This is a genomic window from Stenotrophomonas maltophilia group sp. vghtpe118 (assembly GCF_052605195.1).
This window is the reverse complement of sequence record NZ_CP199672.1, coordinates 218,853-331,297: the sequence shown is the minus strand read 5'-3', so window position 1 is coordinate 331,297 and position 112,445 is coordinate 218,853. Positions and strand designations below refer to the sequence as shown.

The 112,445-nt window shown below is 65.9% G+C and carries 100 protein-coding genes, 1 tRNA gene and 1 pseudogene (2 of these 102 cut by a window edge); 40 read left to right on the top strand and 62 right to left on the bottom strand.

Annotated elements, in window-relative coordinates; genetic code table 11:
* From ACUDTM_RS01665 to ACUDTM_RS01645, 5 genes are all read right to left on the bottom strand, one after another.
* On the bottom strand, window positions 1-36 hold the 5' portion of the coding sequence (locus tag ACUDTM_RS01665; RefSeq protein ID WP_252744536.1) for a BLUF domain-containing protein. 393 nt of this gene lie to the left of the window's left edge; 36 of the gene's 429 nt are visible here — the first part of the coding sequence; its start codon is at window positions 34-36; its stop codon lies off the left edge, out of view.
* 83 nt (window positions 37-119) lie between these two features.
* Window positions 120-1,253 (bottom strand): hybrid sensor histidine kinase/response regulator, encoded by a 1,134-nt coding sequence (locus ACUDTM_RS01660; RefSeq protein ID WP_252744537.1) that lies wholly within the window; start codon window positions 1,251-1,253, stop codon window positions 120-122.
* On the bottom strand, window positions 1,250-1,825 hold the full coding sequence (locus ACUDTM_RS01655) for a chemotaxis protein CheB (RefSeq protein WP_053499917.1): 576 nt from the start codon (window positions 1,823-1,825) through the stop codon (window positions 1,250-1,252). Before ACUDTM_RS01655 ends, ACUDTM_RS01660 begins: the two co-directional genes overlap by 4 nt.
* Window positions 1,825-2,649, bottom strand: coding sequence for a CheR family methyltransferase (locus tag ACUDTM_RS01650; protein WP_053499919.1), 825 nt, complete (start codon window positions 2,647-2,649; stop codon window positions 1,825-1,827). The genes ACUDTM_RS01655 and ACUDTM_RS01650 overlap by 1 nt, the downstream gene beginning before the upstream one ends.
* Window positions 2,646-5,753 carry a response regulator gene (locus tag ACUDTM_RS01645; protein ID WP_088497308.1) on the bottom strand — a complete coding sequence of 1,036 codons (3,108 nt, stop codon included), beginning with the start codon at window positions 5,751-5,753 and terminating at the stop codon, window positions 2,646-2,648. The genes ACUDTM_RS01650 and ACUDTM_RS01645 overlap by 4 nt, the downstream gene beginning before the upstream one ends.
* Before the next feature lie 151 nt (window positions 5,754-5,904).
* On the opposite strand from ACUDTM_RS01645, the gene ACUDTM_RS01640 reads away from it, so the two are divergent.
* Both ACUDTM_RS01640 and ACUDTM_RS01635 read left to right on the top strand, forming a co-directional pair.
* Entirely contained in the window at window positions 5,905-7,068 is a 1,164-nt protein-coding gene (locus ACUDTM_RS01640) for a two-component system sensor histidine kinase NtrB (protein ID WP_404830531.1), read from the top strand.
* Window positions 7,058-7,417 carry a response regulator gene (locus ACUDTM_RS01635; RefSeq protein ID WP_069139920.1) on the top strand — a complete coding sequence of 120 codons (360 nt, stop codon included), beginning with the start codon at window positions 7,058-7,060 and terminating at the stop codon, window positions 7,415-7,417. Before ACUDTM_RS01640 ends, ACUDTM_RS01635 begins: the two co-directional genes overlap by 11 nt.
* A 26-nt stretch (window positions 7,418-7,443) precedes the next feature.
* Here the strand turns inward: ACUDTM_RS01635 and ACUDTM_RS01630 are convergent, their stop codons facing one another.
* Together ACUDTM_RS01630 and ACUDTM_RS01625 are read right to left on the bottom strand one after the other, a co-directional pair.
* Window positions 7,444-7,908, bottom strand: coding sequence for a GNAT family N-acetyltransferase (locus ACUDTM_RS01630; protein ID WP_088497306.1), 465 nt, complete (start codon window positions 7,906-7,908; stop codon window positions 7,444-7,446).
* A 78-nt stretch (window positions 7,909-7,986) separates the two neighbouring features.
* Window positions 7,987-8,063: transfer RNA gene (locus ACUDTM_RS01625), tRNA-Arg, on the bottom strand.
* Window positions 8,064-8,246: 183 nt separating this feature from the next.
* Between ACUDTM_RS01625 and amaB the strand changes: the two genes are divergently transcribed.
* From amaB to ACUDTM_RS01590, 7 genes are all read left to right on the top strand, one after another.
* On the top strand, window positions 8,247-9,779 hold the full coding sequence (gene amaB, locus ACUDTM_RS01620) for an L-piperidine-6-carboxylate dehydrogenase (protein WP_005416301.1): 1,533 nt from the start codon (window positions 8,247-8,249) through the stop codon (window positions 9,777-9,779).
* On the top strand, window positions 9,779-10,618 hold the full coding sequence (locus ACUDTM_RS01615; RefSeq protein WP_072168929.1) for an SDR family NAD(P)-dependent oxidoreductase: 840 nt from the start codon (window positions 9,779-9,781) through the stop codon (window positions 10,616-10,618). Before amaB ends, ACUDTM_RS01615 begins: the two co-directional genes overlap by 1 nt.
* Window positions 10,619-10,778: 160 nt before the next feature.
* Window positions 10,779-11,063 carry a DUF4190 domain-containing protein gene (locus ACUDTM_RS01610; RefSeq protein ID WP_445391086.1) on the top strand — a complete coding sequence of 95 codons (285 nt, stop codon included), beginning with the start codon at window positions 10,779-10,781 and terminating at the stop codon, window positions 11,061-11,063.
* A 4-nt stretch (window positions 11,064-11,067) separates the two neighbouring features.
* A complete protein-coding gene (locus ACUDTM_RS01605) occupies window positions 11,068-11,838 on the top strand; it encodes a class I SAM-dependent methyltransferase (RefSeq protein ID WP_065197022.1) in 771 nt (256 codons plus the stop codon).
* An 8-nt stretch (window positions 11,839-11,846) separates the two neighbouring features.
* Window positions 11,847-12,902: a quinone-dependent dihydroorotate dehydrogenase gene (locus ACUDTM_RS01600; RefSeq protein ID WP_061477858.1), complete on the top strand. Its 1,056-nt coding sequence runs from the start codon at window positions 11,847-11,849 to the stop codon at window positions 12,900-12,902.
* Window positions 12,903-12,910: 8 nt separating this feature from the next.
* Entirely contained in the window at window positions 12,911-13,972 is a 1,062-nt protein-coding gene (gene murB / locus ACUDTM_RS01595) for a UDP-N-acetylmuramate dehydrogenase (RefSeq protein WP_072168930.1), read from the top strand.
* Window positions 13,973-14,001: 29 nt separating this feature from the next.
* Window positions 14,002-14,889, top strand: a complete 888-nt coding sequence (locus ACUDTM_RS01590) for a DMT family transporter (RefSeq protein WP_005416295.1) — start codon at window positions 14,002-14,004, stop codon at window positions 14,887-14,889.
* 141 nt (window positions 14,890-15,030) lie between these two features.
* Here the strand turns inward: ACUDTM_RS01590 and ACUDTM_RS01585 are convergent, their stop codons facing one another.
* The 3 genes from ACUDTM_RS01585 to ACUDTM_RS01575 all read right to left on the bottom strand — a co-directional run bounded on the left by ACUDTM_RS01585 (window position 15,031) and on the right by ACUDTM_RS01575 (window position 17,759).
* The gene (locus ACUDTM_RS01585) at window positions 15,031-16,038 is read right to left on the bottom strand and encodes a phosphotransferase (RefSeq protein ID WP_445391085.1); all 1,008 of its coding nucleotides are present in this window, start codon (window positions 16,036-16,038) and stop codon (window positions 15,031-15,033) included.
* Between the two features lie 99 nt (window positions 16,039-16,137).
* Window positions 16,138-17,172 carry a heparan-alpha-glucosaminide N-acetyltransferase domain-containing protein gene (locus tag ACUDTM_RS01580; RefSeq protein ID WP_445391084.1) on the bottom strand — a complete coding sequence of 345 codons (1,035 nt, stop codon included), beginning with the start codon at window positions 17,170-17,172 and terminating at the stop codon, window positions 16,138-16,140.
* The gene (locus ACUDTM_RS01575) at window positions 17,169-17,759 is read right to left on the bottom strand and encodes a TetR/AcrR family transcriptional regulator (RefSeq protein WP_072168972.1); all 591 of its coding nucleotides are present in this window, start codon (window positions 17,757-17,759) and stop codon (window positions 17,169-17,171) included. Before ACUDTM_RS01575 ends, ACUDTM_RS01580 begins: the two co-directional genes overlap by 4 nt.
* A gap of 144 nt (window positions 17,760-17,903) precedes the next feature.
* Here ACUDTM_RS01575 and ACUDTM_RS01570 point away from each other — a divergent pair, with 144 nt between their 5' ends.
* On the top strand, window positions 17,904-18,329 hold the full coding sequence (locus tag ACUDTM_RS01570) for a DoxX family protein (RefSeq protein ID WP_072168934.1): 426 nt from the start codon (window positions 17,904-17,906) through the stop codon (window positions 18,327-18,329).
* Here the strand turns inward: ACUDTM_RS01570 and ACUDTM_RS01565 are convergent.
* Window positions 18,302-19,105 carry an APH(3')-II family aminoglycoside O-phosphotransferase gene (locus ACUDTM_RS01565; protein ID WP_072168935.1) on the bottom strand — a complete coding sequence of 268 codons (804 nt, stop codon included), beginning with the start codon at window positions 19,103-19,105 and terminating at the stop codon, window positions 18,302-18,304. The two genes, ACUDTM_RS01570 and ACUDTM_RS01565, sit on opposite strands and share 28 nt — an antisense overlap.
* Before the next feature lie 249 nt (window positions 19,106-19,354).
* On the opposite strand from ACUDTM_RS01565, the gene ACUDTM_RS01560 reads away from it, so the two are divergent.
* Together ACUDTM_RS01560 and ACUDTM_RS01555 are read left to right on the top strand one after the other, a co-directional pair.
* On the top strand, window positions 19,355-20,071 hold the full coding sequence (locus ACUDTM_RS01560) for an SDR family NAD(P)-dependent oxidoreductase (RefSeq protein ID WP_072168936.1): 717 nt from the start codon (window positions 19,355-19,357) through the stop codon (window positions 20,069-20,071).
* Window positions 20,072-20,167: 96 nt separating this feature from the next.
* Window positions 20,168-22,114, top strand: coding sequence for an EAL domain-containing protein (locus tag ACUDTM_RS01555; protein WP_072168937.1), 1,947 nt, complete (start codon window positions 20,168-20,170; stop codon window positions 22,112-22,114).
* On the opposite strand, the gene ACUDTM_RS01550 is transcribed toward ACUDTM_RS01555, so the two are convergent.
* The gene (locus ACUDTM_RS01550) at window positions 22,111-22,722 is read right to left on the bottom strand and encodes a TetR/AcrR family transcriptional regulator (protein ID WP_088497299.1); all 612 of its coding nucleotides are present in this window, start codon (window positions 22,720-22,722) and stop codon (window positions 22,111-22,113) included. The two genes, ACUDTM_RS01555 and ACUDTM_RS01550, sit on opposite strands and share 4 nt — an antisense overlap.
* A gap of 104 nt (window positions 22,723-22,826) precedes the next feature.
* Between ACUDTM_RS01550 and ACUDTM_RS01545 the strand changes: the two genes are divergently transcribed.
* Window positions 22,827-23,903: an MBL fold metallo-hydrolase gene (locus tag ACUDTM_RS01545; RefSeq protein WP_188241288.1), complete on the top strand. Its 1,077-nt coding sequence runs from the start codon at window positions 22,827-22,829 to the stop codon at window positions 23,901-23,903.
* Window positions 23,904-23,930: 27 nt separating this feature from the next.
* Here the strand turns inward: ACUDTM_RS01545 and ACUDTM_RS01540 are convergent, their stop codons facing one another.
* Entirely contained in the window at window positions 23,931-24,428 is a 498-nt protein-coding gene (locus ACUDTM_RS01540; RefSeq protein ID WP_188241359.1) for a helix-turn-helix transcriptional regulator, read from the bottom strand.
* 515 nt (window positions 24,429-24,943) lie between these two features.
* On the opposite strand from ACUDTM_RS01540, the gene ACUDTM_RS01535 reads away from it, so the two are divergent.
* Window positions 24,944-28,063 carry a discoidin domain-containing protein gene (locus tag ACUDTM_RS01535; RefSeq protein WP_445391083.1) on the top strand — a complete coding sequence of 1,040 codons (3,120 nt, stop codon included), beginning with the start codon at window positions 24,944-24,946 and terminating at the stop codon, window positions 28,061-28,063.
* A gap of 59 nt (window positions 28,064-28,122) precedes the next feature.
* Here the strand turns inward: ACUDTM_RS01535 and ACUDTM_RS01530 are convergent, their stop codons facing one another.
* The 9 genes from ACUDTM_RS01530 to ACUDTM_RS01490 form a co-directional block, all read right to left on the bottom strand.
* A complete protein-coding gene (locus ACUDTM_RS01530; RefSeq protein WP_072168942.1) occupies window positions 28,123-29,100 on the bottom strand; it encodes an ABC transporter substrate-binding protein in 978 nt (325 codons plus the stop codon).
* 16 nt (window positions 29,101-29,116) lie between these two features.
* The gene (locus ACUDTM_RS01525; protein WP_445391082.1) at window positions 29,117-30,868 is read right to left on the bottom strand and encodes an amino acid ABC transporter permease/ATP-binding protein; all 1,752 of its coding nucleotides are present in this window, start codon (window positions 30,866-30,868) and stop codon (window positions 29,117-29,119) included.
* Complete coding sequence (locus ACUDTM_RS01520; RefSeq protein WP_334272156.1) at window positions 30,865-31,416, bottom strand: GNAT family N-acetyltransferase; 552 nt, start codon at window positions 31,414-31,416, stop codon at window positions 30,865-30,867. The genes ACUDTM_RS01525 and ACUDTM_RS01520 overlap by 4 nt, the downstream gene beginning before the upstream one ends.
* The gene (locus ACUDTM_RS01515; protein ID WP_445391081.1) at window positions 31,413-32,633 is read right to left on the bottom strand and encodes a M20 aminoacylase family protein; all 1,221 of its coding nucleotides are present in this window, start codon (window positions 32,631-32,633) and stop codon (window positions 31,413-31,415) included. The genes ACUDTM_RS01520 and ACUDTM_RS01515 overlap by 4 nt, the downstream gene beginning before the upstream one ends.
* A gap of 4 nt (window positions 32,634-32,637) precedes the next feature.
* Entirely contained in the window at window positions 32,638-33,981 is a 1,344-nt protein-coding gene (locus ACUDTM_RS01510; protein WP_445391080.1) for an LLM class flavin-dependent oxidoreductase, read from the bottom strand.
* Window positions 33,982-34,000: 19 nt separating this feature from the next.
* Complete coding sequence (locus ACUDTM_RS01505) at window positions 34,001-34,978, bottom strand: MsnO8 family LLM class oxidoreductase (protein WP_072168947.1); 978 nt, start codon at window positions 34,976-34,978, stop codon at window positions 34,001-34,003.
* Between the two features lie 14 nt (window positions 34,979-34,992).
* On the bottom strand, window positions 34,993-35,355 hold the full coding sequence (locus ACUDTM_RS01500; RefSeq protein ID WP_065197036.1) for a DUF3088 family protein: 363 nt from the start codon (window positions 35,353-35,355) through the stop codon (window positions 34,993-34,995).
* A 156-nt stretch (window positions 35,356-35,511) separates the two neighbouring features.
* Window positions 35,512-36,093, bottom strand: a complete 582-nt coding sequence (msuE, locus tag ACUDTM_RS01495; protein WP_439426827.1) for an FMN reductase — start codon at window positions 36,091-36,093, stop codon at window positions 35,512-35,514.
* A 151-nt stretch (window positions 36,094-36,244) separates the two neighbouring features.
* Window positions 36,245-38,821, bottom strand: a complete 2,577-nt coding sequence (locus ACUDTM_RS01490) for a TonB-dependent receptor plug domain-containing protein (protein WP_439426826.1) — start codon at window positions 38,819-38,821, stop codon at window positions 36,245-36,247.
* Between the two features lie 338 nt (window positions 38,822-39,159).
* Here ACUDTM_RS01490 and ftrA point away from each other — a divergent pair, with 338 nt between their 5' ends.
* From ftrA to ACUDTM_RS01475, 3 genes are all read left to right on the top strand, one after another.
* Window positions 39,160-40,161: a transcriptional regulator FtrA gene (gene ftrA, locus ACUDTM_RS01485; protein ID WP_445391079.1), complete on the top strand. Its 1,002-nt coding sequence runs from the start codon at window positions 39,160-39,162 to the stop codon at window positions 40,159-40,161.
* A 94-nt stretch (window positions 40,162-40,255) separates the two neighbouring features.
* The gene (locus ACUDTM_RS01480) at window positions 40,256-40,699 is read left to right on the top strand and encodes a BLUF domain-containing protein (RefSeq protein ID WP_445391078.1); all 444 of its coding nucleotides are present in this window, start codon (window positions 40,256-40,258) and stop codon (window positions 40,697-40,699) included.
* The gene (locus tag ACUDTM_RS01475; RefSeq protein WP_342365992.1) at window positions 40,599-41,264 is read left to right on the top strand and encodes a chemotaxis protein CheW; all 666 of its coding nucleotides are present in this window, start codon (window positions 40,599-40,601) and stop codon (window positions 41,262-41,264) included. Before ACUDTM_RS01480 ends, ACUDTM_RS01475 begins: the two co-directional genes overlap by 101 nt.
* An 11-nt stretch (window positions 41,265-41,275) precedes the next feature.
* Here the strand turns inward: ACUDTM_RS01475 and ACUDTM_RS01470 are convergent, their stop codons facing one another.
* Both ACUDTM_RS01470 and ACUDTM_RS01465 read right to left on the bottom strand, forming a co-directional pair.
* Window positions 41,276-41,776, bottom strand: a complete 501-nt coding sequence (locus ACUDTM_RS01470; protein WP_072168954.1) for a hypothetical protein — start codon at window positions 41,774-41,776, stop codon at window positions 41,276-41,278.
* Between the two features lie 92 nt (window positions 41,777-41,868).
* On the bottom strand, window positions 41,869-42,456 hold the full coding sequence (locus ACUDTM_RS01465) for a TetR/AcrR family transcriptional regulator (protein ID WP_065177484.1): 588 nt from the start codon (window positions 42,454-42,456) through the stop codon (window positions 41,869-41,871).
* 233 nt (window positions 42,457-42,689) lie between these two features.
* Between ACUDTM_RS01465 and ACUDTM_RS01460 the strand changes: the two are divergent.
* The 3 genes and pseudogenes from ACUDTM_RS01460 to ACUDTM_RS01450 all read left to right on the top strand — a co-directional run bounded on the left by ACUDTM_RS01460 (window position 42,690) and on the right by ACUDTM_RS01450 (window position 43,786).
* Window positions 42,690-42,999: pseudogene (locus ACUDTM_RS01460) on the top strand (SRPBCC family protein).
* A gap of 11 nt (window positions 43,000-43,010) precedes the next feature.
* A complete protein-coding gene (locus ACUDTM_RS01455) occupies window positions 43,011-43,325 on the top strand; it encodes an ArsR/SmtB family transcription factor (protein WP_005416268.1) in 315 nt (104 codons plus the stop codon).
* Window positions 43,326-43,327: 2 nt separating this feature from the next.
* Window positions 43,328-43,786 carry an SRPBCC family protein gene (locus ACUDTM_RS01450; RefSeq protein WP_088497286.1) on the top strand — a complete coding sequence of 153 codons (459 nt, stop codon included), beginning with the start codon at window positions 43,328-43,330 and terminating at the stop codon, window positions 43,784-43,786.
* A gap of 53 nt (window positions 43,787-43,839) precedes the next feature.
* Here ACUDTM_RS01450 and ACUDTM_RS01445 read toward each other — a convergent pair whose 3' ends face one another.
* Entirely contained in the window at window positions 43,840-45,126 is a 1,287-nt protein-coding gene (locus ACUDTM_RS01445; protein ID WP_445391077.1) for an alpha/beta hydrolase family protein, read from the bottom strand.
* Window positions 45,127-45,269: 143 nt separating this feature from the next.
* Here ACUDTM_RS01445 and ACUDTM_RS01440 point away from each other — a divergent pair, with 143 nt between their 5' ends.
* Window positions 45,270-45,641 carry a DUF4180 domain-containing protein gene (locus ACUDTM_RS01440; RefSeq protein ID WP_334272170.1) on the top strand — a complete coding sequence of 124 codons (372 nt, stop codon included), beginning with the start codon at window positions 45,270-45,272 and terminating at the stop codon, window positions 45,639-45,641.
* On the opposite strand, the gene ACUDTM_RS01435 is transcribed toward ACUDTM_RS01440, so the two are convergent.
* The 4 genes from ACUDTM_RS01435 to ACUDTM_RS01420 form a co-directional block, all read right to left on the bottom strand.
* Complete coding sequence (locus ACUDTM_RS01435; RefSeq protein WP_334272172.1) at window positions 45,638-46,420, bottom strand: 3-hydroxybutyrate dehydrogenase; 783 nt, start codon at window positions 46,418-46,420, stop codon at window positions 45,638-45,640. The genes ACUDTM_RS01440 and ACUDTM_RS01435 overlap by 4 nt on opposite strands.
* A gap of 1,361 nt (window positions 46,421-47,781) precedes the next feature.
* Window positions 47,782-48,261, bottom strand: a complete 480-nt coding sequence (locus ACUDTM_RS01430) for a hypothetical protein (protein ID WP_353762623.1) — start codon at window positions 48,259-48,261, stop codon at window positions 47,782-47,784.
* A 78-nt stretch (window positions 48,262-48,339) separates the two neighbouring features.
* A complete protein-coding gene (locus tag ACUDTM_RS01425) occupies window positions 48,340-49,071 on the bottom strand; it encodes a hypothetical protein (RefSeq protein WP_069139953.1) in 732 nt (243 codons plus the stop codon).
* A gap of 91 nt (window positions 49,072-49,162) precedes the next feature.
* Window positions 49,163-50,515 carry a DUF1963 domain-containing protein gene (locus tag ACUDTM_RS01420; protein ID WP_445391076.1) on the bottom strand — a complete coding sequence of 451 codons (1,353 nt, stop codon included), beginning with the start codon at window positions 50,513-50,515 and terminating at the stop codon, window positions 49,163-49,165.
* Window positions 50,516-50,913: 398 nt separating this feature from the next.
* On the opposite strand from ACUDTM_RS01420, the gene ACUDTM_RS01415 reads away from it, so the two are divergent.
* Window positions 50,914-51,489: a 5' nucleotidase, NT5C type gene (locus ACUDTM_RS01415; RefSeq protein WP_095377722.1), complete on the top strand. Its 576-nt coding sequence runs from the start codon at window positions 50,914-50,916 to the stop codon at window positions 51,487-51,489.
* Between the two features lie 93 nt (window positions 51,490-51,582).
* On the opposite strand, the gene ACUDTM_RS01410 is transcribed toward ACUDTM_RS01415, so the two are convergent.
* Entirely contained in the window at window positions 51,583-52,422 is an 840-nt protein-coding gene (locus tag ACUDTM_RS01410; RefSeq protein WP_445391075.1) for a type 1 glutamine amidotransferase domain-containing protein, read from the bottom strand.
* A 96-nt stretch (window positions 52,423-52,518) separates the two neighbouring features.
* Here ACUDTM_RS01410 and ACUDTM_RS01405 point away from each other — a divergent pair, with 96 nt between their 5' ends.
* The gene (locus ACUDTM_RS01405) at window positions 52,519-53,436 is read left to right on the top strand and encodes a LysR family transcriptional regulator (RefSeq protein WP_445391074.1); all 918 of its coding nucleotides are present in this window, start codon (window positions 52,519-52,521) and stop codon (window positions 53,434-53,436) included.
* Between the two features lie 552 nt (window positions 53,437-53,988).
* Window positions 53,989-54,345 (top strand): hypothetical protein, encoded by a 357-nt coding sequence (locus ACUDTM_RS01400; RefSeq protein ID WP_445391073.1) that lies wholly within the window; start codon window positions 53,989-53,991, stop codon window positions 54,343-54,345.
* Window positions 54,346-54,618: 273 nt separating this feature from the next.
* Here ACUDTM_RS01400 and herA read toward each other — a convergent pair whose 3' ends face one another.
* The 14 genes from herA to ndk all read right to left on the bottom strand — a co-directional run bounded on the left by herA (window position 54,619) and on the right by ndk (window position 72,958).
* Window positions 54,619-56,358, bottom strand: coding sequence for an anti-phage-associated helicase HerA (gene herA, locus ACUDTM_RS01395; RefSeq protein WP_329953443.1), 1,740 nt, complete (start codon window positions 56,356-56,358; stop codon window positions 54,619-54,621).
* A 9-nt stretch (window positions 56,359-56,367) separates the two neighbouring features.
* On the bottom strand, window positions 56,368-57,618 hold the full coding sequence (locus tag ACUDTM_RS01390) for a DUF4297 family anti-phage-associated protein (RefSeq protein WP_445391072.1): 1,251 nt from the start codon (window positions 57,616-57,618) through the stop codon (window positions 56,368-56,370).
* Window positions 57,619-58,022: 404 nt separating this feature from the next.
* A complete protein-coding gene (gene guaA / locus ACUDTM_RS01385) occupies window positions 58,023-59,588 on the bottom strand; it encodes a glutamine-hydrolyzing GMP synthase (RefSeq protein ID WP_445391071.1) in 1,566 nt (521 codons plus the stop codon).
* Window positions 59,589-59,691: 103 nt separating this feature from the next.
* Window positions 59,692-61,149: an IMP dehydrogenase gene (gene guaB / locus ACUDTM_RS01380; RefSeq protein ID WP_032958143.1), complete on the bottom strand. Its 1,458-nt coding sequence runs from the start codon at window positions 61,147-61,149 to the stop codon at window positions 59,692-59,694.
* Window positions 61,150-61,914: 765 nt separating this feature from the next.
* Complete coding sequence (gene folD / locus ACUDTM_RS01375; protein ID WP_180868502.1) at window positions 61,915-62,793, bottom strand: bifunctional methylenetetrahydrofolate dehydrogenase/methenyltetrahydrofolate cyclohydrolase FolD; 879 nt, start codon at window positions 62,791-62,793, stop codon at window positions 61,915-61,917.
* 172 nt (window positions 62,794-62,965) lie between these two features.
* A complete protein-coding gene (locus ACUDTM_RS01370) occupies window positions 62,966-64,798 on the bottom strand; it encodes a monovalent cation:proton antiporter-2 (CPA2) family protein (RefSeq protein ID WP_445391070.1) in 1,833 nt (610 codons plus the stop codon).
* A gap of 218 nt (window positions 64,799-65,016) precedes the next feature.
* On the bottom strand, window positions 65,017-66,153 hold the full coding sequence (gene moeB, locus ACUDTM_RS01365; protein ID WP_445391069.1) for a molybdopterin-synthase adenylyltransferase MoeB: 1,137 nt from the start codon (window positions 66,151-66,153) through the stop codon (window positions 65,017-65,019).
* Between the two features lie 175 nt (window positions 66,154-66,328).
* Window positions 66,329-67,726, bottom strand: a complete 1,398-nt coding sequence (gene der, locus ACUDTM_RS01360) for a ribosome biogenesis GTPase Der (protein WP_005413118.1) — start codon at window positions 67,724-67,726, stop codon at window positions 66,329-66,331.
* An 18-nt stretch (window positions 67,727-67,744) separates the two neighbouring features.
* A complete protein-coding gene (bamB, locus tag ACUDTM_RS01355) occupies window positions 67,745-68,953 on the bottom strand; it encodes an outer membrane protein assembly factor BamB (RefSeq protein WP_111007940.1) in 1,209 nt (402 codons plus the stop codon).
* The gene (locus ACUDTM_RS01350) at window positions 68,953-69,591 is read right to left on the bottom strand and encodes a YfgM family protein (RefSeq protein ID WP_061477900.1); all 639 of its coding nucleotides are present in this window, start codon (window positions 69,589-69,591) and stop codon (window positions 68,953-68,955) included. The genes bamB and ACUDTM_RS01350 overlap by 1 nt, the downstream gene beginning before the upstream one ends.
* 65 nt (window positions 69,592-69,656) lie before the next feature.
* Window positions 69,657-70,526, bottom strand: a complete 870-nt coding sequence (locus ACUDTM_RS01345; protein WP_088496168.1) for a RodZ domain-containing protein — start codon at window positions 70,524-70,526, stop codon at window positions 69,657-69,659.
* A gap of 18 nt (window positions 70,527-70,544) precedes the next feature.
* Window positions 70,545-71,330: a type IV pilus biogenesis/stability protein PilW gene (pilW, locus tag ACUDTM_RS01340; RefSeq protein WP_061477902.1), complete on the bottom strand. Its 786-nt coding sequence runs from the start codon at window positions 71,328-71,330 to the stop codon at window positions 70,545-70,547.
* Window positions 71,317-72,522, bottom strand: a complete 1,206-nt coding sequence (gene rlmN, locus ACUDTM_RS01335) for a 23S rRNA (adenine(2503)-C(2))-methyltransferase RlmN (RefSeq protein WP_005409296.1) — start codon at window positions 72,520-72,522, stop codon at window positions 71,317-71,319. The genes pilW and rlmN overlap by 14 nt, the downstream gene beginning before the upstream one ends.
* 10 nt (window positions 72,523-72,532) lie before the next feature.
* A complete protein-coding gene (gene ndk / locus ACUDTM_RS01330) occupies window positions 72,533-72,958 on the bottom strand; it encodes a nucleoside-diphosphate kinase (protein ID WP_005409295.1) in 426 nt (141 codons plus the stop codon).
* 342 nt (window positions 72,959-73,300) lie between these two features.
* Here ndk and ACUDTM_RS01325 point away from each other — a divergent pair, with 342 nt between their 5' ends.
* The 3 genes from ACUDTM_RS01325 to ACUDTM_RS01315 all read left to right on the top strand — a co-directional run bounded on the left by ACUDTM_RS01325 (window position 73,301) and on the right by ACUDTM_RS01315 (window position 77,644).
* On the top strand, window positions 73,301-73,954 hold the full coding sequence (locus tag ACUDTM_RS01325) for a TetR/AcrR family transcriptional regulator (protein ID WP_061477903.1): 654 nt from the start codon (window positions 73,301-73,303) through the stop codon (window positions 73,952-73,954).
* A 39-nt stretch (window positions 73,955-73,993) separates the two neighbouring features.
* On the top strand, window positions 73,994-76,366 hold the full coding sequence (locus ACUDTM_RS01320; RefSeq protein WP_151354997.1) for a 3-hydroxyacyl-CoA dehydrogenase/enoyl-CoA hydratase family protein: 2,373 nt from the start codon (window positions 73,994-73,996) through the stop codon (window positions 76,364-76,366).
* 69 nt (window positions 76,367-76,435) lie between these two features.
* A complete protein-coding gene (locus ACUDTM_RS01315; RefSeq protein ID WP_005409292.1) occupies window positions 76,436-77,644 on the top strand; it encodes an acetyl-CoA C-acyltransferase in 1,209 nt (402 codons plus the stop codon).
* A 478-nt stretch (window positions 77,645-78,122) separates the two neighbouring features.
* On the opposite strand, the gene galU is transcribed toward ACUDTM_RS01315, so the two are convergent.
* The 8 genes from galU to cmk form a co-directional block, all read right to left on the bottom strand.
* Window positions 78,123-79,001, bottom strand: a complete 879-nt coding sequence (gene galU, locus ACUDTM_RS01310; protein WP_072168277.1) for a UTP--glucose-1-phosphate uridylyltransferase GalU — start codon at window positions 78,999-79,001, stop codon at window positions 78,123-78,125.
* Entirely contained in the window at window positions 78,998-80,911 is a 1,914-nt protein-coding gene (locus ACUDTM_RS01305; RefSeq protein ID WP_032954120.1) for a polysaccharide biosynthesis protein, read from the bottom strand. The genes galU and ACUDTM_RS01305 overlap by 4 nt, the downstream gene beginning before the upstream one ends.
* 3 nt (window positions 80,912-80,914) lie before the next feature.
* Window positions 80,915-81,904: an MraY family glycosyltransferase gene (locus tag ACUDTM_RS01300; protein WP_180868520.1), complete on the bottom strand. Its 990-nt coding sequence runs from the start codon at window positions 81,902-81,904 to the stop codon at window positions 80,915-80,917.
* A 3-nt stretch (window positions 81,905-81,907) separates the two neighbouring features.
* A complete protein-coding gene (lapB, locus tag ACUDTM_RS01295) occupies window positions 81,908-83,086 on the bottom strand; it encodes a lipopolysaccharide assembly protein LapB (protein ID WP_005416232.1) in 1,179 nt (392 codons plus the stop codon).
* Between the two features lie 6 nt (window positions 83,087-83,092).
* Complete coding sequence (locus tag ACUDTM_RS01290; protein WP_061477908.1) at window positions 83,093-83,377, bottom strand: LapA family protein; 285 nt, start codon at window positions 83,375-83,377, stop codon at window positions 83,093-83,095.
* Window positions 83,378-83,454: 77 nt separating this feature from the next.
* Entirely contained in the window at window positions 83,455-83,760 is a 306-nt protein-coding gene (locus ACUDTM_RS01285) for an integration host factor subunit beta (RefSeq protein WP_005409286.1), read from the bottom strand.
* An 87-nt stretch (window positions 83,761-83,847) separates the two neighbouring features.
* The gene (rpsA, locus tag ACUDTM_RS01280) at window positions 83,848-85,533 is read right to left on the bottom strand and encodes a 30S ribosomal protein S1 (RefSeq protein ID WP_005416230.1); all 1,686 of its coding nucleotides are present in this window, start codon (window positions 85,531-85,533) and stop codon (window positions 83,848-83,850) included.
* Window positions 85,534-85,731: 198 nt separating this feature from the next.
* Entirely contained in the window at window positions 85,732-86,409 is a 678-nt protein-coding gene (gene cmk / locus ACUDTM_RS01275) for a (d)CMP kinase (protein ID WP_445391068.1), read from the bottom strand.
* A gap of 197 nt (window positions 86,410-86,606) precedes the next feature.
* Between cmk and ykgO the strand changes: the two genes are divergently transcribed.
* From ykgO to ACUDTM_RS01245, 6 genes are all read left to right on the top strand, one after another.
* Window positions 86,607-86,732, top strand: a complete 126-nt coding sequence (ykgO, locus tag ACUDTM_RS01270; RefSeq protein ID WP_005409283.1) for a type B 50S ribosomal protein L36 — start codon at window positions 86,607-86,609, stop codon at window positions 86,730-86,732.
* A gap of 175 nt (window positions 86,733-86,907) precedes the next feature.
* A complete protein-coding gene (locus ACUDTM_RS01265; RefSeq protein ID WP_227837998.1) occupies window positions 86,908-87,207 on the top strand; it encodes a hypothetical protein in 300 nt (99 codons plus the stop codon).
* 39 nt (window positions 87,208-87,246) lie between these two features.
* A complete protein-coding gene (locus ACUDTM_RS01260; RefSeq protein WP_005416227.1) occupies window positions 87,247-88,284 on the top strand; it encodes an agmatine deiminase family protein in 1,038 nt (345 codons plus the stop codon).
* 162 nt (window positions 88,285-88,446) lie between these two features.
* The gene (locus tag ACUDTM_RS01255; protein ID WP_005416226.1) at window positions 88,447-89,334 is read left to right on the top strand and encodes a carbon-nitrogen hydrolase; all 888 of its coding nucleotides are present in this window, start codon (window positions 88,447-88,449) and stop codon (window positions 89,332-89,334) included.
* Window positions 89,335-89,348: 14 nt separating this feature from the next.
* Window positions 89,349-89,879: a GNAT family N-acetyltransferase gene (locus tag ACUDTM_RS01250; RefSeq protein ID WP_005416225.1), complete on the top strand. Its 531-nt coding sequence runs from the start codon at window positions 89,349-89,351 to the stop codon at window positions 89,877-89,879.
* Window positions 89,880-89,883: 4 nt separating this feature from the next.
* Complete coding sequence (locus tag ACUDTM_RS01245) at window positions 89,884-91,104, top strand: TraB/GumN family protein (RefSeq protein WP_088496762.1); 1,221 nt, start codon at window positions 89,884-89,886, stop codon at window positions 91,102-91,104.
* A 252-nt stretch (window positions 91,105-91,356) separates the two neighbouring features.
* On the opposite strand, the gene ACUDTM_RS01240 is transcribed toward ACUDTM_RS01245, so the two are convergent.
* From ACUDTM_RS01240 to ACUDTM_RS01230, 3 genes are read right to left on the bottom strand one after another with little or no spacing between them, the layout of a single operon-like run.
* Window positions 91,357-94,443, bottom strand: coding sequence for an efflux RND transporter permease subunit (locus ACUDTM_RS01240; RefSeq protein ID WP_065185171.1), 3,087 nt, complete (start codon window positions 94,441-94,443; stop codon window positions 91,357-91,359).
* Entirely contained in the window at window positions 94,440-97,961 is a 3,522-nt protein-coding gene (locus ACUDTM_RS01235) for an efflux RND transporter permease subunit (protein WP_445391067.1), read from the bottom strand. Before ACUDTM_RS01235 ends, ACUDTM_RS01240 begins: the two co-directional genes overlap by 4 nt.
* The gene (locus tag ACUDTM_RS01230; protein WP_049411461.1) at window positions 97,958-99,103 is read right to left on the bottom strand and encodes an efflux RND transporter periplasmic adaptor subunit; all 1,146 of its coding nucleotides are present in this window, start codon (window positions 99,101-99,103) and stop codon (window positions 97,958-97,960) included. Before ACUDTM_RS01230 ends, ACUDTM_RS01235 begins: the two co-directional genes overlap by 4 nt.
* A gap of 205 nt (window positions 99,104-99,308) precedes the next feature.
* Between ACUDTM_RS01230 and ACUDTM_RS01225 the strand changes: the two genes are divergently transcribed.
* Window positions 99,309-99,692 (top strand): c-type cytochrome, encoded by a 384-nt coding sequence (locus tag ACUDTM_RS01225; protein WP_061477913.1) that lies wholly within the window; start codon window positions 99,309-99,311, stop codon window positions 99,690-99,692.
* Window positions 99,693-99,701: 9 nt separating this feature from the next.
* Window positions 99,702-100,163: a c-type cytochrome gene (locus ACUDTM_RS01220; RefSeq protein ID WP_445391066.1), complete on the top strand. Its 462-nt coding sequence runs from the start codon at window positions 99,702-99,704 to the stop codon at window positions 100,161-100,163.
* Window positions 100,164-100,519: 356 nt separating this feature from the next.
* On the opposite strand, the gene ACUDTM_RS01215 is transcribed toward ACUDTM_RS01220, so the two are convergent.
* Together ACUDTM_RS01215 and ACUDTM_RS01210 are read right to left on the bottom strand one after the other, a co-directional pair.
* Window positions 100,520-102,403 carry an ATP-binding cassette domain-containing protein gene (locus ACUDTM_RS01215; protein ID WP_061477914.1) on the bottom strand — a complete coding sequence of 628 codons (1,884 nt, stop codon included), beginning with the start codon at window positions 102,401-102,403 and terminating at the stop codon, window positions 100,520-100,522.
* A gap of 166 nt (window positions 102,404-102,569) precedes the next feature.
* On the bottom strand, window positions 102,570-103,445 hold the full coding sequence (locus ACUDTM_RS01210; protein WP_072168282.1) for a LysR substrate-binding domain-containing protein: 876 nt from the start codon (window positions 103,443-103,445) through the stop codon (window positions 102,570-102,572).
* Between the two features lie 102 nt (window positions 103,446-103,547).
* Between ACUDTM_RS01210 and ACUDTM_RS01205 the strand changes: the two genes are divergently transcribed.
* Both ACUDTM_RS01205 and dbpA read left to right on the top strand, forming a co-directional pair.
* A complete protein-coding gene (locus ACUDTM_RS01205; RefSeq protein WP_445391065.1) occupies window positions 103,548-104,627 on the top strand; it encodes a YeiH family protein in 1,080 nt (359 codons plus the stop codon).
* A gap of 155 nt (window positions 104,628-104,782) precedes the next feature.
* The gene (gene dbpA, locus ACUDTM_RS01200; protein ID WP_353080083.1) at window positions 104,783-106,159 is read left to right on the top strand and encodes an ATP-dependent RNA helicase DbpA; all 1,377 of its coding nucleotides are present in this window, start codon (window positions 104,783-104,785) and stop codon (window positions 106,157-106,159) included.
* Between the two features lie 92 nt (window positions 106,160-106,251).
* Here the strand turns inward: dbpA and ACUDTM_RS01195 are convergent, their stop codons facing one another.
* The 4 genes from ACUDTM_RS01195 to ACUDTM_RS01180 all read right to left on the bottom strand — a co-directional run bounded on the left by ACUDTM_RS01195 (window position 106,252) and on the right by ACUDTM_RS01180 (window position 110,054).
* Entirely contained in the window at window positions 106,252-106,788 is a 537-nt protein-coding gene (locus ACUDTM_RS01195; RefSeq protein WP_088496767.1) for an adenine phosphoribosyltransferase, read from the bottom strand.
* 580 nt (window positions 106,789-107,368) lie between these two features.
* Window positions 107,369-108,934, bottom strand: coding sequence for a protein adenylyltransferase SelO (locus ACUDTM_RS01190; protein WP_072168287.1), 1,566 nt, complete (start codon window positions 108,932-108,934; stop codon window positions 107,369-107,371).
* A 32-nt stretch (window positions 108,935-108,966) separates the two neighbouring features.
* On the bottom strand, window positions 108,967-109,656 hold the full coding sequence (locus ACUDTM_RS01185; RefSeq protein ID WP_072168288.1) for a glutathione S-transferase family protein: 690 nt from the start codon (window positions 109,654-109,656) through the stop codon (window positions 108,967-108,969).
* A gap of 188 nt (window positions 109,657-109,844) precedes the next feature.
* Entirely contained in the window at window positions 109,845-110,054 is a 210-nt protein-coding gene (locus ACUDTM_RS01180) for a cold-shock protein (RefSeq protein ID WP_005416210.1), read from the bottom strand.
* Window positions 110,055-110,356: 302 nt separating this feature from the next.
* On the opposite strand from ACUDTM_RS01180, the gene ACUDTM_RS01175 reads away from it, so the two are divergent.
* The gene (locus ACUDTM_RS01175) at window positions 110,357-110,845 is read left to right on the top strand and encodes a YaiI/YqxD family protein (protein WP_111007451.1); all 489 of its coding nucleotides are present in this window, start codon (window positions 110,357-110,359) and stop codon (window positions 110,843-110,845) included.
* 13 nt (window positions 110,846-110,858) lie between these two features.
* On the opposite strand, the gene ACUDTM_RS01170 is transcribed toward ACUDTM_RS01175, so the two are convergent.
* A complete protein-coding gene (locus ACUDTM_RS01170; protein ID WP_445391064.1) occupies window positions 110,859-111,728 on the bottom strand; it encodes a pseudouridine synthase in 870 nt (289 codons plus the stop codon).
* Window positions 111,729-111,852: 124 nt separating this feature from the next.
* On the opposite strand from ACUDTM_RS01170, the gene ACUDTM_RS01165 reads away from it, so the two are divergent.
* The gene (locus ACUDTM_RS01165) at window positions 111,853-112,401 is read left to right on the top strand and encodes a YaeQ family protein (RefSeq protein WP_072168291.1); all 549 of its coding nucleotides are present in this window, start codon (window positions 111,853-111,855) and stop codon (window positions 112,399-112,401) included.
* Window positions 112,398-112,445, top strand: the start of a protein-coding gene (locus ACUDTM_RS01160; RefSeq protein WP_111007452.1) for a BaiN/RdsA family NAD(P)/FAD-dependent oxidoreductase. 1,137 nt of this gene lie beyond the right edge of the window; the window shows 48 of its 1,185 coding nt (coding positions 1-48); the start codon lies at window positions 112,398-112,400; its stop codon lies beyond the right edge, outside the window. Before ACUDTM_RS01165 ends, ACUDTM_RS01160 begins: the two co-directional genes overlap by 4 nt.

The window sequence follows — 112,445 nt, the reverse complement described above, 5'->3', positions numbered from 1 at the left end:
CGACTGGCTGACGTAGGCGATGGCACGCAGTGGCATGGCGCTTCCTTGACAAGATGTACAGCCACGGTAGCAGCTGCGGACGAGTCCGTCTCAGCGCCCGCGGGTGTTTCCTGAAGAATTCAGGTAGCGGCCGCCGGCAGCGCCTCTACGCGCCTCGGCAACCGGGCTTCGAACACCACCTGACCGGCTTCATTGCGCGCTGCGATATGCCCGCCGTGCGCGCGCACGAACTGATCGACGATATACAGGCCCAACCCCAGGCCATTGCTGGGATGGAAGCTGGCCTTGAACGGCTCGAACAGGCGCGGCAGCAGCGCGTCGTCGATCCGTCCCGCGTTGCTCACCCGCAGCAGCACGCTGCGCGGATCACGGCCGTCCACCTCCACCCGCGCCTCACTGCCATGGGTGAGCGCATTGCCGATCAGGTTGGCGGCAACCTGACCCAGCCGATCCAGATCACCCTGCAGGCGTGTATCGCCCTGCATATCCAGATGCAGCCGTGCGTGGCCGTGGGCGCTGCCCGCTTCGGCCACCACCGCACGCGTGACCTCGGCAAGATCACAGGCGCTGGCCTGCAGGCGCAGCCCGCCGCTGCGGATCCGCGAAAAGTCCAGCAGCTGCTCGACCATGCGCGCCATGCGCAGCGTGCTGGCCTCCAGGTGCTTCAGGGTCTGCTGCGCGCCGTCATTGCCCGCAGGAAGCTCCAGCGCCAGCTTGTCGGCACACAGCAGGATCGCCGACAGCGGCGTGCGCAGATCGTGGGTGAGCACCGCCGCCATCGTCTCGTTGAGCTTGAGCGAGCGCTCCAGCGCCTCGTTGCGCGCCTTCAGCAGCTGCCGCTGCTGGTACAGCTCGATGAAGACATTGACCTTGCTCAGGATCACCTGCGGCGCCACCGGCTTGTGCAGGAAGTCGACCGCGCCGGTTTCGTAGCCCTTGAACGCGCGCAGCGGGTCGTCCGGCGAGGCGGTCAGGAAGATGATCGGCACATCCCGGCTGCGGTGTGAACCGCGCATCAGCTCGGCCAGGGTGAAGCCATCGATCTCCGGCATGTGCACGTCCAGCAGGGCAAGCGCCACCTCATGCTCGAGCAGCAGTTCCAGCGCCTGCGCGCCCGAGCCCGCCAGCAGCAGGTTCACGCCTTCGCGCTGCAGCAGCGCCTGCATGGCCACCAGGTTCTGCGGCACGTCATCGACGATCAGCAGGTTGACCGGGGTCTGCGACTGCGCAGGGTCCGGCGGCAACAGGTTCATGCAAACAGCTCCTTCAGGCGACGGCACATCAGTTCGAGGGGCAGCACGGCATCGGCGCCGGCGTGCTGCAGGGCGGAGGCCGGCATCATCGATGCCTCGGCCTCCTCGGGACATTGCAGCCAGGCGCGGCCGCCGGCGGCGCGCACCGCGGCCACCCCTTCACTACCATCGCTGCTGGCACCGGTCAGCAGCAGGGCCAGTACCTGCGCGCCGAACACGGCCGCAGCCGACTCGAACAATGGATCGATGGCCGGGCGGGAAAACAGCACCGGTGCGTCCACCGACAACGCCAGCGAACCGGCGTCTTCCACCAGCAGGTGATAGTCCGGTGGCGCAAAGGTCACCGTGCCAGGCTGCAGCGGCTGCTTGTCTTCGGCCTCGCGCACCGGCAGCGCGCAGTACGGCGCCAGCACGTCGGCGATGCGGCTGCTGCGATCGCGCGGAAGGTGCAGCACGGCCAGCACCGGCGCCGGCAGAGCCGCAGGCAGCGCGCCGAGCACCGCCTGCAGCGCCGCGACCCCACCCGCCGAGGCCCCGATCACCAGCACGGCCGGTCGTGTCGGCGGTGCCATCAGGCAACCTTCCGGTACAGGCGATGCTCCCGCGAGCAGGTCTCGAACGCGCCGTGGTGGCGCCCGAACTGCAGCGACTCCTTGCTGCCCAGGCCAAGGAAGCCGCGATGCACCAGCGCTTCACGGAACAGGCCCACCGCGCGGTCCTGCAGATCGCGGTTGAAATAGATCAGCACATTGCGGCACGACACCAGATGCACCTCGGAGAACACGGTGTCGGTGGCCAAGCTGTGGTCGGCGAACACCACGTTGCGGCGCAACTGGCGATCGAACACCGCGCCATCGTAGGCTGTGGCGTAGTAGTCAGACAGCGAGGCGCTGCCACCGGCCGCCAGGTAGTTCCGGCTGAACTGGGCCATCCGGTCGATGCCATAGGCGCCGGCCTCGGCGGTGGCCAGGGCAGCCGGATTGATGTCGGTGGCGTAGACGATGCTGCGCTCCAGCAGGCCTTCCTCGTGCAACAGGATCGCCAGCGACCACACTTCCTCGCCGGTACTGCAACCGGCCACCCACAGCTTCACCGACGGGTAGGTGCGCAGCACCGGCACCACCTGCTCGCGCAGCTCACGGAAATAGGCCGGGTCGCGGAACATCTCCGAGACCTGCACGGTGAAGAACTGCATCGCCTGCGCGAACAGGTCCGGCTCGTGCAGCAGGCGGTGCTGCAGGTCGGCCAGCCGCTCGCACTCATAGCGCTGCATGGCCTGGCGGATCCGCCGACGCAGCGACGACACCGCATAACTGCGGAAATCGTAGTGGTAGCGCTGGTAAAGCGCTTCCAGCAGCACCTTCAGCTCGAGGTCGAACAGGGCCTGCTCGTTCATTGCCGCGAGCACCAGACCCGGCACAGCGAGACCAGCTTGTCGACGTCGATGGGTTTGGCGATGTAGTCGTTGGCGCCGGCCTGCAGGCAGCGCTCACGGTCGTCCGGCATGGCCTTGGCGGTCAGCGCGATGATCGGCAGGTCCCGCAGGTGGCGCTGCGCGCGGATTTCGCGCATCGCAGCAAGGCCATCCTTCTCCGGCATCATGATGTCCATCAGCACCAGGTCGACCTCGCGCTCGGCCAGCCGATCCACCGCTTCCTGTCCATTGCGCGCGATCTCCAGCGTGACGCCGAGGGGTTCGAGCACGCTGGACAGTGCGAAGATGTTGCGCACGTCGTCCTCGGCCAGCAGCACCGTCCGACCGTCGAGCACGGTGTCGCGACGGCGGGCCTCGCGCAGCAGGCGCTGCTGGTCGCTGGGCAGGTTGGCCTCCACGCTGTGCAGGAACAGGGTCACCTCGTCCAGCAGGCGCTCGGGCGAACGCGCGCCCTTGATGATGATGCTCTTGGAATAGCGGCGCAGTCGCTGCTCTTCCTCGCGGCTGAGTGCGCGGCCGGTATAGACGATCACCGGCGGGAAACCGACATCGTCGTTGCCGGCCATGTGCTCGAGCAGGTCGTAGCCACTGCCGTCGGGCAGCGACAGGTCCATCACCATGCAGTCGAACGTGACCGTACTGAGCTGTTCCAGTGCGCCGGCCAGAGTGCCTACGGCGACGATCTGCAGCTGGTCGCGGCCCAGCAACAGTTCCAGGTTGTGGCGCAGCTCGTTGTCGTCCTCCACGATCAGCAGCCGCCGCATGTCGCGCTGGCTGGTCTGTTCCAGCTGTTCGATGGCCGTCACCAGCCGCTCGCGCGTGGTCGGCTTGATCGCAAAACCGATCGCGCCCAGCTCACGCGCCACCTGGCTGCGGTCCGTGGCCGAGACCACATGCACCGGGATGTGGCGCGTGTCCGGGTTGCGCTTCAGGCGTTCCAGCACGCTCAGCCCCGACACGTCCGGCAGGCCGATATCGAGCAGGATGCCGTTCGGCCGCAGTTCGCTGGCCAGCGCCAGCGCCTCTTCCGCCGTGCCCGCCACCACGCAGTCGAAGTCCAGTTCATGGGCCAGCGCCACCAGCGCTTCGGCGAACGTGGCATCGTCCTCGACCGCCAGGATCAGGCGCCCGGCACGCTGGCGGCGACCGCGGTCGTCGGCTACGCCGGCCATCGCAGTGACCGGCGCTGCCGCGGTCGCAGCGCGTGCGGGCGCGGCCGGCAGCACGGCCGGCGCCGTCGGCGGCGCAGCCACGGGAACCTCGGCAGCGTCGGCTGCGCTCGCCGCGGGCGCACCCTGCAACGGCAGCTCCAGGATGAAGCAGCTGCCGCGCCCGGGCTCACTGTCGACCTGGATGCCGCCGCCCATGCGCTCGGCCAGATCGCGCGAGATCGACAGGCCCAGGCCGGTACCGCCGTAGCGACGGCGGGTGCTGCCATCGGCCTGGCGGAACGCTTCGAAGATGACATCCAGCTGCTCGCGGGCAATGCCGATGCCGGTGTCACAGACCTCGAACCGGATGCGGCCGTTGCCGCCGGCACGCACGTGCAGGCTGACCTTGCCATGCTCGGTGAACTTCACCGCGTTGGCCAGCAGGTTCTTCAGGATCTGCTGCAGCCGCTGGCTGTCAACCACCATCTGGGTTGGTGCCAGGGCGTCGGCTTCGATCTGCAGGGCGAGGCCCTTCTGCCGCGCCATCGGCTCGAACGTCTCGCGCAGCCGCTGCAGCGCGCTCTCGACCACCACCACTTCATCGGACAGTTCGACATGGCCGGCCTCGATGCGCGACAGGTCGAGGATGTCGTTGATCAGCGCCAGCAGGTCGTTGTTGGACGACAGGATCGCACGCGCGTACTTCACCTGTTCCTCGGTCAGCGTGCCGTCCTTGTTGTCGGCCAGCAGCTTGGCCAGGATCAGCGAGCTGTTCAGCGGCGTGCGCAGCTCGTGCGACATGTTGGCCAGGAATTCGGACTTGTAGCGCGAGGTCGCCGCCAGCTCGTTGCTGTTGCGCACCAGCTGGCTCTGCGCAACCAGCAGTGCCTGCTTCTGCGCCTCCAGCTCGTGGGTGCGCTCTTCCAGCTGCACGTTGCTCTGTTCCAGCTCAGCCTGCTGTTCTTCCAGGTGGCTCTGCGACTGCAACAGGCTGCGGCTCTGCTCTTCCAGTTCCTCGTTGGCCACGCGCAGCTCTTCCTGCTGGGCCTGCAGCTCCTCGCCCTGGCGCTGCGACTCTTCCAGCAGCACCACCAGCTGCGCACGCAGCAGCGATGCGCGCAGTGCCATGCCGATGGTGTCGGCGCAGCGCTCAAGCAGCTCGCGATCCAGATCACGCTGTTCACCCGCCCGCGCGCGGCCCAGCTCGATGACACCGACCACCGTACCATCGCTGCTGATTGGCGCCAGGATGCGCTCGCGCACCGGCAGCCGGCCCAGGCTGGTCTGCAGTTCGAGCACGGCAGCGTCTTCGCCGTGCAGGTGGCGGATGCGTTCGTCCCGCGCAACCTGCCCGGCCAGTCCTTCGTGCAGGGCCAGGGAGGCCGGCGTCCCAGTGGGCAGCGCCACGCCACCGGTCAGCTGCAGCCGGCCGCCGTCCAGGCGATAGACCGCACCGACCTCTGCATCCAGCTGCCCGGCCAGGCTTGCTGCTGCCGCCTCGGCGATCTGCTCCGGCCCAAGGTCACCGCGCAGGCTCAGCGCCACCGCGTTCTCGGCCTCCTGCAGCCAAAGCGCGCGCATCGCCTGGCGCCGGGCCTGGATCGCGCGCGAGACGATCAGTGCGATCATCAGGAAGGCGCAGCCACCGACGGTACGGTTGACTAGCGAGAACGACGAATTGTTGCTGGCTGGCGCAACGTTGAAGCCGATCACCAGCAGGACACAGGCGATCATCGCGACCACGAACGGCGCGCGTGCACTGCGCTGGAACACCGTCACGCCGACCGCGAGGAAGTAGGCCAGCCATACCGCATAGCCGAGCGGGACGACCAGTTCCAACACGATGGTCGCGGCCAGCAGCACGGCGGACGTCATCCAGATCCAGCGGTCACGCGTAGTCGCACCAGGACGCATGCAGGTCGGTTCCAGAAGGCAAAGGGTGGAAGATGGTACTCCGTGTCGCATTCAGCCGCACAGGACAAATGGCACGTGTCAGGTGTGCACGCATCCTTCACACTTGAGTGCCTAGCTTCACGTCCCTCACAGGGGTAACACTTATTTATACGTGGACGCAGCCGCTTCTACGACGTCCGTGCTGACGGACCCTTCCCGACAACTGCGACTGTTGATTGACAGCGTGCGCGACCATGCGCTGTACCTGCTTGATCCTGAAGGCATCGTGTGCAGCTGGAACCCGGGCGCCGAACGTATCAAAGGCTATTCAGCCGATGAGGTGGTGGGAACGCACTTCAGCCGCTTCTACCTGGCCGCCGACCGCGAGGCCGGCGAACCGCAGCGCCTGCTTCGCGTCGCAGCGCAGCAGGGGCATGTCGCCAGTGAGGGCTGGCGCGTTCGCCGCGATGGATCGTCGTTCCGCGCCAGCGTGGTCATCGAACCGGTCGTGGAAGCCGGCGAACTGCTCGGCTTCGTCAAGATCACCCGTGACATCACCGAGCAGTGGCAAGCGCAGCGGCTGCTGCGCGATGCCCAGCGTGCGCTGCGCAATACCCAGCAGTTCGAGACGGTCGGCCGGCTCAGTCGCGGCCTCTCACATGAGTTCAACAACCTGCTGACCACCATCGGCAACGCCCTGGACCTGCTGTCGCTGCGTGTCAGCAGTGACGATGCACGCGCAGCCGAGCTGCTGGATGCCGCGCAGGCAGCCACTGACCGCGGCGCGCTGCTGACCCGCCAGCTGCTGGCCTTCAGCACCGGCCAGACCCTGATCCGGGAATCGGTGGACATCAATGCGCTGGTACGGCAGTGGCTGCCGGACCTGCAACGCGCCTGCCCGCCCACGGTGGTACTGGATGCCGATCTCACCCCGGGCCTGCCGCAGGTGAGCACCGATGCGATGCAGCTCCAGACCGCCTTGGCGAATCTGGTGGCCAATGCCGTGGAGGCCACCGCCGATGGCGGCCGCATCCTGATCGGCACCGCGTTGGAACATCGCCTCGATCCGGATGCGGACACCATGCTGCAACGCGGCTATGTCACCCTCAGCGTCTGCGACGAAGGCCACGGCATGGCCGCCGACGTCGCCGAGCGGGCCAGCGAGCCCTTCTTCACCACCAAGGACATCGGCAAGGGCAGCGGCCTGGGCCTGAGCCAGGTGTTCGGATTCACTACCCAGAGCGGCGGCTTCGTCGATGTGTCCACCACGCCCGGTGTCGGCACCACGGTCAGCCTGCTGCTACCCGCAACCGAGGAATTTACCCATGACCGATGACCCGATCCGCGTACTGATGGTGGAGGACCAGAACGATCTGCGCGAGATGATCGGCATGGCCCTGCGCGATTTCGGCATCGAGGTGTCCACCACCGCCGACGGGCATGAAGCGGCTGCGTTGCTGAAGGGCGACGCACGCTTCGACGTGGTGTTCAGCGATGTCAGCATGCCCAACGGCATGTCCGGCATCGAACTCAGCGAGCACGTCGCGCGTGAGCAGCCGCATGCACGCATGATCCTGTCCTCCGGCTATGCGCGTTCGCAGCTGCCGCCGCTTCCGGAGCAGGTGGAGTTCCTGCCCAAGCCCTATCGCCTGCGCCAGCTGGTTGAACTGCTCAGGCAGGACTGAAGGCGTACCGGCCTGCGTGGCCATGCTCAGCGCCGGGCCCGCTGCATGAACAGCAGCGCCGGCGTTGATGCAGCGTCCACCGGCTCGAAGCCGAGGGTCCGGTACAACGCAAGCGCGGCGGCATTGTTCCGATAGACCCGCAAGGTCAGCCGTTCAACGGCATCAGACTGGAACGCCTGCTCGATCAGCGCGTGTACCAACGACCGCCCGAGGCCGCGGCCCCGCGCCTGCGGGGCAACCAGCAGACGGCCCAGATGCATCGTACCCGGCTGGGTGCGCCAGGCCTGGCCGAAACCCACGCGCTGGCCGCTTTCTGCCAGCAGCAGCCTTCCCGGGCGTTCGCGCAGCTGCAATACCTGCTCGAACTGCTCGGGTCGCAGTGGATAGGGCACGCCCGGTCCAGCCCAGCGCAGCGTGCCTGCGGCCGAATCCAGCCACCCGGCGATGAGCGCGTAGTCGTGGGGTTGCACGGGCTGCAGGCGGTGGTCCATGGCGGCCGGATCGCGAGGTGAGGCGCCAGCATATCCGAGTGACCTCGCGGGCAGCGCGCGGACGTGGCGCCGCGAACATGGTGACCCCGGCCCGATTCGAACGGGCGACCTTCCCCTTAGGAGGGGGACGCTCTATCCAGCTGAGCTACGGGGCCATGCAGCCGGGAAGTTTACAGGCAACGTGCCCTGCCCTCCAAGCATTCATGTTCCACCCGGTTCCCCTGGCGCGTTGCACCATGGCCGGTCGGGGCGCTCTGCTACCATCGGCGATTCAGTTCATCGCGTCTCCCACCTGCCCGCGATGGCGCCAAACAACGTAACGAAACACAGGAGTCTGCATGTCTTCCGAGCTGCTCAAGTCCCTTGGCCTGGACGCGATCAACGCTGGCACGTACCTGGGCAACGGGGAGTGGTCGAGCGCGACCAGCGGTGAGCTGATCACCCCAGTCAACCCGACCACTGGCGAGCCGATTGCGCAGGTCCGCGCCACCACTGAGGCCGAGTACGAGACCGTCGTCGCCCGCGCCCAGGAAGCCTTCAAGGTCTGGCGTACCACGCCGGCGCCGCGCCGCGGTGAAGCCGTGCGCCTGTGCGGTGAAGCACTGCGCAGGCACAAGGACGCCCTGGGTTCGCTGGTTGCCCTGGAAATGGGCAAGAGCAAGCCGGAAGGCGATGGCGAGGTGCAGGAGATGATCGACATCGCCGATTTCGCCGTGGGCCAGAGCCGCATGCTGTACGGCTACACCATGCATTCCGAGCGCCCCGGCCACCGCATGTACGAGCAGTACCACCCGCTGGGGCTGGTCGGCATCATCTCGGCCTTCAACTTCCCGGTCGCGGTGTGGAGCTGGAACTCGTTCCTGGCGGCGATCTGTGGCGACGTGTGCATCTGGAAGCCGTCCAACAAGACGCCGCTGACCGCCATCGCCTCGCTGAAGATCTGCAACGATGCCCTGCGCGAAGCGGGCTTCCCGGACATCTTCTTCCTGATCAACGATGCCGGCACCGCGCTGTCGGAAAAGATGGTCGATGACCGCCGCGTGCCGCTGATCAGCTTCACCGGCTCGACCCAGGTCGGCCGCACCGTCAACGAGAAGGTCGCACGCCGCCTCGGCCGCTGCCTGCTGGAACTGGGCGGCAACAACGCGATCATCCTGGACGAAACCGCCGACCTGAAGCTGGCGGTGCCGGGCATCGTGTTCGGCGCCGTGGGTACCGCCGGCCAGCGCTGCACCACCACCCGCCGCCTGATCGTGCACCGCTCGATCTACGCCGACGTGCTGGCCACCCTGGTCAAGGCCTACAAGCAGGTGGAAGGCAAGATCGGCGACCCGACCGATGCCGCCAACCTGATGGGCCCGCTGAACAGCGAAGGCGCCGTGCAGCAGTTCCTCGATGCCATCGCCCAGGCCAAGGCGGCCGGCGGCACCATCGAGACCGGCGGCACCCGCATCGACCGCGCCGGCAACTTCGTGCTGCCTGCAATCGTCACGGGCCTGAAGAACAGCGACGCCGTGGTCCAGCACGAGACCTTCGCACCGATCCTGTACGTGATGCCGTACGACACCCTCGACGAAGCCATCGACATGCAGAACGGCGTGCCGCAGGGCCTGTCGTCCTCGATCTTCACCCAGAACCTGAAGACCGCCGAGAAGTTCCTGTCGGCCGCCGGCAGCGACTGCGGCATCGCCAACATCAACATCGGCACGTCCGGTGCGGAGATCGGCGGCGCCTTCGGTGGCGAGAAGGACACCGGCGGTGGCCGCGAGTCCGGTTCGGATGCCTGGAAGGTCTACATGCGCCGCCAGACCAACACCATCAACTATTCGGATTCGCTGCCGCTGGCGCAGGGCATCAAGTTCGACCTGTGATGGCAAACGACGCGGACACGTCTGTGGGTCAGAGTCCCTCCGGGGATCTGACCCGTGCCCAGGGTCGGATCCCCGCAGGGGCTCCGATCCTCGATCTCAGCGGCCGCCGCGTGCTCATTGCCGGCGGCAGCAAGGGCATTGGTCGTGAAATGGCACTGGCCTTTGCTGGTGCCGGTGCACAGGTCTCGGTCTGCGCGCGCGGCCAGGCCGGCCTGGAGGCCCTGCGCGCCGATGCACAGGCGCAGGGCACGCCATTGCATGCGTTTTCCACCGATCTGGCCGATCCCGGCCAGATCCAGGCCTGGCTGCAGGCCGCCGCCGATGCCCTCGGCGGCATCGATGTGCTCGTCAACAATGCCACCGGCTACGGCATGGCCGACAATGAGGAGGGCTGGGCCGCCAGCCTGCAGATCGACCTGATGGCGGCCGTGCGTGCCTCGCGCCTGGCCCTGCCCTGGCTGCGTGCGTCCGGCGATGCCTGCATCCTCAATCTGTCGTCGATTGCCGCGCAGCAGCCGCGTCCCGGCGGCGCACCCTACGCCGCTGCCAAGGCCGCGCTTTCGCACTACACCACCTCGCAGGCGCTGGCACTGGCCAAGGACCGGATCCGGGTCAACGCCATCGCACCGGGCTCGATCGAGTTCGATGACGGGCTCTGGGACCGTCGCCGCATCGAGGATCCAGCGCTGTACCACGGCACCCTGGCGAAGATCCCGTTCGGCCGCTTCGGCCATCCGCGCGAGATAGCCGACGCGGCCCTGTTCCTGTGCTCGCCACTGGCGCGCTGGGTTACCGGCAGTGTGCTCAACGTGGATGGCGGTCAGGTGTTGATGGGCTGAATTTGTAAAGCCGAGCCCATGCTCGGCTTGCACGCAAGACGCGGTCGATCCCGCATCAGCCCAAGGGGGCAGCCGAGCATGGGCTCGGCTCTACAGGGCACTGCCCATGGGATTGCCCGGGCAGAGGCACTATCATGTGCACACTGCCAAGGAGGACCCGATGAGCGTGGCACCCCGACAGACAAGCGCCCTGGCCGTGGTCAGCCTGGTCATGGGCATCGCCAGCTGGACCGTCCTGCCCTTCGTGGCCAGCATCGTCGCCATCATCACCGGCCACATGGCCCGCGCCGAGATCCGCCGCCGCCCGCATGAACTGGAAGGCGACGGCCTGGCCGTTACCGGCCTGGTGCTGGGCTGGGTCATGGTCGGCGCCGTGCTTGCCGCCATCCTGGTCTTCATCCTGTTCTTCGGCGGCCTGGCATGGCTGACGGCAGTGTCGAACTGACGCCATGACCGCCTCCGACAGCACTGAACGCTTCAGCAGCCGCGTCGCCGACTACGTCCGCTATCGGCCCGATTATCCGCCCGCCCTGTTGGAGTGGCTGCATGGCCCGATGGGCGTCAGCCGCGAGGCCGTGGTCGCCGACATCGGCGCCGGCACCGGTATTTCCAGTCGCCTGTTTCTGGCCAGCGGTCATCCGCTGGTGGCGGTCGAGCCCAACGCTGCCATGCGCGCCGCCGCCGAACAGTGGCTGGCGCCGCAGTATCCGGACTTCTCCGCTGTCGATGGCCGTGCCGAGGCCACCGGCTTGGAGGACGCCAGCATCGATCTGGTCAGCGTCGCGCAGGCCTTCCATTGGTTCGACACCGTGGCGGTGCGCGCCGAGTGGCAGCGCATCCTGCGCCCCGGTGGCCAGGCACTGATCTACTGGAACTCGCGCCTGCTCGATGCCAGCCCGTTCCTGATCGGCTACGAACAGTTGCTGCTGGACTACGGCACCGACTACACCGCTGTGGCCGAGCGCTACCAGGACGATGCCACCATGCAGGCCTGGTTCGGCCCCGGCCTGCGCGGCAGGGTAGAGCTGCCGAACGTGCAGCATCTGGACTTCGACGCCCTGCGCGGGCGCCTGCTGTCCTCCTCCTACGCACCCCAATCCGGTCATCCCCGCCACGCGGCGATGATCGACGCTCTGCAGGACCTGTTCGCCGCCCATGCGGTGGACGGCCAGGTCGCTTTTGAATATCGAACCCGAGCCTTCCTCGGCACGCTGGACTGAACCGACGCATGTATTCGCTTGCCCGCCCCTTCCTGTTCTCGCTCGACGCCGAGCGCGCCCACGGCCTCGGCCTGTCCGCACTGGACCTGGCCTATCGCACCGGCACCACGCCGCTGCTGGCCGCACGCATCGCGCCGATGCCCAGCACGGTGTTCGGGCTGACCTTCCCCAATCCGGTCGGCCTGGCCGCCGGCCTGGACAAGAACGGCGAGCACATCGATGCACTGTTCGCGCTCGGCTTCGGCTTCGTCGAAATCGGCACCATCACCCCGCGCCCGCAGGCCGGCAATCCGCAACCGCGCCTGTTCCGCCTGCCGGAACACAACGCGATCATCAACCGCATGGGCTTCAACAATGCGGGCGTGGACGCGCTGGTGCGCAACGTCGAGCGCGCGCGCAACCGCCGCGGCCTGCTCGGCATCAACATCGGCAAGAACAAGGACACCCCCAACGAACAGGCCGTGGACGATTACATCGCCTGCCTGGACAAGGTCTACCCGCTGGCCGATTACATCACCGTCAACATCTCCTCGCCCAACACCGCCGGCCTGCGTGAGCTGCAGGAAGAGACCGCGCTGCGCCAGCTGGTCAGCCAGCTGCGCGACCGCCAGGAAGACCTTGCTGCCCGCCACGGCCGACGCGTGCCGATGCTGGTGAAGGTGGCGCCGGACCTCAGCGAACGCGATATCGACGCCGCCGCCCGCGTGCTGGGCGAACTGCAGGTGGACGGCGTGATCGCCACCAACACCACCATCGACCACAGCAAGGTGGCCGGCGACCCGCTGGCCAATGAGGCTGGCGGCCTGTCCGGTGCACCGGTGCTGGAGCAGTCCACGTTGGTGCTGCGCCGCCTGCGCGCGCGCCTGCCCGAATCGGTGCCGCTGGTCGGCGTCGGCGGCATCCTGTCCGGCGCCGATGCGGTAGCCAAGATGGCGGCCGGTGCCGCACTGGTGCAGTGCTACAGCGGCCTGATCTTCCGTGGACCGGCGCTGGTTTCCGAATGCGTGGAGGCGATCCGTCGCCGCCGTGAAGCGCCGAGCCGCGGCGCGGTGGCCCCGCTGTGAGCGCGCCCATGGATACCATCGACGGCAACGCCCCGCTGCGCTGGACGCTCACCCGCAATGCGCCGCTGCAGGCGCTGAATACCTTCCATGTGCAGGCCAGCGCCGCGCAGCTGCTGGAACTGCACGATGCCGCGCTGCTGCCGGACGTGCTGGCCTTGCCCGAGGTGGCCAGCGGCCCGATGCTGGTGCTGGGCAGCGGCAGCAACGTTCTGATCGCCGAGGACCTGCCCGGCACCGTGCTGGTGTTCGGCAACCGTGACATCAGTTTCCTTGAACACCGCGCCGACCATGCGGTGATCCGTGCCGGTGCCGGCGTGCCGTGGCATGGCCTGGTGATGTGGTCGCTGCAGGAAGGCCTGTCTGGCCTCGAAAACCTGGCCCTGATTCCCGGCACGGCCGGTGCCGCGCCGATCCAGAACATCGGTGCCTATGGCGCGCAGGTCGGCGAGTTCATCCAGGCGGTCGAAGCGTGGGACTGCCAGGAGCAGGCCTGGGTGCGGCTGGACAACGAACAGTGTGGCTTCGCCTACCGCGACAGCGTGTTCAAGCAGCAACCCGATCGCTATCTGATCTCCGCCATCGAACTGAAGCTGCCACTGCTGCATGATCTGCGCATGGACTACGCCGGCATCCGCGAGGAACTGCAGGCACAGGGCGTGGAGCTGCCGAGCGCAGTGGACGTGGCCAATGCCGTGATCGCGATCCGCCGCCGCAAGCTGCCCGACCCGGATGTACTGGGCAACGCCGGCAGCTTCTTCAAGAACCCGGTACTGCCGCTGGAACAGGTCGACGTGCTGCTGCAGCACTTCCCCGACCTGCCGGTGTTCCCGGCCGAGCAGGACGACAAGCGCAAGGTCTCCGCTGCCTGGATGATCGAATCCTGCGGCTGGAAGGGCTTCCGCGAAGGTGATGCCGGCGTGGCGCCAAGCCACGCGCTGGTGCTGGTCAACCACGGCAATGCCAGCGGTGCTGAGCTGCTGGCGCTGGCGCGCCGCATTTCGGCCTCGGTGCTGGAGAAGTTCGGCGTGCCGATCGAACCGGAGCCCCGCCTGCTCGGCGCACAGTGGTGAACACCCCCGCCCTTTCCCCAAGCGCCCCGATGCGGGCGGCGCTGCTGATGCTTGGCAGCACGATGGCATTCGGCCTGATGGCGGTCGCGATCCGCTACGCCACCCGCTACGTGCCAACCCAGGAAGTGGCGTTCTTCCGCAATGCCTTCGGCTTGCTGGCGTTGCTGCCGATGCTGCTGCGGCCAGGCCGTGCTCCGCTGAAGACGCAACAGCTGCCGCGCTATTTCGTGCGCAGTGCGATTGGCCTGGGCTCGATGCTGTGCGCGTTCTGGGCACTGGGCCACCTGCCGTTGGCGCAGGCGGTGTCGCTGTCGTACTCCACGCCGCTGTTCGTCACGATTGCCGCCGTGCTGTGGCTGGGTGAAACCGTGCGCGTGCGCCGCTGGGCCGCAGTCGTGGTCGGCTTCATCGGTGTGCTGGTGATCGTGCGACCCGGTACCGCCGGCTTCACCGCGGGCAGCCTGGTCGCCGTGGCCGCAGCGGTGCTCAGTTCGCTGGTGGCGATCCAGATCAAGCAGCTGACCCGCGTCGACAGCGCCGATACCGTGGTGCTCTACACCTACGTGTTCTGGGTGCCGCTGTCGCTGGTTCCGGCGCTGTTCGTCTGGGTCTGGCCGAGCGGCATGGCCTGGCTGTGGCTGCTGGCCACCGGCGTGCTCGGCACCATCGGCCAGCTGTTGTGGACGCGGGCGCTGCGCCTGGGTGAAGTCTCGGCGCTGACCCCGATCAGCTTCCTGCAGCTGCCGCTGGTGACGCTGTTCGGCTGGCTGCTGTTCAACGAAAGCGTGGACCGCTGGACGATCATCGGCGCCGGCATCATCCTCGCCGCCAACGCCTACATTGCCCACCGCGAGGCCGTACTTTCGCGCCGCGCCGCCAGCGCAGCCGCCTCGTCAGCGGCGAAGCCCGCCGAATGAGAACCGCCTCGATGGACAAGCCCTGGGTAGAGTCGACTGTTAGTCGGCTGCTTTCCGTTCGGAGCTGGAAAATCCCCCGCTGCGCGCAATAGCCGACCAGCAGTCGCCCCTACCCGGGCGATCCTGGCAACGGCGCAGAACCTAATCCAGCGCGCGATACACCCGCTCGGCCGCGTCGAACACATTGCCCGGGGCGAACTGTTCGCTGAGGAAATGCAGCGACTGCCGGCGCAGCTGCGGCGACCGGTCCTCTCCATCGCTGCCCAGCAGGACCTGCTGGAACTCGATCAGGTCCTGCAGGATGCGCCAGTGACGGTACCAGGCGATCCAGCGAGGGTCGCCGCGGTCGCTGCCATAGCCTTCCTCGAATCCCAACGGGTTCTCGCGGCCCCAGCGCCCGCCGACAGCGCCACCGATGAACATCAGGTCGCGCTCGCGCGGTGCCAGCGACAGGCCATCCCAGTCGATCAGGTGCAGGCCGCCGTCATTGCCCATCAGCAGATTGCCGGCATGAAGGTCGGTGTGGCACAGGTGCAGCCGCACCGGCACATCCTGCAACGCCGCGTGCAGCTGCAGTGCCTGCGCGTGCAGCGCCGCGATGCGCGCGTGCTGCTGGTCCCAGACGGAGACGAAGGCACGGCCCAGCCCATCCTTGGCAGCAGCCAGGCCTTCGCCGGCCAGCCACTGCCCGACGGTCTCCAGCGCTGCGGTTTCCATCCGGATGCTTGGCAGCGCTTCCTGCAGCGCCGGTGGCGGGCACGCCTCGTGCAGGCGCCGCAGCACCTCGCCCAACCGTTGCCATTGCGTGCGGCTCAATGCCGCCTCGAAACCGGACTGGCCTTCCACATACGGGAACAGGGTGAACTGCAGGCCCCAGCGCTGCACCGATGCCCCGCCGGTCAGCGCCGGCCAGGGCGCAACGATTTCCTCGACACCCAGCGTGCCGCGCAGCCAATGCAGGGTGTCCCAGACGGCTGGGGCCACCTGGTAGCTGCGGCATTTCAACCACCACTGCCCGCGCCGTGCATCGATGCGATACACGCTGGCGTTGGCATCGGCGCCAACCGGGCGTGGCACCACAGCGGTCGCGGTGATGCCATAGGACTGCTGGAGGACTTCGCCGAGATGCTGCGCCGAAGCGGATGACATGGATGCAAGCGGAAAGTGTTATCTGCGACAACTATCGCAGATGTGCCCGCCACGACACAGACATGTCCGTCACAACATCGTGCCTGCGCGACCAATGTGCTAGCCGGCGACGCGACGCATCACCGCTTCCAATGGCCCCCGCGTGAACCGCCACGACCACAGCCACGCTGCGCCCGTGACCAGCATCAGGAACAACAGCGCCCACAGCAGCACGGTCGGTAACGACGCGCTGCCATCGAGCAGCCCCAACCATTCCAGCGTACCCATGCCCAGCAGGATGTGGCCGACGTAGAGGGTCAGGGTCATTCGCCCTGCTGCAGTCAGCGGTTCCAGCCAATCCCCCGGATAACGGCGGCTGATCCAGAGGCACGCGGCAATCGCGCTGCAGGCTGCCCCCGCACCGGTCAACACGTAGGCCGGTCCCGGCGGCATCGGCTGCGTTCCCAGCCACGGCTGCCAGGGCGTTCCCTGCGCAAGGTGCTGCACGGCCTGGCCTGCGCCGATCAGCAGCAGGCCCACCAGCAGCAACGCACGCTGCACCCGCGGTTGTGACAACGGCAGGCGCGCCAGCAGCATGCCCAGCAGGAAGAAGCACATCCAGGGCAGCAAGGGATGGAAGCCGTTGAACAACAGGTTGCGCGCAACACCCGGCCATTGCCAGAGACCGGCATACTCCAGCGTCTGCCAGTTCCAGCCCTGGCTGTAATTCCAGTGCAGCAGTGCCCAGGACGACCCGGCCGCGAGGCCGGCGATGCTGGCCAGCAGCACCCGTGGCGACGCACGCAGCCACAGCACCGCCAGCGCGAAATACACCGCGTAGTAGTGCAGGATGTCGGCCGGGAACAGGGTCAGGTTGAGCAGGCCCAGCACCAGCAGGAACAGCGCGCGCCGCCAGGTCTGCGCGCTGGCCGGTATCCAGCCAAGGCGCTGCGTGGCCAGTACCAGGCCAAGTCCGGCCAGGGTGACGAAGGTCGCAGAGGCCTTGCCTTCCAGCAGATGGAAGAAGCCGGCCAGCCAACTCGCACCCTCTGCCGGCACGGCCATCGCCAGGCGGAAATTGACCAGCACCATGCCTGCCAGCGCCAGATACCGTGCCAGATCAAGGCCGTGCAATCGCCGCTCAACCGCGCTCATGCGCGTGCACCGAGCAGCAGCGCGAGCAGGCCTGGGTCCAACGGAGCCTCATCGGTGCCACCGGCTTCGCCCAGCCCCCGGCGCAGCGCATCGCTTTCGATGGCATCCAGCAGCACCTGCGCCTGCAGTGCCGGGGCCAGTACGGGACGCCGACGTTCACGCTGTGCCACCTGCTGCAGGGCTTCGGCCAGCACAGCCTGCAATTGCCTGCGATTGGCCGCAAATGCCTCGGCCACGGCCCGATTGCGTGCGCTCTCGGCCAGCACTTCGACGGCGAGCGTCGCCCATTCCGGCTGGCTGCACAGTGCGTGGAAGTCCTGCAGGAACGCCAGCACCTGCGTGCGATCACCGTCGGCCGCGGCCAGTCGCTGCAGCAACGGCGCCACTTCTTCGCCCTCGGCCACGGCCACTGCAAGGATGATCGCTTCCTTGCCGGGGAAGTGATTGTAGAGATTGCCCAGGCTGACGCCGGCCGCCTGCGCGATGTCACGCATGCTGGTCTGGTGGAATCCCTTGGCGAGGAAGCACTGCAGGGCGGCCTGCAGGATCTGCTCGATGCGTTGCGCGTTGCGGTCGGCTCGGTTCATGGCGCCAATAGTGAACGAACGTTCGTCCAACTTGAAGATGGCAACCCGTTCATCAGCGAGTTCCGTTCAGCCGGCCCTTGACCTCAACTGCGGTTGAGGCCCGATGCTGCGTGGCCCGTTCCAAGCCCAACCCGGAGAGACTTCATGCCACGGATGATCACCGCCCTGCTCGACAGCCGCCTGCTGTGGTTCCTGGCCCGACTGCTACTGGCGGTGGTGTTCCTGTCATCGGGTCTGGCCAAGCTGCTGGCGTGGGACAACAGCGTGGCCGAAATGCAGGCGGCCGGGCTGCAACCGCCTGTGCTGTTCAACCTCGCCAGCGCCGTGGTGCTGCTGGGTGGCTCACTGTGCCTGCTGCTTGATCGCCTGCTCTGGCTGGGCAGCGGCGCGCTGGCGGTATTCATGCTGCTGACCATTGCCATCGTGCATGCCTTCTGGACCAAGCACGGCGCGGAACAGCAGCTGGCCCTGTTCTTCGCACTGGAACACCTGAGCGTGGTCGGTGGCCTGATCTGCGCGGCCATCGCCAGCCGCGCGCGGGCTCAGAAGAACTCGTCGAGCAGCCGGTAGAACGCCAACCGGCGCTCGTCGGCCACAGCGCCGTAGCGTTGGAACAACGGCGTGACCCAACGCGTATCTCCGAAGTTGTGGACCAGGCTGCGCGCGGCCAGCGCCAGGTCCTGGTAACGGTCGGCCACGCCCAGCCGCCCACAGTCGATGAACCCGCTGAAACGCCCCTCGGACACCATCAGATTCGGAAGGCAGGCATCGCCATGACTGACCACCAGATCTTCATGATCGGGACGGGTGCTGCACAGTTGGGCGAAGACCTGCTGTGGACTCTGTCCCAGGCGTTCGTCATCGAAGTCATCGGCATCCACGCGCCCCGCCTCGACCCGTGCCTGCGCGGCCGGCAGGCGCGAGGCCAGCCGCTGATCGAACGGACAGGCTGCTACCGGCAACGCATGCAGCCCGCGCAGCGCGTCGGCCAGTATCTCCACCCGTTGCTGCGGCGCGAGTTCCGGCGACGAAGCCAGATCGCGGCCAGGCAGCGCGCTCATCAGCAACCAGTGCCGGCCCGCTTCTTCGGCCGTGGCAATCACCGTTGGCGCCGGTTGTCCCTGTGCCTGCAACCAGCGCAGGCGCGCGATCTCATCGCCCAGCTCACTGAAGGCGTCGATCAGTTCCGACTTGAGGAAGGCATCGGGGCGGCCCGGCCGCAGCACGCGGGCAACGTCGGCCCGCGAGACACCCATCGACTGCCGCTCGATGCGCGCATCGGCCAACGCCTTCTGCCACGCCAACGGCAGCGGCATGCCATCAGGGGTGGCGTTGTGCTCGTCCATGCCAGGAGATTCCTGTTGCCGGTGACCCTGTGCATTCTCGCTCATCCTGGCGCACATCGACCCGCGGGCGGCCGGCAGCCACTACGCCCCAGCGCCTGCAGCAGCGACGGCTGCTGCCACGGTGCCGGTGCCAGTTCGACGACACGGCCTCGACCCTTACCGCCGAACGCGGCGGCCTGCGCGCGTTCGCCAAGTGGGGCACCGTTCTGGCAGCCGATCGTGGCTGCCGCAGTACAACGAGGAAGCAACATGAAATTGATGGTCATCGGCGCCAGCAAGGGCCTGGGACGCGCGTTCGTGGAAGGCCTCTGTGCTAGGGGTGACACTGTGATTGGTGTCTCGCGCAACCGCCCGTGCGGCATCGCCTGCGCTGACGGCGTCACCCTGCAATGGATCGAAGCAGACCTGTCCCGGCCGACCGTGGCTGCCGACCACATCGCAGCGCAGGCACCGGCCGATATCGATGTGCTGATCCACAACCTGGGTATCTGGGAAGACAAGGCCTTCAGCGACGAGTACGCCTTCCTCGATGAAAGCGATGCTGCACTCACGAAGCTGGTCGACGTCAACATCACCGCGACCCTTTTACTGCTGCAACGCCTGCTGCCCCGCGTACTGGGCGCAGCGCGCCCGCAGCTGGTGCTGACCGGTTCGACCTCGGCCCTGCCTCGCAGTGGCCGCCCGGAAGTGGCGTTCGGCGCCTCGAAGTTCGCCCTCAACGGCATCGCCGATGCGCTGCGCGAAGGCTTCCGCGATCGCCGGCTGGCGGTGACCAGCCTGCAGTTGGGCTACCTCAACACCGACGACGCCTTGTCGGTGCCGGTGGCCGAGGCCGCAGCGCGCGGCGACGGTGAGCAGGTGCCGGTCCACGATGTCGTGGCCATGGTAAGCGCCCTGTTGCAGCTGTCATCCTCCGGCTTCGTGCGCGAACTGGTGCTGCCCGCCATCGCCGACCCGCGCTACTGACCTTGCCGGCCGCGGCAGAGCACCCTCAGTGGCCGCGCGCGCGGTCGTGGTTTACCCTGCTCGTCACTGGCCGTCGGTCACAGGCGGGAACCTGCTATGGATGCGCTTTCACGGGTCTCGGCCCAGGTCCTGGACAGCGCCCTGCCCAGCCTGCCGCTGTATCTGCTGCAGGCCACGGCAGTGATCGGCATGATCGGCGTGCTGCTGATCGCCACCCGTCGCGCCGGGCACGCCATAGAAGGCCGTCGCCTGTATGTCGGCGTAGCGCTGGGCCTGATCTACCTGTTCAATTCCTGGTTCGTGGCCCGTTATTCCCAGGGTGTCGTCAAACTGCACCTGGGCTTCGACATCCTGCTGGTCAGTGGCCTGCTGGGCGGCTGGCGCGGCGGCTTGGCCTGCCTGGCTGCCGCCCTGCTGGTCCGCTACCAGTTCGTCGGTATCCCGTTCTTCCTGCCTGCCAGCCTTGAGGCCGTGTTGCAGATGGTGGCGGGCGTCTGGCTGCGCAGGCACCTGTACCCGCGCATGCTCAACGAGCTCTCGCCGCGCATGATCCTGCAGGCATGGTCCGTGCGCATCGGGGTAACCGCTCTAGGTTTGGCGCTGGGTGTGGCGATCATTGGCGCCGATCAACTTCCGGTGGCCGAGCTGGCGATCCAGCGCGCGCTGGCACTGCCGGTCTCGCTGCTCGTGCTCGGCGCCGTGTTCGCGCTGGTCTACAACGATGCCCAGATCGATGCGCAACGCCAGCGCGAACAGGCCTGGCTCCGCATCGATCCGATCAGCGGGCTGCCCAACATGCGTGCGCTCGGTGAACGCCTGCAACAGTACTGGCGGGATAACGACGGCACCGGCAAGGCCTGCCTGATCGTGGCCGAGATGGGTAACCTGCGCGATCTGCGCCTGCGCTACGGGCCGTTGCAGGACAACGGCCTGTGGCAGCGCGACAGCACCGAGGAAGTGCATCGGTTGCTGCCGTCGCTGCCGGCTGCGCAGCTGGAGATCTACCAGTTCGGCGATGCCGCGCTGGCGATCCTGGTGCGCGGCCTGACCTTGTCCACACTGCGCACGCAACCGCAGATCACTGAGCTGGCCAGCAACCTGGCCGATCGGGTCGGCCGCGATTGGCCGGGCTTCCGGCCGCTGTTCCGCTGTGCAGTGGTTGAATTGAAGCCCCCTGCTGATGCCGATGAAGGACATCTTCCGTTCCGCGCCATCACCGTGGCACTGAGCGCGATCGAGTCGGGCGTGGTGTTCTTCGATGACCCGATCCAGCGCGACAGCGAGATCGACGCCCTGATCGAGGTTGCCCTTGAGCACTGGCTGCAGCAGGGCAATGCGCCGCTGTGCTACCAGCCCAAGCATCGCCTGCAGGATCGCCAACTGGTCGGCGCCGAAGCACTGCTGCGCATGCGCGACGGCGAAGGCCGGCCGATTGCCCCGATGCGGGTGATCTCGCTGCTGCGCCGCCAGGGGCGGCTGGCAGACCTGGAATGGGCCACGCTGCGGTCGGCGGTGCACTTCCTGCAGCACTGCCGGCGGGACGGCGCGGCGCTGACCATTGCAGTCAATGTTTCAGCCGAATCGCTGCGCCTGCCCGACTTCGGCCTGCGCCTGCAGGAGCTGCTTCAGCTGCATGACATCCCCGGTGCGATGCTGCGCCTGGAGATCGTCGAATGGACCGAAATCGTCGAGCGCGACGTGGTCGATGCCAACATCGCACAGCTGCTGGCAGCCGGGGTCACCCTGTCGCTGGATGATTTCGGCGCCGGCTATTCAACCCTGATCCTGCTCTCGCAGCTGGCCATCGCCGAGGTCAAGATCGAGCAGGCGCTGATCGCCACGCTGTCCGACGCCAAGTCGCAGTCGATCGTGCGCTTCATCGTCGAGGTCGCGCACCGCTGCGGCGCGATCGTGGTGGCCGAGGGTACCGAGACCCTGGCCCAGGAACAGAAGCTGCGCGCACTCGGGGTGGATGTCGGCCAGGGCTACCTGTACTCGGCGGCGCTACCGGCCGACGAGTTCCGTCGCTTCGCAGCCGGCTAGACCGCGTAGAACCCCAGGAACATCGCCACCGCCGATTCGGCCACGCGCGCACGTTCCTGCGCGGTCAACGGTGGCTGCCCCATCGTGACCTGCGGCCAGAACGCGAAGCTCTTCACCAGCCCATGCAACTGGGCGCCGGCAAAGTCCGGATCCACCTCGCGCAGGCGGCCATCGGCAATTGCTGCGCGGATCCAGGCACTCTCGCCGCTTTCCTTCTCGCCCATGCGGCAGACGATGGCCTGCGCGCGCTCCGGTGAATGGATGATCTCGGCCATCGCGACCCGCGCCAGATCGATGAAATTCCCATCGCTGAGCAGGTCCAGCTTCTGGCCCAGCAACTGCAGCAGCTGCGTCTGCAGCGGCTGGTCGGCGCGGTACGGCAGTGCGTCGCTGGCCACGCTGCGCTCCCACAGCTCCTCCAGGATCATCGAGAACAGTGCTTCCTTGCTCGGGAAATGGTTGTAGACGGTGCGCTTGGAGACCCCCGCCGCCTCGGCGATGCGGTCCATGCTGGTCGCCTCGTAGCCCGATGCACGGAACTCCTCCACCGCCGCGCGCACGATGGCGTCACGTTTGCGGTCGGTCAGGCGTTGCGGGGCACGGGACATGGCGGAAACCGGATAACTGAACGGATGCCTCCATTTTACACTCGACAGTGTACTTTTGAAAAACACGAAACTACACTGTGCAGTGTACTCAGCGGACGTCGCCCATGAAGCGCCTGCTCCTTGTCCTCCTGCTCGGAATCCTCGCCGTGACCACCTACACCTTCTGCAAGTCCTGGTCCCTTCCCGACTTCCCCGATTCGCCGCAGTACCGTGATGGCAAGTTCCGCAATGCCCTGCCCCGTCCGGCGATGGGCCTGCGCGACGGCGCGGAGATCTGGTGGACGTTCCTGTTCAACAAGCCCAAGGGCACCGTGCCCGCGCACCCGATTCCGGTGAAGCCGCTGGACCGCGCCGCGCTGGACGCCGCACCAGATCGCAGCCTGTTCCGGCTGGGGCACTCCACGATCCTGCTGAAGCTGCGTGGTCAGTACTGGCTGACCGATCCAGTGTTCTCCGAGCGCGCCTCGCCGGTGCAGTGGATGGGGCCGGCACGCTTCCATGCACCGCCGATCAGCATCGACGCGCTGCCGCCGATCGCCGGTGTGATCCTCTCGCACAACCACTATGACCACCTGGACCATGCCGCGGTCATGCAGCTGGCCGGCAAGACCGCGCGCTTCATTGCACCGCTCGGCGTCGGCGACCAGCTGGTCGCGTGGGGGGTGGATGCGCGCAAGGTCGAGCAGCTGGACTGGTGGCAATCCACCGAAGCCAACGGCCTGCGCCTGACCGCGACCCCGGGCCAGCACTTCTCCGGCCGCGGGCTGGGTGACAGCGACCGCAGCCTGTGGGCTTCATGGGTGATCCAGGACGGTGACTTCCGCATTTTCTTCAGCGGCGACACCGGCTACTTCGACGGCTTCAAGGCCATCGGCGAGAAATACGGTTCGTTCGACCTGACCATGATCGAGACCGGCGCCTATGACCCGCGCTGGGCATTCGTGCACATGCAACCGGAACAGACGCTGCAGGCGCACCTGGACCTGCGCGGCAAGTGGCTGCTGCCGATCCACAACGGCACCTTCGATCTGGCCCTGCATGCATGGCAGCAGCCGTTCGAGCGCATCACGGCGCTGGCCGCTGCAAACAATGTTCCAGTGGCTACGCCGATGATGGGCGAAGCACTGGACATGCAGGCGCCGCAGGCGGGTACGCGCTGGTGGGAGACGGTGGAGCTGTAATGCGGTCGGCTCCGATTCTGGCCGCCGCTACGTCTTCGGGTGAAGCCTGCGCCCTTCCCGGGCCAGATTGATCTGTAGCGCAGCGGCGGCGAGCTCGGTCATTTCCGTCGTGACTTTCCCGCTGCCGCGCGCTCGCAGCCAACCGAGAATGTCGACGAGATGCCAGATCGAGGTCGAGCCGTCATGCACGGGGGACGGAAACGACTGCGGGTTGGCCAGCATGAGCTTCCGCATGTTCTGGCGCGACATTCCGAGCAGGTCTGCGACGTCAGTGAGCCCAACCAGATCGGGGCTCACTTCAACCAGTTCGGCACCGGGCACGGCCCGCTGCACATCGTCCAGCGCCGAACGCAGGGCAGCCCCTGCGCTATCTGCTTCGCGGCAGAACGCCAAGGCCAGCCGTCCCGGCAGCCCAAGGCCCACAAGCGCGTCGTCACAGCCGCCTTCGGCCAGGCCCTGCTCGAGGACGCCGATTTCAATACCTGTGTCCGGCAAGCGGTACTTCAGGGTGAAGTTGAACTCCATGATTGACCCCCTTCGCTTCTGACGAAGCGTGATCTCATTGCTCACGACTGCAGTTCTCGACCACACGCCGCAAGGCTCTTGCATGATGGCTGCCGCTACGCGGTGTGCTCCAGATGCTCACGATGCAGAACTCCCCGCATCGGCAATCAGTGTCGTTGCAAGGGCAATACATCCGGCCCCACGCATGGCCGCCCGCCATACGGAGCCTCCACCCACGATCCTCCGCGAACTGCAACGCCGCTTCGATGTCCTTGTCTGGATGACGCGCTCGAGACCTTCCTTGTTCTCCATAGTCTGCACACGGTTCACATTGGTTGTCAGATGACAACCCACTTAAAAGGACTTTCGACGTGACCCTAGCCAATTCGCGCTACACGTCCAGAGCCACATCCGTCAGCCCTCCCGTGATGGCAGCGGCAGCGTCCAGCGGCGCTGCAGTGCGTCATGTAACCGGTTACATCCCTTGCTAGCGTAGCGCTCGCCCGATTCCGGCCGAACCTGCGAGGCTGTCCGTAATGACGTTGCGCGCCGAACGCTCCAAGGTCTCCACACCGCCTTTCCCGTTGCGCCCTGCCGCTGCCCTGCTGTTGGCCGCCCTGGCCTCCAGCGCACAGGCACAGACCCTTCCCCCGCGCAGCCAATGGCAGGCCAGCAGTTCCTCGCAGCAGGTGCCGGCGATGGCGATCAGCCACCTGATCGACGGCAACCCGAAGACCGTTACCGGCGGTGCATTCAGTCCGGGCCACTGGTTCCAGATCGATCTCGGCGCGCCTGCAATGCTGGCCGGCGCGCGGCTCACCTGGGATGTCTCCAACCCGGAAGGCTATTCACTGCAGACCTCACTGGACGGCAGGCAGTGGCAGACCGCGTACACGATGGCCGATTCGCTGGGCGACGTGGAAACGCTGTACTTCGCGCCACGGCAGGCGCGCTACCTGCGGCTGGCCAGCCCGCAGCGCACTTCCGACTGGGGCGTGTCGATCTTCGAGATGGAGCCGCTGGACAGCACGCTCAGCGCACGCGTCAGCGGTATCGATGCAGCGCAGGCGGCGGCGCTCTGGCAAGGCGGCGGCACCGTCGCGATGCCGGCCGGGGCAAATGGATCCCATACGTTCGATATCACGCTGCCGCAGGCCCAATCAACGGCTGGCCTGGTGGTCGACTGGGCCGATGGCGCACGAGGCGCTGCCCGACTACAGGCGCAGGATGCACGGGGCCGTTGGCAGGACCTCGCATACGATGCACAGACGGCCAGTCACCGGCAAAGCTGGCTGGCCGCCACTGCAGCACAACCATTGCGTGCTTTCCGCCTGAGCGTGGACGGCGCTGCGCCGCAGATCGCACGCCTGCGCCTGCTCGGTCCGAAAGCCGTGATGACGCCGATGAAGCAGTATCAGATCGTCGCCAGCGGCGCCCAGCGCGCATTGTTCCCGGCCTCGCTGCAGATGCAGCAGACCTACTGGACGGCCGTGGGTGTGCATGCAGGACGACAGAAGTCGATCTTCGACGAGTACGGCAACCTGGAAGCCTTCAAGGGCGCACCGCTGGTGCAGCCCATCTGGCGCAATGCCGATGGCCAAACCGCCGGCGCCGCCGGGCAGGCCATGCAGCATGCCCTGCGCGACGGCTGGAAGCCGATGCCCTCCGCCACCTGGTCACCGCAACCCGGCCTGCAGCTGCGCAGTGAAGTGTTCGCCATTGAGCGCGATGGCCAGCCGGTGACCTTCCTGCGGCATCGCCTGCAGAACACGGGAAGCACGAAGATCGAAGGCACGCTCAGCCTGGTCGTGCGCCCGATGCAGATGAATCCGCCATGGCAGAACGGCGGGCTGTCCCCGATCCGCGAGGTGACCATCGATGGGCAGGCCCTGCGTATCAATGGCCGCACGCTGCTGCAGTCGCTTACTCCAGTGACCGCATCCGGCGCGGCGCCATTCGGCAAGGATGGCGCAACGGAGATCACCGCAAGTCTCGCTGCCGGCCAGCTGCCTTCCACGCAACAGGCGCGTGATGACCAGGGGCTTGCCTCGGCTGCGTTGAACTACCGCGTCTCGTTGGCGCCGGGAAGCAGCGATGCCATCGTGGTCGCGTTCCCGTTGGGCACCGCCGCCGCCGATGCCAATGGCGTGCTGCCCGAAGCGCCTGCGCTGGATCTGGCCACGCTGCCCCGCGATGCCAATGCGGCGTTTGATTCACTGGCCACGCAGGCGTCTGCGGACTGGCAGGCACGGCTGGGCCAGGTCGGCCTGCGCCTGCCCGATCCGTCGCTGGTGGACATGCTGCGCGCGCAGGCCGCCTACATGCTGATCAACCAGACCGGTCCAGCCATGCAGCCCGGCCCGCGCAACTACAACCGTTCCTTCATCCGCGACGGCATGGCCACCTCGGCGGTGCTGCTGCGGATGGGCGAAGCCCGCGTGGCGCGCGACTACCTGGCCTGGTACAGCGAACACGGCGTGCATGCCAACGGCCTGGTCTCACCGATCCTCAACGACGATGGCAGCGTCAACACCGGCTTTGGATCGGACATCGAGTACGACAGTCAGGGCCAGTACGTCGCGCTGGTGGCCGATGTCGCGCGCCTGGACGGCGGACCCGAGTCGGTGCGTGACTACCTGCCGAAGGTGAAGGCCGCGCTGCGCTTCCTGCAGGAGCTGCGCGAGCGCACGCTGGTGCCCGGTTACAAGGCCGACCAGCCTTCGCCGGAACGGTTCGCGGGCATTCTTGCGCCGTCGATCAGCCATGAGGGCTACCCCTCGCCCACCCACAGCTATTGGGATGACTACTGGGGCCTGAAGGGCTGGCACGACGGCGCCTGGCTGGCCGAATCGCTCGGCGACCACCAGACCGCAGCCTGGGCGCGCGAACAATACAAGCTGCTCTACGACGCACTGCATGCCTCGATCCGGGCGACGATGGCGTGGAAGGGCATCGACTTCATTCCCTCCTCGGCCGACCTGGGCGATGGCGATCCCACCGGCGTTTCGATCGCACTGGACCCGACCGGCGCACAGAGCGTGTTGCCCGCCGAGGCGCTGCGGACCACCTTCGCGCGCTATCTGGACGATGTGCGCAAGCGCAGCCAGCCCGGTGCGCTGTACGCCTACACCCCGTACGAGATCCGCAACGTGCTGAGCTATGTGCACCTGGGCCAGCCGCAGGTCGCCGATGAGCTGCTGCAGGGGCTGCTGCATGACCGGCGCCCGCTTCAGTGGCAGGTGCTGGCCGAGGTCGTGCACTCACGCCTGCGCTTTCCTCGCTACCTGGGCGACATGCCGCACACCTGGATCGGTGCCGAATACGGCCGCACGCTGTTCGGCATGCTGATGCGCGAAGACGATGATGCGCTCTCGCTGCTGCCGGGCACGCCGCCATCGTGGGTGGCGGGCGATGGATTGGCCGTGGAAGGCCTGCCCACCGCGTATGGCACGTTGCAGATGCAGGCACGGCAACGCGACGGCACGCTATCGATCACGCTGGGCAATGGCCTGCGCAGTGGGACGGCGGTGAAGGTCTGGTGGCCGGCGCGGACGATGCCGAAGACCGTGCGTGTGGATGGGCGCGACGTTACCGCGTTCGATGCAGAGGGCGTGCGCCTGGCAAGACCATTCAGAACGCTGGAGGCGCGTTGGTAGAGCAGCCGAGCATGGCTCGGCTCTACAGAAGCAGCGGTAGCGCCGGGCCACGCCCGGTGTCATTGCAGCGTCGGCAACCCCGGCGGATTGGTCTGCGATTGCGGCACCGCCTCCTCGGCCACGTTCCAGCGCTTCAATGCCTGCGCATAGGTGCCGCTGCCGATCTGGGTGTTCAACGCCTGCGTCACCGCATCGGCCAGGCCGCTGCCCTTGCGCGTGGCCACCGAGATCGCCGCAGCGTTCGGCCAGCCACCGGGGAACAGGCCCACGCGCCGCACCTTGCCATCGCGTGCCGAGTAGGCGCCGGTGGCATTGGGCTCGAACGAGACATCGGCGCGGCCAGTGATCACCGCCAAGCGGCCGACCACGGCGTCATCGAAGTACTGGTACTCCACCGGTTTCAGGCCGGCCGCAATGTTCTGCCGGTCCCACTGCCGCAGGATCTGGTCCTGGTTGGTGCTGGCGCCCACCACGACCTTCAGCCCGGCCACATCAGCGGGTTTCTCGATCTTCTGGATGGGCCCATCGCTGCGCGTGTAGATGCCCAGAAGATCGTAGCGGTAGCTGGAGAAGTCGAACTTCTTCTTGCGCTCTTCGGTCACCGTCACGTTCGACAGCACCGCATCGTACTTGCCCGATTCCAGCCCCAGCGGCCAGTCCGCCCACGCGACCGGCACGATCACCAGCTTCAGGCCCAACGCATCGGCAATCAGCCGCGCGATGTCGGGCTCGATGCCGACCACGTCCTTGCTGTCCGCGCCGTAGTCGGCCAGCGGTAGCTGCCCCGGATGGGTCGCCACGGTGAATGCGCCCGGCGTGACGAAGCGGTAGCCCGCAGGAATCAGGGCCTGCGCCTTCGGGTCGAGCGTGCCCTTCAGCACGGCGGTGTTGGTACCGGCCAGGCTGGTCGCGGCCACAGTGGCAGCCTCCGGGGCCTGGCGCACGCGCGAGTAGACGATGCCGGCGATGCCGATGACCAGCACCGCCACGATCAACAGGGTGCTGCGCGAGGGGCGACGCGGCGCTGCAGGGCTCATGGTGTTCCTTCCGGGGTTACAGGGTCTTGGCCAGGAAATCGGCGGTGCGTTGCTGGTGCGGGCGCTCGAACAGAGCCTCGGGCGTGCCCTGCTCGATCACCCGGCCCTGGTCCATCATCACCACGTGGTCGGCCACGCGGCGGGCGAAGCTCAATTCATGGGTGACAATTACCAGCGTGGTGCCGGAGCGGGCCAGCTCTTCGATCACACTGAGCACTTCGGCCACCAGTTCCGGGTCCAGCGCAGAGGTGGGTTCGTCGAACAGCAGCACCTTCGGTTGCAGCGCCAGCGCGCGGGCAATCGCGATGCGCTGTTGCTGGCCACCGGACAGCTGGCGCGGGAAAGCATCGGCCCTGTCGGCCAGGCCGACCCGCTCCAGCAGCGTGCGCGCCTGCTGTTCGGCCTGCACACGGGGCACGCCACGCACCGCGATCGGTGCCTCGATGATGTTCTCCAGCGCGGTCAGGTGCGGGAACAGATTGAAGCCCTGGAACACCATGCCCACCTCGGCACGCCGACGGCGGATCTCACGCTCAGGCAGTTCGTACAGGGTGTCACCGTCACGGCGGTAGCCGATCAGCTGGCCGCCGACGGTCACATAGCCGCTGTCGGCACGCTCCAGGTGGTTGATCAGCCGCAGCAGCGTGGACTTGCCGGCGCCCGATGGGCCGATCAGCACCGTCACGCTGCCGGCGCGCAGGTCCAGGTTCACATCCTCCAGCACCGGCTGGTCGCCAAACACCTTGCCTACGCCGTGCAGCGATACCGCCGCGCCCTCGCCCGCTTCGACCTGGGTGGCGATGCGCGGTCGGTGGATCACGCGCGGCGCAGCATCACTCTGCACGCGCAGCAGCGATGACACGTGCGATGCCGAGCGCTCGCGCTGCAGCTGGCCGCGCGCGAAACGCTGCTCCACGCGCCGCTGCAGCAGTGAAAGTACGGTCAGGATCACCAGGTACCAGACCGTGGCCACCATCAGCAGCGGCACCACCTCCAGGTTGCGGCGGTAGATCACCTGCACCGTGTAGAACAGCTCAGGCAGCGCCAGCACGTAGACCACCGAAGTGCTCTTGGCGAGGCCGATCACATCGTTGAACGCGGCCGGCAGGATCGAGCGCATCGCCTGCGGCAGGATGATGCGGCGGACCTGGCGGCCACGTGGCAGGCCCAGCGCGGCCGCGGCCTCGTACTGGCCGTGGTCAACAGACAGAATGCCGCCGCGGATCACTTCGGCCGAGAACGCGGCCTGGTTCAGGGTCAGGCCCAGCACCGCGGCAGTGAACACACCGATCAGCTGCGTGGTCGGGTACGAGAACAGGTTGATGCCGGTGAACGGCACGCTCAGTTCGATGGTGCTGTACAGGTAGCCCAGATTGTTCAGCAGCAGCAACAGCACCAGCAGCGGGATCGAGCGGAACAGCCAAACGTAGCCCCACGACACCGCCGACAGCAGCGGCGAGCCGGAGACGCGGGCCAGCGCAAGCAACGTGCCCAAGGCGAAGCCGAGGCCAGTACCGAGCGCGGTCAGCAGCAGCGTGCGGCCCAGTCCCTCAAGCACCGGGCGCGCGAAGAACCATTCGGCGAAGGTGCCCCAGCCCCAGCGCGGATTGCCCAGCACGGACTGCAGCCCGATCAGGATCAGCGCCAGTGCCAGCACCGTGCCGAAGACCTGCAGCGGATGCCGGGCCGGCACGATCTTCAGCGCCGGCGCTGGCGCTGGCGCCGGCCGGGTTGCAATGCCATCCAGCGCGGTCGAAGGCGTGCTCACGCGTGGGCTCCTTGCAGCTGGGTCTGTGCAGGCACGATGGGGGGCGCCGGTGCCCGCAGGTGCTTTTCGAACGGCAGGTGCGCAATGGTTTCGGGATCCGCATCCAGATCGAACAGCGCGGTGTAACCATGGCTGAGGTACAGGCCAACAGCTTCAGGCTGGCGGAAGCCCGTCGTCAGGAACACCCGCCGATACCCTTGCCGCGCCGCCTGCTCTTCCAGCTCCTGCAGCACGCGCCGCGCAATGCCCTGGCGACGCAGCCCGGGCAGCGTCCAGATGCGCTTGAATTCGGCGGTATCCGGATCACGGTGCGGCATGAACGCACCGCCGGAAATCGCCACCCCGTCGCGCAGCAGCAGCACGAAGGCGCCCACCGGGGCCGCAAAGGCCTGCGCCGGATAGCGCTGCAGCTCCTCGCGGGCGCTGCCACCGATGCGTCGACGCACGTCGGCGTAGCGGCGGTCGTACTCCTGCTCCAGGCCGTCGAACAGCGGCCGCGCCAGTGGGTCATCCACCGAGGTGTAGAGGAAGCGTTCGTTGCTGCTCATGCCACGTCCTTCACCAGATAGTCTTCGGCCAGCCGTGCCCACAGGCTGGCAGCGGGTGCAATGGCGGCGTCGTTGAACACATAGCGTGGGCTGTGCAACGGTGCGCTGTCGCCGTTGCCGACGAACACGAAGCTGCCGGGCCGCGCCTGCAGCAGGAAGGCAAAGTCCTCACTGGCGGTGCGCGGTGCGAAGTCGGGCACCACCTGTTCGGCGCCGAAGCCCTGCACCGCCACCGTGCGGACGTAGGCGGTCTGCTGCGGGTGGTTGATCACGCTGGGGAAGCCGCGCGGGAATTCAATCTCGGCGCGCGCGCCGAACGCGGCGGCGGTCTGCTCGGCAAGTTCCGTGACCCGGCGTCGCAGCGTGTCGCGCACCTCGGGCAGGTAGGCGCGCACGGTCAGCTTCAGCTCGACCACGTCCGGAATCACATTGGCGGCCTGGCCGCCGTGGATCGAGCCGACGGTGACCACGCCCATCTGCCGCGGATCGACATTGCGCGACACCACGCTCTGCAGCGCGGTAACGATGTGCGCTGCCGCCAGGATCGGGTCGATGCTGCCCTGCGGCTCGGCACCGTGGCCGCCCTTGCCGATCACCTTCAGCCGCGCCCAGTCCACCGACGCCATCGCCGGGCCATCGACAAAGCCGAAGTGCCCCACCGGCGCGCCCGGCCAGTTGTGCAGCCCATAGATCGCATCCACCGGGAAGCGTTCGAACAGGCCATCGGCAATCATCTTCGACGCGCCCGAACCCGTCTCCTCTGCAGGCTGGAATACCAGCTGCAGGGTGCCGTCGATATTGCCGTGATGGGCCAGGTAATGCGCGGCGGACAGCAGGATGGCGGTATGGCCATCGTGACCACAGGCATGCATCAGGCCCTCGGTCTGGCTGGCGTAGGCCAGGCCGGAGTCCTCGCGGATCGGCAGCGCATCGATGTCGGCACGCAGCCCCAGCCGACGACTGCCCTGCCCGCGCTGCAACGTACCGACCACGCCGGTACCGCCGAGGCCAGTGGTCACTTCATAACCCCATTGCTGCAGAAGTTCGGCCACACGTGCGCTGGTGCGATGCTCCTCGAAGGCCAGCTCCGGGTGCCGGTGCAGGTCATGGCGGATCGCAATGGCGGCCTCGGCGCGTGCTGCGATTTCGGGCAACACGCCAGTCGCTGGGGAACTCCGCCGGGCCTGGCCCGGTGCTACTGCGGTTTCTCCGCTCATTGCCCTACCCCACCTTCCGCGCCGGTTCGGCGTCGGTCGCATACCGGCTGGCCTTGTACGGCAGGCCCAGATGCTCGCGCAGCGTCTGCCCCTCCAGCGCGCGCTGGTGGTAGCCCCGCGCCTGCAGGATCGGCAATACCTGGGTCACGAAATCGTCCAGGCCCTCGCGCTGCGCGGCAAAGCCGAGAATGAAGCCATCGCTGGCACCGGCATCGAACCAGCGGACCAGCTCATCCGCCACCTGCTCGGGTGTACCGATGAAGTTTGGTCGCGGGCTCACTGCCTCCAATGCCACCTGGCGCAGGCTCAGGCCCTTCTCACGCGCATCCTGCTTGATGCGGTCGGTGGTGGAGCGGAACGAATTGCTGCCAATGTCACCCAGCTCCGGGAAGGGCGTGTCCGGATCGTACTGGCTGAAATCGTGGTGGTCGAAGAACCGGCCGAGATAGGCCAGCGCATCCTCCAGCGTGGCCAGTGCGGCAATCGCCTGGTACTTGGCTTCAGCCTCCTCGGCAGTACGGCCGACGATGGGGCCGATGCCCGGAAAGATCTTCACGTCATTGCGGCTGCGGCCATGCGCGATCGCCGAATTCTTCACCTTCTGGGTGAACGCGCGGGTTTCCTCCAGCGACGGCGAGTGGGTGAACACCGCGTCGGCGTACTTGCCGGCCAGCGCGATGCCGTCGTCGGACGAACCGGCCTGGAAGATCACCGGCTGGCCCTGTGGCGAACGCTGGATGTTGAGCGGCCCTTCCACCTGGAAGAAGCGGCCCTTGTGGTCGAGGCGGCGGAACTTTTCCGGCGCGAAGAAGATACCGCTGTCGCGCTCGCGCACGAAGGCGTCGTCGTCCCAGGAATCCCACAGCCCCTGCACCACCTCCAGATACTCGTCGGCGATCTGGTAGCGCAGCGCATGTTCCGGGTGTGGCCGGCCATAGTTGCGGCCCGAGCCCTCCAGTGGCGAGGTCACCACGTTCCAGCCGGCACGGCCGCCGCTGAGCAGATCCAGCGAGGCGAACTGGCGGGCCACGGTGAACGGATCGCTGTAGGACGTCGACAGCGTACCCGCCAGGCCGATCTTCTTCGTTGCCGCGGCCAGCGCCGACAGCAGCGAGATCGGCTCGAAGCGGTTGAGGAAATGCGGGATCGACTTCTCGTTGATATACAACCCGTCGGCCACGAAGCCGAAGGCGATACCGTTGTCCTCGGCCGTGCGTGCGATGTCGATGTAGAACTGCAGGTTGACGCTGGCATCAGCCGGATTGGACGGATGCTTCCAGGCATGCATGTGGCTGCCGGGGCCCTGCAGCATGATGCCGAACGGAATGTGGCGCGGGGTCGTGCTCATTGGGAATCGCTCCTGCAGGTCAGGCCACCGCCGCGCGCGGCGCAGGCGACAGCAGTTCGAGGGATGTCAGGCGTGCGTCAAGGTCGGCCACCGGCGCGTCGAGGATGAATTCGCCCACGCCGAAACGCCGGTGCAGCGCGTCCAGTTCGCCGCGCACATGCTGCGCATCACCGGACAGCACGCTGGGGCGCGTTTCCTCGATGCGGAAGTCGGCCACGCCCACCTGGCGCGCGTACTCGGCAGCCGCCTCGGGGCTGGGCAGGTTCACCGCCTGCCCCGGACCGAGGTGCAGCTTGTAGACGCGCAGCGCGCCGATATGACGCGCTGCTGCTTCGGCAGTCGGTGCGGCGAAGGCCACCGTGGCCAGCAGCGGGGGCTGCGAGGAGACGCTGCGGTAAGCGTCGAACGCAGCCTCGATATGTTTCGGGTCGCCATCGAAGTGCGCGGCGTACACGAAGCGCCAGCCCAGCTCGGCTGCTTGCTTCGCGCTCTGTGGGCTGGCCCCGAGCAGGAAGCGCTCAGGCGCCTGCTGTGGAATCGGGCGCGCCAGCGCCTCGGTCGCGGCACCGGACAGATAGCCCTCCAGGTCGCGCAGCTGCTGGTCGAAATCGGCGAATGCCGGGCGTCCCGCCGCCAGCGCGGCGGTCGATGCTGGCAGGCCACCGGGCGCCTTGCCCACGCCCAGATCCACGCGCCCCGGTGCCAACGCCGCCAGCAGGTTGAAGCTCTCGGCCACCTTGTACGGCGCATAGTGGCGCAGCATCACCCCGCCACTGCCGATACGGATGCGACGGGTCTGCGCCAGCACCCAGGCGGCCAGCACTTCCGGCGCCGGGCTGGCAAGCGCCGGCGCGGCATGATGTTCGGCAAACCAGTACCGGTGATAGCCCAGCTGCTCGGCGCGCTGCGCCAACTGCAGGCTGTTGCGCAGCGCCTGCTCTGGCGAGGCGCCTTCGGCCACCGGGCTCTTGTCCAAGACGCTGATCAGATAGCTCAAGGTCGTGTCCTCGCTCAGGGGTGGGCCACGGGAATGCCAAGCAATCCGTTCAGCGCAGCCAGGATCGGCTCGGCACCGGAGATGTACTGGCGGTCCTGATGCGCGCCACTGGCCAGCTCGCTGCGCACGCCCTGCGGCAGCACCAGCTTGGGCAACGACTGGTCCTGCTCGCCGATCTCGGCGATCACCTCGCGGCGTGGCCGCGCGAAACCAATGCGACGTACGTCCAGCTGCGCGTCGAGGCCGTCGATGCTCGACAGCGCCCCTTCCAGCAGCAGGCTGTGCCGGCAGAAGAAGCGCTGGCCAGGAATCTGGCCATCCTCGAACTCGCGGTCGAGCAGGAACAGGATGGGTTTGCTTGCTGCGTCCAACGCCACGGGAGTGTCCTCATCAGGGCCGGCAATGCGATGCCGCTTCGATTTCGATGCTAGGGATGCCGGTGCTTGCGGTGGCGGTGCCAGGCGACAATCGGCGGTCAGATCCGGCCACGCAGATGCGCCTTGGCCATATGCAAAGCGCCGCCGGTTATGGCATCAGGCGATGCGTCGCAGTGGCGCCGCTACCGCCAGCGCCTGCGTAGCCAGATGCCCGGCCGCACGCTCGGTCGCCAGCGCGATGCGGGCCTGCAACGCTGCACTGTTGAGGTGCTCGCCATCAAAGTCGGCCGGCGTGGCATACACCCCGATCGGCAGCGTGTGCGCCTGCAGGAAGCTGAACAACGGCCGCAACTGGTGGTCGATCACCAGTGCATGGCGCTCGCTGCCCCCGGTCGCCGCCAGCAGCACCGGTGTATCCACCAGCGCCTCCAGCTCGATGAAGTCGACCAGGTGCTTGAACAGCCCCGGATACGACCCCCGATACACCGGCGCGGCCACCACCAGCAGCTCGGCCGCCTCGATCGTCTGCAACGCCTGCTCCACCGCAGGCTCCGCCTCATCGCGAGACAACGACTGCCCCAGCGAGCGCGCGATCGGCGCCAGCTCCACCACCTCCACGCTGGCGTGTACCCGCTGCTGCAACGACGCCAACAGGTGCTGCACCAGCAGCAACGTGCGCGACGTCGCCGAGCTGGTCGGTGACCCCACCACTGCAACCACCTTCAATGCAGAAGACATGAACTGCTCCTCGATGATGCCGAACCCCGTCCGGCCGCCTTTCGCGTTCTGTAGAGCCGAGCCATGCTCGGCTGCTGTTGCCTTTGTAGAGCCGAGCCATGCTCGGCTGCTGTTGCCTTTGTAGAGCCGAGCCATGCTCGGCTGCTCCACCTCAGAACCGGTAATTGATCCGCCCGTACCAGAACGTCCCGATCCGGCTCAGCACATCGCCCGAATCCCACGTCGTCTCGATGCTGGCCACATCGGTAGCACTGCGCGCGTACTCCGGCACCTTGCGCGTGCGCTTGTCGAACACGTTGTTGACGCCCAGCGCCGCGCTCCAGCCCGCACCCAGCTCCACCGCACCTGAAAGGTTGGTCACCAGCACCGGCGGCTGCCTGTATTCCACGCCGTTGTTCAGGCGCTTGATCGGGCCGTAGTAGGTGAAGTCGACATTCGAGCGCCAGCGCCCGTTCTGCCAGCCCAAGCCCGCCACCTGGGTGTAGCTGGGCGTGCGGAAGCGCAGTGCGTACTCGCTGGATTTGGTCAGCAGGTTGATGTTGGGCAGCCCCTGCAGCGCCGCCGGAATATCACTGACCTTCCGGATCGTGGTGCGGCCGACGTTGGCCGCATAGCTCCAGCGCAGCTTGCCCCACGCCGTTTCCTGGTTCGCTTCCAGGGTCAGCTCCACACCGCGTGTGCGGGTATCGCCCACATTGGTGAAGTAGCTGGCGTAGAACGCATCACCCGGCAGGATGCTGATGCCGGCTGAACCCAGCAGCGCATCGATGGTGTTCTTCTGCGCCGCACTCAACACCGTACCGCTGTTGTCGGTGATACGCGCCGGGTCCTGCGCGTTGTAACCGATCTGGCTGGACTGGCCGAGCTGGCCGCGGATGTCGATCTGGTAGGCATCCACGGCCAGGTGGAACGCCGGGCTCGGGTCCCAGGTCACGCCCAGGCTGTAGTTGGTGGCCTTTTCCGGCTTCAGCGGTGTGGCACCCAACGCAATCGCCGCCGGCGAAGACACCTGTGCCACCAGCGTGGTACCGCACGGGCAGCTGCCGGTGGCCTGGTAGAACTGCGCGCCCAGGCTGGGCGCATGGAAGCCATTGCTGACCGTCGCGCGTACACCCAACGCGTCGGTGAAGTCGAAGCGCGTGGTCAGTCTGCCCGTGGACACGCTGCCGAAGTCGGAATGATCTTCCCAGCGTGCAGCGGCATCCAGGTACCAGCGCGCGGTGATGTTGCTGGCCGCGCCCACATAGACCGCCTTGCTGTTGCGCGTCGCCTTCACTGCATCGGCGGTGGAGTAGCCCACGAACGCGGCGGCACCGAAGCCGATGTAGGACTCCCACTGCCCGGCGCCGCGTTCGTACTGTTCGTGCTGGTACTCGGCGCCGGCGCTCACTTCCAGCGGCGAAGCGAATGCCGCCACCTCGAAGCCACGGCGCAGGTCCAGGTTGGCGATGCCCTGCTGGTAGTCCAGCTTGCCATCATAGAAGTCAGTGGGCGAACCGGGGTACGGCAGCGAGTAGTTCACCGAATTGCGGGTATAGGTGCGTACCGTGCTGCGGTTGCCGGTCAGGCTGGCGTCGTAGTCCCAACCCGCGATCTGGCCTTTCACACCTGCGGTGCCGGTGTACTGCTTCTCCTTGGTTTCCAGCACTGGCAGGAAGCCATCGGGAAACACGCTCAGCACACCCGGCGCCTTGTAGGTGGTGAAGATGGTCGCCGGCAGGCGGAAATTCTGGATCGCCTGCGCGGTGCGATCACTGGCGGTGGCATTGGCGTAGAACTGCGCGCTCTCGCCCAAGCCATGGCCCACGTTCACCGCAAACGCCTTCAGCGCATACGATGGCGAACTGAGGATGGTGTTGGCCTCGGCATTGCGGTTGGCCTCGGCCGGGTTCGGCGATGCGCCGGCCGGCAACCGGTTGTTCGGTCGCAGCGCTACCCGATTGCCGTTGGCATCTACCGCCGGATAGCTCAGGTAGCCATCGATATAGCGGCGGGTACGGATCGCGTGGTGCTGCCGCGTGGTTTCGCCCGACAGGTTGACGAAGCCATCGGCGCCCCACGGCAGGCCCACGTTGGCACGCACGCTGGTGCGCGCGCCATCGCCATCAATGCTCTGCCCGCTTTCCACGGAAAGCTCGCCACCGTGTGCCTGCGATTTCAGGATCACGTTGACCACGCCGGTGATCGCGTCCGAACCATAGATGGCCGACGCGCCATCGCGCAGCACTTCCACATGGTCGATCGCCGAGACTGGAATCAACGCCAGGTCAGCCCAGGCATGGCCGGGGAAACCGCCGCCGTTGGCACCGCTCACATAGGCACTGGCATTGCGGCGCTTGCCGTTCACCAGCACCAGCGTGTAACCCGGCGAGAGATTGCGCAGCTGGTAGCCACGGATCAGGCTCTCCTGGTCGCTCTGGTAGCCACCGATCTGGCTCAGCGACGGCAGGCTGCGCTGCAACGCTTCCAGCAGGTTGGCCTGGCCGGTCGCAGCAAGGTCCTCTGCGGAAATCACATCGATCGGGGTGGAACTGTTCTTCACCGTGCGCGTGCTGGTGCGCGACCCGGTAACGACCACCGCATCCAGCGTGGACGCTGCCACGTTGGCCGTTGCAGCGGTGGCAGCAGGATCCGCATCGGCGTCAGCCGCATGGCCAGGCGTTGCAGCCAGAACGCTGGCGATCAGGACGGCGAGAGTGTTCAGCACAGGGGCATGGGCGGCAGGCATGGGGACTCGTGGGAGTGGGCCGGAAACACGCTTCCATTCAAGGGCCTGTTCACCTGGTGCGACAGGCGGGATCGCGTCACCCAGCCGTAACATCCGGCCACCCACATGACCGCTGGTAATGACGTTAGGCGGCATTGCCGGTGCACTGCTGTCTGTAGAGCCGAGCCCACGCTCGGCTGCTCTACGCGACGGCGTCAGATGCATCCCCCCTGCCGGTATTGAGCCGAGCGTGGGCTCGGCTCTACAAGAGGGGAGCGACCGCTCCATATGCCTGCCCGGCATCACCTCATGCCCTCGCACCACGCAGCGCCACGCATCTGCATCCGTAGCATCAAGCCATGCCCAGCCCACCCGCCGATCCCACCGCACCGCTCGTCGCCATCGTTGCCTGCCACGGCCAGGGGCTGTTCGAATTCGGCTGCGCGGTAGGCCTGTTCGCGCCTGTGCGGCCGGAACTCGGCGTGGCCTGGTACCGCACCCAGCTGTGCGCGGGTGAACCCGGTGCACTGCGCATGCTCGGCAATGCACAGGTGCAGCTGCCCTACGATCTCAGCACTGTTGATGACGCCGACATCATCGTCATTCCCGGATGGCGCGAACCCAGCGAACGCCCGCCGCAGGCACTGCTCGATGCACTCGTCCGCGCCCACGTCCGTGGCGCACGCATCGCCTCGATCTGCTCTGGCGCCTTCGTGCTGGCCTGGGCTGGGCTGCTCGATGGCCGCCAGGCCACCACCCACTGGCGCCTCACCGAAGCGCTGGCGCGCGACTTCCCACGCATCGATGTGCGCGAAGACGTGCTGTACGTCGACACCGGCAACGTCATCACCTCGGCCGGCTCGGCCACCGGCATGGACATGATGCTGCACATGGTGCGCAAGGATTACGGCGCGCGCGTGGCCAACCTGGTGGCCGAACGGCTGGTGCTGGCGCCATGGCGTGATGCCGAACGCAGCCAGCGTGTCAGCCGGGCCATTCCCAATGGCGAGCCCTCGCGTCTGGCAAAACTGATGGAATGGATGCGCCGCAACCTGCGCGAGCCGCACTCGCTGGGCAGTCTTGCCGAGCAGGCCGCGCTCAGCCAGCGCACGCTGCAGCGGCAGTTCCTGGAAGCCACCGGCCTGTCACCCATCGACTGGCTGATCCGCGAGCGCGTGGCATTCGCCCGCGAGCTGCTGGAAACCACCGACCGACCGCTGCAGTGGATTGCCGAGCAGGCCGGCTTTGGTTCGCAGGAGTCGTTCCGCCGGCACTTCCGCGGCCAGGTGGACGCCAGTCCTACCCAATACCGCAGCCAGCATCGCGGCGGAATTGGCGCGGATCGGTTGGTGGGCTGCTGATCCAACGCATCACTCCCGATGATGCGTGAGGAAAGGCTCACGGCAGGCTATGGCGACCCACGTATAGTGACGGGCGTCACAAGAAGCCCCTTCCATGGTCCACGCATTTGCCTACTCCAGCCACATGTCGGCTGGGCTTTCCGATGAAATGCTCCGGCAGATCGTCTCCCGCTCTGCCACGTTCAACCGTCGCGTAGACGTTACCGGAGCGCTGCTCGTCGACGGGCAGCGGTTTTTCCAGTACGTCGAAGGTCCGCCCGACGGCCTGGAGGCGGTCAAGCACCGCATCCATGACAGTCGCTCGCATGCTGCCGTCGTGCCGGTACTGGACATGGCCATCAGCGCGCGTGCTGTTCCCTATTGGGCCATGACCCGCATCGACACCGGGCAGGTCGTGGTGTCCGGCCTGGTCAATGCGCGATGGGACGAATTTGGCCATGCCGTTCCGGGCATGGATCAGCTCGTCGGCCTGCTGCGTCCGCACTTTCCGCGCATCGGCCCGCTCAGTGCGCACCATGCGTCCGTCGGATCCAGCTGAACCGCCGCCCTGCGCGCGTAGTCCCACGCGGCCGCGTACTCCCTGCACACGTCATCATTCAAGCCGCGTTACCCATCGTTCCTGCCAGATCCACAGCATGCCTGTACCCGCTCAACCTTCAACGGAAACACGTCCCTCGCCCGCCGAGTTGTTCGAGGTTGTCGTCCTGCGTGCAGGCACCGCCCTGTTCGCGATCGACGTACAGCTGGCCGTGGAAATACGCGGCCCCGAGACCTTCGGCCCTGCGGACCAGCATGGCAGGCGGAGCTTGGAGGTACGGGGGCAGCCGTTGCCGGTGGCCGACCTGCGCAGGCTCAGCGGGCAACCGGCATTCGATGGCGGCAGCCCAGCCATGCTGTTGATCACCGCCGGCACCGCAACCCTGGCGCTGGCGGTAGATGAAGTGCTGGAAATCGAAACACCGGACGCAACGCCAGACGTATCCGCGCCTGCCGAGGGTCGGGTGTTCAATTTCTGCAGCGGGCACGTTCGGGTGGATGCCACACGTTCGGCTGCGCTGATCGAACCGCAGTCGCTGCTGGCCGCGCTCGCGGTGCGGGACTAAGGCGCCTCTGCTCAAGGGCGCCTGCGAACCGGTTCAAACCGCATGCGCCAGCACTGCGCGGCAAAGCCGATCACAAACACCACCGCCAATCCCAGCAACGTGTGCAGCACCACCGGCGCCATCGGCGCCGCAGCAATCGGATGCGCTGCCGGCAACCGTGTCAGCGTTTCATTCACGCCTGGCACCAGCGACAGCAGGAAGCTGAAGGACAGCGCAAACGTCGACACGTAGGGTGCGGCGCCACCCAGCCAGCGCAGCCGGCCGGCCAGCACGCCGCCGAAGGCGATCAGCAGCACGATCACTCCGAATGCGTGGCCCGGGTTGATCCCGCCCGTACTGGAGACGGTGAACGACGTTGCCACCGACAGCACAAGCCCGAGCAGGTACAGCTTGCCGGAGCGTGTCGCGGGGTCGATCGCGCGATGGCGAATGAAGGCATACAGGGCGGCGAACACCGGTACAAGGCTGACGGCCGTGTGGATCACGCCCAGCGTGGACAGAGAGTGCGACATGGAACATCTCCAAGGGGTGATTGAACCTACTAGTAGGTAGACTTCTGAACCAAAGAAAAGGCCTACGTTGCCGCAGGCCCACCACACATCTATCAGGCAGCCGCGCTCACCCGCGCGATGGCCAGCCGTGCCAGCGCAGCAAACGTCGCCGCATCGCCGAAACCGCGCGCGGCCAGCATCGCGCCATGCACCGATGACATGAACGCCTTGGCCTCATCGGCCACCGGACCCTGCAGGCGCAGTTGACCCAGCGCCGCGCCCTTTTCCAAGGTGAGCGCCAACCAGCCACTCAGATCCTCGAAATGCCCGCGTACTTCTTCGGCAATCTCCGCAGGGATCATCGGCGCCTCTGCCGCCAGCATCGCGCAGATGCAGAACGAAGACGTGCCACCGGCAATACAGCTCGACCAGTAGTCCACATAGGCGTTGAGCTCCTGCAGCGGGTCGTCCAGCTGCCGGTCCAGCAGCGCCAGGCCTTCGCGCGCCTCGGCCCGGTACAGCTCAACCACCGTGCGCACCAGGTCCACCTTGCTGGGGAAATGGTGATGGATGCTGGCCTTGCTGATGTTCACCCGCGCCGACACGTCGGCGTAGCTGAAACCGTTGTAGCCACCAGCCTCCAGCAGCGAACGGGCGTGGGCCAGGATCTCTTGGGCCTTGGGCGAGAGCGGCTCTTTCATGCCGTCAACCTACTAGTAGGTTGACGGCCTGTCAACTATCCGCGGCCGGGTGGGCAGCATCTGCTAGTGCCGGCCGCTGGCCGGCAACTGCACGCACCCAACTCCACCGGGATGCCGGCCAGCGGCCGGCACTACCACATCCGGGCGTTCGTGGCCGGTTTTGACATGCAGGTATTTACCTGCATATAGTCCACTCAAGGGCGGCGCCTGCCGGCCCATGCGAGGAACCTGCAATGGTGGATATCGCACACCGGGTCGGCATCAAGGCCCCCGCAAGCCAGGTGTATCAAGCACTGGCCACCCCACCAGGCGTCCCTGGCCGGCCCTGCCGAATGGATCGGCACCCACGTGCGCTTCGCGCTGAAGCAGGAAGGCGACTACTGCATCGTCCTGTTCACCCACGAAGGCTGGAAGGAACGCGTCGAGTTCACCTCCCACTGCAGCACCAAGTGGGCGGTCTTCCTGCTGAGCCTCAAGGCCCTGCTGGAAACCGGCAAGGGTCAGCCCAATCCACACGACATCAGGATCGACAACTGGAACTGAAGACGCCCCGCATGAATGCAGACAAGGTGTTCAAGGCACTGGCCGACCCCACGCGTAGAACGCTGCTGGACCTGCTTTGCGAAGACAACGGCCAGACCCTGGGCCAGCTCTGCGAACACCTGGACATGGCCCGGCAATCGGTCACCCAGCACCTTGGCCTGCTGGAAGACGCCAACCTGATCAGCACGGTGCGCCGTGGCCGCGAGAAGCTGCACTTCATCAACCCGGTGCCGCTGCATGAAGTCTACGAGCGCTGGGTACGCAAGTTCGAGCAGCAGCGCCTGAGCCTGCTGCATGACCTGAAACGCGAACTGGAAGGAGAATGACGATGTCCGCAGAGACCACCCGCTTCATCCACGTGATCTACATCGCGTCCACGCCACAGAAGGTGTTCGAGGCCATCACCCGCCCCGAGATCGCCAGTCGCTACTGGGGCCACGAGAACGTCTCGGACTGGAAACCCGGCTCGCGCTGGCAGCACGTGCGCGCCGACGAAACGCGCTCGGTCGAGCTGGTCGGCGAAGTGGTGGAAAGCACCCCGCCCTCGCGGCTGGTCATCACCTGGGCCGCCGCCTCGCAGGCCGACGACCCGGACGCCTACAGCCGTGTGACCTTCGAGATCGTGCCCTACCAGGACATGGTGCGGCTTACCGTCACCCACGACGAATTGGAACCCGGCAGCGGCATGGATACCGGCATCCGCCAGGGCTGGCCGATCGTGCTGTCGAGCCTGAAGTCGCTGCTGGAGACCGGCAAGGGATTGGATGTGTTTGCGAAGCCGAGCTGAGTCGTGCCGCTATCGGCGGCGGAGCGCCATCCGCCGCCTGCGCCACCATCCGCTCAATCGCTCACTGTGCGCGCGCGCCCGTATTGTCCGTGCACATCCTGCTTGATCCAATCCGCCAGCAGGCGCAGATAGCCGTCGGTGATCCGCGTCGACACGCGGTTGCCCTCGGCATCGGTACGGAACTCGACCATGCCATGGTCGGTGTCGGGGAACAGGTAGGTCTCGATCGGCCGCCCTGACGCGCGCAGGCGCCCCAGGATGGTGCGCGTGGCCGCAATCGGTGCGGCCCGGTCCTGTTCGGCCAGCACCCATAGCAACGGCACCTTCAGGCGGCGCAGCGCAGCCTCGGCGTCGTAGTCCCAGATCAGCTCCAGGTTGTCGAAGCGCGCGCGACCGATCCGGCGCAGGTCAGCGTCGCTCATGCGCAGCATGTCACCGCTGTATTCACCACTGATCGTCTTTGCCCACGGCGCGTCACCGATCTTCGCACGCACCCTGGCCAGCGCCTCGAAACCTTCACTGAAATGCGTGCGCATCAGCTGCGCGGTGGCCTCTGACGGCTGCCCGACCTGCTTCATGGCCGCCGGATCCAGTTGCAGGCGGTGCGCCTCGTCGAACAACTGCTCGCGGTCCTCCTCGATGGGCGAGACCACCAGCCCGAAACCGATCGCCACGAAATCCGCCTGCGAACGCGTGGCCGCCAGCGGCGCGATCCAACCGCCCTGGCTGCCACCGAAGTACCCGGCACGGCCGAAGCGGCCTTTGGCCAGTTCACGCGCCTTCGCCAGCGCCGCCGCGGCGTCGTCGGCCAGCAGCTCGAAGTTCTGCGTGTACTCGCCTTCCGAATCGCCGGTGCCACGCTTCTGGTAGGCGAACACCGAGATTCCCTGCGCCACCAGCATCCGTTGGTAGATCGCCGCCACCGCCATCGTGCGTTCCGAGCCATGCACCAGCACCACCAGCGGCCGCTTGGGATCGGCCGGACCGGCGGGTTCGATCAACTGCCCGACCAGCTTGGTTCCGGCACTGGTGAAAGTTGCATCGGTATCGCGGGTGGGCAGTCGTTGCCAGCGCTGCGTGGCCCTCGCAGGCGAGCTGAAGCTGACCACATCGCCGCTGCAGCTCACCGGCGCGTTGGCATCGCCGGTGGCGCCACGTCGCCCGTCCAGCATCAGATAACGCTGCCCCGTGGCCGGTGCCGCGGCGGGTATGCCCAGCACCACGATGTTGCCCTGCCCGTCACCGTAGGCACTGACCGTGCACAGCTCGGCGGCTGCAACCGGCAGGCCCGAACACACCAGCACCGCGCTCAACAACGAACGACTCTTCCACCCTGCCATGCCCTTCCCCATTGCAGTGAACCCGCGTCTTGCAGGTGCCGGGCGCAGCCTAGCGCGTTCGTTCGCCAGATTCATGCTGCACCCGCTCGCCGTCGCCTTCTGCCATAGCCATACTGGAAGGACGATACGGACTTCAGAACGCCATGCACCCTCACTTGGAACACATCGGCACCACCCGCATCCTGCGCGTGGAGCCGCAGGGCCCGATGCTCGATGCCGGCGCCCTACGCAACCTGGTCGGCGATGCCCTCGGGCACCAGGCCGAGTGGATCGCCGTGCCGGTGCAATGCCTTTCGGCGGACTTCTTCGAGCTGCGCTCCGGCATGGCCGGGCAATGGCTGCAGATGCTGGTGAACTACCGCCTGCGCTTCGCCGTACTGGGCGACGTCAGCGCCTACCGCGCACAAAGCGCGTCGCTGGATGCATGGATCACCGAGTGCAACCGCGGCCGCGACGGCTGCTTTGTCGCCGATTGGGATGCCCTGCTGGCACGTCTTCCCGTGTCGGCCAGCTAGCGCGCCATCCAGCCCCCATCCACCGGCAGCGCCGTGCCGGTGATCTGTGCCGCCGCGTCCGAAGCCAGGAACACCACCATCCCGCCCAGTTGCTCGGGCGTCACGAACTGCAGCGAAGGCTGCTTCTCGGCCAACAGCGCGCGAGCGGCGGACTCCTGATCCGTGCCTTCCTTCTCCGCCAACGCGGTGATCTGCTGCTCGACCAGCGCCGTTCGCACCCAGCCTGGGCAGATCGCGTTTGCGGTGATGCCGGTGCCCGCATTCTCCAGCGCGGTCACCTTGGTGAACCCCACCACGCCATGCTTGGCCGCTACATAGGCGGACTTGTTCACCGAACCCACCAGCCCGTGTACCGATGCGATGTTGATGATGCGGCCAGCGCCCTGCTGCTTCATGTGCGGCAAGGCTGCTGCCGTTGCATGGAACACCGCCGACAGGTTCAGCGCCAGGATCGCGTCCCACTTGTCGACCGGGAATTCCTCGATCGACGCGGTGTACTGGATGCCCGCGTTGTTCACCAGGATGTCGATGCGGCCCATCGTCGTCACGACGCGGTCGATCATCGCGCGCACCGCCTCGCCCCGGGAAAGGTCCGCGCCATCGTGCACCACCCGCACGCCGAACTCAGCTTCCAGGCGGGTACGGATGCGTTCGATCTCCGCCGCATCGCCGAAGCCATTCAGCACGATATCGGCACCTTGCCGCGCCAGCGCCGTGGCGATGCCAAGACCGATACCGCTGGTGGAGCCGGTGACCACCGCAACCTTTCCACTGAACATGGGTGAGCTTCCATTGGGCGTAGGTGGCCAGTGTAGCTTCACCGGCGCGCCCCTTTAAGCGACGCTACCTTGGTCAATCAACGGTTAGAACGCGTTGGGTACCCGCGGAGGGAAGTGTCCAGCGTTCATTCAAAACGGTACACCTCAGAGGGGGCGCAGTCGTGGCCTGCTAGCGATACTGTCCGACTCCCACATAGGGCAATGCATCCATGCTTTGCCCGGCGGATCGAAATCGAACAGGTCCGAAAATAGCTTCTGCAGCCGTTCTACTCCCCCCACCGCCAACCGGGGGGGGCGCCTTTCATCCAGCAGATGAGGACAAGGACCAACACTACGGCCCACGTGTAGAGCTGAAACGCGATGGGCTCGCGAAATGGAGAGAACAGAAACGGACCCGCCAGCAGCAGGCCGAATGCGACTGCGTACACCAGCCAGCCCTGCCACGCGCACGGCATCCCCCAACCCCATCCGTACTTTTTCCTGGTAAACCAGTACTTCCTGCTGATCATTGCAATCTTCCTCGATGGCCGCCGGTCTCACGTACCTGATCCAAGCATGCTTTGAGCTGTTCATGAAGACGTCGGTCCAGAATCAAGTCAGTATCCCCTCTGGTTGTGACGAGAACAGAGCTACGGTCCGTGCGCAGCACGAAGACGTTGCGACCGTTCTGCATGCGGAACTTGCCAAGTTCAACGCCCCCTGTGCTGGTCCCAAGTTGCCGGTGAGGCAGCGTGATCCTTGAAGCATCGGAAGCGTCCTGCCACGAGACACTGGAAAGCGGGAGCTGCAGTCGGACAAACGCTGCTGACCCAATCAGCTGGCCATCTGTAACGGCGATGTACGCTGTTCGCGCTTGATATACGAGGCCAAAGGCAACTACGACAACAACGGCCAGCGCCGAGCCGAGCGCAATATTCCTGGCTGGCACCCCGCCAGAGCGGGATGCAAACCATATTGTGATCAGAACCACGGCTGCTGCCACGCATATGCCGAGAGGAAGCGCGTAGGCGTGAATCAGGGATACATCCAGCGTCGATCGGCACATCATCAGGAACTACTCCGCAGAGATTGACCGCATGCCATAAACGTAAATCGTCTCGACAATTGTCTCAAATGCGTCTTCGTCACAGGTGACAAGGCCCACGCTTCGCATCGCGCGCAGAAACGAGCGGACCTCGTTCCATGTTACGGGCTTTGCGTGTTCATCGCAGATCATACTTGCACTGCCACGCATGAGAATGCTTCGGCATCAGATACCGCGCAACAAACGCCCATCTCTGATCGATCACATCGGTCGAACATGGGCTGCGCGCTGTGATGCCATTGCAGTGACACTGTTCATACCGAACTTCAAACACGCTCTAGAAGAGAACGCTCGCTCGATCAACGGTCGCGAGCGGGTTGGCCTTTCGCACCGCCTCCAGAAAGAGCAGGAAGTCGCGGTTGAACAGCGACAGGTTGTTGGTGAACGTCACGCACTTTCTGCCCGACGCTTTGCTGAAGCACACCTGCCAGACATAGCGCCCGTAGATCTTGTCGGACGTTCGTGTGACTGAGGTGATCTGCGAGAGCGGAACCGCCGTGGGCACTGGCCCACGCCGCAGGTAAAAGGACGCCGCATCAAAGAAGTAGTGCTCCCGATCCTCTTTCCCATCCACCATCACCAAGGTCATGGATGTACCGGAGATCCGGCGAGGGGGATCCAAACGCAGCCCAGTCTCTACGGACGAGCGAGCAGTCGCTGACATTCGCCGAAGGGTGAACCAGAGGATCACCAACGGAAGTGCCGCGAGGACAATGAAACCTGCGGTCTTCAGAACAGTTTCCAGCGTGCTGGGCACACAGATCTCCAGGATGAACGTTCAGGCGATGCCCAAGTAGATCCACGCCATGCGTGGATGCTCTCCCTCAGCGCCCCATCACTTCCAATGATCCGGCCCCAGGAACGGCAGGCTCAACACAAACACCGGAACCGCCACAGGGATCAACGCCGCCCCCAGCACCTTGCCCGCCGCCGAACCCACGCCCGGCTTGTCCTCCCGCTCCGGCAGGATCCGCTGCGCCCGTGCATTGATCGGCTGTGCCAGCTTTCCCTTCTCCGCCAGCGCCGCAGCATCCGGCAACTTCACCCGCTCGCCGTCGCCCTCGAACAGCGCGCTGTAATAGCTGCCGCCCTTCCTTGAAAGATTGCAGGCGCGGTCAAACGCCAGCGCGTAGCGGGTCCGGTCCATCGGCAGGTAGTAGCGCGCCCGCTCCTCCACGGCCTTGGCCTCACGCGAGGGGACCTCAATCCGCTCCAGCTTGAACTGCGCGGCCTGCTCCGCCGTCACCTGCTCCGGCCGCAGCAGCAGCGCATAGCTGCCATGCACCTTGGCCTTGTTGGCCGGGTCACGCCAATCCTCATGGAAGTACATCTGGGCGCAGGCCACCGCCTCGCGCAGCGGGCTGTCCATCAGCGCGCGGTACTCACGGAACGGCGCGGCATTGAAACGCATCGGCTCGTCATAGCGCGGCAGCAGGTACAGCTGGCCGTCGTCGGCCACGAACGCACTGGTGATCTCGCGGCTTGAGGCGTGCTCCTCCGGGCCACTGGCACAGCCGGACAGCAAGCCAAGGCACAGGGCGGAGAGGATGAAGAAGGACGTTCGCATGTCGTGTTCGTGGGCTTCCCTGGGAAAACGGCCCCGCCCGAAGGGACGAGGCCAGCCCGTCATGGTGCCATGCCGGGCTGGCCATGCCCAATCAGTGCGACTCCACCACACCCACGACACGGTCAAACCTGCAGTTGCGCAGATCCTCACGACTCAACCAGAACGTGGCCTGGCCACAATCACCAAAGACCAGGTCAATCGCCGGGTCACACGCCAACTGCAGCAGGCAGACCGCGTCGCCCTCGCCTTCCACGTCGGGCACGATGCCGTGCAAGCGCGGTACGTACCCCAGCATCTGGTGCACCCGCGTCTCGGCGCAGCGCTTGCGGCCATCAGGCAACGTGCCCAGGCTTTCATCAAACGGCAGATGTTCGTCCTGCAGGTGGCGGTACATCAGTGCAGGTATGCGCGCGGCCGCAGCCGGCGAGCCCGCCGCGTAGGCAACTGCCGCCAGCAGTCCCTTGGTGAACGCCCGGCCCATGCCCAGGTCGGTCAGCGTCATACGCTCGAAGTCGTCGCTGATCTGTCCGATAATCCACTCACGGAATGCCTCCCGCGTTGCATCATCCGGGGCTTCATCCAGACCAATGGCGGCGGCGCGCTTCACCCATGCGCGTACATCGGCGTAATCAATACCCCCGCGCTTGCCTGCACGCCGTTCATTACCGATCACCCGCGAAAGGCGGTCAATGATGATGCCTACCTGGGGAAAATCGGTCTGGTAACGCAGCCATTGCACCGGGAACGTCCACGCAGGTGACTGCGGGCGCTCCCATTCCGTGCCGGCGTCCGCGCGCGGAAACAGGCCCGTGGCCGCCACCACCGCACCCAGCCGCATTTCGTCCTGGCGCGAGGGGTAGATCTCGTAATACGGCCGATCCTCCTCACCCGGCGGCAGCTCCAGCTCATCCGGCCAGGTATCCATGTGCCGCGCCACCAAGGGCCATTGAACATGCACGCACGGCCCGTCTTCCTCAGGCAGCAGCCATGCAGGATTGCGGTGCGCATGGTCCGAAGGGCCTTCATCCAGAATCGGCCGCATGCCGTCCGGCAGCGCACGCACGTGCTGATCGGCCGCGACCTCGGGCGCGTACAGCACTCGCACGCGTTGCTGTGGTTCGTCCGTGTCCCATATCTGCTCTTCGTCGTTCATGGCGAAGAAGAACAGCATGCCTTGCGAGGGCATATCGGGATCCACGCGTGGCAGCTCGGCGCAATCGATCTGCGCCAGGAAGTGCATCGGCGCCGCTTCGCCGTAACTCTGGCCAACCGGCCAATCCATCCCATCGGGCAATTGCGGCAGACCGCCTAGACGGCTGCGGACCCTGGGGAATGCCGCCGGCGGGTAGAAACGCTGCAGCACCAGGGCCGGGGTTCGGTGCTTGGCGAAGAAGGCCTCAAGCACGGCTTCGGCATGGTGGTCGCGCTGGTCGGCGTGGTACATTGAATCTGCCTGAGCATCCATTTCGGTGACGTCCTTTTGAGTCTGGATCGAGCGCCACAGGTATATCACCACCCGGCCTGCCTGTAGCGCCCGGCGATGATCCACTCACCAGCGCGCCAGATTGCTCCTTGGTTGGCGAAATGAGCCAGCGGCTGCGGGCCGTGCGTCCTGGCCAAGGGCCAGGTCAGCCACCCGGCAGGCCTTTGAAGAAGCGCCGCGACATAAACCGCATTTCCAGCATGCCGATTACGGCATCCGTGGGTCGCCGGCCCCTTCAGCCGTGCGGGCGCAGTCGGCATCGCGATTGCCGCCATGTCTGTCGCATTCGCCAAACACTTTGCCCCGCTACTGGGGAACCGATGAAGAAGAAAGCCCACTCTTGAGAGGAGAGCGCGTAAATGAACGCTGATGATGTGAAGTCAATACCGATGATGGACCCGCTCGCGAACCAGCACACCGGTGGATCGAGTGCATCCAGACGCACCATCTACGTAGATCTTGATGGCGTAATGGCCGACTTCGACGCGGCATTTCCCGCCGTGTTTGGCCTGGACCATCGTGTGCTTGCCGACGATGAAATGTGGGGGCACATCAACAGCCACCCGTCATTCTTCCGGGACCTTCCGCCGATGCACGGTGCAGTAGAGTTCTTCCACAGCATCCACCACTTGAACCCGGTGATTCTCACGGCCTGCCCGAAATCGAACTACCCACTCGCTGCCATGCAGAAGCGGCAGTGGGTCCGCGAGCACCTGTCAGCAACCTGCCTGGTGTTGCCTGTGCTCGGCGGCAGGCACAAGCCTCTTTTCATGCACCAGCCAGGCGATGTTCTGATCGACGATTTCGAAGCGAACTGTGATGCCTGGACAGCGGCCGGAGGCGTGGCGATCAGGCACGCCGGCGATTGGACTGCGACGCGTCACGCGCTTTCCCAGATTGAAGATCTGTCAGGGGCAGCGCTCGCGAAGGGCTGATTCCCTCTCTTCCGACCACGTTGGCACTTCCATAGACAGGCCGAGGCGCTGGCCCCTCGGCCCAGGGCTGGCAACCTGCTGCGCAGCCCCGCCCTACTTCAACCGCTCCACCAACCGCTGCCCCACCTCCAGCGCCGACGCCGGGTTCTGCCCGGTAATCAGCTCGCGGTCCACCACCACATGCCCGGTCCACGGCGTGGTATTGCTGCTGAACTCCGCCCCCGCCCGCTGCAACGCGGTCTGCGGGTAGAACTTCATCTCACCGCCGCCCAACAGCGGCTTGGCCTGCTCTTCTTCCTGGTTGCTGATCACCGTCATCTGGTAGCCGCTGTAGATCCACTTCGGCGTAGCCGGCATCGCACCCGTTTCCAGCTTTGCCACGAAACCCGAAGCATCCGGCAGCGTGGACAGCAGCGCGATCGGCCCGTGGCAGACCAGCGCGGTGGTCTTGTTGCGCTGATGGAAGTCGGCCAGCAAGCGACCCAGCGCCGGGCTCTTCAGCAGGTCCTGCATCGGCGCGTGGCCACCGGGAATGTAGACCGCATCGAAACGCGCGTAGCCCTGCTGCTCAACGCGCGCCAGGCTGACCACCGGCGAGGCCGTCGGCGAGGTCAGCGCCAGCTTCTCCAGCAGCTCCTTGTGCAGCGTCAGCTGCGCAGCATCGTTGCCGAAGTACGCCGGCGTCACCGACGAGGCATCCAGCGTTGGCGCCCGCCCGTGCGGCGTAGCGAAGGTCACCTCGTGGCCCGCGTCCAGCAGCAGCTTCACCGGCTGCATCAGCTCGTTGAGATAGAAGCCGGTGGACAGCACCTTGCCGTCCTTCAGGTCCAGGTGGTTCTCGTCGGACAGCACCACCAGCACGTTGGCGGCCTGCGCGCCGCTGGCGGCCAGGGTCAGGGCCAGCGCTGCGGCCAGCCGGGTCATCAGGTTCATGGGGAGCTCCTATCGGGGAATGGCCGCCACTTTATTCATCGCCCCAGCGGCGATAAATTGGCCCCATCGCAAAACATCTGTTCCCCGGAGAGCCAAATGAGCCGCAAGTTCGACTACCTGGGCGATGTGGAGGTGTTCCTGGCGGTGGTCGAGCACGGCTCGTTCACGGCCGGCGCGGTGGCGCTGTCCACCACGCCCTCGGTGCTGAGCCGCGCCGTCACCCGGCTGGAAGCGCGGCTGGGTCGGCAGCTGCTGCAGCGGACCACCCGCCGCGTGGGCTTGACCGACGCCGGGCGGCTCTACCTGGAACAGGTACGCACCGCCTTCGGCCTGCTGGACGACGCCGAGCGCGACGTACTGGCCCAGGACGGTGCGCTGGCCGGCCGCGTGCGCCTGAGCGTGCCCACCACCTATGGCCACTATCGGCTGCCGCCCGTGCTGGCGCGCTTTGCGCAGCAGTACCCGCAGGTGCAGGTGGAACTGAACATCACCAACCGCAACGTGGACCTGGTGGCCGAAGGCTTCGACCTGGCCATCCGACTGGGCCAGCTGCCGGACAGCGGGCTGGTGGGGCGCAAGTTGGAAGATGCGCCTTTGGTGCTGGTGGCTTCGCCGGAGTACCTGCAACGCCGGGGGACGCCGCAGACGCTGGACGACCTGCAGCAGCACCTGTGCCTGCCGTTTGTGATGCCGCGCACCGGGCGGCTGGCCCCGTGGATCTTCCGCGACGACGGGCGCGATGTGGACTGGCTGCCGCGTTCGTGCATCGAGACCTCCGACGACGTGCTGGGCGTGGTGTCGCTGGCCGAACAGGGCATCGGCATCTGCCAGAGCTATGCGTTCATCGTGCGCGAGCGGTTGCTGCGTGGGCAGTTGGTGGAAGTGTTGCCGGAGCTGCGCGGGCGGTCGCGGCCGTTCTCGGTGATCTATGCACCGCATCGGCGGCAGTCGGCGGCGGCGCGGGCGATGATTGAGTTGCTGGTGGGGAATGCGGCTGAGGATCGCACTTGTTGAGGCCGCGAGGCGCGCTGGCGATGTCGGGTTTGAACCGCTTTTCGGGCTGTGCGGCTGATCGCGCGCCGCTACTTGGCGAGCCGGACTAAGAACTGTTGCAAAGCAGGCTGTCGCGCTATTCGCTTGTGGCGTGGGCGATTGCGCCACTTTGATTCGCCATCAGCAGAGTAGCTGCGCGAATGCGTCTGCTCGCGTCGCGTGCTGCACGAATGGTGCGTGCAACAATAGTTCTTCGCTCTCGGATTCAGCGATTCCTTCGCGAATTTCTATTGGCATTCGGAGCGGCGGCGTAAACACCATGATGCGCCACCGACAACGGGTGGCCGGGTCTGCAAACCCGCATTGATGTACGCGTCTGTAGTTTGCGCTTGCCCGCCGGCACCGCCCTTATCCGGTGCCGGCGGGCAATCCGTCGGCCTTTCTGGCGGGCGGTGCGTGGGGATCTTCGGATCCACCGGTTCTATGACGCTACATCATCCCGGTTTGCAGCCATGCATCGTCCGCCACCTCTTCACGGTGGCGCTGTTAAGCACAGCCACGGAAGCCGACGCCATGAACGAGTCCGATACCTTCACCTCGTACACCGTTGTTGAGCCCATCAACGACGATACTCCCCTGCCCGACCTGAACTCCCTGCTCGGCATCCTCAAGCGCATGCGCGGCTGCGAGGGGGCTGATGGGCACCCCTGGCCAGAAACCGATGTGTCACCCGGCCGACGCGTGAGCCTGGCGAGGACCGAGCGCGCGTTGGTGGGAGCGCTGACGGTACTGGAGCTGCTGCACGCGGCAGACCGCTGCCGAGTGGCAGCGGAGCCGGAGCGGCATTTGGATGAGGGGGTTGTGGATGGGCTGTTTCTGGCTTGCCGGGGGTTGGTTGAGTGGGCTTGCCACGAGGCAAGACCGGAGTGAGACGGCAAACGCTCACAGCGTATGAACTAGCCTCAAGGGGAGCTCGCACCCATCGCCTCGAAAACGCCCCTATACATAAGCCCAGCATCTTCATCGAAGTAGTAGCTATCGACGGACGGAACGCGGACAGTGCGTTAGCTTACGCCAACCTCATTGGCGATTTCGATCGAGAAGGCGGCTGATTTCACGAAGCCCTGGGGCGGCTCCGTGTCATTCGGTTCTGATCATCTATCTATATCAACAACCTGGATCTGCGATCTTGATCATCACCCATCACCCTCGCCAGTTGTCGGCACGCTTTTCGAAGTCGATATTCTTCCACTCCGCCTTCCAGAGCGTAAGGTACTTCACATCACTAGACGAGGGCTCAGGATCACATTTCTCTACATACACAACGCATGGCATGATCACGGCATCGCCAATCAGAAGCGCTTCTCCTTGCTCCAGCGCGGGCATACCCTCTGTCAGATTGCCAAGCGTATCCGGCAGTAGTCGGCGGACATAGCCCTGATCATCGGGATTAGTAAGACGCATCGCCAGGAAGTTGGAACACTGCGAGAAAATAGTTTCTGAAATTTCAGACGGTCGCTGACTCGAAATAAGCAGGCTGATGCCGTACTTTCGACCTTCTTTGGCTATGCGCTCGATCGCAGCCAGTGAAGCTTTATAGCGGGCAAGCCCGCTCTTCGGCGCATACTTGTGCGCCTCCTCATAGACCATCAGGAATGGCTGTTCGGTTTTGGCTTCAACGCGCCGTGCGTAGTAGCAAAAATCGAACATCAGCCGGGAGATGAGCGAAACGGTTATGCTGAGCAGTTCAAAGGGGATGCCACTAAGGTCGATGATGGTGATATTCGACTCACCTCCCGCGCTGTAGCCGGTGAACTGTCTAAGCACATCCTCCAATGAAGCCTTCCTAGCCTTCTGACCAAAGATGAACCCAAGCCGCGTATTTGCTATCTTTGATCTAACCCGTCGTTCGAACTTATCGATCGAGCCATCGGCATACGGCCCTTTGTTAATCTCACTACGTTTTGTCGGTGCAAATTCGCGCAACTCTTTACAGTAGTGTTCGATCTGGGCATCGACGTCCTCGAATTCGATTTCCGAGCCGTCCTTGAATTTGATCGACAAAGAATTGTCGGCGTTCTTTGTCTCTCTAGTGAGATTTCTGAACGCATTCGCGACATGATCGATCTCGTACGGAAGGGGACTGTCGAAATTGACCTTCTCTACACCCGGGTTGCTGATTTTCTTTGCGATGGTAACAATCTGCCTCAGCAACGCCTCCTGATTGTAATTATTGTTATCGCCTGACTCGAGGAACATGTCCTCCATCTCGTCTTCGTTTAGCAGCCAATACGGCAGAACGAGATCATCGACAGTAATTACGCTTGCGTTCGGAAAAGCTGCAGCGTACTCAGAGTGAAGATCGAAGATCAGAATATGTGAGTTATTAAGACCCTGGTACTCGCCAGCTTTTGCCGAGACAGCCCTTTGCAGAATAGAAGACACACTTGACGATTTTCCGGACCCCGAAGCTCCGACAACGGCGATATGCTTATTGAAGAACCGGTCGCCGTGAACGGGCACGACGATATCACGTTGCCGGGTCAGTGAAGAAAAGCAAAAACGGTCTTCAGCCGCATAGCAGTCTGCATAAATGGCTGCGATTTCCGCCTTCGTCGCCGGGACGACCTTCTTCGGTGGAATAGCTAATTCGTCGCCGCCACGATTGAACTTCCCCTCCTTAAGGATTCCGAGAGGGTAAGCGTCGATCATATAGACGCGCCTGTAGTCACCACCTTCGCCTCCTTTGACCTCCTTCATTTCGATTGAAAAGCTTTCGATGATGCAAATAAGGGAGACGTTCTCGTTGTCCGAGACTTTAAGAAATGACCCAACGCGAAGAGCTTCACCCGCCGCCTGGAAGTTCAACAGATTGTCAACGGCTACTCGAACCTTATTGGGGTAAACGGCCACAACCTCGGCATTGGCGATTTCCTCAGTCATTGTACGTCCTCAGATAATTTTCTTGATTGTGGAGATGCTGCTGACGGGGATCGAGTACAGCCGACTCTTTGGACCCGGCATATCCATGGTCACAGGGCTTTCAAGGAAGAAGTCATAGATGTGGCAAAACTTCCGCCCCACGCCATCGAGGGCCGCCTGCAACTGCACTTCGTCGTCGACAAAACGAATTTCGATCTGATGCTGCTGAGTCTGCAGGCTATGGACGTGATCGATGCGGAATGGCGATCCGCGATATGGGAAGCCGTCTACGAAAGTTATTCCAGTATCGAAAAGATCGTTCTTCACCTGCACAATAAATTCTTCATCCGCACCGCGCAGCAGGACGAATGGCGCGTAGCGGTCGGAATTTGGGATGCGACGATTCTTAGCAGAACTCCAGTTATTACCGATGGCCCTGAGTTGATCGCAGACATCCGAAAGGTCTGTTTCCGTATCACACTGAATAATGAAAGCGCGGACCATTCCCGCGCCGTTCGTAGGCGAGAAGTACAGGCGTTTTATATGCTTCGCGTACTCGGCCTCCTCCTTCTCTCGGAGAAGCCAACGATTATGGACAGCCTGGGTGCCCTTGAGCACTTCCTGCAGATCACGACGGGTGGTCCTACGATCGTTGTGATCTTTCTTTGTGGCCAGTGTCGCAATGTAATCGAGGGCTATTGGATAGTGGAAGCCTTCAGCCTCAAAGGCTGAGACACCCTGATTCTTCCGTATTGCCTCGATGACGATGTTGCGATGTTCAGAAAATTCAGTAGAAACCCTTATACTGAAATTCTTGCAGAACGCCTCGATCAGCTCATCCGTCACTGTCGCTCCGCTAAGCAAGGACTTCTTCTCGTACGTTTTCGTGCCGTCAGCACCCCTCACCTCCTTGCGGTATTCCATTACCGACTTAAAGCGCTCGACGGAAAGCTCACCAATATCGATCTTAACTTCTGAAAAATGCCCGTACAGGATGTATTTTCTACCTGCGCGCTGCCCTTCTTCGAGCCCATGAAAATGAACAAAGAGCTTATACAAAGGATCACGCAACACCGAGTCTGTTAGGCTTTGCTCCGCGTAATACTTTACCTGGCCGTAAATGACACCTTCATCAGTGTAACGATCAAAGTCTTCAACGCCCTCGATGACGATGTCATCGTTCAGGCCCGCGCGCAAAATTTCGAGTAAGGCAGCGTCGAGTTGGTAAAAGTAACCTCTGATCGAAGCTGTCGCTTCGCGTTTCTTGTCCACCTCCAGCATCCTAGCCTCCGAATCAGTCCTTGATTGGCCCGGCAGCCCGCGCCACTTCTAGTCACAAGGTCGTTAGACAGATATTGAATCTGGCTTTCATTCCTACTGCGCAAAAGCAACTAAAAATAGGCACTCAGCACGACAACAGCCGCGTCCGCCCCACCCTTAGCTGGACTCTTGCGACATTACACAAAAATCCATGCATCCGGAAGATCCGCATCCGGCACAGGCCGGCCCTCAGACCTACTGCGATGATGTTACGTGCCCCCAGTTGCCCCTACGAAATACAACCTCTCCAACTCCTTCGCAAGTTTTGCAACGATCACGCACAGCTATTGAGGCCCAGAAGTTGCACGTCACTCGAGCAAGCCACAAACAACAAGGGCGCCTCTCGGCGCCCTCGTTCTTTCAACTCACTCCCACTCAATAGTAGCCGGCGGCTTCCCCGAGATGTCATAGACAACCCGCGACACCCCCCGCAACTCATTGATGATCCGGTTACTCACCGTCCCCAGGAACTCATACGGCAGATGCGCCCAGTGCGCCGTCATGAAGTCAATCGTCTCCACGGCCCGCAGCGCAATCACCCACTCATAAGCCCGCGCGTCGCCCACCACGCCCACCGACTTCACCGGCAGGAACACGGCAAACGCCTGGCTGGTCTTGTCGTACAGGTCCGCCTTGCGCAGCTCATCAATGAAGATGGCATCGGCCTTGGCCAGCAGCTCGGCGTATTCGCGCTTCACTTCACCCAGGATACGTACGCCCAGGCCCGGGCCCGGGAACGGATGGCGGTAGACCATGGTGCGCGGCAGGCCCAGCTCCACGCCCAGGCGGCGCACTTCGTCCTTGAACAGCTCGCGCAGCGGCTCCACCAGGCCCAGCTTCATGTGCTCCGGCAGGCCGCCCACGTTGTGGTGGCTCTTGATCACGTGTGCCTTACCGGTCTTGCTGCCGGCCGACTCGATCACGTCCGGGTAGATGGTGCCCTGCGCCAGCCACTTGGCGTTCTTCAGCTTGTTCGACTCTTCGTCGAAGATCTCAACGAACAGGTTGCCGATGATCTTGCGCTTGGCTTCCGGGTCGCTCACGCCTTCCAGCGCGGCGAAGTAACGGTCGGCAGCGTTCACGCGAACGACCTTCACGCCCATGTGCTCGGCGAACATCGCCATCACCTGGTCGCCTTCCTGCCAGCGCAGCAGGCCGGTATCCACGAACACGCAGGTCAGCTTCTCGCCGATGGCCTTGTGCAGCAGCGCGGCCACCACGGACGAGTCGACGCCGCCGGACAGGCCCAGGATCACTTCGTCATCGCCTACCTGTTCGCGCACGCGGGCGATCTGGTCGTCGATGATGTTGGCGGCGGTCCACAGGGTCTGGCAACCGCACACGTCCACCACGAAGCGGCGCAGCAGCGCCTGGCCCTGCAGGGTGTGGGTCACTTCCGGGTGGAACTGCACGCCGTACCAGCGCTTTTCTTCGTTGGCCATGGCAGCCACCGGAATACGGTCGGTGGTGGCGGTGATGGTGAAGCCCGGCGGCGCAACGGAGACGTGGTCGCCGTGGCTCATCCAGACATTCAGCTTCGGCTCGCCGCCGTGGTCGCTCAGGCCCTTGAACAGTGCATCGGGATTGATCACGTTTACTTCGGCGTGGCCGAACTCGCGCTGGTCAGCGGCTTCGGTAGCACCGCCCAGCTGCGCGGCCAGGGTCTGCATGCCGTAGCAGATGCCGAAGATCGGCAGGCCGCTGTCGAACACTTCCTGCGGCGCGGACGGAGCACCCGGCAGCGTGGTCGATTCCGGGCCACCGGACAGGATGATGCCCTTGGCGCCAAACGCGGCGATCTCGGCCGGGTTGTGGTCCCACGCCCAGATTTCGCAGTAGACGCCCAGCTCGCGGATGCGGCGGGCGATCAGCTGCGTGTACTGCGCGCCGAAATCGAGGATGAGGATCTTGTCGTTATGGATGTTGGTCATGGCGCCCCGGCAATGCAGTAGGGAAAACGAAATCAGATTTACGGCGGCAGATGGAGAAAGAGGAACGGGAAGTGCCTCCCCGTTCCTCTTTGCTCGGCCCGCGTCAGGCGCGGTAGTTCGGCGGCTCTTTGGTGATCGTCACGTCGTGGACGTGGCTCTCACGCTGGCCGGCGCCGCTGATCTTCACGAACTTGGGCTTGCTGCGCATCTCGTCGATGGTGGCGCAGCCCACGTAGCCCATGGTGGCGCGCAGGCCGCCCATCAGCTGGTGGATGATGCCGCCCACCGGGCCGCGGTACGGCACGCGGCCTTCGATGCCTTCCGGCACCAGCTTGTCGGCGGTGGCGGCGTCCTGGAAGTAGCGGTCCTTCGACCCCTTCTCCATGGCAGCCAGCGAACCCATGCCGCGGTAGCTCTTGTACGAACGGCCCTGGTACAGCTCGGTCTCGCCCGGCGATTCCTCGGTACCGGCCAGCAGGCCACCGACCATGATGGTCGAGGCACCGGCGGCCAGCGCCTTGCCGATGTCGCCCGAGTAGCGGATGCCACCGTCGGCGATCAGCGGGATGCGGTCCTGCAGGGCTTCGGCCACCAGATCAATGGCGGTGACCTGCGGCACGCCGACGCCGGCAACCACGCGGGTGGTGCAGATCGAGCCCGGGCCGATGCCGACCTTCACTGCGTCCGCGCCGCTGTCCAGCAGCGCCAGTGCGGCTTCGCCGGTGCAGATGTTGCCACCGATGACCTGCACGTTCGGGAAGTTCTTCTTGACCCAGCTGACGCGGTCCAGCACGCCCTGCGAGTGGCCGTGCGCGGTATCGACCACGATCACGTCCACGCCGGCGGCGACCAGCGCTTCCACGCGGCGATCGGTATCGCCACCCACGCCGACGGCGGCGCCGACCAGCAGGCGGGTCGACAGATCCTTGGCAGCGTTCGGGAAGTCGGTGTTCTTCTGGATGTCCTTGACGGTGATCAGGCCACGCAGTTCGAACGAATCATTGACCACCAGCACCTTCTCGATGCGGTTGCGGTGCAGCAGCTGCAGCACTTCGTCAGACGCGGCGCCTTCCTTGACCGTGATCAGGCGATCCTTCTTGGTCATGATGTGGCGGACCGGATCGTCCAGCTCGGTCTCGAAGCGCATGTCGCGGTGGGTCACGATGCCGGCCAGCTGGCCGTCGCTGCCCACCACCGGCACGCCGGAGATGTTGTGCGCCTGGGTCAGGGCCAGCACGTCGCGGATGGTGGTTTCCGGGCCGACGGTGATCGGGTCGCGGATGACACCGGCCTCGAACTTCTTGACCTTGGCCACTTCCGCGGCCTGCTGTTCCAGGCTGAGATTCTTGTGGATGATGCCCATGCCGCCGAGCTGGGCCATGGCGATGGCCAGGCGGGCTTCGGTGACGGTATCCATGGCGGCGGACAGGATCGGAAGCTTCAGCTTCAGGTCTCGGGTCAACCGCGTTTCGAGGTTGACGTCCTTGGGCAGGATGGTCGAGTGGGCGGGGACGAGCGAGACGTCGTCGTAAGTGAGTGCTTCAGCCTGGATGCGCAGCATCGGCATACCCGAGATGTGGGGAAGCGCGACATTTTACCCTGTTTTCGCGTCGCGTGGCAGGGGGTGGATGCGACGCAGTGTCGCGCCGGCGGCGATTGGTTCAGGGGCCCGCCTACCACTTTGGTGGGTGCGGACCGTTGGTCCGCACTGCCCTTCAGACACCTGTGCCCCAGCATTGCGCCGACCAACGGTCGGCACCCACCTTAAGAGGATCACCCGAGCCAGCCCTGGAGCGCCTGTGGTAGGTGCCAACTTTGGTTGGCACCTGCCAGGAGCGAGTCATCGGCCTGCCTTTGGTGGGTGCGGACCGTTGGTCCGCACTGCCCTTCAGACACCTGTGCCCCAGCATTGCGCCGGCCAACGGTCGGCAACCACCTTAAGAGGATCACTCGGGCCAGCCCTGGAGCGCCTGTGGTAGGTGCCAACTTTGGTTGGCACCTACCAGGAGCGAGTCATCGGCCTGCCTTTGGTGGGTGCGGACCGTTGGTCCGCACTGCCCTTCAGACACCTGTGCCCCAGCATTGTGCCGAGCAACGGTCGGCACCCACCTTGAGAGGATCACCCGAGCCAGCCCTGAAGCGCCTTTGGTGGGCGCGGACCGTTGGTCCGCACTGCCTTCATATACCTGTGCACCGGCATTGTGCCGACCAACGGTCGGCACCCACCTTGAGAGGATCACCCGAGCCAGCCCTGAAGCGCCTTTGGTGGGTGCGGACCGTTGGTCCGCACTATCCCTCAGGCACCTGAGAACAGCCCCAGGTGAGGTCAGCTCAGCGCTTCCGCCGCTTCCAGGGTGTTCTGCATCAACGTGGCCACGGTCATCGGGCCCACGCCACCCGGCACCGGGGTGATCCAGCTGGCCCGCTGGGCCGCCGCCTCAAACCCGACGTCGCCCACCAGGCGGCCGTCATCCAAGCGGTTGATACCGACGTCGATCACCACCGCGCCCGGCTTCACCCACTCGCCCGGCACGATGCCCGGACGGCCCACCGCCACCACCAGGATGTCGGCGTTGCGCACGGCCTGTTCCAGCACGTCCTTGGGGGTGAACTTGTGGCAGCTGGTCACGGTGCAGCCGGCGATCAGCAGCTCCAGGCCCATCGGCCGGCCCACATGGTTGCTCACGCCGACGATGGTGGCGTTGCGGCCGCGGACCGGCTGGTCGGTGTGGCCCAGCAGCGTGGTGATGCCGCGCGGGGTGCACGGGCGCAGGCCGAACTCCCGCAGGGCCAGGTGGCCGACGTTTTCCGGGTGGAAACCGTCCACGTCCTTGCGCGGATCGATGCGCTGGATCAGCCGGCGCGCGTCGGGGATGCCCGGCAGCGGCAGCTGGATCAGGATGCCGTGGATCTTCGGGTCGGCATTGAGCTGGTCGATCAGCTCGAGCAGTTCGGCTTCGGTGGTGCCGGCCGGCAGGTCGTAGTCATGTGCTTCGATGCCGACCTTCTCGGCGGCACGGCGCTTGTTGCGCACGTACACGGTCGAGGCCGGGTCGCCCCCCACCAGCACCACGGCCAGGCCCGGGCGGCTGCCGCCGGCGGCCACGCGGGCGTCGACGCGCACCTTCAGGCTGTCGAGCAGGTCCTCGGCGATGCGGCGGCCGTCAAGGATGCGGGCAGGATGCTGGGGGGCGGAATCGGTCATCGGGGGCAGGCGTGGGGCGGCGGGGACGCTATTGTCCCTGATTCAGGCCCCCTCGCCCACCGCCACGGCTCCGATCCGCCCGCCCTTGTAGAGCCGAGCCTACGCTCGGCTCACGCGCGCAGCGCGGCGTTATCGCAACCCGACCGAAGAGCAGCCGAGCATGGGCTCGGCTCTACTCTTCCTCTTCCGGCACGTCCTGCGGGTTCAACGTCTTGCTTGCCCGCTTCGGTGCGGTGAACGGCGTCGGCGTCGGCACGCCCTGGCCGGAATTGCCGAACACCATCTTGGCGCCGGCATTCAGACCACCACCGGCAATCTCCAGCTCGAAGCGCTCGGCGTCGCGGCGACGGATCTGCTCGGCAATTTCGATCGCATCGTCCTCGTCCGCACCCAGTTCCACCAGCGCGGCCTGGCCGAACAGCACCGCCGACTCGAACGTCTCGCGGATCTGGAAATCGACACCGGCATGGATCAGCCGCAGCGAATGCTCGCGGTCGAACGAGCGCACCATCAGCTTGGCCTGCGGGAACTCGTGCGACACCAGCTCAACAATGCGATCAGCCGCCTCGGCCTTGTCCACGCACACCGCAATCGCACGTGCGGTGGCCGCGCCCGAGGCATGCAGCACGTCCAGTCGCGTACCGTCGCCGTAGTAGATCTTGAAACCGAAGCGCGCCGCGCTCTGGATCATCTCCACATCGTTGTCGATGATGGTCACGTCCACGTCGCGCGCCAGCAGCGACTGGCTGGCGACCTGGCCGAAGCGACCGAAGCCGATCAGCAGCACGCTGCCGGACAGGCCGTCGGCCTCGTCCACGCCATCCATGTTCACCGTCGGCTTCGGCGCGATGCGCTTGTAGACCAGCACCACCAGCGGCGTCAGCGCCATCGACAGCACCACCACGGCGGTGAAGTTGGCATTGATCTCCAGGCTGATCACGCCGGCCGAGGCGGCGGCGGAAAACAGCACGAAGGCGAACTCGCCGCCCTGCGCCATCAGCACGCCGCGGTCCAGCGCCTGCGCGTGGTCGCTGCCCATGATGCGCGCGACCACGTAGATGCACAGCGCCTTGGCCGCCATCAACGCCAGCACCAGGCCGAGGATCAGCTGCCAATTGCCGGCCACCACGCCCAGGTCCAGCGCCATGCCCACGCTGAGGAAGAACAGGCCCAGCAGGATGCCGCGGAACGGCTCGATGTCCGCTTCGATCTGGTGGCGGAAGGTGGATTCGCTCAGCAGCACGCCGGCCAGGAACGCGCCCATCGCCATCGACAGGCCGGACAGCTGCATCAACAGCGCGGCGCCCAGCACCACCAGCAGCGCGGCGGCGGTCATCACCTCGCGCGCCTTCGACTCGGCCAACACGCGGAACAGCGGATTGAGCAGGAAGCGGCCGACCAGCACCAGGCCGACAATGGCGCCCACGCCGATCGCCACCGACAGCCAACGCGAACCCTCGCCGCCGGCACTGCCCGCGCCCGGCGCCATCCAGGCCACCAGCGCCAGCAACGGCACGATCAGCAAGTCTTCGAACAGCAGGATCGAAACGATCTTCTGCCCCGACGGCAGCGCGATGTCACCGCGCTCGGCCAGCAGCTGCATCACCACCGCAGTGGAAGTGAGCACGAAGCCGGTGGCGCCGATGAAGGCCACCTGCCACGGCAGCCCGAACAGCTTGGCGATGCTGGTCAGCACAAGCGCACAGGTGACGATCTGCAGCGTGCCCAGCCCGAAGATCTCCTTGCGCAGGCTCCACAGGTGCGAGGGCCGCATTTCCAGGCCGATCACGAACAGGAACATCACCACGCCGAGCTCGGCGGTATGCAGGATCGCCTGCGGGTCGGAGAACCACCCCAGCCCGAACGGTCCGATCGCCAGGCCAGCGGCGAAGTAGCCCAGCACCGAGCCCAGGCCGGCCCGGCGGAACAAAGGCACCATCACCACCGCCGCGCCCAACAGGGCGACGACCTTGACCAGCTCGCTGGTCGCTGCTTCTACCGCCATGCGGTGTGTTCCCCGAGATCCAGAATCGGGTTCAACAATAGAGCAATGCCGATGACGGCAATAGCACGCATGTTGCGCCGGATTGTCTTGGCGATGGAACGATGCAGGGAGCGATCCCCAGCATCATCCCGAAACCCGATACATCCATCCACGCATGGCGTGGATCTACTAATGCGTCGGTAGATCCACGCCATGCGTGGATGAATCCCCGGCCAGCCTCACCCACCCCGGCAGAACGCGGCGTAATCGATATACCCCGGGAACGGCACGCCCGGCGCACACACCGGGCAATGCGGGTCCGGCCGGATGCCGGTCTCGCGGAAGCGCATGCCCAGCGCATCGAAGCGCAGCAGGCGACCGACCAGCGGCTCACCGATGCCCAGCAGCAGCTTCAGCACCTCGGTGGCCTGCAGCACGCCGGCCAGGCCAGGCAGCACGCCCAGCACACCGGCCTCGGAACAGTTCGGCGCGAACTCCGGCGGCGGCGGCTCGGGGAACAGGCAGCGGTAGCACGGCGCCACGCCACGCTGGCGGCCAGCGTCAAACACGCTTACCTGGCCGTCAAAGCGCTCGATGGCGGCATAGACCAGGGGCTTGGCGTGCTTGATGCAGGCGTCGTTGAGCAGGTAGCGCAGCGGGAAGTTGTCCGAGCCATCCAGCACCACGTCCACGCCCTCGAGCAGCGCATCCACGTTCTCAGAGGTCACCCGCTCCGGCACCGCCTCGACCTCGATCGACGGATTCAACGCCAGCAGCCGCTCGCGCGCGGAATCGACCTTGAGCTGGCCGACGCTGGCTTCGGTATGCACGATCTGCCGGTGCAGGTTGCTGCGCTCCACGCGGTCGTGGTCGGCGAAGCGCAGGTGCCCTACCCCGGCGGCGGCCAGATAGAAGCCGGCCGGCGCACCCAGGCCGCCCGCACCCAGCACCAGCACGCGCGAATCCTGCAGCCGGCGCTGACCGGCCTCGCCCACCTGTGGCAGCAGCAGGTGGCGCGAATAACGATCAAAGAAATCGCGGTCGGCGGCACTGGCCAGCGGCTGCACCAGTGGCAGCGACTGCTCGCGCCAGGCCACGGTACCGCCCGTCACGGAAGCGACCTGGGCGTACCCGGCCTCCAGCAGGAACTGCGCGGCATCGGCCGAGCGCTTGCCGCTCTGGCAGATCAGCAGGATCTCCTGGTCGCGCCGCGGCAGATGCGCGGCCGGGTCGGCCTGCAGCTCGCCCTTGGCCACGCCGCGCGCGCCCTCGGCCATGCCGCCGGCCCGTTCATGCGCCTCGCGCACATCGATCAGCACGGCGCCGTGGGCCAGGCGCTCGCGTGCCTGCGCGGGGGAAAGCTCTTGGATGCTCATGGCCGCATTATCGCGCACGTGGCGGCAGGCCGCCTTGACCAGAATCTGTAGAGCCGAGCGCAGGCTCGGCTCTACAGGTCCACCGCAAGCCTACGGTAGCGCCAGCCCTGCGCCCGGGATCAGATCCCATTTCCCCACAACAAAAAAGGCGGCCCTGCGGCCGCCTTCCCGTGAATCACTTGCCCTTGACGTGCTTCATCAAGCGCCGCTTGGCCTTGACCTGCCGCTCGGTGAGGACGTTCTTCTTGCCCTCGTACGGGTTGGTACCCTCGCGGAAGATGAAGCTCACCGGCGTGCCGATCAGCTTGAAGCGCTTGCGGAAGAAGTTCTCCAGGTAGCGCTTGTACGACTCCTGCAGCTCCTTCAGGCGCGTGCCGTGCACGATGAAGGTCGGCGGGTTGGAACCGGCCGGGTGCACGTAGCGCAGCTTGGAGACATGGCCGCGGATGGTCGGCGGCGGGTTGGTCTCGTAGGCCACTTCCAGCGCCTTGTTCACTTCGCTGGTGGTGAAGGTCTTGTTCGCCGATTCGTGCGCACGATGCACCGCACGGAACAGCTCACGCAGGCCCGAGCCGTGCTTGGCCGAGATGCGCACCGATTCGGCCCACGGCACGAAGCCCAGCTTCAGCGACAGCATGGTTTCCGCCTGCTCGCGCTGGTACTCGGTCAGGCCATCCCACTTGTTGATGGCGATCACCAGCGCGCGGCCGGCATCGAGCACGGCACCGAGCACGGTGGCGTCCTGGTCGGTCACGCCTTCGGTGGCGTCGAGCATCAGCACGGCCACCTGGCACTGCTCGATCGACTGCATGGTCTTGACCACCGAGAACTTCTCGACGACCTCATCCACGCGCGAACGACGGCGCAGGCCGGCGGTGTCGATCAGGCGGTACTCACGGCCGTCGCGCTCCAGGTCCACCGCGATCGAGTCGCGGGTGGTACCCGGCACGTCGGAGGCGATCATGCGCTCCTCGCCGAGGATGCGGTTGACCAGGGTCGACTTGCCCACGTTCGGGCGGCCGACGAAGGCGATGCGGATGCGGTTCGGATCGTTGTCCAGCTCTTCACCGCTGCCTTCTTCCGGCAGGCGCTGGATCACTTCGTCCAACAGATCGTCCAGGCCCTGGCGATGCGCGGCCGAGACGGTCAGCATCTCGCCGAAGCCGTAACGGGCGAACTCGGAACGCACGCTGTCCTCGTCGGTGCCGTCGATCTTGTTGATCAGCAGCAGCGTCGGGCGCGACAGCTTGCGCAGCCAGGCCAGGATCTCGTCGTCCAGCGCCGAGGTGCCCTCGCGGGCATCGACGACGAACAGGATCAGGTCGGCTTCGGCCGCGGCCGCACGGGCCTGGCGCGTGGTGGCGCCGGCCAGGCCTTCGTCTTCCCCGGCGATACCGCCGGTATCCACGACGAGGAAATGGTTGTCCTCGTCGAGGCGGCAGACACCGTAGTTGCGGTCGCGGGTGACGCCGGGCTGGTCATGGACCAGCGCGTCACGGGTGCGCGTAAGCGCATTGAAAATAGTCGACTTGCCGACATTCGGCCGTCCAACCAGGGCGACCAGAGGCAGCATCGCGATTACTCCAATTTTTTAGTTTGCCAACCGGAAGGCGGTCAGCTTGCCATCCACGTTCTGCACCAGCAGCACCCCGTCTACGACGACCGGCTGGGCCAGCAGGGCGTCGCCGCCACTTTTTGCCCGTGCCGCCATCGCACCATCGGAGGTCTGCAACCAGTGCACGTATCCCTTGTAGTCACCGACCACGACGTAGTCGCCGTGCAGTGCCGGGCCGGTCAGGGAGCGACGGGCCAGTGCCGTCTGCGACCACATGGCTGCGCCGCTGGCCTTGTCCAGGCCGAACACGCCGCCCTTGTTGTCGGTCACGAACACATTGCCGGACGATACCGCCACGCCACCGGCACCGCCATGGTCGCGCGCCCACAGCGGGCGACCGGTCGGGCCTTCGATGGCCATGGTCTGGTTCTTGAAGCTGCTCACGTACAGGGTGTTGCCGTCGAGCACCGGTGCGCCGTCGACGTCCGCCATGCGCTCCAGCTCGGTGCGGCCTTCGCCGTTGCCGAGGTTCTGTTCCCACAGCGTGCGGCCATCCTGCTGGGCCAGGGCCGCAACCGCGCCCTCGTCCTTGCCGATGAACAGCACGCCCGGGCCGGTCACCACCGGCGCGTTGCCGCGCACGGTCAGCGCCGGCAGCTCGCTCGGGTTGAACCACTTCTGGGTGCCGTTGCCGACATCGAAGGCGGTCACACGACCGTCGTTGCTGCGCACGTAGACCATGCCCTGGGCAACGGCCGGCGCGGCGATCACTTCACCCGGAACACGGGCGCGCCACTTCTCGCTGCCGTCGTTGATGTCCAGCGCGATGACCTGGCCATCCAGCGTGCCGATCACGACCAGGTTCTCACCGACACCCGGGCCGCCGGACAAGCGCAGCTTGGCCTTCTTCTTTTCCTTCTTCGGCTCCCAGGTCCAGACCTTCTTGCCGGTCTGCAGGTCGATGGCGTGCACGCCACCGGTGATCGCCGCAGCGAACACGTGGCCGTTGGCCACCGCCGGGCCCTGGCGCACACCGATGCGACGCTCGCCCTTGCCGAGGTTGACCGACCAGATCTTGCTGACCTTCACGGTCGGCTCGAACTTGACCAGCTCAGCCGGTTCCTGTGCCTTCTTCGCCGCCGCGTCCTTGCCGGCGAACCAGCCCTTCATGGTGCCGCAGCCGGTCAGGGCCATGCCCATCAGGAGCACGGTGGCGACGCGGGTGATCATGACCTTCTGACTCATCAAACCGACTCCGCAGGGGCGGCAACGGTGCCGCCGGCGTCCATAACCTTGGTTTCCAGCAAGCGCCGCTGCGGCGCTGCCACGTCCAGCGTCTTCAGCGCCTTCTCGTACTGTACGCGGGCCTCATCGCGCTTGCCCTGCGCCATCAGCGCATCGCCATGGATTTCCAGGCTGCTGCTGTCGGTGGCGCTGCCCAGCAGCTTGATGGCCTCGTCGCTCTTGCCGGTGGCCACCAGCAGGCGGGCCACACGCTGGTCGACCACGCGCTGCAGGTCGCCTTCGACCTTCACGTTGCGCAGGGTGGCCAGTGCCTCTTCGTTCTTGCCGGCGTCGACCTGGGCCTTGGCCAGCTGCAGCGCCGCGAGGTCGCCGTAGATGCTGGACGGGCCGGCTTCGAGCGCCTTGACCGCCTTGGCGGCGTCGTCAAGCTTGTTCTGCTGCAGGCCCTGCAGGGCCTTCTGGTACTCGACATTGGCCGAGGCCAGCTTGCTGCCCTGATCCTTCTGGTACCACTGCCAGCCGGCAATGGCACCGATGGCGATGACTACGCCACCGAGGATGCTGGCGCCATTCTTCCGCAGCCAGCTGCGGACGCGTTCACTTTGTTCGTGCTCGTCGAGCAGATCGTCGATCGCCATGCGTACTCTCGCCCCGCCCGTCGGGAGGGACCATTGGGTTTAATCGAAGGTGGTGAAACCGCGCCTCAGTGCGAAACCGGGACTACGGAGCCTTCAGAGGATACCTGAAAGCGTGCCACGTTGGCTCGCTGGTAGGGCGTCAGATCGACGATAGCGCCGTTCTGCTGAACCTGGACCGCCGAGGCGTTGCCCAGGGTCACCCGGGTCACCTGGCCCGGCGTGAAGCTGCGGGTCTCGCCGGACTTGATCAGTGCCTTCTCGACGGTGCTGCCGTCCGGGCCGCCGATGTCGACCCAGCTGTCGCCGCTGAACTGCATTTCCAGCGCATTGCCGGCAGCCGGGGCCGGCGCCGGGCGCGGCACCGGGGCCAGCGAGGCGACGTAAGGGGTGGCCGCCGGCTTGCTGGCCGGGGCCATGGCCGCTTCGGCCGGGGCGGCCGTCTCGCTACCGGCTGCGGACGGCGTGACCGGCACGGCGGCCGGGATCACGTCCAGCGAGGCGGTGCTCGGCGACGGGGTCGCGCTGCCGTCGAAGTGGCCACGGGTGGCGAACCACACCGGCACCGCCAGCACGGCGGTGATGCCCACGTACAGCGCGCGCCGGCCGAGGTTCTCGGCAATGCGGCGCGCACGCGGGGTATGGGTATGGCTGACCAGGGTGGGCGGAACCACCGGGCCGACCTGGGCCTGTTCCAGCAGCTCGCCCACGTCCACGTCGAGCAGGCGCGCATAGCTGCGCAGCTGGCCGCGCACGAACACCGGCGCCCCCAGCTTCTGCCATTGTTCCTCTTCCAGGGACTTGACCACCTGGACCGGCATGCGCAGGCGCGAGCCGACATCTTCGAGGGTCAGTCCGGCCGCTTCACGGGCCTGGCGCAGGCGGGTGCCGCAGCCGGCCGCAGTCTCGAGAGCGCTCACAGTCTGGTCATCAATCACAATGCATCAACCCTGGAGTTAGGAGCCCGCATCCTGCGGAAATTCCTGTCGAATCCGCTGCAGATAGCGATCAGATGCCGCCCGATCGCCCAGCCTCGCTTCGATTTGAGACGCAAGTTGTAACACGGAACGCGTTGCGGGTGCAGCCGCAATCCTACGTTCGGCGAAGGCCCGGGCCTCCATGTAGCGGCCCTGGCGGAAGCTCAGCTGGGCCATCGACTCCAGCGCCACCGGGTTGGCCGGCGCCGCGACGAGTGCCGCGCGCAGGTCGCGCTCGGCACGTTCGAGCTGCCCAGCGTCCAGTGCGCAGCTGCCGGCATTGGCCTGCGCTTCGCCCGGGGTGGCATAGCCCGGCGCCTGCAGCGCCCGGTCGAACCAGACCAGCGATTCGGCCGGCTGGCCCTGCTGGCACAACCAGGCACCGTAGTTGTTGAGCACGTCTCCGCGCTGCGGCGCCAGCTCGGCGGCCTTGCGGAAATTCTCGCCCGCCTGGCGGGTGCGGCCACGACGGTCATCGATGCCGGCCTGCAGCACCAGCGCATCGGGCGCCTCGGGCGCCAGCTTCAGCGCTTCGCGCACCTTGCGCTCGGCGGCGTCGAGATTGCCGACCTGCATGTCACGGGTCGCCAGGGTCAACAGGTCGCGCCAGCGCACTTCGCGCCGCACGCTTTCCGGGTCAGCCACCGAATAGACCGGCGCCTGGCTCGGCCCAAGCTTGGCCTTGGGATGGGATTTGCAGCCGCCGACCGCAACGGCCAGCACGCCCGCGAACAGAACCAGCCAGAGGCGGTCAGGCCGCGGCATCGCTCCCCTTCCCCGCCTGCAGCGTCTTGTTGAACTCCGCCTGGCGGCGGGTGCGGTCCATCACCTGGCCCTTGAGCTGGCCACAGGCGGCATCGATGTCGTCGCCACGGGTGCGGCGGACCATGGTCAGCACGTTGCTGTCGAGCAGGATCTTCTGGAAGGCGCGGATGTGCGCTTCTTCCGAACGCTCGTAGCGGGTGCCCGGGAACGGGTTGAACGGGATCAGGTTGACCTTGCCCGAATCCTTGGCCTGCACCGCGTTGTCGAACTGGCGCATCAGGCGGGCCAGCTCCCGGGCATGCTCAGGCTTGTCGTTGATGCCCTTCATCAGGGTGTATTCAAAGGTGACCGACTCGCGGCGCTTGTTGGCGCGCAGGTAGCGTGCACACGAGGCCATCAGCTCGGCGATCGGGTACTTCTTGTTGAGCGGCACCAGCGTCTCGCGCAGCGCGTCGTTCGGCGCATGCAGCGACACCGCCAGCGACACGTCGCTTTCGGCAGACAGGCGGTCGATCTGCGGCACCAGGCCAGAGGTCGACAGGGTCACGCGCTTGTTGGCCAGGCCGTAGCCCAGGTCGTCGCGCATCACACTCATGGCGCGCACGACGTTGTCGAAATTCATCAGCGGCTCGCCCATGCCCATCATCACCACGTTGGTGAGGCGGCGCATCTGGTGCGGCACGTTGCCCAGGTGGCGTGCGGCAACCCACACCTGGCCGATGATCTCGGCGGTGGTCAGGTTACGGTTGAAGCCCTGGGTGGCGGTGGAGCAGAACGTGCAGTTCAGGCCGCAACCGACCTGCGAGGACACGCACAGCGTGCCACGGGTCTTGTCCGGGATGTACACGGTCTCGATGGCGTTCTTGCCATCCACGCCCATCGCCAGCAGCCACTTGTGGGTGCCGTCGGCGGAGGGCTTGTCGAACACGATGTTGGGAACCAGCACCTCGGCATGGGCCTGCAGCTTGGCGCGCAGGACCTTGCCGAGGTCGGTCATTTCATCGAAGTCGGTGACGTAGCGATGGTGGATCCACTTCATCACCTGATGGGCACGGAACTTCTTTTCGCCGAGGACCTCGACGAAAAACTTCTCCAGGCCCGCGCGATCGAGGTCGAGCAGGTTCTGCTTGCCAGCCGTGGGTGCCGACTTCGGCAGCGGCTGGATGGCGGGGGACTGTACGACCTCGTTCACGGCATTACTCTCAGCGCGAGACGACTTCGGTGGCGGCGAAGAAGTAGGCGATCTCAATCGCGGCATTCTCGACCGAGTCCGAGCCGTGGGCGGCATTGGCATCGATGGATTCGGCGAAGTCGGCGCGGATGGTGCCCGGCGCGGCTTCCTTCGGGTTGGTGGCGCCCAGCAGGTCGCGGTGGGCCAGGACGGCGTTCTCGCCTTCCAGGGCCTGGATCATCACCGGGCCGGAGATCATGAACTCGACCAGCGCGTTGAAGAACGGACGCTCGCGGTGCACGGCGTAGAAGCCTTCGGCTTCACGACGGGACAGCTGCTTGTACTTGGCGGCCACGACCTTCAGGCCGGCCTTCTCGAAGCGGGCGTAGATTTCGCCGATGACGTTCTTGGCAACGGCGTCCGGCTTGATGATCGAAAGGGTGCGCTCCAGCGCCATGGGATGTCTCCAATGGAATCGGGCCGCTGATGGCCCGAAGGGTAACATGAAAAAAACCCGCGTCGGGACGCGGGCTTAGCCTGATAAACGTAGGCGAATTGTAAAAGATAACGCGGCTGGGTGGTAGAGGGCCTGCGGCCCTCCTGTAGAGCCGAGCCCATGCTCGGCTGACCTTTGGAAAGAGCAGCCGAGCATGGGCTCGGCTCTACAGGTTCAGATCCACCCATTCACCCACCTGAGTGAAATCTGACCGGCCCGGGCAATTTTGCTGCACTGCAAAATGCCATACGCTACCGTCTGGTTCTAGTATCAAACAATCGTTTGATTAAGGTCCGCCCACCGATGGCCAAGCCCGCACACTTCTCGACCAAGGACCGGATCCTCGGCGCGGCCGAGGAGCTGTTCGCACAGCACGGCTTCGCCGGCACCTCGCTGCGCCAGGTCACCAGCCAGGCCGACGTCAACATCGCGGCGGTCAACTACCACTTCGGTTCCAAGGAAAACCTGGTCAACGAGGTATTCCGCCGCCGCATGGACGAGATGACCGGCGCCCGCCTGTCTCAGCTCGAACGCGCCCGCGCCGAGCACCCTGGCGAACTGCGCCCGGTGCTGGCCGCCTTCGTCGAGCCGGCCCTGGCGCTGGCCCAGGACCGCCAGAACGGCGGCGCCTTCGTGCGCGTGATCGCCCGCGCCTATGCCGAGAAGAACGACAACCTGCGCAAGTTCCTGTCCGACCACTACGGCCACGTGCTGCGTGCATTCGGCAAGGCCATCGGCGAATGCGTGCCCGGCCTGAGCAAGGAAGAGTTGTACTGGCGCCTGGACTTCCTGGCCGGTTCGCTCACCTATGCCATGGCCGACTTCGGGCTGATCAAGCGTCCCGCCGGTGTCACCGAAGCGGCGCATCGTGCCCATGCCGCCCACGAACTGATCCATTTCGCCGAAGCCGGGTTCCGCGCCGCCGCACGCGCCAGCGCCCTGCCCGCTTCCGTTTGATTCCACCCAGTAACTGCTGACCAACAAAGGCCCTACACCATGTCCAATTCCCTGCTAGTCCGCCGCGCCGCCGTGCTGGGTGCCGGCGTCATGGGTGCCCAGATCGCCGCCCACCTCACCAACGCCGGCGTCGACACCGTGCTGTTCGACCTGCCTGCGAAGGAAGGTCCGGCCGACGGCATCGTGCTGAAGGCGATCGCCAACCTGGGCAAGCTGAGTCCCGCGCCGCTGGCCAGCAAGTCGCTTGCCGAAGCCATCACCCCGGCAAACTACGAGTCCGGCCTGGAGCAGCTGAAGGACTGCGACCTGATCATCGAGGCCATCGCCGAGCGCATGGACTGGAAGCAGGACCTGTACAAGAAGATCGCCCCGTTCGTGGCCGACCACGCGGTGCTGGCCTCCAACACCTCGGGCCTGGGCATCAACAAGCTCGCCGACGTGCTGCCCGAGCAGCTGCGCCACCGCTTCTGCGGCGTGCACTTCTTCAATCCGCCGCGCTACATGCACCTGGCCGAGCTGATCCCGGCCACCACCACCGATGCCGCCGTGCTGGAAGGCCTGGAAGCTTTCTTGGTCACCACCCTGGGCAAGGGCGTGGTGTACGCCAAGGACACCCCGAACTTCATCGGCAACCGCATCGGCGTGTTCTCGATCCTGTCGACCATCCACCATACCCAGCAGTTCGGCCTGGGCTTCGACGAAGTGGACGGCCTGACCGGCCCGCTGGTCGGCCGCCCGAAGTCGGCCACCTACCGCACCTCGGACGTGGTCGGCCTGGACACCATGGCGCACGTCATCAAGACCATGGGCGACACCCTGCCGAATGACCCGTGGCATGAATTCTTCAAGTCGCCGAAGTGGCTGGACGCGCTGATTGCCAAGGGCGCGCTGGGCCAGAAGACCGGCGCCGGCATTTTCCGCAAGGTCGGCAAGGACATCGTCGTGCTGGACCTGGAGAAGCAGGACTACCGCCCGGCCGACCGCACCGCCGCCCCGGAAGTGGTCGAGATCCTGAAGATCAAGAACCCGGCCGAGAAGTTCGCCAAGCTGCGGGAAAGCCAGCACCCGCAGGCGCAGTTCCTGTGGGCGACCTTCCGCGACCTGTTCCACTACAGCGCCTACCACCTGGCCGACATCGCCGAGACCGCGCGCGACGTCGACCTGGCCATCCGCTGGGGCTACGGCTGGTCGCTGGGCCCGTTCGAAACCTGGCAGGCCGCCGGCTGGAAGCAGGTCGCGCAGTGGATCGCCGATGACATCGTGGCCGGCAAGAGCATGAGCAACGCACCGCTGCCGGACTGGGTGTTCGATGGCCGCGATGGCGTGCACGCCGCCGAGGGCAGCTACAGCCCGTCGCGCAACGCCAAGCTGCCGCGTTCGTCGCTGCCGGTGTACCAGCGCCAGCGCTTCCCGGATCCGCTGCTGGGCGAGAAGTTCGCGCCGGGCGAGACCGTGTTCGAGAACGACGGCCTGCGCATGTGGCACGACGCTGACGGCATCGCCGTGGTCAGCTTCAAGACCAAGATGAACACCGTGTCCGACCAAGTGCTGGATGGCCTGCAGGAATGCGTCAGCCGCGCCGAGAAGGACTTCCAGGGCCTGGTGATCTGGCAGCAGAAGGAACCCTTCTCCGCCGGTGCCGACCTGGCCGGTGCACTGGGCCTGCTGCAGGCCGGCAAGGTCGACCAGTTCGAAGAGATGGTCGCCAACTTCCAGCGCACCAGCCAGCGCATCAAGTACTCGCTGGTGCCGGTGGTGGCCGCCGTGCGCGGCCTGGCCTTGGGTGGTGGCTGCGAGTTCCAGATGCACAGCGCCAAGACCGTGGCCTTCCTGGAAAGCTACATCGGCCTGGTCGAAGCCGGTGTCGGCCTGCTGCCGGCCGGTGGCGGCCTGAAGGAACTGGCGGTGCGCGCCTCGCAGGCTGCGGGCCCGGGTGGCGACGTGTTCGCCGAACTGAAGAAGACCTTCGAGACCGTGGCGATGGCCAAGGTGTCCAACTCGGCGGTCAACGCCAAGGAGCTGGGCCTGCTGCGCAGCACCGACAAGGTGGTGTTCAACAGCTACGAGGCCCTGCACATCGCCAAGGCCGAAGCACGCGCCCTGGCCGAAGCCGGCTACCGTCCGCCGCTGCCGGCACGCCGCATCCAGGTCGCCGGTGACGTGGGTATCGCCACCTTCAAGATGATGCTGGTCAACATGCTGGAAGGCCGTTTCATCAGCCCGTACGACTACGAGATCGCCGAGCGCATCGCCACCGTGCTGTGCGGCGGCAAGGTCGATCGCGGCACCCTGGTCGACGAAGAGTGGCTGCTGACCCTGGAGCGCAAGCACTTCGTCGAACTGGCCCAGCAGGAAAAGACCCAGGCCCGCATCGCGCACATGCTCAAGACCGGCAAGCCGCTGCGGAACTGACGGAAGACATCGGTAGTGCCGGCCGCTGGCCGGCAACCTCTTCCAACCCCTATTCAAGAGATCACTGCAATGACCAAGCAAATCCAGGACGCCTACATCGTCGCCGCCACCCGTACCCCGGTTGGCAAGGCGCCCAAGGGCATGTTCCGCAACACCCGCCCCGACGACATGCTTGCGCACGTGCTGCGCAGCGTCGTCGCCCAGGCCCCGGGCGTGGACGTCAACCGCATCGATGACGCCATCATCGGCTGCGCCATGCCGGAAGCCGAGCAGGGCATGAACGTGGCGCGCATCGGCGTGCTGCTGGCCGGCCTGCCGAACACCATCGCCGCACAGACCGTGAACCGCTTCTGCTCCTCTGGCCTGCAGGCCGTGGCGCAGGCCGCCGACGCGATCCGCCTGGGCAACGCCGACCTGATGCTGGCCGGCGGCACCGAGTCGATGTCGATGGTGCCGATGATGGGCAACAAGATCGCCATGGCACCGAGCGTGTTCGACAACGACCACGTCGCCATCGCCTACGGCATGGGCATCACCGCCGAGAAGGTGGCCGAAGAGTGGAAGGTCTCGCGCGAAGACCAGGACGCGTTCGCCCTGGCCTCGCACCAGAAGGCCATGGCCGCGATCCAGAACGGCGAGTTCAAGGACGAAATCAGCCCGTACGAGATCGTCTCGCACCTGCCGGACCTGGCCGACGGCCAGCGCATCATCACCCGCAACAAGATCGCCGACACCGACGAGGGCCCGCGCCCGGACTCCTCCGCTGAAGGCCTGGCCAAGCTGCGCCCGGTGTTCCGCAACGGCCAGTTCGGCGGCACCGTCACCGCCGGCAACTCGTCGCAGATGAGCGATGGCGCCGGTGCCGTGCTGCTGGCCTCGGAGCAGGCGATCAAGGACTACGGCCTGACCCCGCTGGCCCGTTTCGTCAGCTTCTCGGTGGCCGGCGTGCGCCCGGAAGTGATGGGCATCGGCCCGATCGCCGCGATCCCGAAGGCCCTGAAGCAGGCCGGCCTGACCCAGGACCAGCTGGACTGGATTGAACTGAACGAAGCCTTCGCCGCGCAGTCGCTGGCAGTGATCCGCGATTGCGGCCTGGACCCGAGCAAGGTCAACCCGCTGGGCGGCGCGATCGCCCTGGGCCATCCGCTGGGCGCGACCGGCGCGATCCGTACCGCGACCCTGCTGCACGGCCTGCGTCGTCGCCAGCAGAAGTACGGCATGGTGACGATGTGCATCGGCACCGGCATGGGTGCGGCGGGTATTTTCGAGGCGCTGTAAGGTTCAAAGCGTTTCCGGCTGATTGTTGGTTGGCTGTGGGGCCCGGGTGGGTGAGGCTGCCCGGGACACGCCGTAAACCCGTCCCTGGGGGCTTGGCAGCGGCATCCATGCCGCTGACAGTCCCGGTCAGCCTCACCCACCCGCGCCACCCGGCATTCCGCTCGGCGGAAGGGTGAGCAAAGGCAAGGCAAGAGCCGGGGTCAGAGCCCTTTGCTACGCAAAGGGCTCTGACCCCAACAAGCAAAAAAGGCAGCCTATGGCTGCCTTTTTTGCTTTTGCTTCTGCCTTTGATTCCGCCCTTCCCGTCCGCGCCCGCAGGAAACTGTCGAGAGGGGGCGGATGGCCCTCTCCAAAACCGTTGGCGCCAGGGATGGCGCCATCGAGCACCATGGAAGGGCTTTGGCGTGTTTTGGAGAGGGCCATCCGCCCCCTCCCCCATGTATCAATCAAAGCGCTGACGGAGCGCTTGCTAAATCCCTTACTCCGCCAGCATCGCCGCCAGCTTCTCCCGCGCGGGGCCGGCCAGCTTCGGGTTGTCCAGCGCGAAGCGGATCGTCGCCTCCACCAGCCCCAGGTGCGTACCGCAGTCGAAGCGGGTGCCCTCGAAACGATAGGCATCGACTTCTTCGGTCTTCAGCAGCTCGGCAATCGCATCGGTCAGCTGGATCTCACCGCCGGCACCAGTCCGGGTCTGTTCCAGCAGCTCGAAGATCTTCGGGCTCAGCACGTAGCGGCCGACCACTGCCAGGTCACTCGGCGCGTCCTCCGGCTTCGGCTTCTCGACGATCTGCGAAATGCGGCCCTTGCGGCCATCGAACGCCTCAGTGGCGACGATGCCGTAGCTGGCGGTCTTTTCGTGCGGGACGTCTTCGACCGCGATCACGCTGGCACCGCTGGCTTCATTGAGGTCGGCCATCTGCTTCAGCGCACCGGCACCGCGGTTCCAGATCAGATCGTCGGGCAGCAGCACCGCGAACGGCTCGTCACCGATCACAGCCTTGGCACACAGTACTGCGTGCCCGAGGCCCAGCGCCTCGGCCTGGGTCACGAAGATCGCGCGCACGCCATTGGGCAGCACATGCCGGATCAGCTCCAGCTGCTCCTGCTTGCCGGCGCGCTCGAGCTTCTGCTCCAGCTCGTAGGCCTTGTCGAAATAATCGGCGACCGCGTGCTTGTAGCGGTTGGTGATGAACACCAGCGTGTCGCAGCCGGCTTCGATGGCTTCATCAACGGCGTACTGGATCAGCGGCCGATCAATGATCGGCAGCATCTCCTTCGGCACAGTCTTGGTTGCTGGCAAAAAACGCGTTCCCAGTCCTGCCACCGGGAAAACTGCCTTGCGAATTCGCTTGCTCATTGGTGCCTGTTTGCCTCACGTGCCGGAAAGGGCACGACTTTAGCGGATGAAATGTAAGCATCCTGTTCGATTGGCGAGAATTCCGGCATCGTCGCAAACAGGATTTCCTGGATGCTGGCAGTGTCGTAGCTGGCAATCGCCTCGCGCAGGCGCGGAACATTGCCCAGCACCAGGTCGCGCGAGAACGTACGCACGCCGGCCTCGAGAATCTTCGGGTGGGCGGTCGAACGGTAGTCTTCGTCCGAATAGAACAGGGTCTCGTGCAGCTTCTCGCCCGGGCGCAGGCCGGTGTAGATGATCTGGATGTCCTTGTACGGCTGCTTGCCGGTCAGGCGGATCATCTGCTCGGCCAGCACGCGGATCGGCACCGGCTCGCCCATGTCCAGGGTGTAGATCGCACCATGCGACGCCGACGCGGCCGCCTGCAGGATCAGCTGGCAGGCCTCGGGGATGGTCATGAAGTAACGGCTGACTTCCGGGTCGGTGACCGTGACCGGACCACCGCGCAGGATCTGCTCGCGGAACAGCGGCACCACGCTGCCGGCCGACGCCAGCACGTTGCCGAAGCGCACCGTGACGAAACGGGTGTGCGTGGACTTCTGGTCCAGGCTCTGGCAGATCATCTCGGCGTAGCGCTTGCTCGCACCCAGCGCATTGACCGGGTCGACCGCCTTGTCCGTGGAAATGAACACGAAATGCTCCACGCGGGCTTCCAGGCACGCGCGGGCGACGTTCTCGGTCGCCAGGATGTTGTTGCGCACCGCTTCGCGCAGCTGGCGCTCCAGCACCGGCACGTGCTTGTAGGCGGCGGCATGGAAGGCGGTATCGACCGGGTGCAGTGACAGCGCGTGGCGGATCACGGCAGGGTCGCCACAGTCGCCCAGCACCGCCTCGATCTCGACATCGGGGAAGCTGCGCCGCAGCTCGCCTTCGATGGTCAACAACAGCAGTTCACTGATCTCCAGCAGGATGATGCGACCAGCACCGTGCCGCGCGCACTGGCGGCACAGCTCCGAGCCGATCGAACCACCGGCGCCGGTAACCATCACAGTGCGCCCACCCAACCAGCCGCGGATCAGGTTCCAGTCCGGCATGATCGGCTTGCGGCCCAGCAGGTCTTCGATCGCCACTTCCTTCAGCTGGCCCGGCAGCGACTGGCCCTGCAGGATGTCGCTGAGCTTGGGCACGGTACGGAACGGCACACCGGTGCTTTCGCAGATCGCGACAACGCGCTGCATGCCTGCGGCGTCCAGTGACGGCATGGCAATGACCAGCAGCTTGGCAGCGGTCTCGCGGACCACCGTCGGGGCGTCATCCAGGGTGCCGAGGATCGGCAGGCCCTGCAGCTTGGCACCCCGAAGGTGCGGTGCATCGTCGAGCAGCCCGACCGGCTCGAAGTTGCCGGAACGACGCAGGTCGCGCACCAGTGTTTCCGCCGCCTGGCCAGCGCCGAGGATCAGCACGCGGCGGGCGCTGGAATCGGACTGCAGTGCCTGGTAATCCTTCCAGGCCCGGTACAGCAGGCGCGGTGCGCCCAGCAGGGCCGACAGCGCGAACGGGTAGATCACCAGCACCGACATCGGCACGCCGTCGAAGCGCTTCCACATCAGCACCAGGACGATGGCGACCATGCCGATGAAGCTGGCCTTGAAGATGTTCAGCAGGTCGCTGACGCTGGCGAACCGCCATAGCCCGCGATACAGGCCCACGCGCCAGAACACCAGGCCCTGCAGCAGCAGCACCAGGGTGGTATCGACGTTCCACAGGGGCAGCGCCGGAGCGTTGGGCAGGATCGAGTAACGCCCTGCATGGAGCAACTGCCAGCATGCCCAGACCATGAAGAGGTCGTGGCAGACGATGGCCGAACGCGGCATCAGGCCGAGGATTCTGTCCCGCCAGGGTGAAGCCATAAGTCAGGTATTTCCTTGTCGGTAGCGCATTCCATTGCGCAGGAGGAGCCAGAGGACGCTCAGCGCGGTGAACCACGCGATCGCCACGGCAGCCTCCCACCTCGGCTGCAAATTGGAGCAGACATTGAACACTGTAATACTGAACAGGCCCAAAGCAAAGTACATCCCTGTCACCTGGGGGTGACTGGCTCCTGCCTGCACCGCGCGCTGGTAGACGTGCTGGGTATGGGGTTCCATCCAGCGTTGTCCCGAAATGATGCGCGCCAGCAGTGTGAAGCCCGCGTCCACGAGGAACGGCGAAACCGGGACCAGCAGCAGGATCCAGTTGATATCGGTACGCACGCTGGCGAGCGCCAGCACCGCTGCGACCGCGTACCCCAACGCGCCGCTTCCGACATCGCCCATGAAGATCCGGGCCCGAGGGAAGTTGAACGGCAGGAATCCAAGGCAGGCCAGGCCCAGGGCCACGGCAGCCAGCGAGTACGGCCACGGCAGCACCGGCGCCAGCCCCAGCATCGCCACGACGGCCTGGCTGGCGGCAATGCCGTTGATGCCGTCCATGAAATTCCAGATGTTGATCAGTGAGGCGGTGAACAGCAGCACCAGCGCCGCCAACAGCCAGCTGCCGCCATTCACCTTCACCAGGCCGGCCAGCAGCGTCGCGGCGATGAAATGCACCAGCAGGCGACGCATCGCTGGCAGGGGCCTGTGGTCGTCCCACCAGCCGATACCGGCCACCAGCACCAGCCCAAGGCTGGCCACCAGTACTGTCGGCGTGCTCTCGGGCCAGGCCCAGATGGCCACGGCTGCAGTCACCAGCAGGCTGATGACGATGGCGATGCCGCCACCGCGCGGTGTAGCGACGCTATGGCTGCGGCGTTCGCCGGGCTGGTCCATCAACTGCTGGCGCAGCGCATAGCCACGTGCAGCCCAGGTCAGCACCGCACTCAGCAGGGCGAGCCCCAGCAGCGCGCCCATCACAAGCCAGGGCATAGATCAGAGCACCGCGTAGTTCAGCAGTGGCTTGACCGTTCCCCACTCCTTGCAGCTCGGGCACTGCCAGTGGTGGGTACGCGCACCGAAGCCGCAGCGGGTGCAGCGATAGGCCGGGTTACGCACCAGCAGCTGGTCAGTGATGTGCTTGAGGTCATGCAGGGTGGCGGTGGAATCGGCGCCCTCGGCGAGGGTGAGGTCGATCAGCGCGGACTCGCCACGCACCGACGGGCGATCCTTCAGCTGGCGGCCGAGGTAGGCACGCGCCGGGGCCACGCCTTCCTGCTCCTCCATCAGCCGGGTCAGCGCCAGCACCGGGGCAATGCCACGGTAATGCTCGGTCATCTCCGACAGGAACGCGCGCGCACCTGCCAGATCGCCCACCTTGCGATAGTTCTGCATCAACGCCGGCAGCAGTTCCGGCAGGTATTCGGGATCGTTGCGCGCGGCGCGCTCGAAGGCGCGCACGGCGGCCTCAGGATTGCCTGCGTCGGTTTCCAACCGGCCCTCGATGATGCCGGCGCGCACCGACATCGCGTCGGCCTGATAGGCGCGGGCGATCGCTGCCCTCGCCTCTTCCAGCTTGCCGGCGCCACGGAATCGCTCGGCCAGTTCGCACTCGAACTGCCCGATCAGCTTGCCCATCGGCTCGCCGGTGACATCCTCGAAACGGGTGGCGTTGTCGATCGCCTTTTCCCAGTCACGCTCGGCCTGGTAGATGCCGATCAGGTGCTTGAGCGCCTGCGGTGCGCGCTGATCCAGCTGGGCCAGCTCGGTGAACACGGTCTCGGCACGGTCCAGCAGGCCGGACTTCATGTAGTCCTCGCCCAGGGCCAGCAGGGCCTGCACGCGTTGTGCGTCACTCAGGTCATGGCGATTGACCAGGCCCTGGTGCAGGCGGATGGCGCGGTCGACCTCGCCACGACGGCGGAACAGATGGCCCAGCGCGACCTGGGTCTCGAAGGTTTCCTTGTCCAGCTCGGCGATGTGCAGGAACAGCTCGATGGCCTTGTCCGGCTGCTCGTTGAGCAGGTAGTTCAGGCCACGGAAATAGGTGCTCGACAGGCGGCTGACCTGGCTGTCACCGTGGCGTTGGCCACCACGCCGCCCGATCACCCAGCCGGCCAGTGCGGCCAGCGGTACGAACAGGAAGAACCAGAACCACTCGGTGACGAAATCCATCTTCGATCAACGTCCATCAAAAGATTGGGGGGAAGCAACCGGTGCCGGCGAAGCGGCAGCGGACTTGTTGGCGCGACGCAGCTGGCCGTAGAGCGGAATGACCACGCTCACCAGCACCAGGCCAGCACCGACGATGACGCCGATCAGCAATGCGGCAATGATTGCCACGCCGACCGAGGTCTTCAGTTGGGTGAAAACAAGGTTGATGGTCATCTCGTCCATGTTCATGGCACCGATGATCAACCCAAGAATGAGTACCGCCAGCAGGACCAGCAGACGAAAAACCTTCATGCGACAGCTCCAGTGGCAGGAGTCCGTAGCTTATCCGACTCGCGGCTGGATTCGCACGCGGTGGCGCGACGGCAGGCTCAGGCCGGATCGGCGTCCAGCGGCAGCACACTGCTGACCCGCTCGCGCAGTTCCTTGCCCGGCTTGAAATGGGGGACATGCTTGCCCGGCAGGGCAACCGATTCGCCGGTCTTCGGGTTGCGACCCAGGCGCGGCGGACGATAGTGCAGCGAGAAGCTGCCAAATCCACGGATTTCGATGCGATCCCCGGCGGACAGCGATCCGCCCATCATTTCCAGCAACGACTTCACCGCCAGATCGACATCATCGGCCTTCAGGTGCGCCTGGCGGCGCGCAAGGATTTCGATCAGTTCGGATTTGGTCATTACCGGCTCACATCAGGGGCATCTCAGCCTGAAACGGCCCGGGCAATGCCCGGGCCGTCCAGGAAACATCAAACAGCCTAAGGCCGATTACTCGGACTTGTTGCCGTTCAGCTGTGCACGCAGCAGCGCGCCCAGCTGGGTGGTGCCGCTGGAAGCCGAAGAGGACTGGTATTCCTCCAGCACTTCGCGCATTTCAGCGTCGTCCTTGGCCTTGATCGACAGCTGCAGGGTACGGCCCTTGCGGTCCATGCCCACGAACTTGGCTTCGACCTTGTCGCCGACCTTCAGGTGCTGGGTGGCGTCGTCAACGCGCTCGTTGGCGATGTCGCGGGCCGAGACGTAACCTTCGATGCCGTCAGCCAGCTCGATGATCGCGCCCTTGGCGTCGACTTCCTTCACCACGCCTTCGACCTTGGAACCCTTCGGATTGGCAGCCATGTACTGGCCGAACGGATCCTGCTCCAGCTGCTTCACGCCCAGGGAGATGCGCTCGCGCTCCGGATCGACGGCCAGGACGACGGCGTCCAGGGTATCGCCCTTCTTGAAGTTGCGAACGACGTCTTCGCCGGTGGTGTTCCAGCTGATGTCGGACAGGTGGACCAGGCCGTCGATGCCGCCGTCCAGGCCGATGAAGATGCCGAAGTCGGTGATCGACTTGATCTGGCCCGACACCTTGTCACCCTTCTTGTGGGTGGCAGCGAAGGTTTCCCACGGATTGGCGGCAACCTGCTTCATGCCCAGCGAGATGCGGCGACGCTCTTCATCGACGTCCAGCACCATCACTTCGACTTCATCACCCACCTGGACAACCTTGGACGGGTTGACGTTCTTGTTGGTCCAATCCATCTCGGAGACGTGCACCAGGCCTTCGACGCCCGGCTCGATCTCAACGAACGCGCCGTAATCGGTGACGTTGGAGACCTTGCCGAAGACGCGGCTGTTGGCCGGGTAACGACGGCCGATGTTGTCCCACGGATCCTCGCCCAGCTGCTTCAGGCCCAGCGAAACGCGGTTGCGCTCGCGGTCGAACTTCAGCACGCGGACGTCCAGCTCGTCGCCGACGTTCACGACTTCCGACGGGTGACGCACGCGCTTCCACGCCATGTCGGTGATGTGCAGCAGGCCGTCGATACCGCCCAGATCCACGAACGCGCCGTAATCGGTCAGGTTCTTGACGACACCCTTCAGGATCGCGCCTTCCTGCAGCTTGTCCATCAGCTGCTCGCGCTCTTCCGAGTGCTCGCTTTCGACGACAGCGCGGCGCGAGACCACGACGTTGTTACGCTTGCGGTCCAGCTTGATGAGCTTGAACTCGAGTTCCTTGCCTTCCAGGTAGGCCGGATCGCGCACCGGGCGCACATCGACCAGGGAACCCGGCAGGAAGGCGCGGACATCCTTGATGTCCACGGTGAAACCACCCTTGACCTTGCCGCTGATGCGGCCGGTGATGGTTTCGTTCTTCTCCAACGCTTCTTCCAGCTCGTCCCACACCATCGCGCGCTTGGCCTTCTCGCGCGACAGGACGGTTTCGCCGAAGCCGTTCTCGATCGAGTCGAGGGCGACCTTGACGATGTCGCCTTCGGCGACGTCGATTTCGCCAGCGTCGTTACGGAACTGTTCGATCGGCACGATGCCTTCGGACTTCAGGCCAGCGTTGATCACCACGACGTCGCCGCGGACTTCAACAACGGTACCGCTGACGATGGCGCCCGGCTTCAGCTTGGCCAGGTTGGCCTGGCTGGCTTCAAACAGTTCGGCAAATGATTCGGTCATTAGATTTACTCTGTTGGACACATGGGTCGGTGGCGTCCACTTCAGGGGAATGGCGACCGCCCGCCTGTTGGTCGACCCCGGAAACGCAGGTCGTGTGTAGTAGGAAAACCGCCACGCATCATTGCGCGACGGGGCTGGTACAGCACTGCTATGCGCGACCACTGCCGATGCGGCTGGCAGTGCTCCCGCGCGAACGGATCAGGCAGCCGGAACCGGAAGCAGATCCATCACTCGGGCAACGACATCATCGATGCCGATGCCTGTGGTGTCGATGAGGACAGCATCGTCTGCCGGCTTCAGGGGCGCCACGGTACGCTGAGCATCACGGGCGTCGCGGGCCATGATCTCGCGCAGGAGGTCATCAAAGTTAACAGAAACCCCCTTGTCTTTCAACTGCTTATGCCGGCGCTCGGCGCGCTCCTCGGCACTGGCGGTCAGGAAGACCTTGTAGGGGGCGTCCGGAAAGATCACCGTGCCCATGTCGCGGCCGTCGGCGACCAGGCCTGGCAGTTCCCTGAATGCGCGCTGCCGCTCCTTCAAGGCGGCCCGGACCTCCGGGATGGCGGCAATGGCCGAGGCCAGCGCCCCGGTGGTCTCCAGGCGCAGCTCGTCGGTGGCATCGGTGCCGTTGACCATGACCCGCATGGCATCGCCCTGATCGACAAACTGAACGTGAGTGTCAAAGGTGCAGCGGACCAGCGCGGAGGCGTCGGAGGTGTCGATGTCGGCCCAGCTTGCGGCCACGCCCACCGCCCGGTACAGCGCGCCCGAATCCAGGTAATGCCAGCCCAGCCTGCGCGCGATGATGCGGCTGATGGTACCCTTGCCGGCCCCGGATGGGCCGTCGATGGTCAGGACGGGAGCGAGTGGATTCATGGGGGTCCCAGAGCGTGTGAAGAGGCCATTCTAGCCCCTGCCAGACGCCCCCAGCGGGATCTTTTGTGCAACCACTTGAAACCATGAGGAAAAGCCCGGTAGAATGGCGGGCTTGAACGAGCGTCAACTGCCGATTGTCTTTCGCATATCGCGGCCACGCTCCACCCGAACAACTACTGTTTACGCCGAGGTATGCCATGAAAGTCCTGTCCTCCCTGAAGTCGGCGAAGGCCCGTCACCGTGACTGCAAGGTCGTGCGTCGTCGTGGCAAGATCTTCGTCATCTGCAAGTCGAACCCGCGTTTCAAGGCGCGTCAGCGCTAAGCCTCACAGCCTTCCGGCTGCGGCTGGCCCTACGCGGGGCCGACCCGATGCAAGAAACCGCCTTCGGGCGGTTTTTTGTTTATGCGGCTTTTTCCTGCCGTTTTTGCTGTAATCGCCTTTCTTGACCACTGGGGAGTAGATCGAGATGAAGCGTTACCTGTCCGCCCTGGCCGTAATGGCCACCCTGGCCGCCGCCACACCGGCACTGGCCGATACCCTGCTTGTCGACCGTGCCCGCGAGAAGCCGGCCGGTGCCCTGCCCGTGCGCGGCCAGAGCATGCAGCAGGTGCAGGCGCAGTTCGGCGCGCCCAGCGAACAACTGCAGCCGCGTGGCGGGCAGAAGCGGCAGTGGCCGACCATCAACCGCTGGGTGTACCCGCAGTTCACCGTCTACTTCGAGAAGCAGAAGGTGATCGACGTGGTGGCCAACCAGGCGGACCCGAACGAAATCGGCCCGAAACCACCGATCCGTTGATCCCTTTACCCGCCGTGGGCGGGCCTGTGTAGCGAGACCATGAACCAGACCCTTCGTTTTCCTGCCGAGTGGGAAGCCCAGAGCGGCGTCCTGATTGCCTGGCCCACCGCCGACACCGACTGGGCCGACCGCCTGGGCCAGGTGGAAGAGACCTACATCGCCCTGGTCGCGGCCATCACCCGCTTCCAGCCGGTGCTGATCTGCGTGGCCGACGACGATGTGGAGACCTATGCCGAAATGCGGCTGCGCTCCAACCGCATCGACATGGACAAGGTCCACTTCACCACGGCCGCCTACGACGATACCTGGCTGCGCGACTCCGGCCCGATCACCCTGCGCCGCGCCGACGGCGGTTTCCAGCTGCTGGACTTCCGCTTCACTGGCTGGGGCGGCAAGTTCGACGCCACCCTGGATGACCAGCTGGTGGGCGTGCTCGACCAGGCTGGCGTGTTCAACGACGCCCCGGTGCGCAGCATTCCGTTCGCGTTGGAAGGCGGTGGCATCGAGACCGACGGCGAAGGCACCCTGCTGACCACCTGGAAGTGCCTGCACGAACGCCACCCGGACCGCGACCGCGCCAGCCTGAGCGCAGACCTGGCCGACTGGCTGCAGCAGGACCGCGTGCTGTGGCTGGATCACGGCTACCTGGAAGGCGACGACACCGACGCCCACATCGACACCCTCGCCCGCTTCGCCTCCGCTGACAGCATCGTCTACCAGGCCTGCGACGACGAGAGCGATTCGCACTACGCCGAGCTGCAGGCAATGGGCAATGAGCTGGCCGCGCTGCGCACCAAGGACGGCCAGCCGTATCGCCTGTTCCCGCTGCCGTGGGCGCGGCCGGTGATCGACGAAGGCCGCCGTCTTGCTGCGTCGTACGCCAACTACCTGATCGTCAACGGCGCGGTGCTGATGCCGGCCTATGGCGACCCGGCCGACGACCTGGCCCGTGATGTGCTGGCCCAGGCGCATCCGGGTCGCGAGATCGTGCAGGTGCCTTGCCGCTCGCTGATCTGGCAGAACGGCAGCCTGCACTGCATCACCATGCAGCTGCCGGCCGGGTTGTTGAAGGTCTGAGAAAAGGGAGTGCCGGCCGCTGGCCGGCAACCAGGCAATGCCTGACGGATTGATGGGGATGCCGGCCAGCGGCCGGCACGACCATCACCCATTCAGCGCGCAACACGCCGTCGCCGCCCATCCGCGCTAACATGCAGGTTTTCCCCCGCAGGAACGCCCCGCATGAACTCGCGCAGCCCCCTTACCGTCGCCCTGATCCAGGAGCGCAACCACGGTGATGCCGCCGCCAACCTGGCGGTGATCGAAGCACGCGTGGCCGAGGCGGCTGCGCAGGGTGCCAAGCTGGTGCTGCTGCAGGAACTGCACAACGGCCCGTATTTCTGCCAGCACGAATCGGTGGACGAATTCGACCTGGCCGAATCCATTCCGGGCCCAAGCACCGAGCGCCTGGGCGCACTGGCGAAGAAGCATGGCGTGGTGCTGGTCGGCTCGCTGTTCGAGCGCCGCGCTGCCGGCCTGTACCACAACACCGCGGTGGTGTTTGAAAAGGACGGCAGCCTGCTCGGCAAGTACCGCAAGATGCACATCCCGGACGACCCGGGCTTCTACGAGAAGTTCTACTTCACCCCGGGCGACATCGGCTTCAAGCCGATCGACACTTCGGTGGGCCGCCTGGGCGTGCTGGTGTGCTGGGACCAGTGGTACCCGGAAGCGGCGCGCCTGATGGCGCTGGCCGGCGCCGAGCTGCTGCTGTACCCGACCGCGATCGGCTGGGACCCGGACGACGTGCAGGACGAGAAGACCCGCCAGCGCGACGCCTGGGTGCTGAGCCACCGTGGCCACGCCGTGGCCAACGGCCTGCCGGTGCTGAGCTGCAACCGCGTCGGCCACGAGGCGTCGCCGCTGGGCGCGTCGGGCATCCAGTTCTGGGGCAACAGCCACGTGCTCGGCCCGCAGGGCGAGTTCCTGGCCGAGGCCGGCACCGAGGCCACCGTGCTGCTGTGCGACGTCGACCTGCAGCGCAGCGAGCATGTGCGGCGCATCTGGCCGTTCCTGCGCGATCGCCGCATCGATGCATACGGCGACCTGCTCAAGCGCTACATCGACTGAGCCGGAGCCCGCGCATGGCCGTCCTCATCCGTGATGCCGGCCCGGCCGACATCGACGCGATCACCGCCATCTACGCGGTGGAAGTGACCGATTTCGTCAACACCTACGAGTACGACATCCCGGACGCGACCGAGATGCTGCGCCGCATGCGCGACATCATCGATCGTGGCTTCCCCTACCTGGTCGCCGAGATCGACGGTCAGGTGGCTGGCTATGCCTATGCCAACACCTATCGCACCCGCATTGCCTACCAGTGGACCGTGGAGAACTCGGTCTACGTCGATGCCGCGTTCCAGGGCAAGGGTGTCGGCACCGGCCTGCTGCAGGCCTTGATCGACGCCTGCGTGGCACGTGGCTACCGGCAGATGGTGGCGGTGATCGGCGAACCGACCAACACCGCCTCGATCAAGCTGCACGAACGCTTCGGATTCGAGCTGGTGGGCGTGTTCCGTGGCCTCGGCCGCAAGCATGGCCGCTGGCTGGACACCGTACAGATGCAGCGCGCGCTCGGCGATGGCGCCGACACCGCACCCTCCAATGAATGAACCCATGACCGAAACCCTTCCCGAGACCGGCGACGACCTGTTCGCCGGCCAGCCGGTGCGCGTCGTCGAACGCGACGGCGTGCGCTACACCCTGCTGGGCACCGCCCACGTCTCCCGCGCCAGCGTCGAGGCCGTTGAAAAAGCCATCGACAGCGGCCGCTTCGATGCCGTTGCCGTCGAGCTGGACCCGCAGCGCCTGCAGGCGCTGAGCGACCCCGACACACTCGCCAAGCTCGACCTGGTCGAGGTGATCCGCAAGGGCCGCGTCGCCCTGTTCGCCGCCAACCTGGCTCTGTCCGCCTATCAGCGCCGCCTGGCCGAGCAACTCGACATCGAGCCCGGTGCCGAGCTGAAACGTGCGGTGGAACTCGCCCGCGAACGCAACCTGCCGGTGCACCTGATCGACCGCGAGGTTGGCCTGACCTTCCGCCGCGCGTCGCAACGGCTGGGCTTCTTCGGCAAGCTGAAGCTGGTTGCCGGCCTCGGCGCCGGCCTGTTCTCGTCCGAGGAAGTGGGCGAGAACGAGATCGAGAAGCTCAAACAGGGCGACATGCTGGAATCGAGCTTCGGTGAGTTCGCCAGCGAGAGCCCGGCGCTGTACGAAACCATCATCGGCGAGCGCGACCGCTACATGGCCACCCGCCTGCGCGAAGAACACGACCCGCACCAGCGCGAAGTGCTGGCAGTGGTCGGAGCCGGCCACCTGGCGGGTCTGGCACGCCACCTGGAAACCGACACCGAGGCACCGGCGCCGCTGCGCGCCGAGCTGGAGGCGGTGCCGAAGAAGCGCAACATCCCGTGGTTCACGCTGGGCATCCTGGCGATCGTGGCGACCGGCATCGGCGTAGGCTTCTACCGCGGCGGCCTGGGCGTAGGCACCGAGCTGCTGGCAACCTGGGCGATGTATACCGGCGGCCTGGCCGGCCTGGGCTGCCTTCTGGCCGGCGGTCACCCGCTGAGCATCCTCACCGCGATCGCGGTGGCCCCGTTCAAGCCGTTCCGCCTGAGCATCCCGACCGGCGCCTTCTCGGCACTGGTGGAAGCGCGTGTGCGCAAGCCAGCCTACGAGGACTTCCTGAAGCTGCGCGACGATGCGCAGAGCCTGAAGGGCTGGTACCGCAATCGCGTTACCCGCGTGGTGCTGACCTTCATGCTGACCAACATCGGCAGCATGCTCGGCCTGTGGCTGACCACGTTCAAGGTGTGGGGCAAGGTGGCGGGGTAAGCCTCAACCGGCCACAGAATCTGTAGCGCCCGAGCCCATGCCCGGGCGATGCCGCAACGCGGCGAACAGCAGCCGAGCATGGCTATGCCGGCCGTCCTGGCCGACACCCTCCGGGCCGTCGCAAGCGACGTTGGCAGCGGCTCCTGCCGCTGCCTTCGGCTCTACAGAGGCAAGCAGACGCGGCGAGCAAAAAAAGGGGGAGACCGCCCCACTACGACCGGCCTCCCCCACACCACAACACGTTGACGTGCGTTACAGCCGGGCAGCGCCCGGCTCTACCATTTCCACTCCACGCGCACGGCGGATCAGGCGCGTCACGGCATTACGCAGGTCATCGAGCACCGCGTAGATCGTCGGCAGGAACAGCAGGCTGACCACGGTCGAGAACGCCAGGCCGCCGGCAATCGCACGCGCCATCGGCGAGTACTCCGGGCCATTGCCGAACATCTGCGTGTCGGTCAGCGAGATCGGCACCATCGCCAGGATCGCCGTGCCCATGGTCATCATGATCGGGCGCAGGCGTTCGCGTGAGCCTTCCACCAGCGCCTGGGTACGGCCCATGCCGCTGCGCCGCAGGTTGTTGATGTGCTCGATCATCACGATGCCGTTGTTCACCACCACGCCCATCAGCACCAGGATGCCGATGAAGGACATGATCCCGAACGAGGTGCCGGTGATCCAGAACAGCCAGAACACGCCGAAGATCGAGAACAGCACGCCACTCATGATTGCCGCCGGGAACAGCAGCGACTCGAACACCGCCGCCATCACCACGTAGATCATCACCAGCGCGATCAGCAGGTTGAACACCATCTGCTGCATGGCTTCATCATCGTTGCCGTAGTCGCCGCCATCGAAGGTGAAGCCGTAGCCGGCCGGGAAGTTCATCGGCTTGAGCACGGCCTCTATCGCCTTGCGCCCGTCCGGTGCGGTGACCTTCCCGGCCAGGTTGGCCTTGATGGTCAATGTCGTCTGACGGTTGGTACGGCCGATCTGGGTGGCCGACGAACCAACGTCCACGGTGACCAGACTCAGCAGCGGCACGCTGCGGCCATCGCCGGTACGCACGCTGAAACCGGCCAGGTCTTCCGGGCTGCTCTGCTCGGCGCCGGCAAAGCGCACCCACACCGGCACTTCATTGTCACCGCGGCGGAACTCGCGCATCGGTGCGCCGCGCAGCGCCAGGCCGACGAAGCTGGCCACCTGTTCGGCGTTGAAGCCGAACGCTGCGGCACGCTCACGGTCGACGCGCACCTTCAGCTCGCCGCCCTTCTCGCCATTGTCGATGCGCACGTCCCGCAGTTCGGCACGCTGCGCCAGCAACGGCACCACTTCCTGGCCGATCTCCTGCAGCATCGAGCTGGAATCGCCCACCAGCTGCACCTGCACGCCCTGGTTGCCGCCACCCCCACCATCGCCGCCCTGGTTGCCGACGAAATAGTCGGTGCGGGCGGACTTCGGCAGGCCCTTGCGCAACTCTTCCTGCAGCGCCTTGATGTCCTTGGCGTACTTCTCGTCCAGGGTGACCACCGTGGAGCTGCCTTCCTGCTCGCTGTACCAGGAGTACACCTGCTTGACGTGCAGGCGCTCGCGGTTCTGGTCGATCCAGCTCTCCACGCGCGCCACTTCCTCGGACATCTGCCGGTAGGTGTAGGCGCCCTTCCACATGTAGCCGATGAAGATGTCCTTGCCGCCCTCGCCACCGAACATGTCGACCTTGGTCAGCTTCATCGGCACCAGGCTGACCAGCACCACCAGCAGGATGCCGAGCAGGCTCCAACCGCGGTGATGCAGTGACCAGTCCAGCAGCTGCGCATAGCGCCGCTGCAGGCGCGCGATCAGGCCGGTCTGCGAGTGCACCAGCTTGGGCGTGGCCATGCGTGCGGACAGCATCGGAATCAGGCTGACCGCGACCAGCCACGAGGCCAGCAGCGAGACCGAGATGGTGATCGCGATCTGCGCCATGAAGATGCTGATGTTGTTGGTCTCGCCGAACAGGTTCGGCACGAACACGATGCAGTGGCACAGCGTACCGGCGCTGAGCGCGATGGCCACGTTGCGGGTGCCGATGATCGAGGCCAGCCGTGGCTGCCCCGGCATGCGCTCGCGCTCCTGGTAGATGCTCTCCACCACCACCACGGCGTTGTCGACCAGCATGCCCACGGCCAGCAGCAGGCCCATCATGGTCAGGATGTTCAGCGTCACCCCGACGAAGTACATGAAGCCCAGGGTGATGGTGAAGCAGATTGGAATGGCCAGGGTCACCATCAGCGTCGACGGCCAATGGCGCAGGAAGAAGAACAGCACCGTCACCGACAGGATCAGGCCGACCGCACCGGCTTCGGCCAGCTCCAGCAGTGACGAGGTCACTGCCTTGCCCTGGTTGTCGATCACCTTGATCTGCACGTCGCGCATCGACGGCTGCGCGCGGATCGCCTCGACTTCGGCCAGCGCCGCACGCGAGACGTCCACCAGGTTGGCACTGCGCTCCTTGAAGATATCCAGGCCCACCGCCGGGTTGCCGTCCAGGCGGCGCCCGTAGTTCATACGTGCAGGCTTCAGGCGCACGTCGGCGATATCGCCCAGGCGCAGGCCCTTGGCGTTGATCACCAGGTCGCGCATTTCCTGCAGGTCGGTGATCTCGCCCACCGGCTGCACGCGCACGCGCTGGCCGTTGTCGTCGATCTGACCGGCCGAGATCGAGAAGTTCAGCGTGCGCAGGCGCTCGCTCAGCTCGTTGATGCTCAACCCATGCGCGTTGAGCCGGTTCGGATCGATGGCGATCTCCACCTCGTTCGGCGGTGCACCGGTGATATCGACGCGGGCCACACCCGGGATGCGCTCGATGCGCCGCTTGAACTCACGGTCGAGCATGTCATAGGCAGTGGTCAGGTCGGTGGTGCTGGCCAGCCGCACCTTCAGTACCGGCTGGTCACTGCTGGACCACTTGAACACGTTGTAGCGCTGCAGGTCGTCGGGCAGGTCGCTGCGGATCGCATCGATACGCTCGCGCGCGTCGGACGCGGCAATGGCGATGTCGCGGTCCCAGTCGCTGAACTCGATGTAGATCAGCGCCGCCTCGGAGGTGGCCGATGAGCGCATGCGCTTGATGCCGGTCATCGTCGCCAGCGACTCCTCGACCGGGCGGATGATGGTCCGCTCCACTTCCTCGGGCGTCGAACCGGTGTATGGGATCTGCACGAACAGGAACGGCGCGGAGATGTCCGGCAGCGCCTCCAACGGCAGCCGGAACGAAGCGATCAGGCCGATCACCACCAGCGACACGAAGCACATGATGGTGGTGACCGGGCGGCGGATGGAGAACTCGGCAACGCTCATGCCGGCTCCTCCACACCTGCCGTGCCGCCCTCGTCGCCATGCAGGCCTTCACCGGCATGCTTGCGGCCGCGCTCACGGTAGTAGGCGTCGCCGCGACGATCCATCAGGTCGTACACCACCGGGATCACCAGCAGCGTCAGCAGCGTCGACACCAGCAGGCCACCGATCACGGTGATCGCCATCGGTGCACGCACTTCGGCGCCCTCGCCCATCGCCACCGCCAGCGGCAGGAAGCCGAACAGCGTGCACAGCGTGGTCATGATGATCGGCCGCAGGCGCGAACGCGCACCTTCCACCAGCGCCTCATGCTTGGCCACGCCGGCTTCGCGCAGCTGGTTGACCTTGTCGATCAGGATGATCGCGTTCTTGGTGACCAGGCCGACCAGCAGGATCAGGCCGATGAACACCACCACCGAGATGGGCTTGCCGGTCAGCATCAGCGCCAGGATCGCGCCGACCAGCGCCAGCGGGATGGTGAACAGGATCACGAACGGGTGCAGCAGCGACTCGAACTGCGAGGCCATCACCAGGTAGACCAGGAAGATCGCCAGTCCAAAGGCGAAGATCAGCGACTTCGCCGCCTGCGCCAGTTCCTCGCCCTGGCCACCGATGTGCAGGCCAACGCCCGCGCCCAGCGGCTGCTCGGCCACCATCTGCTGCACTTCGCGCATGGCTGCGCCGAGGTCGATGTCGCGCAGGTTGGCCGATACCACCGCCACCCGGGTCTGGTCGGCACGATGGATCTCGCTGGGGCCGGTGGTGGCGACCACGTCGGCCACCGCGTCCAGGGTGACCGGGCGGCTGCTGCCCGGATTGACGATCAGCCGGCGGATGCTCTCGACGCTGGCGCGGTCACCTTCCTGGGCACGCACCAGCACGTCGATCTTGCGATCACGGAAGCTGTAGCGGGTGGCGACGTCGCCGCGCACCTTCTTCACCACCACGTCGGCGATCTGGCGGGTGGTCAGGCCCAGCGCACCCGCGCGTTCCTGGTCGAAGCGGATCTGGATTTCCGGGAAGCCCTCTTCCACCGTCGATTTCACGTCGGCGTAGTGCGCATTGCCGCGCAGCATCGCCGCCAGGCGTTGCCCGGCCACTTCCAGGGTGGCCATGTCCTGCCCGCGCAGTTCGATTTCCAACGGCGTGGAGAAGCTGAACAATGCCGGCCGCGCGAAGTCGACCTGGGCGCCCGGGTGCTGGCTCATGGTGCCGCGCAGGCGCTCGGTGATTGCTGCTTCGGTGCGCGCGTTGCCACCACCTTCCATCACCACAGTCAGCTTGCCGATGTTCTCACCGCTTTCGGTCGGACTGGCATCCAGCCGGGTGCCGCTGCCACTGACGCCATACAGCGAGGCCACGCCCTCCCCCTTGCCGTGCGCCAGCTGCAGCTCGCGCACCAGCGCATCGGTCTGCTTCAGCGGCGTGCCGGCCGGCAGCTTCACCGTCATTTCGAACCGGTCCTGCGCCAGCTGCGGAATCAGGTCCGCGCCAAGCATCGGTACCAGCGCCATGGTCGCCACGAAGATGATGGCTGCCACGCCCAGCACCTTGCCGGGATGCGCCAGCGCACTCGGCAGCAGGCGCAGGTAGCCTCGCTCGGCGCCTGCATAGGGCTTCATCGCCAGATCACTGGCCTTGCGCATCACCGGGCCGACCACTGCCACCACGCCACGCCACACGCGCACGACAAGCCAGGCCAGCGCATAGAAGCTCCAGCGCGCGCTGGCAACCACGCCACGGCGGCCCAGCGCGACCGGCTTCTGCCAGCGCTTCTGCGGCTGCCATGCTGCGTTCGGCGCCTCTTCCGGGAACGCCAGCGGTGGCCGCCCCTTCAGCGAGCTCAGCATCGGGATCAGGGTCATCGACACCAGCAGCGAGATCGCGATGGCGATCGCCACGGTCAGCGCCTGGTCGCGGAACAGCTGCCCGGCGATGCCGTCGACGAACACCAGCGGCAGGAACACGGCGATGGTGGTCAGGGTCGAGGCGACCACCGCCATGCTCACTTCACGGGTGCCGGCGATCGCCGCCTGCAGGATGCCCAGGCCACGCTCACGAGCCTTGGCGATGCTCTCCAGCACCACGATCGAGTCATCCACCACCAGGCCGGTGGCCAATGCCAGGCCACCCAGCGACATCACGTTCAGGCTCAGGCCGAGCTGGCCCATGAAGAAGAACGTGGCGATGATCGATACCGGCAACGACAGGCTGATCACGAACGTGCTCCAGCCATCGCGCAGGAACAGGAAGATGATCAGGATCGCCAGCAGGCCACCGATCACCGCGTCCTTCTTGACGTCGGCGATGGCGTGCTCGATGAAGCGCGACTGGTCCTCGATGGTGGTCAGCTCGACATCGGACGGGAACGTGCCCTTGATCTGCTCCAGGCGCTTGCGCAGCGCTTCGGCGGTGGACACGGTGTTGGCGTCGCCTTCCTTGTAGATGGCCAGCTCGACCGCCTCCTTGCCGCCCAGGCGGATGATCGCTTCGCGCTCCTTGTAGCCCTGGCGCACGGTGGCCACGTCCTTCAGGCGCACCGGCACGCCGTTGGCGACCACGCTGGAGCCGCCGCCGGATGATGCGCTCTGTGCCGCCGACGCCGCCGCGATGGCTGCCGCCGAACCGGTCGACGCGGCGATGTTGAACATCTGCTGCAGCGCCGAATCCGCTGCGCTGCCGTTGGCGGCCTGGGTGGTGACCAGCAGGTTGCGGATTTCCTCGAGGTCAGCGAACTGGTTGACGGTACGCACCAGGAAGCGCTGGGAGCCCTCTTCCAGGCGGCCGCCGGAGATGTTGATGTTCTCGTCCTTGAGACGCTTGATGACGGTGTCGATCGGCAGGTTCAGCTGCGCCAGCTTCTGCTGGTCGATGTCGACCTGGATCTCGTCTTCCAGGCCACCGCCCACCTTCACTGCTGCCACGCCGGTGACCGGCTCCAGCTTCTTCTTCAGGTCTTCATCGGCATAGCGGCGCAGGCCGGTCAGCTCGCGGACCGCATCGGCATCGCTGGTCGGCGCGACCTTGTTGGACAGCACCAGGCGCATGATCGGCTCGGTGGACGGATTGAAGCGCAGCAGCACCGGGGCCTTGGCCTCCAGTGGCAGGTTCAGCGCTTCCATCTTGTCGCGCACCTCCAGGCTGGCCTGGTCCATGTTGGTGCCCCAGGCGAACTCCAGCACCACATCGCTCTGGCCGGTGCGCGAGACCGACTTCAGCTTGCGCAGGTTCTTGACCACGCCCACCGCTTCTTCAACCGGCTGGGTGATCAGGGTTTCGATTTCGGTCGGCGCCGCACCGGTGTATTCGGTGCGCACGGTCAGCGTCGGGTAGCTCAGGTCGGGCAGCAGGTTGACCTTGAGGTTGCCGAGCGCGATCAGGCCGAACAGCAGCAGGGTGACCGTGCACATGGCGATGGTCACGCGGCGGCGCGTGGCGAATTCCACCAGGCCGCCGCGCATGCCGGCGGCGGCGCCGTCGCTCGCCGGCGAGGCACCGTGGTCGTGGCCCGCGGCAGTCATTGCTTGCTCCCGGCCTTGTCTGCGGGCTTGGCGGCCGCCGCGACCGCCTTCGCCTTCGGATCGGCAATCACCTGCACCGTGGTGCCGTCGCGCAGGGCGACCTTGCCGGCGGTGACCACCTGATCACCGGCCGCCAGGCCATCACGGATCTCCACCCACGGGCCCTCGGCGTAACCCAGCTTGACCGGAACGCGTGCGACCTTGCCTTCGCGCACGCGGAACACCGCAGGTTCACCGTCATCGAGCAACGCCAGGCGCGGCACCACCAGCGCATCGGCACGCTGGTCGTAATCGATGCGGATGCGGCCGAACATGCCGGGCTGCAGCGCGTGGGCGGCGCCATCGAAGGCACTGACCACGCGAAACGTGCCGCTGCCCGAGTCCACCACCGGCGCGATGCGGTCAACGGTGCCGGTGAAGCTCTGGCCCGGAAGTGCGTCGGCCGCCAGCGTCACCGGCTGGCCGGCACGCAGGGTGGCCAGCTCACGTTCGGGTACGTTGAGGGTGGCCTCCAGCCGCGAGTTGTCGACGATGCGGAAGATCGGTGTATTGATCTGCACGAAGTTGCCGGTCTTGATCGAGCGTGAGGCGATCACACCCGAGATCGGTGCCACGACCGTGGTGTAGGACAGCTCCAGCGTGGCCAGGCGGTACTGCGCACGGACGTTCTCCAGGTCGTAGCGCAGCTGGTCGACATCGGCGGCGCTGACCATCTGCTGGCCGACCAGCTTCTGTGCGCGCTGGTAGTTGTTTTCCAGCTTGCGCATCTGCGCTTCGCTCTGCGCCACGGCCAGGCGTGCACGATCCGGGTCCAGCCGCACCAGCGGCTGGCCGGCGGTGACCCGCTGCCCTTCCTCGACCAGCACCGCCAGGGCTACGCCGGAGGTCTTGGCGACCACCTGCGACTCGGCGCGTGGCTCCAGTGCAGCGGTACCGGTGTAGCTGGCCGCGACGGCACGATGGCTGGCCACCGCCACTTCGACCGGGACGGCGTCGACCTTTTTCTCCTCCTTGGTCTCGGCAGCCTTGGCTTCGGAATTGGGCCCTGCGGCGCAACCGCCCAGCAGCAGGGAGGTGGAGATCAGCAGTGCGGCAGCGCAGATTCCGCTGCGACGGCCGGACAGGAAGGTTGGGTGCGACATCGTCGGGTCCCTGGAGGATGCGTGGACAGGTGTGGTAGCAAAGTAATGCACCACTTCACGGCAACACCATATCCCAAAGGTCATGGTGTCTTCACGCCGCTGGTCGGCCCGCCCCCATTTCAGCTAGATGAAACCTGAGGCTATACTCGGGTCGTTCCGTACCCCACGCCGGAACGACCAGACCCGAATCCCCGGAAACGACACCATGCGCCCGCAGCCGCTCGCCGCTTGTCTCGCTCTGGCCGTCCTCCTGCCCCTTGGGGCCGCCGCACAGCCCGCTCCCGCTCCTGCCACACCCGCCCCGGCGCCTGCCGCCGCACCGGCGCCTGCCACGCCCACCGGCAACTTCGACAATGGCCGTGTCCTGGCCTACACCTGCCAGGGGTGCCACGGCATCACCGGCTACAAGAACGCCTACCCCAGCTACCGGGTGCCGAAGATCGGCGGCCAGACCCAGCAGTACCTGGCCCAGGCCCTGACCGAGTACCGCCAGGGCAAGCGCCGGCATCCGACGATGCAGGCACAGTCGATGAGTTTCAGCGAACAGGAGATCGCCGATCTCTCTGTTTACCTGTCCACCGTCAAGTAAGGCCCGCCCATGTCGAAAGCCGCGCATCCGATGCGTCACGCCATCGCCCTGTCCGTTGCCCTGCTGCTGGCGGCCTGTTCGCAGTCGCAGGTGGAAAACAGCGAGAAATCCGCCGCCGACCCGGGCCATGCCAGCGGCGAACACGGTTCTTCGTCCTCCGCTGGCCTGCCGGCAGGCCGCGAGGCCGCCGGTGAAGCCCGCGCCAAGGTGAAGGGCAAGGCCACCAACCAGAGCTGCATCGACTGCCATGGGGCCGACGGCAATGCGCCGATCGATCCGATCTATCCGAAACTGGGTGGCCAGTACGGCGACTATCTGGCGCATGCGCTGCAGGCCTACCGCGCCGGCGACCGCCAGCATGCGCTGATGACGCCGCAGGCGAAGGACCTGAGCGATCAGGACATCGCCGATCTGGCGGCGTATTTCGGCAGCCGGCCGAGCCAGTTGCGGGATCTGCACGGGGTCAAATGACCGCTCTGCGCGGATCATGACTGCTGCAATCTGATGCGTTCATGGGCGTTACTTTTCTTGATGACGCACATCCTTGTGCGTCACCCTGCGGGCCGGCTATGCCGTTCCGCTCTGCTCCTGCAGTGCGGTGCTCGCAAAGAAAAGTAACCAAAAGAAGCGCTCCGCCGTCCGCGAGCCGATGCTACGCACCGGTACCCTGCGCTCCTCGGTCCACCGAGGGACGGCGCGGGAACTCGCTGCGCTCAGACACCCGCGCCTCTTCGCCCTCGCCGGACCTGCGGTGCTCGGCTCGCTTCAAGGCGGAATCAGATCAAAAACCACAGCCGCCCGCAGGGCGAGACGGCCGTGGTAGCCGCTCAGCCTTCCAGCTCTTCCCAGCGCGCGTACGCGGCATCCAGCTCGGCCTGCACCTTGGCCAGCTGCTGGGTGTGCGCGGTCACTTCGGCACTGCTGCGGGTGTAGAACGACGGATCGTTCATCGCCGAGGTCAGCCCTTCGACATCGCTTTCCAGCTTCTCGATGGTCTTCGGCAGCTGCTCCAGCTCGCGCGCTTCCTTGTAGGCCAGCTTGCGCTTGGGCGCAGCCGGGGTGGCAGCAGCCGGCGCGGCAGGTGCTGCGGCTGCCGGCTTGGCGGCGGGGGTCGCGGCAGGCGCTGCCACGCTGGCCGCATAACGCTGCCAGTCGCTGTAGCCACCGACGTACTCGCCGATCACGCCGTCGCCTTCCATCACCAGCGTGGAGGTCACCACGTTGTCGATGAAGTCACGGTCATGGCTGACCAGCAGCAGGGTGCCGGTGTACTCGCCCAGCAGCTCTTCCAGCAGCTCCAGGGTTTCCACGTCCAGGTCGTTGGTCGGTTCGTCCATCACCAGCAGGTTGGACGGCTGCGCGAACAGCTTGGCCAGCAGCAGGCGGTTGCGCTCGCCACCGGACAGGCGGGTGATCGGCGCACGCGCGCGTTCCGGGGTGAACATGAAGTCCTGCAGGTAGGCATGCACGTGCTTGCGCTTGCCGTTGAACTCGAGGAAATCGCGGCCTTCGGCCACGTTCTCGATCGCGCTCCAGTCTTCGCGCAGCACCGCACGGTACTGGTCGAAATAGGCGATCTGCAGGTTGGTGCCGGCGTTGACTTCGCCCTTGGCCGGCTGCAGCTCGCCCAGCAGCAGCTTCAGCAGCGTCGTCTTGCCGCTGCCGTTGGGGCCGATCAGGCCGATGCGGTCGCCGCGCATGATGGTGGTGGTGAAGTCGCGGACCATGGTGCGCTCACCGAAGGCGAACGAAATATCCTTGACGTCGATGACCTTCTTGCCAGAGCTGATGCCCTGTGCGGCTTCCATCTTGACGTTGCCGCTGAGATCACGGCGCTGCGAACGCTCCACGCGCATCGCCTTCAGGCGGCGCACGCGGCCCTCATCGCGGGTGCGGCGCGCCTTGATGCCTTGGCGGATCCAGACTTCTTCCTGCGCCAGCAGCTTGTCGAAGCGCGCGTTTTCCTGCGCCTGCGCGTTGAGGCGTTCCTCCCGGCGACGCTCGTAGTTGGCCCAGTCGCCCGGCCAGCTGGTGACCTGGCCACGGTCGATCTCGACGATGCGGGTGGCCAGTGCGCGCAGGAAGCGGCGGTCATGGGTAACGAACACCACGCTGCCGCTCCAACCCTTCAGGAACGCTTCGAGCCAGTCGATGGCTTCGATATCGAGGTGGTTGGTCGGTTCGTCCAGCAGCAGCACGTCGGGGCTGGACACCAGCGCACGGGCGAGCAGCACGCGGCGCTTCATGCCGCCGGACAAGCGGCCGAACTCGGCCTCGCCGTCCAGGTCGAGCTTGGTCAGGGTTTCGCTGACGCGCTGATCGAGGCCCCAGCCGTTGGCGGCGTCGATCTTGGCCTGCACGTTGCCCAGGGCTTCGCCATCAAATACTTCGGCGTGGCTGAGGTGATGGAATTCGGCCAGCCACTGGCCCAGTTCACCGAGGCCATCGGCGACGACGTCAAACACCGAGCCGGCGGCGCCATGTGGCACTTCCTGCTCCAGGCGGGTGACGCGCACGCCCTGCTGCACGCGGACTTCGCCGTCATCGGGCTTGTGGTCGCCGGACAGCAGCTTGAGCAAGGTGGATTTGCCGGCGCCGTTGCGGCCGATCAGGGCGATGCGTTCACCCGGCTCGATCGACAGTTCGGCCTTTTCCAGCAACAACGGGCCGCCGACGCTGAAGTCGACGTTCTGCAGAGTAATCAGAGGCATCCGGATATTGTACGGGTTGGGGGCGTCGGCCGGGTTGCACCCGGCACCCGCGGTAGTGCCGGCCGCTGGCCGGCAGCCTCAACGGCAACGTCAAAAAGCTGGTTTCCTGTGGGACGGCGGGGCGCGGATCCCGTCGTGGAATTCGCGCTGTGCGGATGGATCCCGGCTACCCCACCTCCCCCAGCAGCGCCTGCAACCCCGGCAGCCATTGCTTGCCGGGGTGGCGTACCAGCCACAGCGTGCGCTGCAGCGGAGGCAACGGGGTTTCGAGCACGCGCAGACGACCCAGCGCCAGCGGCTCTTCCAGCGCGTGACGCGAGAGGCAGGCCAGGCCGAGGCCGGCGATCGCGGCCTGCTTGATCGCTTCGGTATTGCCCAGCTGCAGCGTCTGGGCGAAGCCACGCAGGTGCGGCAGCAGGGCCTGTTCCACTGCTTCACGGGTGCCGGAGCCCGGTTCGCGCAGCAGCCAGCGGGCGCGGCGCAGTTCGTCCAGCGACCAGCGCGGGAGAACGTCGGCGGCGCCGACGATCACCAGCGGATCCTGCTGCCAGGCCGTGACCTGCAAACCGCGCTCATGGCACGGGCCTTCGATCAGGCCGGCGTCGACGTCCAGGCGCTGCACGGCGCCGACTACGCCAGCACTATTGTCGATGCGCAGGTCGACTTCGGCCTGCGGCGCCTGCCGCAGCAGTTCAGCGATGCGCTGCGGCAGCAGGTAGTTGCCGATGGTGGTACTGGCGGCCAGCACCAATCGCAGCGGCGCGCCCTGCGACGGGTCGCCGCCGGCGGCCAGCTGCCGCTCCAGATCGGCGGCGTTGACCAGTAGGGTGCGCGCCGGCTCCAGCAGCGCGCGGCCATGACCATTCAGGGCCAGGCGGCGGCCGATGCGGTCGAACAGTGGGGTGCCGAAGTGCGCCTCCAGCTCCTGCAGGGCGGCGCTGCTGGCCGACTGCGAGAGCGCGATGGCCTGGCCGGCGGCGGTGGTGCTGCCGTGGTCGGCGATGGCAACGAAAACCTGAAGCTGGCGTAGGGTCAGGCGCATGCAGATTACCCATCTTATAGGTAGCTTTTACCCATAGTATTCGTTTTACAGGTCATGAACGAAGGCGCACGCTTGCCTCGTCACTACAGCCCTGCCCCTGCCATGAATGCCCCCGCTCTCTCCTCCTGGTCCCTGCCCGCCCTGCGCCAACGCTGGCAGCCGCGCCTGCCCGGCCTCTTGCTGGTGGGCCTGATCGCGGCGGCATCGCTGTACCTGGCCGAGCTTTCCTGGCTGCAGGCGCGTGGTCTGAGTGCACTGACGGTAGCCATCGTGGGCGGCATCGTGGTGGGCAACACGCTCTACCCGCGGCTGGCACCGAGCAGCGCGGCCGGCGTCGGTTTCTCCAAGCACTGGCTGCTGCGCGCCGGCATCGTGCTGTACGGCCTGCGCCTGACCTTCCAGGACATCGGCCATGTCGGCGTCAGCGGCGTGCTGATGGACGTGCTGGTGGTCGCCAGCACCTTCGGCCTGGCCTGCTGGCTGGGCGTTCGTGTGTTCAAGATGGAACGCGAGGCGGCAATGCTGATCGGCGCCGGCAGCGCGATCTGCGGTGCGGCAGCGGTGATGGCCGCCGAACCGGTGGTGCGCGGCCGCGCTGCGCAGGTCACTGTCGCGGTTTCTACCGTCGTGGTGTTCGGCACGCTGGCGATGTTCCTGTACCCGGCGCTGTACGCGCTGGTGCAGTCGCACGGCTGGCTGGCGATGGACGCGCGGCAGTACGGCCTGTTCACTGGTGCGACTGTGCACGAAGTGGCGCAGGTGGTGGCCGCCGGCCGCGCGGTCAGCGAAGCCGCCGCCGATACCGCGGTGATCACCAAGATGGTGCGGGTGATGCTGCTGGCGCCGTTCCTGGTCGTGTTGTCGTTGTGGCTGGCGCGTGGCGGCAAGGCCAGCGCCGACGGCAGCAAGGCGCGCATCGTGGTGCCGTGGTTCGCGTTCGGTTTCGTGGCCGTGGCCGGTTTCAACTCGCTGCATCTGCTGCCGGCCGGCCTGCAGGCCGGGCTGGTGCAGCTGGACACGGTGCTGTTGGCGATGGCGATGGCCGCGCTGGGCCTGACCACCCACGTCTCGGCGCTGCGCCAGGCGGGCCTGAAACCGCTGCTGCTGGCGCTGATCCTGTTCGCCTGGCTGCTGTTCGGTGGCCTGGCGATCCACCAGGGTGTGTTGGCGGTGCTGGGCTGAGCAGGAGCGTACCGACCAGGGTCGGCGCCCACCCGTAGATCCACGCCATGCGTGGATGACGGCACCGTTGGGGTCAGATCCCGTTCCTGCGGAAAGGGATCCGCCCCCCCCACCCCATTAGACGGGACCGGCCACGCGGGCAGGTACAATGCGCCATGACTGATTTCTCGACCCTGCCGCTGAGCCCGGCCCTGCAGCCCGGCCTGGACGCCCTCGGCTACACCACCCTCACCCCCGTGCAGGCGCAGAGCCTGCCGGCCATCCTCGATGGCCACGATGTGATCGCACAGGCGCCGACCGGCAGCGGCAAGACCGCCGCCTTCGGCCTGGGCCTGCTGCAGGCCATCGACCCCAGCCTGATCCGCGTGCAGGCGCTGGTCCTGTGCCCGACCCGCGAACTCGCCGACCAGGTCGGCAAGCAGATCCGCAAGCTGGCCACCGGCATTCCCAACCTGAAGCTGTTGCTGCTGGTGGGTGGCGTGCCGCTGGGCCCGCAGCTGGCCTCGCTGGAAGGCCACGATCCGCACGTGGTGGTCGGTACGCCCGGTCGCGTGCAGGAGCTGGCACGCAAGCGCGCGCTGAATCTTGGCGCGGTGCGCACGCTGGTGCTGGACGAGGCCGACCGCATGCTCGACATGGGCTTCGAGGAGCCGATCCGCGAGATCGCCGGCCGCACCCACAGGGATCGCCAGAGCCTGCTGTTCTCCGCCACCTTCCCCGACAGCATCCGCGCCATGGCGCGTGACCTGCTGCGCGACGCGGTGGAGGTGACCGTGGAAGGTGCCGACCAGGCACCGGCCATCCGCCACCTGTTCTGCGAGGTGGAACCGGCGCATCGCCAGAAGGCGCTGGCCGGCCTGCTGCTGAAGTACGCGCCGGAATCGGCGGTGGTGTTCTGCAACACCCGCAAGGATGTGGACGAAGTGGCCAACTCGCTACAGCAGTTCGGCTTCTCCGCACTCGCCCTGCACGGCGACATGGAGCAGCGCGACCGCGAGGAAGTGCTGTTGCGGCTGGCCAACCGCAGCTGCAACGTGCTGGTCGCCAGCGACGTCGCCGCGCGCGGACTGGACGTGGAAGAGCTGGCGGCGGTGATCAATTACGAGCTGCCGACCGACGTGGAGAGCTACCAGCACCGCGTGGGCCGTACCGGCCGTGCCGGTGCCAGCGGCCTGGCGCTCAGCCTGGTGGCTGGCCGCGAAAAGACCCGCGCCGAAGCCATCGAAGCGCAGATGGGGCAACCGCTGGATTGGCAGAAGACGCCACTGGCGACCTCGCGCCCGGCCGAGTTGCCGCAGGCGGCGATGCGCACCCTGCGTATCGACGGCGGCAAGACCGACAAGCTGCGCCCGGGCGACATCCTCGGCGCACTGACCGGCGATGCCGGCCTGTCGAGCAAGTTCATCGGCAAGATCGCGATCTTCCCGACCCGCTCCTATGTGGCGATCGCGCGTGAACAGGCCAACAAGGCCGTCGCCAGGCTGGAAGCCGGCAAGATCAAGGGCCGTCGCTTCCGCGTGCGGATGATGTGATTGAAGCAGCGTTGCCAACCACGGTTGGCAACGACCAGCTCCCGGCTCTTCGCTCTGGTAGATGCCAACCTTGGTCGGCATTCACCCTTCGATCAGAACACCAGTTCGGTGTGCAGTGGCAAGCCCGCCTCCCAGCGGGCCCGGCCGCCCAGGCCATCGAGCTCGACCAGCACACCGGCGCCGACCACTTCAACACCCAGGCGGCGCACCAGCGACAGCGCAGCGACCAGCGTACCGCCGGTGGCCAGCACGTCGTCGATGATCGCCACGCGGGCCCCGGCCGGCAGCGCGTCGGCGTGCACTTCGATGCAGTCACTGCGGTATTCCAGCGTGTATTCCTCGCGCAGCACCTGGCCCGGCAGCTTGCCCGGCTTGCGCACCGGCACGAAGCCCACGCCCAGCTCCAGTGCCATCGCGGCGCCGAGGATGAAACCACGCGATTCGATGCCGACCACCGCGTCCAGCTTCTGGTCGCGCCAACGGTCGGCCATCGCGGTGATCGCGCCACGGAAGTCCTCGCCGTGGGCGAGCAGCGGCATGATGTCCTTGAACAGGATACCGGGCTTGGGGAAGTCGGCGATGTCGCGCAGGCGGGAGGCCCACTGCGGAGCGACGAGGGCGTCGGTCATGTCACATTGGCTATCTGATGGCGGCATAGGGTACCTGTTCCGGGCGCCGGCTGCCTGTTGGGGGTGTCGGCAGGGCTGCGCCCTGCACCTGCGGAGGCTTCAAGCAACGGCAACGGCAGAAGCTGGTTTCCTGTGGGATGGCGGGGTGGATCCGATGGCGGGAGACGCCGTAAACCCGTCCATGGGGGCTTGGCCGCGGCATCCATGCCGCGGACACTCCCGCCACCGGACCCACCCCGCCTTCGACAGTTTCCTGTGATCTGTAGTAGATCCACGCCATGCGTGGATGAATCTCAATCGAAATCGAATATTTCGAGAATTGAACGAAAAGCATCCACGCATGGCGTGGATCTACCGTGTCGACCAAGGTCGACACCTACCAACAGCCGCCGGAATCTGTCGGAGGTGGGGCGGTGTCGGAGTGCGGGGTGTCAGCCGCATGGATGCGGCTGCCAAGCTTACAGGGACGTACTTGCAGCGCCCCCGCATTCCGACACCGCCCCGCCAAGCCACGGGATCCAGCTCTGGCCGTTGACTTGGCCTCTGCAGGTGCAGGGCGCAGCCCTGCCGAAACCCACCCTCAGGAACTGCAGGACAGCATCGAGCAGCCGGCGCGGTTGTCGGCCCACGCCGGGCGCTTGCCGGCGAAGTGTTCAAGCCCCGGGCGTTCGGTGTACGGGTCGCGCAGCACGTCCTGCAGCGCATGCACACCGCCGAGGTCACCCTGCTCTGCGCGGTCGATCGCCTCCTGGGCCAGCCAGTTGCGCAGCACGTACAGCGGGTTGGCCGCTGCCATCTTCGCCAAGCGTTCGCGGGCCGACAGCGGATCGCTACGCAGGCGCGCTGCGTAGTCCTGCAGCCATTGCTGCAACGGCGCCTGCACCGAATGCTTGCGCGCCTCGTCGTAGTACACCGCGTCCAGAACCGTAGCGTCCGCTGCCGACGGGTCGATGCGCATCAGTGCACGCCAGGCCAGGGTCATGTCCATGGCGCCCTCCTGCATCAGCTGCTGCCAGCGCTGGTAGAGCTGCAGGTCGTCATCGTCGGCAGCAGCCAGCCCCAGCTTCGATGCAGCATCGCGACGCGTGCAGGCCACGAAGGTGGACTGGTAGGCCGCCAGGCCCGCCTGCAGCGGTGCGACATCGGCGAACAGCGGCGACAGCGCCTGCGCCAATCGGCTCAGGTTCCAGTACGCCACCTGCGGCTGGGTGCCGAAGCGGTAGCGGCGCCCCTGGGCGTCGGTGGTGTTCGGCGTCCACTCCGGATCGAAATCCTCGACCCAGCCATAGGGGCCGTAATCAAGTGTGAGACCGAGCACGGACAGGTTGTCGGTGTTCATCACACCATGCACGAAGCCGACACGCATCCAGTGCGCGATCATCTCGGCGGTGCGCACCGCGATCTGCGCGAACCAGTCGCCATACAGTGCCTCGCCCTGCCCCTCCAGCCCGGGGAAATCACGGGCGATGCAGGTGTCCACCAGCTGTTGCAGCAAGGCCGTCTCGCCACGCGAGGCCGGCAGCTCAAACGAACCGAAACGCAGGAACGACGGCGAGACCCGGCACACGATGGCGCCAGGCTCGGCACGCGGGTGGCCGTCATAGAACATGTCGCGCACCACCTCCTCGCCGGTACCGACCAGCGACAACGCGCGCGTGGTCGGCACGCCCAGGTGGTGCATCGCTTCGCTGCACAGGAACTCGCGGATCGACGAGCGCAGCACTGCCCGTCCATCGGCACCGCGCGAGTACGGGGTCGGGCCGGCCCCCTTCAGCTGCAGCTCCCAGTGGCGGCCATCGGGTGCCACCAGCTCGCCCAGCGAGATCGCACGTCCGTCGCCGAGCTGGCCGGCCCAATGGCCGAACTGATGGCCACCGTAATTGGCGGCCCATGGCTGCATGCCGGCGTACAGCGCGTTGCCGCCGAATACATCGGCGAAGCCTTCGCTCTCGATCTCGGCAGCATCGAAGCCGAGCATCGTGGCAACCTCAGGCGACCACGCCAGCAACGTGGGCGCCACCACCGGGGTCGGCATCACCGGCGACCAGGCCGCGCCCAGCACTTCGCGCCTGCGCGGGCCGGATTCGGGGTCGCCCGGCAGGGTGTGCAGCAGGCGGTTGTCGAAACGGAGGCTGTCGGTATCCATGGTGCTGAAGATGGGGACGACGGCCGCCCGCCTCAATTGCCGCTGAGCGCCTGCAGGTGGCCGCCGTGGGCCTCGGCACGCTGGTAGGCCGGGCGCTCACCAATACGCTTGAGAAAGCCGCGCAGCGCCGGCTTGTCGTCGAGACCGCCACCGCGCGCGGCAGCAGCCTGGATCGGGAAGCTCATCTGGATGTCGGCCGCACTGAAGCGCTCGCCGGCAAACCACTGGCTTTCAGCCAGGCGGCGCTCCATCCAGTCCAGATGCAGCCGCCGCTGCGGGCCGATGAAGCCGCGCTCGGCCTTGTCGGCAATGCTGCGTGCCATCGGGCGCGCAAAGAACGGCATCGGCGCGTTGCGTATGCGGCCCATCACCAGGGTCAGCAGCAGCGGCGGCATCGCCGAGCCTTCGGCGTAGTGCAGCCAGTAGCGGTAAGCGATGCGTTCGGCCCCGTCAGCCGGCATCGGTGACGGCGACAGCTGGCGTTGCGTGTCGTAACGGTCAGCGAGGTAGTCGAGGATCGCACCGGACTCGGCCAGTACCAGCTCGCCATCCTGCAGCACCGGTGACTTGCCGAGCGGATGCACGTTGCGCAGTTCCGGCGGCGCCAGCAGCGTCTTCGGATCACGCGGATAGCGGCGCAGTTCGTAGTCCAGCCCCAGCTCCTCCAGCATCCACAGCACGCGCAGGGAACGGGAGTTTTCCAGGTGATGAACGATGCGCATGGGGACGGTCCTCGGGAAGGTCTCCATCCTACCGCGCCGGCTGCATGCCCTTTGTAGAGCCGAGCCATGCTCCACTGTCTTTGAGAACTGTCGAGCGTGGCTCGACTCTACAAAAAACAGCGGGCAATAAAAAACGCCGGAAGCTCTCGCTTCCGGCGTTCTCTGGCTACCCAACGGTAGCAGACGGATTAGACCGCCTGCACCTGGTCAGCCTGCATACCCTTCTGACCCTGGACGGCGATGAAGGTAACCTTCTGGCCTTCCTGCAGGGTCTTGAAGCCGGTGCCCTGGATCGCGCGGAAGTGCACGAACAGGTCCGGGCCGCTTTCCGGGGTGATGAAGCCGAAGCCCTTGGCGTCGTTGAACCACTTGACGGTGCCGGTCTGACGTTCAGACATTTTACTAACTCCTGAAACACATGTTGAAAAAAATCGCAGCCACCGGGTATCGGGGCCGAGACTGAGTTGCAGGCGTTGGTAAAGCGGATCGATGAGCGGATCGTGAGATCAACTGCACCAGGCCACGATTCACGGTGACCCTAGCAAACACAGTGGGTCGCACGATACGCGTGTTTTCCGCAAAAAGCGATAGTCCCGACGTTCATGGGAACAGGTCACCCGCTAGGCGTGACAAGGGTTGGCAGCCGTTCGCGGCTAACCCCGAGCCCCCATTCAGGTTTTTCCTACCCTACACTGGGGAAATGACTGAAGCTGAAATCCCCGCTGAATACGCGCCCTCTCGCATCTGGGTGGACGCGGACGCCTGTCCCACTGTCATTCGCGACATCCTGTTTCGTGCGGCTGAACGGGTGGGGATCGAACTGACCCTGGTCGCCAACCAATGGATCCGCACCCCGCCCTCACGCTGGCTGCGCTCGATCCAGGTGCCGCAGGGCCTGGACGTGGCCGACAGCGCCATCGTCGAGCGGGTCGCCGCCGGAGACCTGGTCGTCACCCAGGACATCCCACTGGCTGCGCTGGTGCTGGAGAAAAAGGCCGTGGCGCTGAACCCGCGCGGCCAGCTGTACACCCCGAACAACATGGCCGAGCGGCTGTCGATGCGCAATTTCATGGAGGAACTGCGCGGCGCCGGGGTCCAGACCGGCGGACCGCCGCCCTTGGGACCCCGCGACCGGCAGCTGTTCGCCGCCGAGCTGGACCGCTGGCTGGCGCGACGCCCGGCCCGCTGAGCGCCTGGCCGCCCTATGCCGGAAGGCTCAGGCTGCGGCCGCTGCTGAACATCCGTCGTGCGCCACTCAACGGGTCGTCGAAGGCCAGGCCCCGCGCCAGCAGCTGCAGCGGTGACTCGGCCACATTCAGTGGCCGTTGCCGAAGCTGAGGGTACAGGTCGTCACCCAAGATCGGCGCCCCCAGCATGGCCATGTGCACGCGCAACTGATGCTTGCGGCCGGTCTCCGGCAGCAGCCGGTAGCGCCAGATCGCCCCTTCGGCCTCGATCAGCTCGATCCGGCTGCGCGCATTGGGCTGACCGGTCACTTCGGACATGCGGAAGAACGGCTCGCCCGGCACCAACCGGCTGTCCCGCTGCAACGGAAACGCCAGCCCCGGCAGCGACGGTGCCAGGGCCTCATAGGTCTTCTCGATGCGCCGCTCACGGAACAGGCGCTGGTAAGCATCGCGCGACCCTCGCTGGGTCGAGAACAGCACCAGCCCGGCCGTCAGCCGATCCAGCCGGTGCAGCGGTACCAGATCAGCATTGCCGGTGCGGGCGACCAGCCGCGCCAGCAGCGTCTCGCGCACATGCCCACCCGCAGGTGTCACCGGCAGGAAATGCGGCTTGTCGGCTACCAGCAGGTGCGCATCCAGATGGACGATGGTCTCGACAAAGGGAATCACCGGTTCGTCGGCCACCTCGCGGAAGTACTGGATCTCCCGCCCGACCTGCCAGGGCATGTCCGCAGTGAGCGCCCTGCCCTGCGCATCCAGCACACGGCCACGCGCGAAGCGATCCTGCCATTGCGCGCGCGCGATGCGCGGGAAACGTGCACACAGGCCATCCAGCAGGGTGGCCCAGAGCCCGGGCGGCAACTGCAGTCGGCTGGGCAAGGTCATGGCGTCCACTCCGGCCACGGGAAAGAACGCAAGCGTGCCACCGTTGACGCTGCGCAGACAGCCCGGCCACGGACACCCCCGGAGCAAACCTCTATCATTGTCCTCTTTAGTCCACGGATCCCCCATGGCTCTTACCGCCACCATCCGCAAGGCCGAACTGCAGATCAGCGACATGGATCGCGGCTACTACGCGACCCACAACCTGACCCTGGCCCAGCATCCGTCCGAGACCGACGAGCGCCTGATGGTGCGCCTGCTCGCCTTCGCGCTGAACGCCGGCGACCGCCTGGAGTTCGGCCGCGGCCTGAGCACCGATGACGAACCCGACCTCTGGGAACACGACTACACCGGCGACATCCTGCAGTGGATCGACCTGGGCCATCCGGACGAATCGCGCATCCGCAAGGCCAGCAACCGCAGCCGCCAGGTGCAGGTGGTCAACTATGGCGGCAACGCCTCGGAGATCTGGTGGGGCAAGCAGAGCAAGGGCCTGGCGCGCTTCGACAACCTCTCGGTGGTCGACCTCGACGGTGCCTTCGTAGAGCTGTGGGGCCAGCAGATCCAGCGCGCGATGCGCTGGAGCGTGCTGATCCAGGACGGTGAAGTGCAGCTGCTCAACGATCAGATGCAGCTCGACGTGATCCCGACCTGGCGCAAGCGCGCCAAGGCATGAGCACGATCCGTTGTGACGTGGTGGTCATCGGCGCTGGCGCAGCC

What these genes read in the sequence shown, in the direction of transcription:
- ACUDTM_RS01325 (WP_061477903.1), top strand. Translation starts at nt 73,301, where the DNA reads ATGGCCAAGCCCGCACACTTCTCGACCAAGGACCGGATCCTCGGCGCG.
- ACUDTM_RS01555 (WP_072168937.1), top strand. Translation starts at nt 20,168, where the DNA reads ATGGATGCGCTTTCACGGGTCTCGGCCCAGGTCCTGGACAGCGCCCTG.
- ACUDTM_RS01185 (WP_072168288.1), bottom strand. Translation starts at nt 109,656, where the DNA reads ATGCGCATCGTTCATCACCTGGAAAACTCCCGTTCCCTGCGCGTGCTG.
- ACUDTM_RS01600 (WP_061477858.1), top strand. Translation starts at nt 11,847, where the DNA reads ATGTATTCGCTTGCCCGCCCCTTCCTGTTCTCGCTCGACGCCGAGCGC.
- ACUDTM_RS01580 (WP_445391084.1), bottom strand. Translation starts at nt 17,172, where the DNA reads ATGAGCGCGGTTGAGCGGCGATTGCACGGCCTTGATCTGGCACGGTAT.
- amaB (WP_005416301.1), top strand. Translation starts at nt 8,247, where the DNA reads ATGTCTTCCGAGCTGCTCAAGTCCCTTGGCCTGGACGCGATCAACGCT.
- ACUDTM_RS01370 (WP_445391070.1), bottom strand. Translation starts at nt 64,798, where the DNA reads ATGGCGGTAGAAGCAGCGACCAGCGAGCTGGTCAAGGTCGTCGCCCTG.
- ACUDTM_RS01645 (WP_088497308.1), bottom strand. Translation starts at nt 5,753, where the DNA reads ATGCGTCCTGGTGCGACTACGCGTGACCGCTGGATCTGGATGACGTCC.
- ACUDTM_RS01290 (WP_061477908.1), bottom strand. Translation starts at nt 83,377, where the DNA reads ATGAAGGTTTTTCGTCTGCTGGTCCTGCTGGCGGTACTCATTCTTGGG.
- ACUDTM_RS01615 (WP_072168929.1), top strand. Translation starts at nt 9,779, where the DNA reads ATGGCAAACGACGCGGACACGTCTGTGGGTCAGAGTCCCTCCGGGGAT.
- ACUDTM_RS01490 (WP_439426826.1), bottom strand. Translation starts at nt 38,821, where the DNA reads ATGCCTGCCGCCCATGCCCCTGTGCTGAACACTCTCGCCGTCCTGATC.
- ACUDTM_RS01415 (WP_095377722.1), top strand. Translation starts at nt 50,914, where the DNA reads ATGAACGCTGATGATGTGAAGTCAATACCGATGATGGACCCGCTCGCG.
- ACUDTM_RS01570 (WP_072168934.1), top strand. Translation starts at nt 17,904, where the DNA reads ATGCCACGGATGATCACCGCCCTGCTCGACAGCCGCCTGCTGTGGTTC.
- murB (WP_072168930.1), top strand. Translation starts at nt 12,911, where the DNA reads ATGGATACCATCGACGGCAACGCCCCGCTGCGCTGGACGCTCACCCGC.
- lapB (WP_005416232.1), bottom strand. Translation starts at nt 83,086, where the DNA reads ATGGATTTCGTCACCGAGTGGTTCTGGTTCTTCCTGTTCGTACCGCTG.
- ACUDTM_RS01300 (WP_180868520.1), bottom strand. Translation starts at nt 81,904, where the DNA reads ATGCCCTGGCTTGTGATGGGCGCGCTGCTGGGGCTCGCCCTGCTGAGT.
- ftrA (WP_445391079.1), top strand. Translation starts at nt 39,160, where the DNA reads ATGCCCAGCCCACCCGCCGATCCCACCGCACCGCTCGTCGCCATCGTT.
- ACUDTM_RS01210 (WP_072168282.1), bottom strand. Translation starts at nt 103,445, where the DNA reads ATGCGCCTGACCCTACGCCAGCTTCAGGTTTTCGTTGCCATCGCCGAC.
- ACUDTM_RS01475 (WP_342365992.1), top strand. Translation starts at nt 40,599, where the DNA reads ATGCCGTTCCGGGCATGGATCAGCTCGTCGGCCTGCTGCGTCCGCACT.
- guaB (WP_032958143.1), bottom strand. Translation starts at nt 61,149, where the DNA reads ATGCTGCGCATCCAGGCTGAAGCACTCACTTACGACGACGTCTCGCTC.
- ACUDTM_RS01455 (WP_005416268.1), top strand. Translation starts at nt 43,011, where the DNA reads ATGAATGCAGACAAGGTGTTCAAGGCACTGGCCGACCCCACGCGTAGA.
- ACUDTM_RS01480 (WP_445391078.1), top strand. Translation starts at nt 40,256, where the DNA reads ATGGTCCACGCATTTGCCTACTCCAGCCACATGTCGGCTGGGCTTTCC.
- ACUDTM_RS01530 (WP_072168942.1), bottom strand. Translation starts at nt 29,100, where the DNA reads ATGAGCCCTGCAGCGCCGCGTCGCCCCTCGCGCAGCACCCTGTTGATC.
- ACUDTM_RS01265 (WP_227837998.1), top strand. Translation starts at nt 86,908, where the DNA reads ATGGCCACCCTGGCCGCCGCCACACCGGCACTGGCCGATACCCTGCTT.
- der (WP_005413118.1), bottom strand. Translation starts at nt 67,726, where the DNA reads ATGCTGCCTCTGGTCGCCCTGGTTGGACGGCCGAATGTCGGCAAGTCG.
- ACUDTM_RS01630 (WP_088497306.1), bottom strand. Translation starts at nt 7,908, where the DNA reads ATGGACCACCGCCTGCAGCCCGTGCAACCCCACGACTACGCGCTCATC.
- ACUDTM_RS01190 (WP_072168287.1), bottom strand. Translation starts at nt 108,934, where the DNA reads ATGGATACCGACAGCCTCCGTTTCGACAACCGCCTGCTGCACACCCTG.
- ACUDTM_RS01170 (WP_445391064.1), bottom strand. Translation starts at nt 111,728, where the DNA reads ATGACCTTGCCCAGCCGACTGCAGTTGCCGCCCGGGCTCTGGGCCACC.
- ACUDTM_RS01560 (WP_072168936.1), top strand. Translation starts at nt 19,355, where the DNA reads ATGAAATTGATGGTCATCGGCGCCAGCAAGGGCCTGGGACGCGCGTTC.
- rpsA (WP_005416230.1), bottom strand. Translation starts at nt 85,533, where the DNA reads ATGACCGAATCATTTGCCGAACTGTTTGAAGCCAGCCAGGCCAACCTG.
- herA (WP_329953443.1), bottom strand. Translation starts at nt 56,358, where the DNA reads ATGACTGAGGAAATCGCCAATGCCGAGGTTGTGGCCGTTTACCCCAAT.
- dbpA (WP_353080083.1), top strand. Translation starts at nt 104,783, where the DNA reads ATGACTGATTTCTCGACCCTGCCGCTGAGCCCGGCCCTGCAGCCCGGC.
- ACUDTM_RS01390 (WP_445391072.1), bottom strand. Translation starts at nt 57,618, where the DNA reads ATGCTGGAGGTGGACAAGAAACGCGAAGCGACAGCTTCGATCAGAGGT.
- ACUDTM_RS01575 (WP_072168972.1), bottom strand. Translation starts at nt 17,759, where the DNA reads ATGAACCGAGCCGACCGCAACGCGCAACGCATCGAGCAGATCCTGCAG.
- moeB (WP_445391069.1), bottom strand. Translation starts at nt 66,153, where the DNA reads ATGAGCATCCAAGAGCTTTCCCCCGCGCAGGCACGCGAGCGCCTGGCC.
- ACUDTM_RS01635 (WP_069139920.1), top strand. Translation starts at nt 7,058, where the DNA reads ATGACCGATGACCCGATCCGCGTACTGATGGTGGAGGACCAGAACGAT.
- bamB (WP_111007940.1), bottom strand. Translation starts at nt 68,953, where the DNA reads ATGAGTCAGAAGGTCATGATCACCCGCGTCGCCACCGTGCTCCTGATG.
- cmk (WP_445391068.1), bottom strand. Translation starts at nt 86,409, where the DNA reads ATGAATCCACTCGCTCCCGTCCTGACCATCGACGGCCCATCCGGGGCC.
- ACUDTM_RS01215 (WP_061477914.1), bottom strand. Translation starts at nt 102,403, where the DNA reads ATGCCTCTGATTACTCTGCAGAACGTCGACTTCAGCGTCGGCGGCCCG.
- ACUDTM_RS01410 (WP_445391075.1), bottom strand. Translation starts at nt 52,422, where the DNA reads ATGAACCTGATGACCCGGCTGGCCGCAGCGCTGGCCCTGACCCTGGCC.
- ACUDTM_RS01550 (WP_088497299.1), bottom strand. Translation starts at nt 22,722, where the DNA reads ATGTCCCGTGCCCCGCAACGCCTGACCGACCGCAAACGTGACGCCATC.
- ACUDTM_RS01285 (WP_005409286.1), bottom strand. Translation starts at nt 83,760, where the DNA reads ATGACCAAATCCGAACTGATCGAAATCCTTGCGCGCCGCCAGGCGCAC.
- ACUDTM_RS01655 (WP_053499917.1), bottom strand. Translation starts at nt 1,825, where the DNA reads ATGGCACCGCCGACACGACCGGCCGTGCTGGTGATCGGGGCCTCGGCG.
- ACUDTM_RS01440 (WP_334272170.1), top strand. Translation starts at nt 45,270, where the DNA reads ATGCACCCTCACTTGGAACACATCGGCACCACCCGCATCCTGCGCGTG.
- ndk (WP_005409295.1), bottom strand. Translation starts at nt 72,958, where the DNA reads ATGGCGCTGGAGCGCACCCTTTCGATCATCAAGCCGGACGCCGTTGCC.
- ACUDTM_RS01235 (WP_445391067.1), bottom strand. Translation starts at nt 97,961, where the DNA reads ATGACTGCCGCGGGCCACGACCACGGTGCCTCGCCGGCGAGCGACGGC.
- ACUDTM_RS01545 (WP_188241288.1), top strand. Translation starts at nt 22,827, where the DNA reads ATGAAGCGCCTGCTCCTTGTCCTCCTGCTCGGAATCCTCGCCGTGACC.
- ACUDTM_RS01590 (WP_005416295.1), top strand. Translation starts at nt 14,002, where the DNA reads ATGCGGGCGGCGCTGCTGATGCTTGGCAGCACGATGGCATTCGGCCTG.
- galU (WP_072168277.1), bottom strand. Translation starts at nt 79,001, where the DNA reads ATGAGCAAGCGAATTCGCAAGGCAGTTTTCCCGGTGGCAGGACTGGGA.
- ACUDTM_RS01255 (WP_005416226.1), top strand. Translation starts at nt 88,447, where the DNA reads ATGAACTCGCGCAGCCCCCTTACCGTCGCCCTGATCCAGGAGCGCAAC.
- ACUDTM_RS01445 (WP_445391077.1), bottom strand. Translation starts at nt 45,126, where the DNA reads ATGGCAGGGTGGAAGAGTCGTTCGTTGTTGAGCGCGGTGCTGGTGTGT.
- folD (WP_180868502.1), bottom strand. Translation starts at nt 62,793, where the DNA reads ATGACCGATTCCGCCCCCCAGCATCCTGCCCGCATCCTTGACGGCCGC.
- ACUDTM_RS01245 (WP_088496762.1), top strand. Translation starts at nt 89,884, where the DNA reads ATGACCGAAACCCTTCCCGAGACCGGCGACGACCTGTTCGCCGGCCAG.
- ACUDTM_RS01260 (WP_005416227.1), top strand. Translation starts at nt 87,247, where the DNA reads ATGAACCAGACCCTTCGTTTTCCTGCCGAGTGGGAAGCCCAGAGCGGC.
- ACUDTM_RS01610 (WP_445391086.1), top strand. Translation starts at nt 10,779, where the DNA reads ATGAGCGTGGCACCCCGACAGACAAGCGCCCTGGCCGTGGTCAGCCTG.
- ACUDTM_RS01605 (WP_065197022.1), top strand. Translation starts at nt 11,068, where the DNA reads ATGACCGCCTCCGACAGCACTGAACGCTTCAGCAGCCGCGTCGCCGAC.
- ACUDTM_RS01470 (WP_072168954.1), bottom strand. Translation starts at nt 41,776, where the DNA reads ATGTCGCACTCTCTGTCCACGCTGGGCGTGATCCACACGGCCGTCAGC.
- ACUDTM_RS01450 (WP_088497286.1), top strand. Translation starts at nt 43,328, where the DNA reads ATGTCCGCAGAGACCACCCGCTTCATCCACGTGATCTACATCGCGTCC.
- ACUDTM_RS01585 (WP_445391085.1), bottom strand. Translation starts at nt 16,038, where the DNA reads ATGTCATCCGCTTCGGCGCAGCATCTCGGCGAAGTCCTCCAGCAGTCC.
- ACUDTM_RS01420 (WP_445391076.1), bottom strand. Translation starts at nt 50,515, where the DNA reads ATGTACCACGCCGACCAGCGCGACCACCATGCCGAAGCCGTGCTTGAG.
- ACUDTM_RS01305 (WP_032954120.1), bottom strand. Translation starts at nt 80,911, where the DNA reads ATGGCTTCACCCTGGCGGGACAGAATCCTCGGCCTGATGCCGCGTTCG.
- ACUDTM_RS01220 (WP_445391066.1), top strand. Translation starts at nt 99,702, where the DNA reads ATGTCGAAAGCCGCGCATCCGATGCGTCACGCCATCGCCCTGTCCGTT.
- ACUDTM_RS01250 (WP_005416225.1), top strand. Translation starts at nt 89,349, where the DNA reads ATGGCCGTCCTCATCCGTGATGCCGGCCCGGCCGACATCGACGCGATC.
- ACUDTM_RS01510 (WP_445391080.1), bottom strand. Translation starts at nt 33,981, where the DNA reads ATGAGCACGACCCCGCGCCACATTCCGTTCGGCATCATGCTGCAGGGC.
- pilW (WP_061477902.1), bottom strand. Translation starts at nt 71,330, where the DNA reads ATGCCGCGGCCTGACCGCCTCTGGCTGGTTCTGTTCGCGGGCGTGCTG.
- ACUDTM_RS01320 (WP_151354997.1), top strand. Translation starts at nt 73,994, where the DNA reads ATGTCCAATTCCCTGCTAGTCCGCCGCGCCGCCGTGCTGGGTGCCGGC.
- ACUDTM_RS01465 (WP_065177484.1), bottom strand. Translation starts at nt 42,456, where the DNA reads ATGAAAGAGCCGCTCTCGCCCAAGGCCCAAGAGATCCTGGCCCACGCC.
- ykgO (WP_005409283.1), top strand. Translation starts at nt 86,607, where the DNA reads ATGAAAGTCCTGTCCTCCCTGAAGTCGGCGAAGGCCCGTCACCGTGAC.
- ACUDTM_RS01315 (WP_005409292.1), top strand. Translation starts at nt 76,436, where the DNA reads ATGACCAAGCAAATCCAGGACGCCTACATCGTCGCCGCCACCCGTACC.
- ACUDTM_RS01515 (WP_445391081.1), bottom strand. Translation starts at nt 32,633, where the DNA reads ATGAGCGGAGAAACCGCAGTAGCACCGGGCCAGGCCCGGCGGAGTTCC.
- ACUDTM_RS01435 (WP_334272172.1), bottom strand. Translation starts at nt 46,420, where the DNA reads ATGTTCAGTGGAAAGGTTGCGGTGGTCACCGGCTCCACCAGCGGTATC.
- ACUDTM_RS01540 (WP_188241359.1), bottom strand. Translation starts at nt 24,428, where the DNA reads ATGGAGTTCAACTTCACCCTGAAGTACCGCTTGCCGGACACAGGTATT.
- ACUDTM_RS01350 (WP_061477900.1), bottom strand. Translation starts at nt 69,591, where the DNA reads ATGGCGATCGACGATCTGCTCGACGAGCACGAACAAAGTGAACGCGTC.
- ACUDTM_RS01205 (WP_445391065.1), top strand. Translation starts at nt 103,548, where the DNA reads ATGAATGCCCCCGCTCTCTCCTCCTGGTCCCTGCCCGCCCTGCGCCAA.
- ACUDTM_RS01400 (WP_445391073.1), top strand. Translation starts at nt 53,989, where the DNA reads ATGAACGAGTCCGATACCTTCACCTCGTACACCGTTGTTGAGCCCATC.
- ACUDTM_RS01195 (WP_088496767.1), bottom strand. Translation starts at nt 106,788, where the DNA reads ATGACCGACGCCCTCGTCGCTCCGCAGTGGGCCTCCCGCCTGCGCGAC.
- ACUDTM_RS01565 (WP_072168935.1), bottom strand. Translation starts at nt 19,105, where the DNA reads ATGGACGAGCACAACGCCACCCCTGATGGCATGCCGCTGCCGTTGGCG.
- ACUDTM_RS01240 (WP_065185171.1), bottom strand. Translation starts at nt 94,443, where the DNA reads ATGAGCGTTGCCGAGTTCTCCATCCGCCGCCCGGTCACCACCATCATG.
- ACUDTM_RS01650 (WP_053499919.1), bottom strand. Translation starts at nt 2,649, where the DNA reads ATGAACGAGCAGGCCCTGTTCGACCTCGAGCTGAAGGTGCTGCTGGAA.
- msuE (WP_439426827.1), bottom strand. Translation starts at nt 36,093, where the DNA reads ATGTCTTCTGCATTGAAGGTGGTTGCAGTGGTGGGGTCACCGACCAGC.
- ACUDTM_RS01175 (WP_111007451.1), top strand. Translation starts at nt 110,357, where the DNA reads ATGACTGAAGCTGAAATCCCCGCTGAATACGCGCCCTCTCGCATCTGG.
- ACUDTM_RS01405 (WP_445391074.1), top strand. Translation starts at nt 52,519, where the DNA reads ATGAGCCGCAAGTTCGACTACCTGGGCGATGTGGAGGTGTTCCTGGCG.
- ACUDTM_RS01230 (WP_049411461.1), bottom strand. Translation starts at nt 99,103, where the DNA reads ATGTCGCACCCAACCTTCCTGTCCGGCCGTCGCAGCGGAATCTGCGCT.
- ACUDTM_RS01165 (WP_072168291.1), top strand. Translation starts at nt 111,853, where the DNA reads ATGGCTCTTACCGCCACCATCCGCAAGGCCGAACTGCAGATCAGCGAC.
- ACUDTM_RS01520 (WP_334272156.1), bottom strand. Translation starts at nt 31,416, where the DNA reads ATGAGCAGCAACGAACGCTTCCTCTACACCTCGGTGGATGACCCACTG.
- ACUDTM_RS01425 (WP_069139953.1), bottom strand. Translation starts at nt 49,071, where the DNA reads ATGCGAACGTCCTTCTTCATCCTCTCCGCCCTGTGCCTTGGCTTGCTG.
- guaA (WP_445391071.1), bottom strand. Translation starts at nt 59,588, where the DNA reads ATGACCAACATCCATAACGACAAGATCCTCATCCTCGATTTCGGCGCG.
- ACUDTM_RS01660 (WP_252744537.1), bottom strand. Translation starts at nt 1,253, where the DNA reads ATGAACCTGTTGCCGCCGGACCCTGCGCAGTCGCAGACCCCGGTCAAC.
- ACUDTM_RS01180 (WP_005416210.1), bottom strand. Translation starts at nt 110,054, where the DNA reads ATGTCTGAACGTCAGACCGGCACCGTCAAGTGGTTCAACGACGCCAAG.
- ACUDTM_RS01535 (WP_445391083.1), top strand. Translation starts at nt 24,944, where the DNA reads ATGACGTTGCGCGCCGAACGCTCCAAGGTCTCCACACCGCCTTTCCCG.
- ACUDTM_RS01225 (WP_061477913.1), top strand. Translation starts at nt 99,309, where the DNA reads ATGCGCCCGCAGCCGCTCGCCGCTTGTCTCGCTCTGGCCGTCCTCCTG.